This window comes from Asticcacaulis sp. P2_C5, assembly GCF_056404555.1.
The window spans coordinates 1-115,343 of sequence record NZ_JBFUDU010000019.1 but is presented as its reverse complement, the minus strand read 5'-3'; the positions used below and the strand labels follow the sequence as shown (position 1 = coordinate 115,343).

The 115,343-nt window shown below is 59.2% G+C and carries 71 protein-coding genes (1 of these 71 running past the window's edge); 42 read left to right on the top strand and 29 right to left on the bottom strand.

The annotated features are described in order from the left end of the window. Both AC1DXO_RS24580 and AC1DXO_RS24575 read right to left on the bottom strand, forming a co-directional pair. Positions 1–1,572, bottom strand: partial view of an Svx/AvrXca family virulence/avirulence protein gene (locus tag AC1DXO_RS24580; protein ID WP_476980852.1) — the 5' portion only. The gene continues 315 nt to the left of window position 1, outside the view; 1,572 of the gene's 1,887 nt are visible here — the first part of the coding sequence; it begins with the start codon at positions 1,570–1,572; its stop codon lies off the left edge, out of view. Positions 1,573–1,580: 8 nt separating this feature from the next. Then, positions 1,581–3,959 (bottom strand): beta-L-arabinofuranosidase domain-containing protein, encoded by a 2,379-nt coding sequence (locus AC1DXO_RS24575; protein WP_476980851.1) that lies wholly within the window; start codon positions 3,957–3,959, stop codon positions 1,581–1,583. 441 nt (positions 3,960–4,400) lie between these two features. Here AC1DXO_RS24575 and AC1DXO_RS24570 point away from each other — a divergent pair, with 441 nt between their 5' ends. Beyond that, complete coding sequence (locus AC1DXO_RS24570) at positions 4,401–7,154, top strand: TonB-dependent receptor (protein WP_476980850.1); 2,754 nt, start codon at positions 4,401–4,403, stop codon at positions 7,152–7,154. A gap of 86 nt (positions 7,155–7,240) precedes the next feature. Here the strand turns inward: AC1DXO_RS24570 and AC1DXO_RS24565 are convergent, their stop codons facing one another. Both AC1DXO_RS24565 and AC1DXO_RS24560 read right to left on the bottom strand, forming a co-directional pair. Beyond that, positions 7,241–8,758: a tryptophan halogenase family protein gene (locus AC1DXO_RS24565; RefSeq protein ID WP_476980849.1), complete on the bottom strand. Its 1,518-nt coding sequence runs from the start codon at positions 8,756–8,758 to the stop codon at positions 7,241–7,243. A 61-nt stretch (positions 8,759–8,819) separates the two neighbouring features. Beyond that, positions 8,820–9,521: a DUF6445 family protein gene (locus AC1DXO_RS24560; RefSeq protein ID WP_476980848.1), complete on the bottom strand. Its 702-nt coding sequence runs from the start codon at positions 9,519–9,521 to the stop codon at positions 8,820–8,822. Between the two features lie 136 nt (positions 9,522–9,657). Here AC1DXO_RS24560 and AC1DXO_RS24555 point away from each other — a divergent pair, with 136 nt between their 5' ends. From AC1DXO_RS24555 to AC1DXO_RS24545, 3 genes are read left to right on the top strand one after another with little or no spacing between them, the layout of a single operon-like run. Then, complete coding sequence (locus AC1DXO_RS24555; RefSeq protein ID WP_476980847.1) at positions 9,658–10,245, top strand: hypothetical protein; 588 nt, start codon at positions 9,658–9,660, stop codon at positions 10,243–10,245. A gap of 6 nt (positions 10,246–10,251) precedes the next feature. Further along, positions 10,252–10,788, top strand: a complete 537-nt coding sequence (locus AC1DXO_RS24550; protein WP_476980846.1) for a hypothetical protein — start codon at positions 10,252–10,254, stop codon at positions 10,786–10,788. 1 nt (position 10,789) lies between these two features. Beyond that, on the top strand, positions 10,790–13,021 hold the full coding sequence (locus AC1DXO_RS24545; RefSeq protein ID WP_476980845.1) for a S9 family peptidase: 2,232 nt from the start codon (positions 10,790–10,792) through the stop codon (positions 13,019–13,021). Here AC1DXO_RS24545 and AC1DXO_RS24540 read toward each other — a convergent pair. The 3 genes from AC1DXO_RS24540 to AC1DXO_RS24530 all read right to left on the bottom strand — a co-directional run bounded on the left by AC1DXO_RS24540 (position 13,018) and on the right by AC1DXO_RS24530 (position 19,222). Further along, complete coding sequence (locus tag AC1DXO_RS24540) at positions 13,018–14,529, bottom strand: glycoside hydrolase family 27 protein (RefSeq protein WP_476980844.1); 1,512 nt, start codon at positions 14,527–14,529, stop codon at positions 13,018–13,020. The two genes, AC1DXO_RS24545 and AC1DXO_RS24540, sit on opposite strands and share 4 nt — an antisense overlap. Positions 14,530–14,617: 88 nt before the next feature. Then, positions 14,618–18,412, bottom strand: coding sequence for a serine hydrolase (locus AC1DXO_RS24535; RefSeq protein ID WP_476980843.1), 3,795 nt, complete (start codon positions 18,410–18,412; stop codon positions 14,618–14,620). A 90-nt stretch (positions 18,413–18,502) separates the two neighbouring features. Continuing rightward, positions 18,503–19,222, bottom strand: a complete 720-nt coding sequence (locus tag AC1DXO_RS24530) for a FadR/GntR family transcriptional regulator (RefSeq protein ID WP_476980842.1) — start codon at positions 19,220–19,222, stop codon at positions 18,503–18,505. A gap of 379 nt (positions 19,223–19,601) precedes the next feature. Here AC1DXO_RS24530 and AC1DXO_RS24525 point away from each other — a divergent pair, with 379 nt between their 5' ends. Together AC1DXO_RS24525 and AC1DXO_RS24520 are read left to right on the top strand one after the other, a co-directional pair. Next, positions 19,602–22,376 carry a DUF5695 domain-containing protein gene (locus AC1DXO_RS24525; RefSeq protein ID WP_476980841.1) on the top strand — a complete coding sequence of 925 codons (2,775 nt, stop codon included), beginning with the start codon at positions 19,602–19,604 and terminating at the stop codon, positions 22,374–22,376. Between the two features lie 82 nt (positions 22,377–22,458). After that, the gene (locus tag AC1DXO_RS24520) at positions 22,459–23,880 is read left to right on the top strand and encodes an amino acid permease (protein WP_476980840.1); all 1,422 of its coding nucleotides are present in this window, start codon (positions 22,459–22,461) and stop codon (positions 23,878–23,880) included. A gap of 60 nt (positions 23,881–23,940) precedes the next feature. Here the strand turns inward: AC1DXO_RS24520 and AC1DXO_RS24515 are convergent, their stop codons facing one another. The 3 genes from AC1DXO_RS24515 to AC1DXO_RS24505 form a co-directional block, all read right to left on the bottom strand. After that, the gene (locus tag AC1DXO_RS24515; protein WP_476980839.1) at positions 23,941–24,606 is read right to left on the bottom strand and encodes a GntR family transcriptional regulator; all 666 of its coding nucleotides are present in this window, start codon (positions 24,604–24,606) and stop codon (positions 23,941–23,943) included. Between the two features lie 83 nt (positions 24,607–24,689). Further along, positions 24,690–25,700: a 4-hydroxyproline epimerase gene (locus tag AC1DXO_RS24510; protein ID WP_476980838.1), complete on the bottom strand. Its 1,011-nt coding sequence runs from the start codon at positions 25,698–25,700 to the stop codon at positions 24,690–24,692. Between the two features lie 156 nt (positions 25,701–25,856). Continuing rightward, positions 25,857–26,771 (bottom strand): dihydrodipicolinate synthase family protein, encoded by a 915-nt coding sequence (locus tag AC1DXO_RS24505; RefSeq protein ID WP_476980837.1) that lies wholly within the window; start codon positions 26,769–26,771, stop codon positions 25,857–25,859. Positions 26,772–26,854: 83 nt separating this feature from the next. Between AC1DXO_RS24505 and AC1DXO_RS24500 the strand changes: the two genes are divergently transcribed. After that, complete coding sequence (locus AC1DXO_RS24500) at positions 26,855–28,063, top strand: NAD(P)/FAD-dependent oxidoreductase (protein ID WP_476980857.1); 1,209 nt, start codon at positions 26,855–26,857, stop codon at positions 28,061–28,063. Between the two features lie 6 nt (positions 28,064–28,069). Continuing rightward, positions 28,070–29,248: a M24 family metallopeptidase gene (locus AC1DXO_RS24495; protein WP_476980836.1), complete on the top strand. Its 1,179-nt coding sequence runs from the start codon at positions 28,070–28,072 to the stop codon at positions 29,246–29,248. Between the two features lie 100 nt (positions 29,249–29,348). Here AC1DXO_RS24495 and AC1DXO_RS24490 read toward each other — a convergent pair whose 3' ends face one another. Next, entirely contained in the window at positions 29,349–31,103 is a 1,755-nt protein-coding gene (locus tag AC1DXO_RS24490) for a DUF885 domain-containing protein (protein ID WP_476980835.1), read from the bottom strand. An 80-nt stretch (positions 31,104–31,183) separates the two neighbouring features. Between AC1DXO_RS24490 and AC1DXO_RS24485 the strand changes: the two genes are divergently transcribed. Genes AC1DXO_RS24485 through AC1DXO_RS24475 form a run of 3 tightly spaced genes read left to right on the top strand, consistent with a single transcriptional unit; the run spans position 31,184 to position 38,029 of the window. Further along, positions 31,184–33,565, top strand: coding sequence for a beta-L-arabinofuranosidase domain-containing protein (locus AC1DXO_RS24485; protein WP_476980834.1), 2,382 nt, complete (start codon positions 31,184–31,186; stop codon positions 33,563–33,565). Beyond that, positions 33,562–35,145: a family 43 glycosylhydrolase gene (locus tag AC1DXO_RS24480; RefSeq protein WP_476980833.1), complete on the top strand. Its 1,584-nt coding sequence runs from the start codon at positions 33,562–33,564 to the stop codon at positions 35,143–35,145. The genes AC1DXO_RS24485 and AC1DXO_RS24480 overlap by 4 nt, the downstream gene beginning before the upstream one ends. 16 nt (positions 35,146–35,161) lie before the next feature. Beyond that, complete coding sequence (locus tag AC1DXO_RS24475; RefSeq protein ID WP_476980832.1) at positions 35,162–38,029, top strand: glycoside hydrolase family 127 protein; 2,868 nt, start codon at positions 35,162–35,164, stop codon at positions 38,027–38,029. 3 nt (positions 38,030–38,032) lie between these two features. Here the strand turns inward: AC1DXO_RS24475 and AC1DXO_RS24470 are convergent, their stop codons facing one another. Together AC1DXO_RS24470 and AC1DXO_RS24465 are read right to left on the bottom strand one after the other, a co-directional pair. Next, complete coding sequence (locus AC1DXO_RS24470) at positions 38,033–39,658, bottom strand: family 43 glycosylhydrolase (RefSeq protein WP_476980831.1); 1,626 nt, start codon at positions 39,656–39,658, stop codon at positions 38,033–38,035. A 58-nt stretch (positions 39,659–39,716) separates the two neighbouring features. Next, a complete protein-coding gene (locus AC1DXO_RS24465; protein WP_476980830.1) occupies positions 39,717–41,294 on the bottom strand; it encodes a GH39 family glycosyl hydrolase in 1,578 nt (525 codons plus the stop codon). A gap of 321 nt (positions 41,295–41,615) precedes the next feature. Here AC1DXO_RS24465 and AC1DXO_RS24460 point away from each other — a divergent pair, with 321 nt between their 5' ends. Genes AC1DXO_RS24460 through AC1DXO_RS24445 form a run of 4 tightly spaced genes read left to right on the top strand, consistent with a single transcriptional unit; the run spans position 41,616 to position 47,094 of the window. After that, positions 41,616–42,827 carry a sigma-54-dependent transcriptional regulator gene (locus tag AC1DXO_RS24460; RefSeq protein WP_476980829.1) on the top strand — a complete coding sequence of 404 codons (1,212 nt, stop codon included), beginning with the start codon at positions 41,616–41,618 and terminating at the stop codon, positions 42,825–42,827. Next, complete coding sequence (locus tag AC1DXO_RS24455; RefSeq protein WP_476980828.1) at positions 42,817–44,007, top strand: sensor histidine kinase; 1,191 nt, start codon at positions 42,817–42,819, stop codon at positions 44,005–44,007. Before AC1DXO_RS24460 ends, AC1DXO_RS24455 begins: the two co-directional genes overlap by 11 nt. Positions 44,008–44,020: 13 nt before the next feature. Beyond that, positions 44,021–44,707, top strand: a complete 687-nt coding sequence (locus AC1DXO_RS24450) for an ABC transporter ATP-binding protein (protein ID WP_476980827.1) — start codon at positions 44,021–44,023, stop codon at positions 44,705–44,707. After that, positions 44,704–47,094 (top strand): ABC transporter permease, encoded by a 2,391-nt coding sequence (locus AC1DXO_RS24445; RefSeq protein ID WP_476980826.1) that lies wholly within the window; start codon positions 44,704–44,706, stop codon positions 47,092–47,094. The genes AC1DXO_RS24450 and AC1DXO_RS24445 overlap by 4 nt, the downstream gene beginning before the upstream one ends. A gap of 22 nt (positions 47,095–47,116) precedes the next feature. Here AC1DXO_RS24445 and AC1DXO_RS24440 read toward each other — a convergent pair whose 3' ends face one another. The 3 genes from AC1DXO_RS24440 to AC1DXO_RS24430 all read right to left on the bottom strand — a co-directional run bounded on the left by AC1DXO_RS24440 (position 47,117) and on the right by AC1DXO_RS24430 (position 53,281). Further along, the gene (locus AC1DXO_RS24440; RefSeq protein WP_476980825.1) at positions 47,117–48,631 is read right to left on the bottom strand and encodes a tryptophan halogenase family protein; all 1,515 of its coding nucleotides are present in this window, start codon (positions 48,629–48,631) and stop codon (positions 47,117–47,119) included. After that, entirely contained in the window at positions 48,632–50,182 is a 1,551-nt protein-coding gene (locus tag AC1DXO_RS24435) for a tryptophan halogenase family protein (protein ID WP_476980824.1), read from the bottom strand. Between the two features lie 114 nt (positions 50,183–50,296). Beyond that, positions 50,297–53,281: a TonB-dependent receptor gene (locus tag AC1DXO_RS24430; protein ID WP_476980823.1), complete on the bottom strand. Its 2,985-nt coding sequence runs from the start codon at positions 53,279–53,281 to the stop codon at positions 50,297–50,299. Positions 53,282–53,902: 621 nt separating this feature from the next. Between AC1DXO_RS24430 and AC1DXO_RS24425 the strand changes: the two genes are divergently transcribed. After that, positions 53,903–55,351 (top strand): Mur ligase family protein, encoded by a 1,449-nt coding sequence (locus AC1DXO_RS24425; protein ID WP_476980822.1) that lies wholly within the window; start codon positions 53,903–53,905, stop codon positions 55,349–55,351. A 25-nt stretch (positions 55,352–55,376) separates the two neighbouring features. Here the strand turns inward: AC1DXO_RS24425 and AC1DXO_RS24420 are convergent, their stop codons facing one another. The 5 genes from AC1DXO_RS24420 to AC1DXO_RS24400 form a co-directional block, all read right to left on the bottom strand. Then, on the bottom strand, positions 55,377–56,153 hold the full coding sequence (locus tag AC1DXO_RS24420) for an IclR family transcriptional regulator (protein WP_476980821.1): 777 nt from the start codon (positions 56,151–56,153) through the stop codon (positions 55,377–55,379). 123 nt (positions 56,154–56,276) lie between these two features. Beyond that, the gene (locus tag AC1DXO_RS24415; protein WP_476980820.1) at positions 56,277–58,526 is read right to left on the bottom strand and encodes a glycoside hydrolase family 3 C-terminal domain-containing protein; all 2,250 of its coding nucleotides are present in this window, start codon (positions 58,524–58,526) and stop codon (positions 56,277–56,279) included. A 35-nt stretch (positions 58,527–58,561) separates the two neighbouring features. Next, positions 58,562–60,934: an ABC transporter permease gene (locus AC1DXO_RS24410; protein WP_476980819.1), complete on the bottom strand. Its 2,373-nt coding sequence runs from the start codon at positions 60,932–60,934 to the stop codon at positions 58,562–58,564. Further along, positions 60,931–61,617, bottom strand: a complete 687-nt coding sequence (locus tag AC1DXO_RS24405; RefSeq protein ID WP_476980818.1) for an ABC transporter ATP-binding protein — start codon at positions 61,615–61,617, stop codon at positions 60,931–60,933. Before AC1DXO_RS24405 ends, AC1DXO_RS24410 begins: the two co-directional genes overlap by 4 nt. Before the next feature lie 207 nt (positions 61,618–61,824). Next, the gene (locus AC1DXO_RS24400) at positions 61,825–62,709 is read right to left on the bottom strand and encodes an IclR family transcriptional regulator (protein ID WP_476980817.1); all 885 of its coding nucleotides are present in this window, start codon (positions 62,707–62,709) and stop codon (positions 61,825–61,827) included. A gap of 104 nt (positions 62,710–62,813) precedes the next feature. On the opposite strand from AC1DXO_RS24400, the gene AC1DXO_RS24395 reads away from it, so the two are divergent. After that, on the top strand, positions 62,814–64,043 hold the full coding sequence (locus AC1DXO_RS24395) for a sigma-54-dependent transcriptional regulator (protein WP_476980816.1): 1,230 nt from the start codon (positions 62,814–62,816) through the stop codon (positions 64,041–64,043). Beyond that, positions 64,033–65,241, top strand: a complete 1,209-nt coding sequence (locus AC1DXO_RS24390; RefSeq protein WP_476980815.1) for a sensor histidine kinase — start codon at positions 64,033–64,035, stop codon at positions 65,239–65,241. Before AC1DXO_RS24395 ends, AC1DXO_RS24390 begins: the two co-directional genes overlap by 11 nt. On the opposite strand, the gene AC1DXO_RS24385 is transcribed toward AC1DXO_RS24390, so the two are convergent. Then, a complete protein-coding gene (locus AC1DXO_RS24385) occupies positions 65,215–66,081 on the bottom strand; it encodes an IclR family transcriptional regulator (protein WP_476980814.1) in 867 nt (288 codons plus the stop codon). The two genes, AC1DXO_RS24390 and AC1DXO_RS24385, sit on opposite strands and share 27 nt — an antisense overlap. Positions 66,082–67,250: 1,169 nt before the next feature. On the opposite strand from AC1DXO_RS24385, the gene AC1DXO_RS24380 reads away from it, so the two are divergent. The 15 genes from AC1DXO_RS24380 (at position 67,251) to AC1DXO_RS24310 (ending at position 98,707) form a co-directional block, all read left to right on the top strand. Beyond that, the gene (locus tag AC1DXO_RS24380; protein ID WP_476980813.1) at positions 67,251–70,793 is read left to right on the top strand and encodes a TonB-dependent receptor; all 3,543 of its coding nucleotides are present in this window, start codon (positions 67,251–67,253) and stop codon (positions 70,791–70,793) included. A 208-nt stretch (positions 70,794–71,001) separates the two neighbouring features. After that, on the top strand, positions 71,002–72,555 hold the full coding sequence (locus AC1DXO_RS24375; RefSeq protein ID WP_476980812.1) for a tryptophan halogenase family protein: 1,554 nt from the start codon (positions 71,002–71,004) through the stop codon (positions 72,553–72,555). A 135-nt stretch (positions 72,556–72,690) separates the two neighbouring features. After that, positions 72,691–76,482: a tryptophan 7-halogenase gene (locus AC1DXO_RS24370; RefSeq protein ID WP_476980811.1), complete on the top strand. Its 3,792-nt coding sequence runs from the start codon at positions 72,691–72,693 to the stop codon at positions 76,480–76,482. Positions 76,483–76,505: 23 nt separating this feature from the next. Continuing rightward, complete coding sequence (galA, locus tag AC1DXO_RS24365) at positions 76,506–79,007, top strand: beta-galactosidase GalA (protein WP_476980810.1); 2,502 nt, start codon at positions 76,506–76,508, stop codon at positions 79,005–79,007. A gap of 47 nt (positions 79,008–79,054) precedes the next feature. Next, positions 79,055–81,556, top strand: coding sequence for a glycoside hydrolase family 2 TIM barrel-domain containing protein (locus tag AC1DXO_RS24360; RefSeq protein ID WP_476980809.1), 2,502 nt, complete (start codon positions 79,055–79,057; stop codon positions 81,554–81,556). A gap of 71 nt (positions 81,557–81,627) precedes the next feature. Further along, positions 81,628–82,689: a glycoside hydrolase family 62 protein gene (locus tag AC1DXO_RS24355; protein WP_476980808.1), complete on the top strand. Its 1,062-nt coding sequence runs from the start codon at positions 81,628–81,630 to the stop codon at positions 82,687–82,689. Between the two features lie 165 nt (positions 82,690–82,854). Next, on the top strand, positions 82,855–84,426 hold the full coding sequence (locus tag AC1DXO_RS24350) for an alpha-L-fucosidase (protein ID WP_476980807.1): 1,572 nt from the start codon (positions 82,855–82,857) through the stop codon (positions 84,424–84,426). A gap of 47 nt (positions 84,427–84,473) precedes the next feature. Next, entirely contained in the window at positions 84,474–86,525 is a 2,052-nt protein-coding gene (locus AC1DXO_RS24345) for a beta-galactosidase (protein ID WP_476980806.1), read from the top strand. Positions 86,526–86,573: 48 nt separating this feature from the next. After that, entirely contained in the window at positions 86,574–88,154 is a 1,581-nt protein-coding gene (locus AC1DXO_RS24340) for a GH39 family glycosyl hydrolase (RefSeq protein WP_476980805.1), read from the top strand. 41 nt (positions 88,155–88,195) lie between these two features. Beyond that, positions 88,196–90,238, top strand: coding sequence for a glycoside hydrolase family 9 protein (locus tag AC1DXO_RS24335; RefSeq protein ID WP_476980804.1), 2,043 nt, complete (start codon positions 88,196–88,198; stop codon positions 90,236–90,238). A gap of 109 nt (positions 90,239–90,347) precedes the next feature. Further along, on the top strand, positions 90,348–92,951 hold the full coding sequence (locus AC1DXO_RS24330; protein WP_476980803.1) for a glycoside hydrolase family 3 C-terminal domain-containing protein: 2,604 nt from the start codon (positions 90,348–90,350) through the stop codon (positions 92,949–92,951). Positions 92,952–93,003: 52 nt separating this feature from the next. After that, positions 93,004–94,983, top strand: a complete 1,980-nt coding sequence (locus tag AC1DXO_RS24325; RefSeq protein ID WP_476980802.1) for an alpha-L-arabinofuranosidase C-terminal domain-containing protein — start codon at positions 93,004–93,006, stop codon at positions 94,981–94,983. 25 nt (positions 94,984–95,008) lie between these two features. Continuing rightward, entirely contained in the window at positions 95,009–96,724 is a 1,716-nt protein-coding gene (locus AC1DXO_RS24320) for a GH35 family beta-galactosidase (RefSeq protein WP_476980801.1), read from the top strand. Between the two features lie 67 nt (positions 96,725–96,791). After that, positions 96,792–97,865: an alpha/beta hydrolase gene (locus tag AC1DXO_RS24315; protein ID WP_476980800.1), complete on the top strand. Its 1,074-nt coding sequence runs from the start codon at positions 96,792–96,794 to the stop codon at positions 97,863–97,865. Positions 97,866–97,900: 35 nt separating this feature from the next. Beyond that, positions 97,901–98,707, top strand: a complete 807-nt coding sequence (locus tag AC1DXO_RS24310) for a GDSL-type esterase/lipase family protein (RefSeq protein WP_476980799.1) — start codon at positions 97,901–97,903, stop codon at positions 98,705–98,707. A gap of 23 nt (positions 98,708–98,730) precedes the next feature. Here AC1DXO_RS24310 and AC1DXO_RS24305 read toward each other — a convergent pair whose 3' ends face one another. The 3 genes from AC1DXO_RS24305 to AC1DXO_RS24295 form a co-directional block, all read right to left on the bottom strand. Then, on the bottom strand, positions 98,731–99,792 hold the full coding sequence (locus AC1DXO_RS24305; protein WP_476980798.1) for a hypothetical protein: 1,062 nt from the start codon (positions 99,790–99,792) through the stop codon (positions 98,731–98,733). Between the two features lie 39 nt (positions 99,793–99,831). After that, a complete protein-coding gene (locus AC1DXO_RS24300; RefSeq protein WP_476980797.1) occupies positions 99,832–102,177 on the bottom strand; it encodes an alpha/beta hydrolase family protein in 2,346 nt (781 codons plus the stop codon). Between the two features lie 178 nt (positions 102,178–102,355). After that, positions 102,356–104,005 (bottom strand): alpha-L-fucosidase, encoded by a 1,650-nt coding sequence (locus AC1DXO_RS24295; protein ID WP_476980796.1) that lies wholly within the window; start codon positions 104,003–104,005, stop codon positions 102,356–102,358. Positions 104,006–104,379: 374 nt separating this feature from the next. On the opposite strand from AC1DXO_RS24295, the gene AC1DXO_RS24290 reads away from it, so the two are divergent. Further along, positions 104,380–105,054: a helix-turn-helix domain-containing protein gene (locus AC1DXO_RS24290; protein WP_476980795.1), complete on the top strand. Its 675-nt coding sequence runs from the start codon at positions 104,380–104,382 to the stop codon at positions 105,052–105,054. A 46-nt stretch (positions 105,055–105,100) separates the two neighbouring features. On the opposite strand, the gene AC1DXO_RS24285 is transcribed toward AC1DXO_RS24290, so the two are convergent. Then, positions 105,101–106,312, bottom strand: coding sequence for an epoxide hydrolase family protein (locus AC1DXO_RS24285; protein ID WP_476980794.1), 1,212 nt, complete (start codon positions 106,310–106,312; stop codon positions 105,101–105,103). A 268-nt stretch (positions 106,313–106,580) separates the two neighbouring features. Here AC1DXO_RS24285 and AC1DXO_RS24280 point away from each other — a divergent pair, with 268 nt between their 5' ends. Beyond that, positions 106,581–106,766, top strand: coding sequence for a hypothetical protein (locus AC1DXO_RS24280; RefSeq protein WP_476980793.1), 186 nt, complete (start codon positions 106,581–106,583; stop codon positions 106,764–106,766). A 61-nt stretch (positions 106,767–106,827) separates the two neighbouring features. On the opposite strand, the gene AC1DXO_RS24275 is transcribed toward AC1DXO_RS24280, so the two are convergent. Beyond that, positions 106,828–107,697: a LysR family transcriptional regulator gene (locus AC1DXO_RS24275; RefSeq protein WP_476980792.1), complete on the bottom strand. Its 870-nt coding sequence runs from the start codon at positions 107,695–107,697 to the stop codon at positions 106,828–106,830. A gap of 95 nt (positions 107,698–107,792) precedes the next feature. Here AC1DXO_RS24275 and AC1DXO_RS24270 point away from each other — a divergent pair, with 95 nt between their 5' ends. The 3 genes from AC1DXO_RS24270 (at position 107,793) to AC1DXO_RS24260 (ending at position 110,521) form a co-directional block, all read left to right on the top strand. After that, entirely contained in the window at positions 107,793–108,617 is an 825-nt protein-coding gene (locus AC1DXO_RS24270) for a pirin family protein (RefSeq protein WP_476980791.1), read from the top strand. 82 nt (positions 108,618–108,699) lie between these two features. Then, on the top strand, positions 108,700–109,311 hold the full coding sequence (locus tag AC1DXO_RS24265; protein WP_476980790.1) for an isochorismatase family protein: 612 nt from the start codon (positions 108,700–108,702) through the stop codon (positions 109,309–109,311). Between the two features lie 82 nt (positions 109,312–109,393). Beyond that, positions 109,394–110,521 (top strand): FAD-dependent monooxygenase, encoded by a 1,128-nt coding sequence (locus tag AC1DXO_RS24260; protein ID WP_476980789.1) that lies wholly within the window; start codon positions 109,394–109,396, stop codon positions 110,519–110,521. A gap of 83 nt (positions 110,522–110,604) precedes the next feature. Here AC1DXO_RS24260 and AC1DXO_RS24255 read toward each other — a convergent pair whose 3' ends face one another. Continuing rightward, positions 110,605–111,126, bottom strand: a complete 522-nt coding sequence (locus AC1DXO_RS24255; protein WP_476980788.1) for a MarR family winged helix-turn-helix transcriptional regulator — start codon at positions 111,124–111,126, stop codon at positions 110,605–110,607. 97 nt (positions 111,127–111,223) lie between these two features. Between AC1DXO_RS24255 and AC1DXO_RS24250 the strand changes: the two genes are divergently transcribed. Both AC1DXO_RS24250 and AC1DXO_RS24245 read left to right on the top strand, forming a co-directional pair. After that, positions 111,224–111,805: an NADPH-dependent FMN reductase gene (locus AC1DXO_RS24250; RefSeq protein ID WP_476980787.1), complete on the top strand. Its 582-nt coding sequence runs from the start codon at positions 111,224–111,226 to the stop codon at positions 111,803–111,805. 59 nt (positions 111,806–111,864) lie between these two features. Continuing rightward, positions 111,865–112,719, top strand: a complete 855-nt coding sequence (locus tag AC1DXO_RS24245) for a pirin family protein (protein ID WP_476980786.1) — start codon at positions 111,865–111,867, stop codon at positions 112,717–112,719. A gap of 193 nt (positions 112,720–112,912) precedes the next feature. Here the strand turns inward: AC1DXO_RS24245 and AC1DXO_RS24240 are convergent, their stop codons facing one another. Continuing rightward, positions 112,913–113,851 (bottom strand): NAD-dependent epimerase/dehydratase family protein, encoded by a 939-nt coding sequence (locus AC1DXO_RS24240; RefSeq protein ID WP_476980785.1) that lies wholly within the window; start codon positions 113,849–113,851, stop codon positions 112,913–112,915. Positions 113,852–113,989: 138 nt separating this feature from the next. On the opposite strand from AC1DXO_RS24240, the gene AC1DXO_RS24235 reads away from it, so the two are divergent. Both AC1DXO_RS24235 and AC1DXO_RS24230 read left to right on the top strand, forming a co-directional pair. Next, positions 113,990–114,913: a LysR family transcriptional regulator gene (locus AC1DXO_RS24235; RefSeq protein WP_476980784.1), complete on the top strand. Its 924-nt coding sequence runs from the start codon at positions 113,990–113,992 to the stop codon at positions 114,911–114,913. A gap of 275 nt (positions 114,914–115,188) precedes the next feature. Then, positions 115,189–115,343, top strand: a 155-nt coding sequence (locus AC1DXO_RS24230; RefSeq protein WP_476979456.1) for a helix-turn-helix domain-containing protein, incomplete at its 3' end; no start/stop codon positions are given.

Sequence of the window (115,343 nt, the reverse complement as noted above, 5' to 3'; positions counted from 1 at the left end):
GATGGCGTGGTCCTCGATCCGGGCATGGCCTTTCACACTACCGCCCAGCACGCGGGCATAGGGTCCGACCCAGGCCGTGGCGTCGACATGGGCCCCGGCCGCGACCCAGCCGCCGCCATTGCTGTGACGGTGGCCGCCGGCCACCGGGTCGGGTGCGCCGACCTCGAAGCCCTGGGGTTGGGCGCCGGTAAGCTGGACCATCCACGGATAGCGGTAGATGGAATAGTAGGCCTGGTCCCACTGGATCTTTTGCAGTTTGGACGGCGTTCCGACCACGACCATATAGACCGCCTTGTCGCCGGCCTTCAGCGGGAAGATCATCTCGCCGTCCGGACCGCCGACCAGCGGGCTGGTCCGCGAATGACCGGTGGCATCGATCGCCACGACGCCCCAGCGCCAGTCTGAATCGGGTGTGCCCACGGAAGCCGGGTCATTGACCAGGCCGGGCAGGGTGGCTGTCGCCGACGCCGTTTGCACCACGCCTTCGAACTTGACGTCGATCTTCGTCGCCCCCGCGTCGGGGACAAGTTGCACGATATTATAGCCCCAGCGCTGCGGCGCCCAGTCCTGCGGCACCGTGAACCGGCGCTGGGCCAGGTCGATCGGCTCCAGCGGCGTGACGCGCAGCGCCCGGTCGCCATCGCGCTGGTCCATCGCGCCGTATTTGGTGAGGTAGAGCAGGCCCTCGTCATGGCCGTCAGGGTCGGTATAGTCCCAGTTAACATTGGAAAGGGCCCATTCGCCGAAGGCGTCGTTGAGTTCGTCGGCTGACCACGCCTGGTTGCGCGCCAGGACGCTGAGCGGGTCTTCGTCGAGATAGCCGGCCTGTGTCGGCTTCAGGGCATTGGACCAGATGTCGTTGATGGCGGCGTAGCCGAACCTGTCCTTGATGAATTCGAAGAACTGCCAGTTGCAGTAGCGGTCGCGCGTCGAGCCGTAATAGAGATGCGGGTAGTTGACCAGCATCTCGGAACAGTGGACCTCGGTCCTGTGATACTCGTCCATCTGGTGCGCCATCCAGTTGGCGTGGCTTTCCCAGATCCAGCCGACATATTTGCCGTCACGAAAGCCGCGCGTCGACCCCTGCAGGGCGTGGGCGAATTCGTGCGACATGCCCCAGTGGTCCTTGAGCGCCAGCGGCCCGATCCACATGCCCATGTCGCGATCGCCGGTCGGACCGCCCGACAAGCCGAATGTCGGGTCTATATTGATATTGGCCTTGTGCTTGTCGGCTGTGTCACAGAAGGGCTCGGGGAAGGCGACCTTGCCCATGAAGGTCGTCCAGATCAGCTCGAACTCCTGGCCGGCGACTTTGGCGTCATCCAGCCTGACGTCGTCGCCCTTCCAGCGAAAGGCGAAATGTTCCGTTTCATAGCGCACGGTCTGTTCTTCCGGAAAACCGGAAACGACCTTCCAGGCGCCGGCCGCGCACTTGCCGGCCACCGGAGTCACAGGCGGCGTTACGCCTGGTGTCTGGGCCTGGGCCGAACCTCCACCTCCGCCGCATGCTGTGAGGCCGACGATTAAAGGCAGGGTTATGAAAGCGGTGAAGGTCTTCAACAGATGACGCACAGGTGCTCCTAGGCGGATGTCGCCGCATTGGCGGTGAACAGACGTACGCCGAAGACCATGCCGGTCGAGCGATCGTCATGCGGCTGCAGGCGAACAACCACGCTGGTCTTGCCGTCTGTGGCGTTTTGCGGGACGGGATAGTCTTCGTCGAAGAAGGCTCCCGGATGGGGCTTGTTGTGAACGACCGTGGCGACCTTCTCGCCGTCGATCAGGATGTCGAAGCCGCAGCGGTCGTCACCCCAATAGCTTGCCTGCAGTACCAACGGCCCGGCCGGCTTGCCGTCGCGCGCCACCTTCATATTGAAGGACATGAAGCCGCCTTCGCGGGCATCGCGCCCATTGCGGCCGCGATAGGTGCCGGGCCATGAGACGTCCGATTGCAGGTCATGGTCGCGTTCGGCCTGCATTTCGCCGAGATACATGACGTCGAGCGAGCGCGCGGCCAGGTCGCGCTGGCGCGCCTGTTCGGCCGTGAAGGCGGCTTCTTCGGTCGCCCATTCGGCATCGCTGAAGCGTTTGAAATAGATGGCGCTGCGCCGTTCGTACTGGCTGAAGAAGGGCACGATGTCGAGTACGCCCGGCCGGCCGATGCTGTCGGTGCGATAGATGGCCTTTTCGATCGCCACCGGCTTGAACCCGGCGGGCAGGTCGGCGCCGACCAGGGCTGGATCTGTGGCGGCATAGGGCTGGTCCGACGGGCCGAGATCTGCCGCCATGACCATCGGTCCGCGCAGGACGGAGACCAGATTGGGCGCGCCGCTGGCCGCCTCCAGACGGATATCGAGCGGTAGGTCCAGCGCTACCACGTCGCCGGTCTGCCAGACGCGGTCTATCATGGCATAGCCGCGTTCGGATCTGATGTCGGCCGACTTGCCGTTGACCGTCACCCGGGCCGATGTCGCCCAGCCCGGGATGCGCAGCGCCACGGTGAAGCGCGCCGGCCGCCGCAGGTTCGTCACGCTCAGCCGGGCATGACCGTCGAACGGATAGCCGGTATCGAGCCGCAGTTTCGCACCCTGCTCGGCCCAGGCGACGGTCGACGGGATATAGAGATTGACATAGAGGGCGCGGCCGTCCTGCCACCAGATGCTGTCGCCGTGCTTGGCGTGGCTTTCCATGCCGGTGCCCTGGCAGCAGGTGAAGGTGTTTTCCGCGTCGCCGAATTCACGTGCCGCGCCACTGAACAACGGCGTCATATAGGTGAACATGCCCGTCTTCGGGTTCTGTTGCGCCAGGACGTGATTGAGGTGCGCGCGTTCGTAATAGTCGAAATAGCCGGCGTCCGGTGTCCACTGATACATATGCCGCGTCAGCTTCAGCATGTTGTAGGTGGCGCAATGCTCGCAGGTTGCCTCGGTGACGTGTTGAGCGATGCTGTCGGGCTCGAAGAAATATTCGCGGTCGCCATTGCCGCCGATGACGAAGCTGTGGTGGCCGGTGACGCGTTCCCAGAAGAAGCTGGCGGCCGTGCGGTAATCCGCCTTGCCGCTGACCTCGTATAGTCGGGCAAGGCCCAGCAGTTTCGGGATGTTGGTGTTGGAATGGCGGTTGGCCAGCTGATCTTGGCGCTGGGTCAGCGGGTCGAGGATACGCTTGTGATAGAGCCGTTCCGCCAGTTTAAGCCAGCGCGGATCACCGGTGCGGGCATAGAGCTCGGCGAAGGAGTCGTTGAGGCCGCCGTGTTCGCAGTCGAGAACGGTCTGAACCTGCTCATCGTTCAATGCGGCGAAGACACGATCTATGTAGCCGCCCAGGGCGACGCCGACCGTCACAGCCTTGTCGTGGCCGCAGAAAGTCTGGGCGTCGAACAGGCCGGTATAGAGCTTGTGCCAGTTATAGAGCGGGACCCAGCAACCGTTAAGGTCGAAGCCGGCCGACCGGATATCGCCGGCCATGATCTCCGGAAAGATCTCCTTGCCGTCGACGACCGTGCCGTCCTTGCGGTGACGGGTGAAACCGGCGACATAGCCGTCACCCTGCATGCCCTGGACCAGGGCCAGTTCATCAATGATGTAGGCGGCGCGGCGGCGAAGTTCGGCATTGCCGGTCTGGGCGTGCATCAGCGATATGGCCGACAGGTAATGGCCCAGGCTGTGGCCGGCGATGGTGTCGTTTTCCCAGCCACCATAACCCTCGCCCCTGGGCTTCAACCCGGCGCCGGCGCGGAAATTGTGCAGCAGGCGATCGGGGCTAAGGCTCAGAAGATAGGCTTCGTTGACCGTGACTGCCGTCAGCCAGGGCGAGGGCAGCAGACGTACACTCGACAGGGGCAGGGGTGTGACCGGGAGAGCGACCGACTGGGCCCGGACGCTGCTCGCAAAGAAAGGCGCACATCCGAGGGCGGCGATTCCCGTCAGCAGGTCACGGCGTCGGCTTGTGGTCGGCATCGGAAGGCTCCAATTCAGGTCAAATTTGTATACTATATACGACAAATAATGCAAGATGTTGTCTTACAAATGATGCAGTTATTGTCGGAGATTATACGATCGCGTCGGGGCAGGTCCCAAATGTGAGAATTGTCTTTGTCGTGAAAACCGGCCCGCCGTGCCGCAAATTCGCCTCGTGTCTTTATAGTTGTAAGTGAAGCCGGAGTTTATAAAAATATATTTTAAATCAATTATTTAGAGTGGATTTCCGGAGATATTGCGAAGATCCGCAGGCAATGTCCGACATCCGGACAGAATGTGACATGGGCGCCACACTTAATTGTCCTGTTAATGAAAATGCCGTGAAATTGTCGTATATCGTATAAAATATTTTGACGCTGCGCGAAAATTATGCAGACCTAAGCCTACCAAATTGTCAGGGGATAAAGGATCGTGTCTGCCATGAGAACGAAGCGTTGGATATTTGCGACCGGGGGCCTGATTGCGGCCGTCATGTGTGCGCCCGCCGTGGCGCAGGAGGTAACGCCCAAGACCGATACCGCCGCGGCGGCGGCCGATGACGTCGAAGCCATTGTCATTGTCAAGGGCATCCGCAAGAGCCTGCAGTCCTCGGCGGACAAGAAGCGCCGGTCGGCGCAGATTTCGGATACGATTACCGCAGAAGACGCCGGCAAGCTGCCCGACAACAATGTTGCCGAAGCCCTGTCACGCGTCACCGGCGTGCAGATCACCCGTGAACGCGGCGAAGGCGGCAGCGTCGCCATTCGCGGCCAGACCGATATTCAGACGACGATCAACGGCCAGACGTCGAATTCCGGCACCAACCGGGCGATGGGCCTGAACGATATTCCGGCGGACCTGCTGAAGTCGGTCACGGTCTACAAGACGCGCACCGCTGACCAGGTCGAAGGCGGTATTGCCGGCACGGTCAATGTCGAGTTGCGCCGGCCGCTCGACCTGCCCAAGGGCTGGACCTTTGCGGGTAGCGTGCGCAACGTCATGAGCGACGTCGGTGACACCAACAGCCCCTATGCCAGCGCGCTGGTGGCGAACCGCTGGGCGGCCGGGGACGGCGAGATGGGCTTCCTGCTCAACGCGTCGTACCAAAAGAACAATTACGGCGAACAATATGTCGAGAGCGAGACGCCACGTCCGTTCTGGGATGCGCAATATAACAGCCTGTCGCCCGAACTGAAGGCGCTGAACGGCGGCCGTGGTCCGATTTCGGTTTACCGGACGCGTTACGGCGTCGAACGCGGCTATGTCGAGCGGCCGGCGCTGGACGCAGCGTTCCAGTGGCGCGTCAATGAGCACCTGGATTTCGTCCTGGAGGGTTCCAGCTTCAAGGCCGACGAACACCGTCAGATGGACGTTCTCGATGTGCGCCTGAAGGATTCCAATGCCGTCCTGTCCAACGTCGTCATGATGCCCGATGGCAATACGATGAAATCGGCCACCTTTACCGGCACTGACCTGCCGGTCGGTGTGTGGGGCAACGACACGGTATCAGCCCTGAACAACAAGCGCGTCAATTTCGAAGGTCACTGGCACGATGAGCGCTGGACGATCAATGCCAGCATTTCCAGCGAAGACAGCCGTCAGAACTCGCAATGGTATCGCCAGTCGCTGCGTTTCAACACCCTGACCAGCTTCTTCGTCGACATGAATTCGGACCAGACGATCCAGGGGGCGCCCTATGTCATCCTGAACGGCGTCGATCTTGCCGATGTTACCCAATACACCATGCGCGAAATCGAAAACGGCAAGGATTTCCGCAATAGCAAAGAAACCGTGTGGCAGGCCGATGCGACCTATCGCTTCAGCGACGACAAATTCTTCCGCACCTTCCAGGTCGGCGTCCGTCACAGCGATCGCCAGGTCGCCAGCGCCTACGGCTATCGTTATGCCGGTTTCCGGGACGCCAAGACCGTCCTGATGACCAACTTCCCGGGCGGCGATGTATATGACACCGTTTCGGTCGAAGTGCCGGGCTTTGATTCCCCTGTCTGGCACCGCATGAACCTCGACAATATGCTGGCGCATTTCGACGACATCCGCGCCTATGCCAATGACACGACCAAGCGGTCGTATGCTGGCGGCTCCGACGGCGTGCCGGACTGGGCCAACCCGATCGTGACGACGGAACGTTCGCTCGGTTCGTTCGAATCGACCGAAAAGACCTCGGCCATCTACGGCCAGTTCACCTACGGCTTCGATCTTCTGTTCCCGGTCGACGGCACTATCGGCGTCCGCGCGACCCACACCGAAGGCGCCAGCACCACGCAGGCCCGGCCCGGCGCCGATCCGGTTATCGCACCGGTCGACTATACCGACACCCTGCCCAATGTGAACGCGATCATTCACTTTACGCCCAAGGTGCAGCTGCGCCTGGCCTATACCGAAAACGTACAGCGCCCGGGCTTCAACGATGCGACCTCCTGGGCCTCGCTCGATACCTCGCCGACCGGCTGTCACTGCGGCTGGGGTGGCAATCCCGAACTGAAGCCGAATCATGAAACCAGCTACGATGCGTCGCTGGAATATTATTTCGGCCGCGGCGGGGTTCTGTCTTTTGCCACCTATTTGAAGCAGCCCGACGGCTTCATCACCTGGATCCATGACACGGGTCCGGATGGCCACTCCGGCGTACCGGTCCCGGGCTATGACGGTCTGTACGTCATCGACCACCCGCTCAACGCCGGCCCCGGCACCTTCCAAGGCTATGAAGCCAGCGCGCAGGGCTTCTTCGATTTCCTGCCCGGCCGATGGAAGAACCTGGGCGCCAGCGCCAATATCACCTTTAACCAGGTGGCCAAGATCAAGTACTGCTATGACTATCCGGACTGCACGGCTGACGGCGACTTCAACGCGCTCGGCAATTCGCGCATCACCTACAACCTGGCCCTCTATTACGACACGCCTAAGTTCAGCGGCCGGATCGCCTATAACTATCGCGAACGTTATCGCGATGGCTTGGATCAGGAGCTGAACCAGTATTCGCTATATGTCGAACCAACCTCGCGTCTCGATGCGGCCTTCAACTATACGCCGGTCAAGTACCTGACGCTCAGTCTCGAAGCGACGAACCTTCTGCATAACAACACCAAGCGCTGGTGGGGCGAGCAGCAGCTGTTGCCGATGGGTATCCGGGTCCAGGCCCGGACTGTCCAGCTCAGCGCGCGTTTCCGCTACTGATCGATGCGATAACCCAAGAAGGAACGGCCCGCTGTTTTCGCAGCGGGCCGTTTTGTTTGGGCGGAGCGGAAAGCGCTCGAGGATAATCAGGCCCGCACGAGGGACGGGGAGGCGCAAACCTCGGCAATATAGGCTTCGTGCTGCGGCATGACGTTCATGCGGCCCGCCGTGCCTTCCAGCACGCGCTCCATGCGCCAGCGAAATTCGTCCTCTGCCATCTGGTCAGCAAGCGGGCTGTAGGATTTCGGCATCAGCCCCTGACCAGCCAAGACGGCAAACCAACTGGCGTCCTTGAACAGTTCTTCGGCGCGGACCATGGAGGCATTCTGGCTTTCGAATACCGCCATGCGCAGCATAAGACTGTCGGGTATAGCCATATGTTTGACATAGGCCCAGAATGGCGTGTCCTCGCGCGTCGTCACCTTGTAATGGGCGATCAGGAAATCCTTGACATTGTCATATTCGCCCAGCATTTCGAGATTGAAGGCTTCGCGCACCGCATTGTCGATTCCGTTTTTTGGGAAATATTTCAAAAGACGGAAGATACCGGTCTGGACCAGATGGATCGACGTCGATTCCAAGGGTTCGAGGAAGCCGCTGGCCAGGCCCAGGGCCACGACATTGCGGTTCCACATCTGTTTGCCGTGACCGGTCGTAAAGCGGATAATGCGCGGATCGGTCTGAGCCTTGCCGTCCAGGCGCTCAAGCAGCCGTCGGGCGGCCTCATCCTCCGACAGGTAGGCATCACAAAACACATAACCATTGCCGGTGCGGTGTTGCAGCGGAATGCGCCACTGCCAGCCGGCTTCCTGGGCGGTCGAGCGCGTATAGGGCAGAACCGCCTCGGTCTTGTCGCACGGCACGGCAGCGGCGCGATTGCACGGCAGCCACTGGCTCCAGTCGGTATAGCCGCTTTTCAGCGTTTCTTCGATCAGCAGGCCGCGAAAGCCGGAGCAGTCGATGAACAGGTCGCCCGCGACGGTCGTTCCGTCGGCCAGGGTGACGGAGGCGATATCGCCGCTATCGGGGTGTTGCGCGACGCCGACGATCCTGCCTTCGCGACGGACAACGCCCTGGCCTTCGCTGAATTTGCGTAGAAAGCGGGCATAGAGGGCCGCGTCGAAATGGAAAGCGTAATTGACCGGCGGCAGTTTGGGATTGATCTCCTGGGTGCGGCCGAAGCGACCCTGGCGGGCGGCCAGGGTCTGGGGGTTGAACAGACCGAAGTCCGCCGAACCGCCCGATTGCACGTAACGCAGCCAGTAGTGGGTAAAATTCACACCGTTCATATCGATGCCGTAGGCGCCGAATGGGTGGAAGTAATCGCTGCCCGGTGACGACCAGTTGACGAAACGGATGCCCAGTTTGAAGGTGGCGTTCGTTTCCTTCATGAACTGGTTTTCGTCGATCCCCAGGTTCTGATTGAAAAGTTGGATTGACGGCACGGTGGCTTCGCCGACGCCGACCGTGCCGATCTCTTCGGACTCGACCAAGGTCACGCTATAGGTCCGGGTGCCGAGCGCTTTCGACAAAGCCGCGGCGGCCATCCAGCCGGCGGTGCCGCCACCGACAATAACGATCTTCTGGATAAGGCCCTGTGACATAACGCTTTATACTCCTGATGCCGCATAGCGCACCACAGCCGTGCGGGTTTGGCAATATAAATTATACAATTTTGGTTGGGGCCGGCACCAGAAACAGATTGGCAGTCAGGCGTCCTTTGGCCGGGTCGGCGCTGTAGGTGAAATCCGCCGGCACCTGCGCCGTGTGCAGTAGGGCGCCGGAATAGATGAGCAGGCGATTGCAGCGGCCTTCGAAACAGGCCGTCTGTTCGAAGCTGTTGTCGCTGCCCGACATAAAGCGGGGCGCCGGCTCGCCATAGGCCAGCAGGTCGGCGCGCAAGCCTTCGAAAAATGCGTCCTTGCGGTCGGGCGAGATACGCTCGAAACCGGTCCTTCTGTGACGATAAAAGGCGGTTCCGCCCTGGGCCACCGGCGCCAGAAAATGCAGCAGGGCGTATTTGATGTGGCGGATCTCGTCATAATGCGGGATGCGCGTCATCGGATGCGCCTGGAAAGCTGGCAGGGTCATCAGCGACAGGTCGGCTGTGGCGATCCGGAAATCCGCCATATCAAAGACGTCCTGCATGACCGGTTTCACCAGAGCACGCAAGGCCTCGACATAGGCGCGCTCACGTTCGACGCGGGAGCTGAGTTCGCGGCGCACGCCCGGGTAGCTGCTGGTCGTGACGGGCGCGAACGTCTGTCCGGCGGCCAGCTCGCGCACGTCTTCAGGGCGGGGGAGGGCATCGTCGATCATGACGACCTTGTTCCCCTCCAGCCCGATTTCGTGGATTTCGATTTTCATGCTCTTAGGCTAGGCAAAATCACCGGCGGAATCAATGTCGCGGCCTATTATTTGTATATCGTATAAAATATTTGACTGGAGTGAAATTCTGTGGCGATCATGACGGGTGAGCAGTCCGTGTGTAAAAGGTGGAATCATGGCCGTCGGAGACCTTTGCGGCCGCTGGCTGTTGGCACTGGCAGTCGCGATCGGCATCGTCGCTACACCGGCCCTGGCCGAGGACAAGCTGGTCAAGGTGTCGGCCAAGGCGCAGCCGTGGGACACGGGCGTCAATCGCAAATTTCCCTTCGGACGCGATGATGGCCGAGCGGCAGCCATTGCGTTCGGTATCAACCTGAAATTCAATCGGAAACTGAGCCTGACCGCGACCGGCACGACCACGACGGCGCAAGGCGGCGCCAGCTTCGGGCCCAATGGCCAGATCGACTATATCACCGGCTCGACCGCCGGCAATTCAGGTAACGGGTTCCCAAGCCGCTATATCGACCCAAAGGCCGGCGTCGTCCATCTGAACCAGTTGGTCGGTGCCTTTGTAGATGCTGACGGGGCGATTGTCGGCCAGCCCTTCGCCGTTGGTGAAGCTGCCGTTATCGACGTTCCGCCGGATGCTGTGGCCCTGGCGCTGGGGATCAATGACGATATCTATTCCGACAATAGCGGAACGCTGGACGTAACAATTCATTTCAAGGTACCGACCGTCGAAGGTCAGGAAGTGCCGGGGTAGAGAGCCATGAACAGACTATTGGGTGCGGTGTGCGCCGCCTTTGTCGTGCTGGCCGGCAGCGTGCAGGCGCGTGAGGTGAAGGTTGCAGTCGATGCACGTTGCGGGCCATGGTCTATGGCTGCGAACAAAAAGATGAAATACGGCGTCGGCGACGCCCTGCCGCCGGTCATCGTCACCGGACTGCCGGCTGTCACCTTGAGCAAGCTCGAAGTCTATGTCGATGGTACGACCATGGTCGACGGCAAGGTCGTCGACGCTCTGGGCATTGCCGACACCGAGGTCAATGACACGAAGGGCAGGCACGGCAAGTTTTACCCCAGCTTCTACACACCGAAAATCCTCTATCCTGCTCAGGCACACGCTTTGATCGGCGGCTTTGTCGATACTGCCGGCGTATTGGTCAGCCGGCCGTTCGTCATCGGCAACGGCGTCCGTGTGGCGATTCCGGAAAATGCCACAGGCCTGGCCCTGGGCTTCAACGACGAAAGCTTTGCCAGGAACAGCGGCGCGCTATCCGTCACCGTCAACATACCAGAAGAATGATATGACCCGATCCTTTACTGCTCTTGCCTTTGTTCTGGCTCTGTCGGCCCCTGTCGTGGCCACGGCTGCGCCGGCGCCTGACATCGCGACGCGCTATGCCGCAGCCTGGCAGTATGTCCGCGCCGGCGCCCTAGTCACCGACATTGACTTGGCGCCTGTCTATGTCGATGGTGGCAAGGGTGTCGTCTTTCGCCGAGGCGCTGTCAATCAGCAACGGGTAATCTATGCCGACGCATTGACCGGCGCAGAGCAGGAACTGACCAATGCCCCGACGCTGAAGGCGAAACTGCCAACCGATGTCACCGGCGATATCCGTCCGACGGCCTATGATGCCGTGGCAAGACTGCTGAAACTGACCGTCGGCGGCAAGCCGTTCAGCCTGAACCTAGCGACCGGCACGATCGAGGCCATCGCGCCCGAACCGAAGATGGAGGGCGTTGTTTCGCCCGACGGCAAGCGCAAGGTGATCAGCCGCAACTACAATCTCTATGTCATCGACCTGGTGACAGGCGCCGAAACGGCCCTGACGACCGATGGCGTCTACGACCAGCGCTACGGCACCAACTATCCTTTGCTGGGCGACATGGCCGCCGCCAACAGCGAGACACCCGACATGCCGGTGGCGGTCAACTGGTCGCCGGATTCGAAAAGTATCCTGACCTATCGCCTGGTGCGCAACGGGTCCTACATCTGGCACGCCGTCCAGCAAACCCCGCCAGGCAGTCGTTTTCCGCGTGAGTTCACCTATGTCTATCCGACCGCCGGCGCGAAGAATGTCCCGCAGTTCCAGCCGGTTTTGATCGATGTCGCGACGGCCAAGGTCCGCGATCTGGGCGTCCCTGCGCTCGACATGTTGTGGCCGGGCGATCCACCTTTGTGGTGGGAAGGCGATCATATCCTGTATGAGTGGACCAAGCGGGGTTACGGCGAGGTCGACCTGATGGAGATTGACCCGGTGACCGGCATACCGGTGACACGCGTCCGCGAAGCCATGAAGCCCCTGGTCACTGTCACATCCAGCGGCCGCCAGAGCGCACCGGAACTGGGCGGTTATCTCAACCTGTCCGAACGCAGCGGCTGGGAACAGCTCTATTTCGTCAAAAAGGGCGAGGACCCCAACGGCGGCCGCGCCCTGACCAAGGGCGAATGGGAAGTTTCGCAGATCGTTCGTGTCGCGGACAACGGGCCGGTCTGGGTGATCGGCAATGGCCGCGAAAAGGGTATCAACCCCTACTATAACAGCTTGTACAAGGTCGGCATGGATGGCGCGATCGTCAATCTGACGCCCGAACCGCTCGACCACAATGTCATGCTGGCCGATGACGGAAAGACCTTCGTCGACCGTATGTCGGACGTCACCCATCCAACCCTGATCCTGCTGCGTGATCTGGGGGACGGCCACGTCATCGCCACCTTGGGACAGGCTGATCCGGCGGCCCTGCTGGCTACGGGCTTTACGCCGCCCGAGCCGTTCCATACCCTGGCCGATGACGGCAAGACCATGCTGTATGGGACGATTTTCCGGCCGAAGAACTTCGATCCGTCGCGCACCTATCCGGTCATCGACTATGTCTATACCGGGCCGACGACGCACAATTCCGACACCACCTATCGTGAGGCCTTGAGCTCAGTCAACGCCATGGCGCAGATCGGCGCCATCGTCGTCGAGATCGACGGTCGCGGCACCTCCCAGCGCGGCAAGGCGTTCCGCGATCCGGCCTATCAGAATATGGGTGAGGTCGGTATCGACGACCACATCTGGGTGCTGAAGGCGATGCAGAAACAGTATCCGTATTTCGACCTGAACCGGGTCGGGGTCTATGGTCACTCGGCCGGCGGATACGACACAGCGCGTTTCGTGCTGCGTCGGCCGGATTTCTACAAGGTCGGCGTGGCGTCGTCGGGCAACCAGGACCTGCGTCTGGACAAGGCGTGGTGGCCGGAAGTGACCATGGGCCTGGCCGACGACGCGACATGGGAGCGCAATTCCAATGTTTCGGTCGCCGGCAATCTCAAGGGCAAGCTGATGCTGATGCACGGCGATATCGACGATAATGTGCCGATCGCCGCCACCATGGCATTGGACAAGGCTTTGATCGATGCCGGCAAGCCCCATGACCTGGTTATCTTCCCCAACCGGACGCACGATACCTACACGCCCTATTTCTGGCGCCTGCACTTCGACTATTTCACCATCAACCTGCTGGGTGAAGCGCCACCTCCGGCGCCTTAAGGCGTGATCTTCAGCAGGACGACGCCGTGGGCTGGGATGACAAGGGTATGGCCAGTCTCAACCTTGAGATCCTTGGCCAGCCATATATCGCGGATATGAGACGGTTTCAGGCCCAGTTCGGACCAGTTGACGGCGGTGTTCGCCTCCGCTTCGCCGCGGTTGAAAATCCCGACCGCGGTTGAGCCGTCGGTGAGCTTTTTAGTCCAGATCTCGATCGAGCCATCTTTTTTGACGGGCAGGCCCTGGATGCCCAGCCTGTCCTGGTCGATGGCGATGACGTCGCGGTTGGTCAGCATGGCGACCGTTTCGGGCGTCATGTCGCGGACATCATTGCCAAGAATGAAGGGGGCTGCCATCAGCGCCCACAGGCTGAGATGGGTACGGTATTCGTCTTGGCTCATGCCGCCATTGCCGACCTCGAGCATGTCGGGGTCGTTCCAGCGGTTGGGACCGGTATGGTTGGGCATGCCGTTCTTGTCGAAGCCGATCTTCGCCATGGTGGCATACTTGTCTTCGATGTCGCCGGTCGTGCGCCACAGGTGGCCGTTGACGTCGCGGCCCCACGATCCGACGTTGAAACGGCCGTATTCGCACAGACTGTACACGATGTTGCGACGCGTGGCGGCCAGGGCCTCACCCATCTGCTGGTAGGTCGCGTAGACCGTATCAGGCGTATTATAGAAGGCTTCGCCGGAGCACAGGTCATATTTCAGGTAGTCGATGCCCCAACCGGCGTAGGTTTGCGCATCCTGCTCGACGTGACCATAGGAGCCTTCGTAGCCGGCACAGGATTTGGGCCCGGGAGAGGTGTAGATGCCGAGCTTCAGCCCGCGGGCGTGAACATAGTCGGCCAAAGCCTTCATGTCGGGGAACTTGGCATTGGGCTGCAGGACGCCTTGGGCGTCGCGTTGGCCCTGCCAGCCATCGTCGATATTGATATAGACATAGCCGGCGTCACGCAGGCCGGACGCAACCATGGCATCGGCGATCTGACGGACGGTCTTGTCGTCAATGGCGTCGGCAAAGCGGTTCCACGAACTCCAGCCCATGGGCGGGGTCGGCGCCAGGTTGGTCGGGGCGACGACGCGGCGCGGGGGCAGGGCGGTCGTCTTGAAGTCGAGCGCTCTTATCTCGGCCTCGCTGCCCTTATGCGCCGTCAAGTCGAAGACCGAATCCCAGAGCTGGCCCGCCATGCGGACGTGATCGCCTTCCTGAATCAGGCTTATGCTGTATTCCGGCACGCGCGGATTGCCGTTGAAGATATGGAAGGTCATCTTGTCGCCGTCGGTACGGATATCTTTCATGGGAAGATCGCCGTACCAGTGCGACGTGATCGTGCCGTTGTAGTGACCATTGTCTTCCATGACGACGATGCGGGTAAAACCCGGCATATCCGGCGACGAGTCGAAGACCCAGGCGCCGGTGACCGGTGCGGCCAGGGCGGTGCTCGCCCACAGAAGGCTGCACAGAAGGGTGGTGGTCAGGGCTATAGTCTTCTGGCGTCGCATGGTGGGTCTCGCTCTGCAGGACAATATCGTATACAGTATCCATATTTAACTCGGCCGTCCAGCGAGAAAGCTTGATGTTGCGGCTGGGTTATGGCCCGGCGCCCAGGGCTTTCAGCGCCTGGCGCCCGTTGTCGTTGCCGGGGTTGAGGCGCAATGATGTCCGGTAGCTGGCGATGGCGTTCGCCGTGTCGCCCGCCTTGGCATAGGCTTCGCCCAGGGAATCATGGACATTCCACTCACCGGGCCAGGCCTCGACATTGAGCTTGAAGATCTCGATCGCGCCGGCAAGGTCGCCGGTGCGCAGCAACTGATAGCCCATGCCATTGAGCTGACGCAGCGACAGGTCGTAGCCGGCCGGTTCGTCGCGGCGCAGGCGACGGTAGAGCGCCACGGCAGCTGCTACGCCCTCGCGTTTATAGACGGCGTAAAGTGGTATGGCGATATCGACCTGTGGGCATGGAGCGGCGGTGGCTTGCCAGCGCCGCCACAGGCACAGGACATCGGCGATGACGGCGCTGCCGTTGGAGCTGTTGGTCATGATGACGATGCCGTCGCCGGTCGCCGGAATAATCTGGTACAGGCTTTCCCAGCCGCGGTTGGAACCGCCGTGGCCGATGCCCGTCTCGCCGTTGAATTGCTCCGGACGGACCGTGTAGCCGTAGCCATATTGCGGATCGGGGCCGAATGGGTCTGCGTCGGCCCAGCGTGAGTTCGGCGCCGCAGTTTCCATGGCGGCCAGGGTCTCGGGTTTCAGCACGCCGCGTCCGGCCGTCGGGCCGTGCTCCTGGGGCAGGGCGGCGGCGGCGAAGGCGGCCAGGTCGTGAACATTGGTCGTCAGGCCGGCAGCGGCCAGTTCGTTGTAGCGCAAGGCCGGCTGAGGGTTGCCGAGGGCGTCGTAGCCGGTGGCCATGGCCACCGGATCGCCGGGCAGGCCGTACCGGGTCTGCGTCATGCCGAGCGGCCGGAAGACGGTTTCGGCCGTATATGTGGCGAACGGCTGGCTGGTGACGTCCTCGACCAGCAAGGCCAGGATCATGTAGTTGGCGCCGGAGTAGCGAAAGCCGGCGCCCGGCTGGGAGATGACGCGGACTTCGCCCGTGCCGGTCTTGCCGGAGAGGATGTCAGTGATGGCCGGCAGCGGCGTGGCCGGGTCCCAGCCGTGAAAATCGTGCTCCGAAATACCGGAGGTGTGGCTGAGCAACCGCCGGACCGTCACCTGGCCGTTGTCGAAATCTGACGGCGGCAGGTGCCAGCGCTTGAGATAGGTGTCGACCGGCGCGTCGAGGTCGATGCGGCCCTGTTCGGCCAGGCGCATAACCGCCCAGGCGGCCGGCGACTTGGAGATCGAGCCGGCATTGAACGCGGTGTTGACGGTCATAGGGCGCGCCGCCGCGACGTCGGACAGGCCGAAGCCTCGTGTCCACACGACCTTGCCGTCGTGGATGACCGCCACAGCGGCGCCGGGGACGGCGTAACGGGTCAGCAGGTCCGGCATCGATGCCGCGATATCCTGTTCCAGCACCGCGACAGATGGCCCGGCCGTTTCTGTATCGTTTTGGACCGTGTCGTTTGGGCCAGCGGCTACCAATGTGTCCTCCGGGCCGGTCAGGCGGACCTCCTGGAGAACCCATTGGTAGCCACTACCCGGTGGATTGGCGGCGAAGTCGGTGCCCATATACAGGTTGGAGAAGTTGGCCGAATAGGAGAGCCAGGCCGTCTTTCCGTCGGGGCTGATGAACTTCGACGGGAAGTTGACGAAATAGGCCTGTTCACCGAAGTCCTTCATATAGGTGACCAACTTCCACGGTCCGGTCATGGCAGCGGATTCGAGGATGTAGGTATTGAACTTTCCGACCGTGGTGGTGCCATCGGTGATCGCCATCAGGTATTTTCCCAGCGGCGCGTCATAGGTCATGGCTACCGAGCCCATATGATTGTTCCAGCGCAGCAGCGGCTTGATCCGTGTGAAGTCGTGGGTCCACAGGGGTTGGCCAGCGGAGTCGTAGCCGGTGAAATATTCGTAGGCCGAAGCATCGTCGATGGTCGCCGGATCGGGCGTGACCCGCGCCAGATAGATTTCGTCGGCCGTGATCCAGCTGAGGTTGGCGTCGCGATCCTGCGGATCTGGATCGGACGCGCCATGGGCGACCAGATAGGCCTTGCCGTCGGGTGAATATTGCATGTTGCGGCCGAAATCGACGAAATGGGGCACGCCCATCTTCACCTTGCTGCCGCGTCGGGCGGGCTCGGGAAACAGGGGATTGTCCGGCGTGTGGCGGGTTTCGCGCCAGGTCGCGCCGTTGTCGGTTGAGGTGCGAAATCCGATGAACGGACCCAGAACATCCCAGTTGAGTTTCTTGTCCGGCGACTGGTCCAGGGCATAGGTGCCGTAATACCAGACGCCGTTATGCACGAGGCTGCCGGCCGGATAGCGCCCGCCGTAGGGCGCGGCGCTGGCTGTGACGGTGCCGGCGCCGGTGATGGTCAGATGCAATGGATCGTCGCCGGTGATGGTGGCGTAGCCAGTAGTCGCCTCCGCGCCCTTGTAGGACCCCGAGCCAATGTCGCCGACCATGCCATCGGTCCATGGCGAATAGAGATTGCCGTCGGCGGCCCAGGACGGGTACCAGGTGTCGGCCGTTGTGTATTGCGCGTGGCGGCCCGTGAAGGTGATCCCGGTCAGGGTTTGAGACGCTTCGAACGGGATATCGGCCGGCGGTTGCGACGGCCAGGCGGCAGGCAGAGGGGCGGGTTTCAGCGCGGCATGGACGGTCAGAGCGATCGTCTCAAGCTCGCTCTGGGTTTTGAAACAGGCGTCATTGGCCAGCAGGACATAGGCTTCACGGCTGTCGGGGAAGAGGATGACCTGACTCGACATGCCGTAGAGCCCGCCGCTCTGCCAGATTTTGCGGTCCCAAACCTTGCCTTCAATGTCCGATGTCGTCGCCATGTTCCAGTTCATGCCGCGCCCGTAATTGCTCAGGGTCCCGGCGATGACGGTGTGCGATTGGCGGATGAGGGGATCGCTTTCGTCGAGGTGCCAGGTGGCGTAGCGGATCATGTCTTCGGTGTCGGAATAGAGTCCCCCAGCGGCCCCGGCATTGGCCAGGTGATAGGGGGTGGGGCGACCTGTGGCGCCATAGCCCTGGGCGAGATAGCGGCGGTCGAGGGGGCGGACACTCAGGGCGGTATGTTTCATGCCCAGGGGCGCGGTGATATGGCGATTCAACAATTGGCCGTAGCTGTCGCCATAGACCTGTTCCAGGCCGAAGCCGACCAGCTTCATACCGATATTGGAGTAGTTGAAGGTGGTGCCCGGCGTCGCGGCCAGCTTGACCTGATGCAGTTCGCGCAGGTAGCGCGCCCGATCGTAATCGCGTTCGCGTGCGATCAGCTTGTCCGGCAGGGTGTCGAAATCGGGGTTTTGAAACAGGTCGGAATTGTCCGGAATGTCGCGCGGCATGCCCGAGGTGTGAGCCGTCAGGGTGCGCAGGGTGATCGGCTTGCCATCCAGCTCCAGGTTCGGATAGGGCTCTGCGAGATAGCTGCGGAAATCACCGTCGAGGGTCATCCTGCCGTCCAGGATCGCTTTGGATGCAAGCACCCCGGTGAAGGTCTTGGTGACCGAGCCGATCTCGTACAGGGTCCGTTGCGTCGGCAGGGAGGGACGGCTTTTCGACGTCGTGCCGTAATTGTAGAAACGTGTCGTGCCGCGGTTATAGACGGCCATGGACAGGCCGACATGACAACTGTCCTTGAAGAAGGTCTCGGCCGCTGTTGCGACGATGCCGTCCTGCGGGGTGGTCGGGAGATTGTTAGCCGGCGTGGCGATGGCTGGCAGGGCTGCCCATGCGACGACGGCGGTGAGGCATAAGGCTTTCATGACAGACTCCGGCCTGAAGTTATGGCCCGGCTGGGCGGCTCAGGCACCTAAACCTATCATACAGGTTTTGGCAAGACCTGTATGATAGGTTTAAGTGGTGCCGGCAAGGTCGAGGGCGTGGATCGTGTCGTCGAAATGCGTTGCCATGGCACTTTGGGCCCCTGCGACATCCTGGTCGGCGACGGCGCGCGCGATGGCTTCGTGGACCGCGATCATCTTCCAGCGTCCGGCCTCTCCGTCGCGGCTGGTCCAGCCGACAGGCCAGTTGGCGCGGCTGACCGATTCGAAGGCGCGTACCATGGTGGTGAACATCGGATTGCGCGTCGCTTCGGCAATGGCGCCGTGCAGTTTCAGGTCGTGTTCCATGACGGCCTGGGCGTCGGCGAAGTCGCGGCGCATGCCGGCGGCGTGGGCAAGGATAGTGGCGGCTTCCGGCTGCGTCCGGTTCCGGGCAGCCAGGGCGGCGGCGCTGACCTCGACCGAGCGGCGGACGGCCAGGACCTGCTGGACCGAAACATGATGAGTGTAGACGACGTGGTCGAACATCATGCTGAAGACAGCATGGTCCGGCACGGAGACGCGGGCCGCCCGGCCGTTGCCGATGTCGAGCACGCCCAATGCGGCCAGGGAGCGGTTGGCTTCGCGCACCACCACGCGGGACACGCCCAGGCGTTCGGTCAGTGCGTTTTCACTGGGCAGGCTTTCGCCGACGCGCAGATTCTCCTCGCGGATCAGCGTCATGATGCCGGCGACCGTCCGGGCTACCAGGTTTTGCGGATGATGGGCGCTGCTGTCGACCGTATCGGCCAATGTTCGATCCTGCCGTGCTGGTGGGCGCCGCCTGTCGTTGCGGAAGACGCGAATCATATACGAGATGGCGGCGGATGAGAAGCTGAGCGGAATGGCCAGGGCGAAGCGTGGTCAAGGCACAAATAGTTTTTGATAAAGGGTTGAACCTGTTGCCGATCAGGCGCGAATCCAAAATCGTATAATTTATATTTGACGGCGATGGCGGGAGGTGTTTTAGATAACTCAGTCAATTGGTCCCCTCCGGGTCAGTTTGCATCCCTGGTCCCAAGGTAGGCCTCCCGCTGCGGGATCCACTCTAAGCGTCCGTCAGGCAGACGACCTGTGAAAGGCCTGCGGGCGGACGCTTTTTTTGTCGCGTACACTAAGGAGACCGCCCGTCATGCCGCACCCCCGCCTGAAAGCCAGTCTCCTGGCCGTCGCCCTGGTGCTGGCGGTTCCCCATGCCGTCATGGCGGCGGATACCACCACGTCCGGCACCACAGCGGTACAGTCGTGGAACAGCCCCGATGCTCAGACAACGATTTTCGAGACGCCGGATTTCATCCTGTCGCTGCAGGACAGTTCGCAGACCCTGGTGTCGCTTGTTCCCAAGGGGGTTGGTGGCGGGTTCGATTTCGCTCCGTCCAACCGCTTTACCCAAAGGTTGGGCGACGGCAATTATCGCCTGGGTGATCTGGACCTGCGCCTGCGTTTCGAAGGCGACGCGGACTGGACGGATCATTCGACGGCGTTTCGACGTGTCAAGGTCAAGGCGCTGGCCAGGCCGAAAGGGGCATTGGCCGCGGCCGATATCACCGCCAGCCTGGGCGACAACATGCCGCTGAAGGTTGTTCGCACCTGGCAGGTGGTGAACGGTCAACTGGTGCTGCGCTTTACGCTGAGCAATCCCTCGAAGAAGAAGGTCGAAATCGGCGGCCTGGGCATGGCCATCGTGTTTGACAATATCATCACCGGCCGCGACCTGGACCACGCCCACGACGTCGCGTCATTCTACGATCCCTATGTCGGTCTGGACGGCGGTTATCTGCAGGTCAACCGCCTTAACGGTCAGGGGCCGTCGCTGCTGGTTCTGCCGCAGACCGATACGGCGCGATTCGAACTGTACAAGCCGATCCTCAATGAGCGCAATCCCGACAAAAGCCTGAAAATCTATAACGATGCCGAACCGCGCAACATGACCTTCGAGGGCTTTTACGACTGGATGGTCGCGTCAAAGGGTTTTGCCGATACGGAGTGGAAGGGCGTCGAGCAGTGGAATGCGCCGAGCACGATGTGGGTGATGCCTGGGGCTTCGGTCGATGTCGCCGTGCGCTTCGTGCTGGCGCCGTCCATCCGCGACATCGAGCCGACCCTCATCAAAAACAGCCGCCCGGTCGCCGTCGGCTTGCCGGGCTATGTCGTGCCGACCGACATGGAGGCTGCCCTGTTTTTGCACGCCGCCCACCCGGTGCGATCGATCGCCGTCTTTCCGCAGGGCGCGCTGGAGATCGGCGCGGCGGAAAAGGTGAAGTCGGGCTGGGTGCGCTATGCCGTGAAGGGAAAAATGGCCGGCCGCGCCCGCCTGACGGTGACCTATGGCGATGGTTCGGTGCAGACCGTGCACTATCTGGTGACCAAGCCTGAGGCCGAGGTCGTGGCGGATATGGGCCATTTCCTGACGACCCGACAATGGTATGACGATCCGAAGGACCCGTTCGGCCGCAGCCCGTCGATCATGGGTTATGACCGCGACGACAACCACATCATCACCCAGGACAACCGCGTCTGGGTGGCGGGCTTGAGCGACGAGGGCGGGGCCGGATCGTGGCTCGCCACCATCATGAAGCAGCTCGACAATCCCGACCCTGCCGAGGTGGCGAAGTTTGAGACCTTTGCGGATGAGACGCTGTGGGGGAAGATTCAGGCGGCGAGCGGCGATGATCAGTATGGCGTGCGCAAGTCGGTGCTATATTACGATCCGGCGGGGATGCCGGAGGGCACCTATGATGCGAAGCTGAACTGGAAGACCTGGTCGGCGTGGGATCGCGAAGGGGCGGCGGATCTCGGCCGGTCGTACAACTATCCGCATGTCGCAGCGGCGTGGTGGACGCTGTATCGCCTGGCGCGCTATCACGACGGGCTGACGACGCGCGAAACCTGGCAGACCTATCTGACGCGGGCGGCGGAAACCACCAAGGCCATGATGACCAAGGCGCCGTACTATACGCAGTTCGGCCAGATGGAAGGCGACGTCTTCGTCTATATCCTGCAGGACCTCAAGCGCGAGAACATGACGGCGGCGGCGGCGGAGATCGAAGCCATGATGAAGGGGCGCGCCGATCACTGGGCGACGCTGAAATATCCCTTCGGTTCAGAAATGCCGTGGGATTCGACGGGCCAGGCCGAGGTCTATATGTGGTCGCGCTATTTCGGCGATAGCGCCGCGGCAGAGTCGACGCGCGAGGTCATTCTGGCCTACGATCCGGCGATCCCGCACTGGGGTTATAATGGTTCGGCACGACGGTTCTGGGATTTTCTCTATGCCGGCAAGACGTCGCGCATTGAGCGCCAGCTGCATCATTACGGCTCGTCGCTGAATGCTATTCCTTTGTTCGACGCCTATCGCGCCAATCCGGCCGATTTCCAGCTGTTGCGTGTCGCCTATGGCGGGCTGATGGGGTCGCTGACCAATATAGATTCCGAAGGCTTTGGCGCGGCGGCGTTTCACTCGTTTCCCGACGCCATGCGCTGGGATGGCATGAATGGCGACTACGGCATGAGCTTCTACGGTCACGCGGTGTCGGCGTCGTCGTACCTGGTCGATCATCCGACTTTCGGCTGGGTCGGCTTCGGTGGCAATGTAATGCAGTCGGGTGGCGTTGTGACCCTGGTGCCGAAGGACAGTGCGCGCAGCCGGGTATTTATCGCCCCGGCCGGTCTGTGGCTGACGCTAAATGCCGGCAAGTTCGACAGCGTGGCCTATGATCCGAAGACAGGGCAGGTCACGGTGCACCTGGCGCCGGGAGGCGCCAACACGCCGGATGCCTGGCTCAATGTCGCAACGACGACCAAGGACGGCAAGCCGTACAGGGTGGTGTCGCCGGTCGTGGCTGAGCGCGGCCTCTACAAGGTAGCGCTGACTGCGACCGGCGCCGTCGTCCAGTTACAGCCATGACCGGGAGCCACAGCACAGCGCTGTGGCTTTTTCGTTTCTTTCGTGACAGTCTCCCGTCACCAACAGACATAAGGGGTATTTTATGGGACTTTTCGGACCGCTTAAACCGCTCAACCAGGCGGAAACGGACGGCAAGGCGCTGGCCAAGACATTGAGCTGGCCGCATCTGATGGCGCTGGGGATCGGCGGCATTATCGGCACCGGCATCTATACCCTGACCGGCGTAGGCGCCGGGTTGGCCGGGCCGGGCGTTATCGCCGCCTTTGCCCTGTGCGGCCTGATCTGCGCCTGCGCGGCCTTGTGCTACACGGAGATGTCGACCCTGATCCCGACGGCGGGCTCGGCCTATACCTACACCTATTCGGCCATCGGGGAGATCCCGGCGTGGATCGTCGGCTGGGCGCTGATCCTGGAATATTCGCTGGCCTGTTCGACGGTCGCCGTCGGCTGGTCCGCCCACCTGGTCGGCTGGCTGGAGCAGGGGATCGGCCTGCATTTGCCGCAGGTCCTGCTCAACGGTCCCTATGCCGGCGGCCTGGTCAACCTGCCCGCCGTCGTGGTGTCGCTGACCGTCATGGGCTTGCTGCTGATCGGGGCGCGGGAGAGCGCGACCCTTAACATCCTGCTGGTGCTGATCAAGATCGTCGCCCTGGGCGCCTTTATCGTCCTGGGCCTGCCGGCGATCAAGGCGGGTCATTACGATCCGTTCGCCCCGTTCGGCTTCCTGGCCCACGAAATGGGGGGAGATGGCAAGAAGTACGGCATCATGGCGGCGGCGGCGATCGTCTTCTTCGCCTTCTTCGGCTTTGACGCCGTTTCGACCTCGGCGGAAGAGGCGAAAAAGCCTGGCCGCGACCTGACCATCGGTATCCTGGGCTCGATGGGCGTGTCGACGGTCATCTATATGCTGGTCGCCGCCGTGGCGATCGGTGCCGTTGGTTACCAGGCGATTGCCGGTTCGGGCGAGCCGCTGCCGCACGTCCTGCGCACCATGGACCATCCCTTGATCGCTTCTCTCGTTGGCGGTGCGGCCATTGTCGCCCTGCCATCGGTCATCCTGGTGATGATGTATGGCCAGAGCCGCATCTTCTTCGTCATGGCGCGCGACGGCCTGCTGCCGACGGCCGTGGCCAAGGTCAATGCCAAGGGTTCGCCGGCCTTGATCACCCTGCTGACTGGTGTCTTTGTCGCCATCTTTGCCGGATTCATCCCGCTGGAGGATATCGCCGCCCTGTCGAATGCCGGGACGCTGATCGCCTTTATCGCGGTGGCCCTGTCGATGATCATCCTGCGCTACAAGCTGCCGGATACACCGAGGGTGTTCAAGACGCCGTTGTACTGGCTGGTCGGGCTGGTCACCATCGGCGGCTGCGCCTTCATCTTCTCGAGCCTGCGCGTGCAGAGCCAGATCTTCACCCTGATCTGGATGGCCATCGGCCTGGTCTTCTATTTCAGCTTTGGCTTCTGGAACAGCCGGCTGCGCAAACGGCCTGCGGCGGAGTAGACATGCAAAACCCGGCCTGAGCGATCAGGCCGGGTTTTTTTTACTACAAACGGGAGAGGTTCAGGCGCTGGCGGAGAGCTTGTCGGCCTCGAACTGCTTGCGCAGATCTTCCAGGGTCGACGCGATGTGGTTGTGCATCATCTGCTGGACCTCTTCCGACTTTCCGGCTGCCCAGAGCTGGTACATGGTCGTATGCTCTTTCTGGGCGCGATCGTCGCGGCCGGCGGGCTCGAGGTGCTTGCCGACATAACGTTCGGAAATGATGTTCAGGCGCTCGATGATCTGCAAGGTCACGGGACGGTGCAACGGGCGGACCAGGGCCATGTGGTAGGCGCGGTTCAGCCTGCCCACCGCCGACTTGTCGGCCACGGAGGCCTTGTCGAGCGCGATCAAGGCGTCATGGGCGGCACGACGATCAGCGTCCTTGGCAAGTTTTGATGCTTCACCCACCGCCTCGGGCTCGATCTTCAGACGCAGGGCATAGACTTCATCGACTTCGTCGGTGCTGAGCGGGCGGACGAAAAAGCCGCGATTGGCCTGCGACAGCAGCAGGCCGTCCTGTTCGAGACGGGCCAGGGCTTCGCGCAGCGGAATCTTGCTGACGCCCAATTCAGCCGCCAGGGCATCCTGACGTATGGCGGCGTCGACCGGAATCTTGCCCGAGATGATACGGTCGCGGACCAGCGCGAATATCTGCTCGGAAAGCGTCTGCACCACAATCGTCATAATTCGTCCGCCTGTAACCGTCACAAATCTATATAAAGTATACCGGCAATATGGCAATGTTTGCAATGACTTGCAAGACGTGATTACAGGACCTGGAAACCCTGCCAGAAGCGATCTTCACGGTCGATCCACACGGTGTTGAAGCCCGTGGCGATGGCCGAGCCTTCGATCGACGGAATGATGGCCGGTTGGCCCGCCAGATCGAGTTCGTCTTCGACACGGCCGATGAACCGGCTGCAAATATAACTCTGATGGACGAAGGTTTCGCCTTTCTTAAGCCGCCCCGTGGCGTGCAGATGGGCCAGGCGGGCCGAGGTGCCCGTGCCGCAGGGCGAGCGATCGATGGCGCGTTCGCCGTAAAAGACGGCGTTACGGCCGTGGGCCGGTGCTTCGCCGGCGATGTCCTTCGGTTTGTCGGCCCACAGGACGTGGCTGACGCCACGAATGGTCGAATCGAGCGGGTGGACCGGTTCGTAGGCTTCGCGGACAAGCCGGCGAACCGTGCGGCTGAGGTCGATGATCCGGGCTGCCCCCAGGTCGTCGAGGCTGGTGTAGGCGCCTTGCGGTTCGATGATGGCGTAGTAGTTGCCGCCGTAGGAGACATCGAGGGTGAGGGGACCGAAATCCGGCACGTCGATCTCTATTCCGGTTTTGGCAAGGTAGGCCGGAACATTGGTGATGCGGACGGCGGTGACCCTGCTGCCTTCAGTGGTGTAGACGATGTCGATGATGCCGGCGGGAACTTCGAGTTTCAGGCGGCCAGGCGTGCGCGGCGTGACAAGGCCGTTTTCCAGCGCAAAGGTGACCATGCCGATCGTGCCGTGGCCGCACATAGGCAGACAGCCCGAGGTTTCGATAAACAGGATGCCGGCGTCGGTATCGTCGCGCGTCGGTGGGTACAGGAAGCCGCCCGACATCATGTCGTGGCCGCGCGGTTCGTAACATAGCCCGGTGCGGATCCAGTCGAAGCGTTCGAGGAAGTCCTGGCGGCGCTCCGACATGGAGGCACCCTTCAGCAAGGGCGCGCCGCCGGCCACCAGGCGCACCGGATTGCCCGCTGTGTGGCCGTCGATACAGAAGAAGGTGTGGCGCATGATTCCCTGGACGGTTTGAGATGGATAGGGAACTAATGGAGGCTGAAACCACTTTCGGCAAGGCCCCCACCACCACCCGGCGCCGAGGCTGCGCTTCGCTTCGCCGTGGCTGGGGCGGTCCCCTCCCCGCGTGGCGGGGAGGTATAAGGAAAGCAGCTATGCGGCCTTGGTCATTTTCAGCGACGGACGGCTGGAGGCAGCCGCCTCGACCATGGCGATGACCTCGGCGCGGCGCGCACCGGCGAGCGGCAGGCGCGGCATACGGACGCGTTCCGAGCCGCGGCCCATGACCTGCTCGGCCAGCTTGATCGACTGGACCAGATCGTGCTCGGCGTCGAGATGCAGCAGCGGCAGGAACCAGCGGTAGATCTCACGCGCCAGTGTGATGTCGCCGGCCTTCAGCGCCTTGACCAGCATGACCGATTCGTGCGGGAAAGCAGAGGTCAGGCCCGACACCCAGCCCTGGGCGCCCAGCAGCAGGCCCTCGAAGGCGACGTCGTCGAGACCGGCGAACAGGGCGTAACGGTCACCGAAAGCGTTGTACAGGTCGGTGAAGCGGCGCGTGTCGGCGGCCGATTCCTTGACCGCGACGATGTTCCTGACCGGCTTCAGCGCTTCGAGCGCATCCAGGCCGATATTGACGCGGTAGGAGGTCGGATTATTGTAGAGCATGATCGGCAGGGCGGTCTTTTCGGCCACCATCTTGAAATGCGCCACCAGTTCGTTGACCGTCGGCACATAGACCATGGCCGGCAGCAGCATCAGGCCGTCGGCGCCGGCTTTTTCGGCGTCCTGGGCATAGGCTATGGCCAGCGGCGTGGTCAGTTCTGAGACGCCGGTGACGACGGGTACGCGGCCATTGACGACTTCGACGATCGCCGCCAGCAGGGTGCGCTTTTCTTCGGCGGTCAGGGAATTGTTCTCGCCGCAGGTGCCCATGGCGATGATGCCGGTAACACCGTCCTTGATCAGGTCGTCAACAACCCGTTGCGTATCGGCAACGTCAATGGAAAGGTCTTCCCGGAACTGCGTGGTCACGGCGGGAAAGACACCTTGCCAATCGATTTTCATGGTTGCTACTCCTGATGCTTGTGTAAAAACATATATCGTATACAATATTCGAAAATGCGATGCAACAAGGATTATTAATCTTGGTGAAGGCTATTGTTATCGGCGGCGGCGTGGTGGGACTGAGTGTCGCCCTGCGTTTACAGGCAAGGCATATCGACGTTATCCTGATCGAGCCGCAACGGCAATCCCAGGCGTCGTCCTATGGCAATGCCGGTCATATCGCTGTCGAACAGGTCGAGCCCCTGGCATCGTTGGCTACGATCAGAAGCGCCCGCAAGAGGCTGTTCGCAAGGGGTGGCGCGCTGTCGCTGCCGCTGCACAGTTGGGCAGAATGGCTGCCGTTTTCACTGCGCCTGATGCGCGCCGCGGCGCCCGGGCGGTTCGCCGGCGGCAAGGCGGCCTTGTCAGGCTTGATAGCACGCGCCATGCCGGCCTGGCAGGCGCAGCTGGAGGATATCGGGGCGACGGATTTGTTGCGCTGCGATGGCCATTTTGTGGTCTGGGAGAGTCCCGAGACGGCAAAAGCGGGTCTTGCGGCGTGGCAGGCCGGCGATACGGGCACGGCGAAGTTTCGCCCGGCGACGTCGGAGGAACTGGGCCAGCTGGGTTCGGTGACCGGCAGGACGATTTATGGCGCGATCCGCTTTGAGGGTACGGGGCAGATCAGCGACAATCGCCGCCTGCTGGAGACCCTGGCGGCGAAGTTTATCGAGCGTGGTGGCCGGATATTACCCGAGCGTGTGGCACGGGTGAATGCCGATGGTGTCACCCTGGCGGGCGGCGAGCGCCTTCAGGCGGACCAGGTGGTTGTGGCGGCGGGTATTGCGTCGAAGCCGCTGATGGAGGGGTTGGGGTTCAAGGTACCGATGATCGCCGAACGCGGCTATCATATCCAGGCGGCGCGGCATGGCTGGCCGGACGGTCTGCCGCCCGTGGTGTTCGAGGACCGCTCGATGATCGTGACCGGGTTCGAGGGCGGATTGCGTGCCGCCAGCTTTGTCGAATTCGCGCGGGCAGAGGCTCCGCCCGACCCGCGCAAATGGGCGCGATTGAAGGCCCATGTCGCCGCCCTGCAACTGCCGTTCGAGGGTCAGGTGACGGAATGGACGGGGGCGCGGCCGACCCTGCCGGATTATCTGCCGGCGATCGGCAGGGCGAGTGACAAGGTGTGGTATGCCTTCGGTCACCAGCATCTGGGTCTGACCCTGGCGGCGGTGACGGGCGACATCGTGGCCGATATGGTGACAGGCGGTGCTGCGCCGGCCGCCTTCGACTTGAAGAGATTTGGGTAGGATAGAATGATCGGAACATCGACCATGGAGGCCGAACTGGCGCGGCTGAGTCCGCCCGAGCCAGTGCCTGCGATCAGCGCCGACGAATATCTGGCGCGCATGGACAAGGCCCGAAGGCTGACGCGCGACCTGGGCGCCGACGCGCTGCTGATCGGAGCAGGAGCCAGCTTGCGTTATTTCACCGGTGTTCCGTGGGGCGCATCTGAGCGACTGGTCGCCTTGCTTTTGCCGGTCGACGGCGCACCGATCATCATTTGCCCTTTCTTCGAACGCGGATCGCTCGAGGCCGACCTGAAGATCACCGCTGACCTGCGTCTGTGGCAGGAGGATGAGAGTCCGCAGGCCCTGGTCGGAAAGGCGATGCGCGATTGGGGGCTATCGAAGATTGCTGTCGATCCGGCCATGGCGTTCGAGATGGTGCACCGGCTGGGACGCGAGACGGGCCTGGAGATTATCGAGGCGGGACCGGTCGTGCACGGCTGCCGGATGTACAAGTCGCCGGCCGAACTGGCGCTGATGCAGCAGGCCAAGTCGATGACGCTGGCGGTTCACAAGGCGACGGCTCGGATTGTGCGCGAGGGGATCCGTACGACGGAGGTGATCAACTTTATCGAGGCCGCCCATCGCAAGCTGGGGGCAGCGGGCAACAGCTTTGTCATCGTCCAGTTCGACCACGCCACCGCCTATCCACATGGCCTGCCGGGTGTGCAGACCCTGAAGGAAAACGATCTGGTCCTGATCGACACCGGTTGCTACGTCCAGGGCTATACGTCCGATATCACGCGCACCTTCGTCTTCGGCCAGGCCACAGCGGAACAGCGGCGGATCTGGGATATCGAAAAGGAAGCGCAGGCGGCGGCCTTTGCGCGCGTCGAGGTCGGTGTAGCGTGTGAGGCGGTCGACTATGCCGCGCGGGCTGTGCTCGAAAAGCATGGGCTCGGGCCCGACTATAATCTGCCCGGTACGCCCCATCGTACCGGGCATGGGATCGGGCTCAGCATTCACGAGCCGGCCTATCTGGTGCGCGGTGACAAGACCCTGCTGGCGCCCGGCATGTGTTTCTCGAACGAACCGATGATCGTGGTACCGGAACGCTTCGGCGTACGGCTGGAGGACCACATGTATGTCACGGAGGCCGGCGCCAGATGGTTCACCGAGCCGCAGCCGGCAATCGACCAGGTTTAGGGAAGATCAATTACCCCTCAACCCTTCGCCAAGGCTTCGGGTTGCAAGCCGGCCTGCAACCCGAAGCCTTGGCGAATGGTTGAGGGGTCCAACTTCTGACCTACTTATCGTCCAAGTACGGATCCTTGCCGCCATCGGCGATAAAGCTGTCGATGGCCGAATCGAGCACGGGCAGGGGGACCGAACCCAGTTGCAGCACGGCGTCGTGGAAGTGGCGGATGTCGAACTTCGCCCCCAGGGCCGCCTCGGCCTTATGGCGATTTTGCCATATATCCATCTCGCCGAGATAATAGCTGAGCGCCTGACCCGGCCAGGCAATGTAGCGGTCGACCTCGGTCGTCACCTCATGTTCCGACAGGGCGGTATTGTCGAGCAGATATTGCTGGGCCTGCTGACGGGTCCAGCCCTCGCTGTGGATACCCGTATCGACGACCAGGCGCGCGGCGCGCCACATCTGGTAGGTCAGCATGCCGAAGCGGTCATAGGGCGTCTGGTAAATGCCCATTTCGTCACCGAGCCGTTCGGAATACAAAGCCCAGCCCTCCCCATAGGCCGAGATATAAGTGTCGCGGCGGAAAGCGGGCAGGCCGGCATTCTCAGCGGCCAGCGGCATCTGAAAGGCATGGCCCGGCGCCGATTCGTGCAGGGTCAGGGCCGGAATAGTGTAGAGCGGGCGGGACGGCAGGTTGTAGGTATTGACATAATAGGCGCCCGGTCCGCCACGGCCGCCGGTATAGAAGGGGGCAATGGCGTCGGGCACCGGATAGATGCCGAAACGCGAACGCGGCAGACGGCCGAAATAGTCCGCCGTCTTGCCGTCGACCTCTTTCGCTACCCAGGCGGCGCGGTCGAGCAGGTCCTGGGGCTTGGTGACGTAGAATTGCGGATCGGTGCGCAGGAAGGTGTTGAAGGCCTTGAGATCGCCAGTGAAATGCACCTCGTCCATGATGGCCTGCATCTCGCCCTTGATGCGTGCCACCTCGTCGAGCCCGACCTGATGAATGGCCTGTGGCGTCATGCCGAGCGTGGTGTATTCGAAGATCTGCGCCTGGTAAAAGGCCTTGCCGTCGGGCAGGTCACAGGCGGCGAGGGATGTAACCGCACCCGGGATATAGGTCTTTTGCAGGAAGGTGAGCAGCGCCTTGTGCGCCGGAATGACCTGATCGCGAATGACTGCTGCGGCCTCGGTGCGCAAGGCGACCTGGCGTTCGGCAGGGATGGAGGCCGGCATCGTCTTGAACGGGGCGTAATAGGGGTTGGCCTCAGCGGTGTCGGTGATAACATTGACAATGGTTGCCTCGCGACCCTGCAACACGATCTGGGGCAGGGTGAAATGGCGCTTCAGGCCGGCCCGCATATTGTCGCTATTGTCCTGGAAATAGCGCGGAATGTCGCGAAGCTGGGACAGATAACTGCGGTAGTCCTCCTCGCTGCGGAAGGTGCCGCGCGTCATGTCCTGAAGATCGCCCCAGAAGGAGGTGTCGGCGCTTAGTGGCCGCTGATACGTCTTGTAGACCTGGCCGTTGACCAGGGTGGCAATCTGGAAGCTGTAGACGGCGTAGTCCTGCCGGTGCTGTGGGCTGAGAGTTTTCGGGTCAATGGCTTTGAGCTGGCTCTGGACGTTGCGCCAATAGGCCAGTTTCGCCAGTTGCGCTTTTTCGCTGACGTCGGGCAGATGTGCCGCCACACTGTCCTTGATGGAATCTTCGTTTGCGGCCTGTTGCGTGCCGCGCCAGGTATACTCGCTTGTGTACAGGGCCACGAAAGCATCGTCGGGTGACGACGGAGGCGTTTGCGCCAAAGCCGAGGCGCACAGGATCAGCGTTAGGGCAGTGGCGGTCAGCAGGGCTTTCATCGACGGAACCTCATTCGGTATTGCGTCACAATTGTATACAGTATAATAATTGCCGCGCAACCTGGGAACCGGAAATCGCCATGTCTTTCAGCCGCCGCCACCTCCTGCAAACCGCCGCCGTCGGGACCTTGATGGCCTTTGCCATGCCGGGTGTGACAGCGCAGGTTGGGGCGAAAACGCAACCCATGGCAAGTCCGGTGGCTTTGAAAAATGTCCGCTTGCTGCCTTCGCCCTATCTGACGGCGGTCGAGGCCAATCACAAGTACCTGATGTCGCTGTCGGCCGACCGTTTCCTGCATAACTATCATAAATTTGCCGGGCTGATGGTGCGGGGCGAGGTCTATGGCGGCTGGGAAGGCGATACGATTGCCGGCGAAGCGCTGGGTCATTACCTGACCGCCCTGTCTCTGATGCACGCCCAGACGGGCGACGCCGAATGCGTCACGCGCATCCGCTATATTGTCGCCGAGATGGCGCGGGTCCAGGCCGCCCACGGCGACGGCTACTGCGCCGGCTTCCTGCGCAAGCGCAAGGACGGCAGCATTGTCGACGGCAAGGAGATCTTCACCGAGATCCGCGCCGGCGATATCCGCTCGACGGGTTTCGATCTTAACGGCGCCTGGTCGCCCTTCTACAATATTCATAAGGTGTTTGCCGGGTTGCTCGATGCCCATGAGCTTGTCGGCAACACCATGGCGCTGGACGTGGCGCTGGGTTTCGGCGGCTATATCGACGGTGTCTTCGCCGCCCTGAGCGACGCTCAGGTCGAGGCCATGTTGGGCTGCGAATATGGCGGGCTGAACGAATCCTTCGCCGAACTGTACAGCCGCACGAAGGATCCGCGTTGGCTGAAGCTGTCGCGGCGCATCTATGATCACCTGCGGCTCGATCCGGTCGTCGCCGGACGCGACGAACTGGGCAATACCCACGCCAATACCAGCATACCCAAGATCATCGGCCTGGCACGCATCGCCGAGGTATCGGACGCGCCGGACTACGCCAGGGCGGCCGGCTTCTACTGGGATCGTGTGACCAACCACCACAGTTTCGTCATCGGCGGTGACGGCGACCGCGAATATTACTTCGCTCCTGACACCATCGCCCAGCACATTACCGAGCAGACCTGCGAGCACTGCGCCAGCTACAATATGATGAAGCTGACACGCCATCTCTATGGCTGGCAGCCCGACGCCGCCCTGTTCGACTATTATGAGCGCACGCATCTCAACCATGTCCTGGCGGCGCAAAACCCGAAGACCGGCATGTTTACCTATATGACGCCGTTGATGTCGGGTACGGCGCGCGAATATTCGTCGCCGGAGAACGACTTCTGGTGCTGCGTCCTGTCGGGTATGGAGAGCCATGCCAAGCACGGCGACAGCATCTACTGGGAACAGGCCGATACCCTATTCGTCAACCTGTATATCCCGTCCAAGGTCACAGCCGGCGCCGCCCAACTGGAACTGACGACCCGCTATCCGTATGAGGGCGAGATCGCGCTGAAGATGACGCGGGTGACGGCGCGCAAGCCGTTTACCGTGGCCCTGCGTATTCCCGCCTGGGCGAAGACGTCGAAGATCCTGGTCAATGGCCGACCGGCCCTGGCGACGGTCAATGGCGGCTATGCCCGTATCCTGCGCCTGTGGAAGGCCGGCGATGTGGTGACGCTCGACCTGCCGCTCGATCTGCGCCTGGAAGCGACGCCGGGCGACGACAAGGTGGTCGCTGTGCTGCGCGGGCCCATGGTGCTGGCCGCAGATCTCGGCCCTGCGACGACGCCGTTCGAAGGCGATGCCCCGGCCCTGGTCGGGACCGACCTGCTGGGCGCCTTCACGCCGGTCTCGATCCAGGACGCGGTCTACAAGACATCGGGCATCGGCCGTCCGGGCGACATGACCTTCACGCCCTTCTACAGTCAGTATGAGAACCGCAGCGCCACCTATTTCAACCGTTACACAGACGCCGAATGGGCCACCGCCCAGGTCGCCTATCGCGCCGAACAGAGCCGGCAGAAGGATATTGCCGCGCGGTCGCTGGACGTCGTCCATCTCGGTGAAATGCAGGCCGAGCACGACCACAACCTCGAATCCGAGATCTCCTATCCTGTCGTCTATCGCGGGCGCAACGGCCGCGACGCGCGCTGGGGCGGCCATATGCAGTTCGACATGACGGTGACGAAAGACGGCAAGCCCGCCGGTCCGCTGGTGCTGGAAGTGACCTATTGGGGGTCTGAAAACAACCGCATCTTCGATATCCTGGTCGACGGCCAGGCCATTGCCCATGAACGACTGAGCGGCCGCCAACCCGGCGCGTGGATCGATGTCGACTACCCCATTCCATTGGAATTGACGCAGGGCAAGAGCAAGATCACCGTTCGCTTCGAGCCGAAGGAGATCAAGACCGCCGGTCCGGTCTTCGGCGTCCGCCTGTTCACCGCCGCTGCTGCCGGGACCGCCGCATGAAGTATCTGACCCGCCTGATAGCGTCGGCGCTGGCGCTGCCCCTGACCGCCTGCGCGCAAGGGCCGGCGACAAATCTTGAGGTCCATGCCGTCCATGCCGATCACAATCCGATCCTGTCGGACGGCATGGACTACACGACCGATCCGGCGCCCATCGTGGTCGGTGACACAATGTATATCCTGACGGGCCGCGATACGGCCGAGCCCGGGGTCAATGATTTCATCATGCCGGAATGGCAACTTCTGGCGACCAAAGACCCGGCATCGGGCGATTGGCAGCACTATCCGCATTTTCTGCGGCCGGAAGACGTCTTCTCATGGGCGACGCCGGGCCGCGCCTATGCCGGCCAGATTATCCAGGGGCCGGACAAGCGCTATTATCTCTACGCGCCGGTCATGCAGAACGAGTCGAAGAGCGAGGACGGCTTCGCCATCGGCGTCGCGGTGGCGGATTCGCCGCTCGGGCCATGGACGGATGCCCATCCGCAAGGCCCGATCATCTCGCAGTCGGTGCCACAGGCCAACACGATCCAGAATATAGACCCGACGCCGTTCGTCGACGATGACGGTCGCGTCTATCTCTATTGGGGCACGTTCGGGCAGCTTCGCGCCATGGAACTGCAGTCGGATATGGTGACGCCGAAAGGTCCGGAAAAGACGATTACCGGCCTGACCGGCTTCTTCGAGGCGGCGTGGTTGTTCAAGCGCAAGGACACCTACTACCTGGCCTATGCCGGCAATCGCGCCGGCCCGGCGTCGGACTGCACCCAGGCCGTCTATTACGCCTGCATCGCCTATGGCACGTCATCGTCGCCAATGGGGCCATGGACCTATCGCGGCGTGGTGCTCGATCCTGTGTCGTCGACCACGTCGCATTCCGGCATCGTTCCGTTCAAGGGCAGATGGTACATTGCCTATCACACGGCCGATGCCGTGGGCGGCGGACATTTCCACCGCAGCGTCGCCATCGATGAGGTCCAGTGGGACGACAGCGTCACGCCGGCAGTGATGCGCAAGGTGGCGCCGACACCGGCCAAACCCACAGCACTGCCGGCGCAACGTAATATCGCCCCGGCCGCCCGTATCGCCGCCTCCAATGAACCCGTGCCCGTGCAATATTGGCTGGGGGCGCTGAACGATGGCAAGGTGCGGCAGAGTCCCCTGCCGCCCGACTACTGGGGGACCTGGACGCCGGAAAATCCGGCCCGTCAATGGGTGGTCTATCAATGGGACCAGCCGGTCACGGTCAATGAAGCTCGCATCTATGTCTTTGCCGACCAGCCGGCAGGATCAGGTGTTGGGGTGGCGCCGCCAAAAGCGTGGCATCTCGAATACTGGAGCGGCCAGACCTGGACTCCGGTAGCGGCTGCCGATCCCTATGACGCGGTGCCCGATGCCTTTTCGGCGGTGGCGTTTGCGCCGGTGACGACGCGCTGCCTGCGGGCGGTATTCGATGCCTCGACCGACGGCAAGAGTTTTGCCGCCTTCGGCGTGCAGGAACTGGAAGTTCTGGCGCCCGAAGCCGTCCCTGTTAAATTACAAGATTCGCGGACATCAGCGTCACCTGTGTGCGCGCTGTAGCGATAAGGATAGAGTCATGTTCAGCAAGGTCTTCAACGGGTCCGCTCTTCACACTTGCGGCGATGCGCCTTGCCTGTGTGGGCCGCTATCGACGCGCCGCGGCTTTCTGGCGGGCGCCACCGGTGCTGCCGCCTTTGCCGGCGCCCTGCCCCTGGCTGCGCGGGCCCAGACGCCGCCGGTGCCTGTGAACCTGGCCAAGGTCGCCATGCCCAGCGCGCTCTATACGTCCGGCGATACAAAAGTGATCGCGTTGAACAATGGCGCCACACCCGGCACTTCGGCCGACAATGTCGCCGGCATGTACGGCAACTGGCCGAAGACCGACACCCAGTGGGTGCAGTATGAGTGGAGCCAGCCGGTCAGGACCAACCGGATCGAAGTCTATTGGTGGATCGACGGCCAGGGCGTGGGCGCGCCGAAGTCCTGCCGCCTGCTCTACTGGAACGGCGCGGAGTTTGTTCCGGTTGCCCATGCCCAGGGACTGGGCGTCGACGGCAACAGTTTCAACATCACCACCTTCGACGAGGTCGAGACGAGCCGGCTGCGTCTGGAAATCGTGTCCGACGGCACGCTATCGACCGGGCTTTTGCAGTGGCGAGTGATGAGCTCCGGCGCCGTTCCGGCCTTTGCCCCGTCGGTCGCTGCCGGCGTCGATCGTGTCGCCGTCCTGGGCGGCAAGACCTATCTGATGGGCAAGGCCGACTGGCTGGTGACGAGCGCCAAGGACGCGACCCTGTGGCGCAAGGTGTCCGGCCCCGGCCAGGTGACCTTTGCCGACGCTTTTGCGCCAGAAACCACGGCGACCTTTTCCGTTCCCGGCGACTATGTGCTGGAGCTGGTCGCCCATGCCGGCGACCAGGTCGGCCGGTCAAGCCTGCGCACGCGCGTCCAGGCTGCCCCGCCGCCGGAACGGCTGGGGGTGGTCTATACCAAGCGCTACAGCATCGACAGTCCGCTATGGAACGCCCGAGCGAAGTCGCTGATCGTCAACTGGCTGCCGCACGTCATCGACTATTGCGAACGCACCGACCTGAAGGCCGGGCAGGGCGGAATCGACAACTTCATCGAGGCCGCCAAGGCGCTGCGCGGCGAACCCCACGCCGGCCACCGGGGCTATGTCTTTTCCAATGCCTGGGTACTGGAAACCGTCGAGGCCATGAGCATTGCGCTGATGGTCGACCCGCAGGGCGATGCGGAGATCATCGCCGCCCAAAATCATATGCAGGCGACGCTCGACCGGTGGATTCCGATCATCTTGGCCGCCCAGGAGCCCGACGGCTACCTTCAGACGGCCTATACCCTGGCCGACCGCGCCGAATGGCCGGCGCGCTGGTCGCCGGAGCAGCGCGGCAATCACGAAGGCTATATTGCCGGATATTTCATCGAATCTGCGATCAACCACTATACCCTGACCAATGGCCAGGATCTGCGGCTCTACAATGCTGCCAAGAAGCTCGGCGACTGCTGGGTGGCCAATATCGGCCCTGGCAAGAAGGCCTGGTTCGACGGCCACCAGGAGATGGAGCAGGCGCTGGTGCGGTTCGGCCGGTTCGTTAATGACGAGGAGGGCGGGCAGCGCGGCAACGCCTATATCGAACTGGCGCGTTTCCTGCTCGAGTCGCGGCGCGGAGGCCAGGAGTACGACCAGAGCCACCTGCCGCCGGTCAAGCAGTATGAAGCCGTCGGCCACGCCGTGCGCGCCGTCTATTTCTATTCCGGCATGGCGGATATCGCCGCGGAGACCGGCGATCGCGACTACCAGAGCGCGGTGGCTTCGCTGTGGGACAATATGGTCAACCGCAAATACTATGTCACCGGCGGCATAGGCAGTGGCGAGACCTCGGAAGGCTTCGGTCCCGACTATTCACTACCCAACAACGCCTATTGCGAGTCCTGTTCGAGCTGCGGGTTGATCTTCTTCCAGTACAAGCTGAACCTGGCCTATCACGACGCAAAATATGCCGACCTGTACGAGCAGACCCTGTACAATGCCCTGCTGGGTGGGGTCGACCTGGACGGCCGGCGGTTCTGCTACACCAATCCCCTGGTCAATACCGAACGGACGCTTTGGCACGTCTGCCCGTGCTGCGTCAGCAATATTCCGCGCACCCTGCTGATGTTGCCGACCTGGACCTATGTCAAGTCGGATGGTGCGGGACAGAACGGGCCTGGTATCTATGTCAACCTGTTCATCGGCAGCCGGATCACGGTCGAGAAGGTCGCCGGCACCGACATCGAGATGGTGCAAAAGACCGATTATCCGTGGAATGGCGCGGTTTCGATCACGGTCAATCCGAAGGAGACGCGAACCTTTACCGTCTATGTCCGCATTCCCGACCGGCAGGTCAGCGAGCTGTATGCGGCGACGCCGAAGATCAGCGGCGTCCGCCGGTTCCGCATCAACGGTCAGGACGTCAAGCCGCAGATCGAAAAGGGTTACGCCGTCGTGACGCGCGAATGGCGTGCAGGTGATCGGATCGAACTGGACCTGCCCATGGAGGTCCAGCGCATCCACGCCGCCGACACGATCGCGGCGACGCGCGGCCAGGTCGCCCTGGGCTATGGTCCGCTGGTCTATAATGTCGAGCGTGCCGACCAGCCGGCCATCGACAAGCCGCTCGGCAAGGCGCCGCTGAAAGCGCAGTGGCGGGGTGACCTGCTGAACGGCGTCATGGCGATTTCGGGAACCTGGCAGGACGGCTCGCCCATGCTGGCCATTCCCAACTATGCGCGTATGAACCGCACAACAGGCGGGGCCGATATCGGCGCCAGCGACGTCGACTATGCGCCGGGCACGTCGGGCGGCGCCGAGGCTGAGGCCAGTGAGCCCAGACGGCGCGCGCCGGGGCTGCACTCCCAGGTGTGGATCCGCGACTCTGTCTAGGCTTTACGTGTGGTGAGGCAGTGCTTGGTAGGTGAAATTGCTAAGCCTCACCGCGCCGTTTCCTGCGCAGTAGATGCCGATCTTCAAGCTCAGGAAGCCGCCGAACACGTTATGATGCAGACCCGAAACCTCAGCACGAAGGCCCTGCTGGATCCAGGTCTTTCCGTCATCAAACGAATAGTGCCAGGTGACTATATTCTCGTCATTTGTGACCCGCAGCCGCAGCCTTGACGCCTTGATGTCAGCGCCTGCCCACGACTGTTCTTCGTTCCAGATGAAGGCCTTTAGCCTTGTTGACGTGAAACCCAGTCCGACGAATGCCTTGTTGTTGTAGAAAAGCAGGAGGCCGCCTTCCGCGTCTCCGATCAAATCGAGGGTGACTTCTGTCTGGTAGGAACGGTCCCCAACGCCGCAGGTCAGGGGTGAGCTATCGATGGGCGAGGTACCGCGGCCGGTGACGCGTAAAGCGTGGTCCTCGTATGTCGTCCGCGTCATTTCATCGGCCGCCGGATTATGGAAGCTCCACTGTTCGCCGAAGCGATTGCGGGAAAAGTCATCCGATAAGGCACGACCGGCAGGTCCGGCCAAGCCGCCCCTGGGTTTGCGCAGCGGCTTCGAAAGGTCACCGCCCAGGGCTCGGAACCAGCCATCTTTGATCCATTCGATCGGTTCCAGCAGTGTCTGGCGACCGAGTGTGCGAAAGCCATTTTCGTAGCCGTGATAGACCATCCACCAGTCACCGGCCGGACCTTCGACCAGCGAAGCATGGCCGCGGGACCACCAGGGTTCGGCGGCACTTTTCGTCCGTACCAGTGGGTTATGCGGACAATGTTCCCAGGGGCCGTGAATCGATTTCGACCGGGCAGCGATGACCATATGTCCGGTCGGGGGACCTGAAGTTCCGCCGACCGCCGTAATCAGGTAGAAGTATTGCCCATGGTGCAGAAGCTTTGGGCCCTCAGGGGAAAAGCCTTCGACAATCCAGTCGTCGGGGTAGCGCCAGGGACTGTAGGCGGGTTCCAGCGCGCCATCCGTGGAAAGGCCGTCATCGCTCAGGCGAATCTTGCGGATACCATTGACGAACAGGTAACGCTTCCCGTCCTCACCGACGGCATGGCCGGGATCTATGCAGCCGCTGATTTTCAGGTCGACCGGATCGCTCCACGGGCCTTTGATGTCGTCGGCCCAAATGGCGTAGATCGACCAGGTGTTGCCGTCGGGTGCAGCCGGAATATAGATGAAATAGCGGCCGTCGTGTTTGCACAGGTCAACAGCCCAGATGGTGCCCAATGGCTTGAACAGGGCAGGTCCCACCGGTGCCCAGTTCACCAGGTCGGTCGAATGCCAGATCACCAGACCCGGATAGGAGAAGAAGGACGAAAACGTCATGTAGTAGTCTGCGCCATCCTTCAGGATCGTCGGATCAGGATGGTCGCCGGCGATGATCGGATTGAGATAGGTGCCGTCGCCGAGATCGGCCTTACGCTGGCCTTCAATACCGGTCGTCCAGGTTTTTGTTTTGACCGACTTTGTTTGGCGGGCGGCCATCGCCGACCCCGCTGGAATGGCCGCGGTGGCGGCTCCGGCCAATAGCGTTTTGAATATACCGCGACGGGAAGTTTTGGTCATGGTTGTGTCCTGACTAGAATAGGTGATTTGGCGTCGATCGGGGATTACCGTCGGCGCATCACTGCTTTTTTAGCACGATGAGAACCACATCGTTGGTTCGCATCGAAATCTTTATGTCAGCTGTTCCGGAACTTCCAACCGTGACGGAACGTTCGGCCTCGGGCAGGTCGCGGGTGAGGGATTGAAGTTGCTGAAGCTGCGCTGGCGTAAGGTCCTTGGGTGAACCCATTTCGATATAGGCCGAGTAAGCGTCATTGACCTTGAAGCCCGTCCGCCGCAGCGTAAGCGTGTAGGTACCGGGTTGGAGCCCTGCGAACTCGACCTTGACGGGGGCGGAGGGCGAATTCGGCACCAGTTTGCTGAAGAAGGTGCTGTTGCTGCGGCCCTTTTGATCCGGCAGCTGAAAGTCCCAAACCACGGCGGCTACCGACGTCCCGTCGAAGGCAGCCCACACCTGCTTGTCCGTCGAGGGGATTTCGTTGCCTTTCAGGGCATTGAGGTACTTGTAGGCGAACCAGGAAGCCTTTCGGACCCCATCCTTGGTCATCAGGCCGAAACCGCCATGAAACGGAGTTGACGGAGGGCCCGGCTCCTCGAAGAGATCCGAATACACCCAGTAGCTCATGCCCTGGGCGATGCCTTGTGTCCCCTTTAGTTTGCTAAGAATGTAGGGCGCGGCGACGTAGGAATCGTGGCTCAGGTCGCGCGGATTGTAACTGGTGCTCCATTCCGTGAAGAACAACGGAATACCGGGCAGGTGCGACGCCTCGATTTCACCACGGACCTTCTGGACATCGCCAAGAACGGCGTTGGGATTCTTCGACAACTGGAGGTCCATCTTACCCTCCTCGTCGAGATAGCCGTAGTCCACGCCATAGGTATGGGTGGTTATAAAATCGACCGGCGTGTTGGTTGCCTTCGCATAGGCCAGCAATTCCGGCACCCAGGCGGCGCCCGCGGTCGAGGGACCGCCGACACGCAACCTGGCATCGACGGCTTTCAAGGTTCGTGCGGTCACGCCATAGAGCGCGAAATAAGCCTCCTGATCACCGTATTGCCAGAAGCCGTCGAGGTTGGGTTCGTTCCAAACTTCGAAATACCACGACCGTACCTCATCCATGCCATAGCGCGCGATCAGGTGGCGCGCGAAGGCGTCGATGAGGTTCTTCCACATATCGAGGCGAGGATGGGAGGTGTTGCCCTTCCAGTAAAAGATCGTCTGGTCCGAAGATTTCAGGGCTGAAGGCGTGAATCCCAGTTCGACGAAGGGGCGAATGCCCATTTTCAGCATGCTGTCGTAAAGATAGTCGATCCGGGTCCAATCGTAGACGACCTTGCCGTCGACCAGTTTCACAGTGCCGAGATTATCATGGAAGATGTCGTGGAAACGAATGTAACGAAAGCCGAGCTCGGCGCTGGTTGTTTTCAGCTGGGCAAGATTTTCGTCGCGAATGGTCGTTCCGGGATAGTCGGCGCCGACCGAAAGATCGAAGGCGCGGTCCAGCGGTTTCAAAGCCTGGCGCACGTCGAGATCGATGAGACGCAGCTTCGCCGACTGGGCCAGCACCTGGGTCGATACGGCCGGGGCCATGACCATCAGCGATACCAGGGCACGGCGGGAGATTTGAGATGTCATGTTTTGATGCTCAGCTTGTTGTAATAGGGCATGCGTCGGTTCGAGGGGCGCCGGGCGACTATGTCGACCCGTGGACTGCCTGACCAGCGCCGCACGGGCTATCTGCCGAAGAGATGGCCAAAATTCTGCATAAAGCGGAAATCCACGCCGGGAGAGACGTGAATCTCCGCGCGCGTGCAAGTGTGCTCCCCTCCTGAATCTTCATTGGCTCGGATAATATACGGCTCCTCGTGAAAGCCCTAAAGGCTTATATTATTTGACAAATTCGACGCTGCAGTATTTAAGTGTCCGTTACTGTGACCGCACTGTCCGGAACCGAACATGCAGAGTGAGCGAAAAACTGTCCTATTCGTCGACGATGATCCCGATGTCCGCAAAACGGCAGAATTGCTCTTAAAAAAGCGGGGTTTCATCTTCTATGGCGCCGCAAATCCTGAGGAAGCCATAAGCCGCCTCGTCTCCGACAGGGTCGATTTGGTCCTGCTGGATCTGAATTTTTCGAAAGCCGCGACGTCTGGAGAAGAGGGCCTGGTTTGCCTTCGGGACATTCTGCGGCACGATCCGCAGACCATGGTCATCGTCGTGACGGGGCACAGTGGAATCAATATCGCCGTCCAGGCGCTTCGTAATGGCGCGCGGGACTTCATCATGAAGCCATGGAATAATGAACGGCTCGTGGAGGCCATAGAGAAGGCATTGTCATCGCGCCGGCTTGCCCAGACGTCCGGCGGAGACCCCTCGATTTTGATCGGCAACTGCGACGCCATGCGCAGGATCGTTTCCACATTCGATCGATGCTCGCCAATCACGGCATCGGTTCTGCTAAGGGGTGAGGCGGGGACAGGCAAAACCCTGGCCGGGCTCATGATCCACAGGCAGTCGGCGCGGGCAAATCTCAAGCACATCGACGCGTATGTGCTGTCCGCAAACGACTTGTCCGATCAGCGCGATACGACACTTTTGCTGGAAAACATCGATCGCTTGAGTGAAGCGAATGCCACGGCCTTGCAGGATTGGCTGGCTCAGGCGCCCAGGCTCAACAGCCGTCTGATCTCGACAACCAGCCAGCACATATCAGACCTTAGTCTCGATCGTGGAATAAGGTATGCGGTCAGCACTGTTGAGGTCGAAATGCCACCGCTTCGTGAGCGCGGGGACGACATAGTACAGTTGGCTGAGCATTTCGTCAGGGTTACATGTCAGCAGCATGGATTTCCGACAAAAACCCTTTCGATTGAGGCAAAAGCTATTCTGGCATCCCATCATTGGCCCGACAATATTCATGCCTTGAGACATCTGCTGGAGCGCACAATCATCATGCTGGACGGCAATCTGATCTCCGCCGGCGACCTGGCGCTTGAACCCGACCAGGATGCGCGGGACGCGCCGGTCAAAGCAAACCTGGCGGCCTCCGAAAAGGCAATGATAGAAGAAGCACTGAAGACGCATAACTTCAACGTGTCCGCAGCGGCGACCCAACTCGGGCTGACACGGCCGGCCCTTTACAGACGCATGTCGAAATATGGCCTTTAATTCCCGCCCCTTCCATATTCTGGTTGTGCTCCTGATCGCAGCCGCAGGTGTCTTTGCCTATGATGCCGGGCGCGCTGGCCTTTGGGCAAACCTCGCCCTGGGCCTTGTTTGCTTTGTCGGTCTGCTATGTCTTATCTATGCCACCTACGGCCTTCGCCCGGCCAAGGGATTGGAACCGGCGCAATCCGAACCGGATGTAAAAGATGACCTCAAGGTGTTGCTGGATCAGTCTCCCGTGCCACTCGTGAGGTATTCTCACGGGGAGGGGCCTGTTGCCCTGAATCGTGCCGCACGCAGCCTCTTTCAGACCGACGATGTCATCACGTCGGGCAGCGATGAATTGATCCGAGCCATGACGGAGCCAGCCTTTGGTTCTCGCACGGTCCTGACGGTTTTCGATCGCCAGTATGCCGTCAGCGCAAGTGAAATCCTGTCCGCCGATGGCGCCACCAGACTGGCGAGCCTGACCGATGTTCAGGTGGAAATACACAAGGCTGAGGCTGCCGCGCTGAGAGATACGCTGCAAATCCTCAGCCATGAGATCATGAATTCACTGACGCCCGTCGCCTCACTGGCGGATATCGCGGATTCGTACCTGGCAGATGATGCCAGCCTTGACGTTCCGTCGGCACGAGAAGCGCTCGATACCTTGTCACAGCGCGCGAAAAGTCTGAGCCGCTTCATCGAAGCCTATCGTTCGGTTGCGCGCCTTCCAGAACCTGTTCTGCAGGTTGTCGAGCCCAGCAGGCTCGTCACTGACATTATGGAACTTTTTCTACTGAGCGCGACCAATTCCGATGTAACCTTTCAACTTGACATAGAAGAGGGTCTTCCAAGGTTGCGCCTGGACGAGGCGCAAATCAGCCAGGCCGTTATCAACGTCGTCACCAATGCCGTCGAGGCCACCGAAGGCATGGATGGCGTTCGCCGCGTCATAGTCTCGGGTTTTCAGTCATATCAGAATGTTGTTATCAGGGTTTCCGACAACGGAAATGGAGTCGCCGAGAGCATAAAAAGCAATCTATTCAGTGCCTTTGCCACGACGAAGGCAAAGGGAACCGGGACAGGTCTGAACCTGGCCCGCCAGATTGCGCTGGCCCACGGCGGAAATCTTCAACTGGTGGAAGCCTCCGCACAAACCATGACGACCTTCGCTTTTACATTCCCAATTCAGCGCTAGAGCGGAACGTTCGATGCCCCTGATCAGCCTGGCCGACATCCAGCATACATATACGGAAACCGAGCGCGCCGTTAACGCACTGCGAGGCGTGACAATCGACATCGATTCCGGCGAGTTTGTTGCGATAACCGGCCCGTCGGGGAGCGGAAAGACAACCCTCTTGAACATCATTGGTACGCTGGAAGCGCCTTCCCACGGCAGGTACCTTTTCGATGGCCAGGATATCGAATCCCTGGCTGATAAAGACCTGGCGAATCTGCGAGCCTCAAAAATCGGTTTCGTTTTCCAGAATTTCAACCTGATCGATCACCTGACGGTCTATGAAAATATCAAGCTCGGGCTGAGGTACCGCCGGGATCACCCCGGCGCGCAGCATGATCTGATCCTGGCGGCAATGGACCGGGTCGGCATCGCGCACAGAGCGGACCACCTGCCAAGACAGCTTTCAGGTGGCCAACAACAGCGGTGCGCGGTAGCCAGAGCCGTCGTCGGAAGTCCGCGCGTCGTCCTGGCAGACGAACCTACCGGCAACCTCGACTCTGTAAATGCGGCCCAGATACTTGGAATATTTAAAGATCTGAACGCCGGCGGCACGACCGTCATCATCGTCACACACGCGATGAGCCAGGCCGACCAGGCGTCGCGCCTTCTCGAAATGCACGATGGCAAGATCCGGATTTCAAGCCGGAGGCTGTCGTGAGTTTCAGCTTTCAAAATGTGATCAACATGTGCCGGGCCATTGCCGGCCGGACAACCGTCTACGCACTGATGATCGTGGGATTATGCCTGAGTTATTGCGTAGCCATCGTCATTACCCTCTTTGTCACAGATGAACTGAGTTACGATCGCTTCCTGGCGGGGGCCGATCGCGTGTACCTGGTCTCAACAAACTATGGTCCTCAAGGTCGTCCTCTTGTTGCCAGCGACGTGACACCGGCGGGCGTCGCGCGGTGGCTCAAGCGTGATATTCCCTCTGTGGAAAGCGTCGGGCGCCTGTCGCCAGTCGAGTGGCCAATGCAAACGGCTCGCCGGAAGGTGAAAGAAAGATTTTACTGGGCGGATTCCAACATATTTGAAATTCTGAAACTGCCGGCTCTGCATGGCGATCTCAAAACGGCCCTGGCACAGCCCGATACGGTTGTGATGACCGAGCGAAAGGCGCTGGCCTATTTTGGCAGGGATGACGTCATCGGCCGAAGCCTGACGACGCGAGAGAACCTTAAACTCCGTGTCACGGCGGTGTTGCGGGATTTTCCCGCCAATACGCATCTTGACCGCGAAATCTTCGTATCCGGAATCAGCCCGAATTCGATGTTGGCGCTGTTCGACAGCAATCCGCAACTTGAATGGCCGAGCTCCTACACCTACGTTGTTTTCAAAAAAGACGCACCGGTGGGCTCTGTGCCGACACGGCTTCGGGATATTACCCGCCAGCATTGGCAGGGTCCGAACAACCTTCCCGAAGGCTTCGAGCTTATCCCAATCCTCCAACTCCATTTCCAGCCGCACGGCGATGGGCAAATGAAACCACGCGGTCACCTGAATACCGTGATCGCCGTGGCAGTCGTCGCTTTTGCCATTCTTGCCTTGGCCAGTATAAACTTTTCTGGCCTGGTTCTGGCAGAATCGAACGAGAGAAGTTCCGAAATGGCGCTGCGCAAAGCCCTGGGCGCGCGCCGAACCGACCTGATTGCGCAGGTATTGCAGGAGTCGCTTTCCGTCAACATTATCAGTTCAATCCTGGCGCTGGCCATGACAGAACGCCTGCTGCCGACACTGAACCGGGGCCTGGATCTGAATTTATCCCTTTGGTCTCACACCGCGAGCCTGCTTGGCTTGTTAAGCGTCGCGACGTTGACTTCCGGCTTTTTAAGCGGCCTTTACCCCGCGATCATTGTTTCGAAACCGTATGCGACCCGGCATCTGACGTTTAGGGTGAAAACTGGCAAGGATGCCTCCGACAAGTGGCGTGGCTGGGTCATCGCCCAATTGTCTTTGGTGGTGATCCTTTTGATAGCCTCCCACACTATGTCGCGGCAATGGGCCTATGCAATCCGGGAAGCCCCGAACATCAATGGCGAAAATGTCATGATGATAAGGTTTGGGGACGAACCTGGGACCTATCAGGCCTTTGTCGACGACGTGCGAGCTCTGAAGGGCGTTGAGGCCGTTGCTGAATCCTGGGGCGCTCCGACGACCGAATTTGTCCGCCCTGCCTGGATCAATCGCCCATCGGGTCTTGTCACACTTACACGAACATCGGTTCAACCCGAGTTCTTCAAGGTCTACGGCGTTCCGCTTCTTGCCGGCCATAACCTTACCGGCACGTTTTTCTTTCCGGAGACACCAAGGGACATCTTGGTAAATGCATCCGCGGTACGGGCGCTGGGCTTTGGAAACCCCCAGGAGTCGATCGGCAAGGAAATCGAGTATGAGACCGACAGGACGACGATGCGCAGCCGGATTGTCGGGGTCGTCCCCGATCTGCGTTTCGGCACGTTATACGAACCCACCCAGCCGATGATCTTCGACAATTTTTCGAAATATTTCACGCAGCTCAATGTCAAGCTGGATGTGAACGGCGTTGATGAAACGATCCGTCAGATTGATATTTTGTGGCGTCGCGATGCTGCCGGCGCGGTACCGATCGACCGGCGGTTTTACAACGATTATCTGCTGGAACAGTATCACGACTTGCATCAGCAAATGCGGGTTTTCAACCTCGTCTCCGCGGTCGCCATTCTGTTGTCCATGCTTGGCCTGACCGGCTTGTCGATATTTCTGACCCGGCACCAGGTTAGAGAGGTTGCGATTCATCGCGCCCTGGGTGCCACCTTTACGGACATCCTGCTGTTCCGTCTGGTACCCTTCCTCAAACCCTTTCTTATCGCAAATATTTTGGGGTGGCCTCTGGCCTGGATATTCTTGCAGATCTGGCTCGGGTCGTTTTCAAATCACATTGGCCTGGCGCCCTGGTCCTTTCTGGGAGCCGGCATGACATCGCTTGCTTTTGCCTTGGCGACGGTTGCGGCGCATTCGGCGATGACAACGCGCAAGGTCTCCGTGGCCTCGCTTAGGCACGAATAGGCCGGGACACGACACGTCGACGTCATTGCGGCGAGGTATGATTTGCAAGCCGCGCGACGACACTTTCATGGCTCGGCATCGCATTTGCCGCCTTGCCGACCATGCTGCCAAGGCGCGCTACCAGGACCTCGACCTCGGGAAGGCGAACACTGTCCGCCACCGGGTCATAGCCGCCTGGGACAATTCCCTGGCCGAGCATCACCGCCAACCAGCTATCCTCGGTAAACAGTTCGTCCTGATATCGAAAAATGCGCCCCCTTTCTTTGAAAAGGTCGATCTTGCGCGTCAAGCTGTCCGGGATGTCCATGGATTGGAGGTAACGCCAGTAGCTGCTGTCCTCGCGCTTCGTGGCCTTGTAGTGAAGGATAATAAAGTCCCGTGCCTGTTCGTATTCCCTGATCGTCAGCGCATTGTACGCGTCGCGCTCGACCTGTGACGATGCCTTGCCGGGAAAAAGTGCGAGAAGCTTCGCGATACCCGTTTGAATCAGGTGTATGGACGTGGATTCCAGCGGCTCGATAAATCCACCGGCCAGTCCGATGGCGACGCAATTGCGGTTCCAGAACAGTTTGCGGCGCCCGGTCCGAAACCGAATGGGCCGAGGCGTGTCGAGCGCTTTTGTGTCGAGGCCATTCATGAGACAGTCGGCCGCTTGCTCGTCAGAAATATTTTCCGAACAGTAGACCATACCATTGCCGGTGCGATGCTGCAGGGGAATCCGCCAGCGCCAGCCTGCGGCTTCGGCTGTCGCCCGGGTATAGGGTTCGAATCCAGGTGCGCGTTCGGACGGCACGGCCAGTGCCGAATTGTTGGGAAGCCAGTGGCTCCAGTCTTCAAAGCCGGTCTTGAGCGCGCCCTCCATTAGTAGCGCTCTGAATCCCGTACAGTCGATAAACAGGTCGCCTTCGACGACCTTGCCGTCTTCGAGCCTGACGGCGGAGATATCCCCATTATTGGCCCGTTGGACCTCGACAATCCTGCCCTCGATGCGCTCGACTCCGCCGTCTTCGCTATAGTTTCGAAGGAACCTGGCATAGAGCCCTGCGTCGATATGGTAGGCGTACTTCAGCGAGGAAAGAATAGATCCAGGTCCGCCTGTTGGATATGTGAAACGATTGAGGCGGCCCGCTTTCGCACTGATCGCATAGTCTTCAAACCGTCCCCAGCGATCAGGCTGGCTGCCCTGACGCAGTTTCAGCCAGAATTGATGAAATCGGATGCCTTGCCAATCGACACCGTGCGTGCCGAATGGATGAATATAGCTGTCGCCTTTCGCCCCCCAGTTTACGAATTCGATTCCCAGCTTGAATGTCCCCCGTGTCGCTTTGAGAAACGTCGCTTCATCCAGGCCGAGCATGCCGTTGAACGTCAAAATGGGAGGGATCGTCGCTTCACCGACGCCGATAGTGCCGATTTCCTCGGACTCGATCAGCGTAACGGAGGTCCCTGCATGTGCTACTAAGCGGGCGAGGGCGCCGGCAGTCATCCACCCAGCGGTGCCGCCGCCGCAGATCACGACGCGGATTCCGTTGTCCATTTACGCCACCTTGAAGTTTTGCGTCATGACGGAATTGATCAAGTCGCGGTTCGTCGGGAGTACGGTTGGAGCATACCGTGCCTGCTGTCTCAGATCTTCGAATTGGGCCTTGGCATCGTCGAAATATCGATAGGTGCCGGCGCTGTCAGAAAGGTCGGTCCGGAAGCCCATACCGTAGAGGACGTATTGCCAGCTTTCAGGTGGGAAAATATCGATCTTCGGATCAGTATCCAGGTCACTCGGGACACGGAAACGCCAACGCTCAAGGAGGTCGAGGAGACTGTCAGGCGTGGACTTAGGATCGGCATTGTCGATCCAGAACTGGGAATCACGCCTTTTCGTCAGGCAATAATGTAGCTTGATGAACTCGAGCGCTCGCTCGTAGCGCCTCAACATGAGTTCATTGAACTGTTTCGCCGGTGTCTCGAAATTGCCGTTCCACGGAAACAGATTGGCGAGCATGACCGCCGCCACCTCGGCGAAGATAATACCGGTTGCCTCCAGAGGTTCGAAAAAGCCGCTTGAGAGGCCAATTGCCACACAGTTTTTCGACCAATTTGTTTCTCTGTACCCGGCATTAAAGCGAAACTTGCGTGGTTCCAATTGGGCCGCCGCTGGTCCGATATAGCCGCGAAGAATCGCCTCGGCGCGCGCATCGCTCGTATGGTCGGATGAATAGACATGGCCGATGCCCCGCCGATGATGCAGGCCGATATCCCATGTCCAACCCGCTTCATGCGCCGTTGATATCGTATAGGAGGCGATGGGGGCGTCGGGCCGGTCGTAAGGCACCTGCATCGCCAAGGCGCTATCGCAGAAGAGGACATCACGACAAGACCTGTAGGGCACGCCCAGGGTCTTGCCGATCAGTTCAGCGCGGAAACCCGTGCAATCGATGTAAAGGTCGCCGGCAAGGGTACCATTTGCCCGCGTTTCCACGCCGGAAATGTGGCCACGCTCGTCAACCAAAACGCGATCAACGGTGTCGGTGATGTGGTGGACGCCAGACCTGATCGCGCATTGGCGCAAATAAACAGCCAATTTGGCGGCGTCGAAATGGTAGGCATAGTTCAGAGGTCCTGAGAACGGCGGGTCGACGATACGCTTCGGGGCAAGCGATGCATCTGACACGCGCTTCTGGATGGTGTTGACCTCATCCCAGTTGGAGTTGCCGCCCTCGACACCCAGGAGCCAGTAGGGCAACAGATCAAGGCTGCCTCTTCCACTGGAGACAGCGAACGGGTGCATATAGTGATCGGGATTGCCGTTTTCCTGACCGGGCGTGAACCGCCAGCGCGCGAAACGCGCACCTTGCTTCAGCGTGGCGTCGCACTCCCGTAGGAGTTCGGCTTCGTCGGCACCAATACGCATCAGGGTCTTGCGAATGGTCGGAAATGTGCCTTCGCCCACACCCAGAATGCCGATCTCGGCCGATTCAACGAGGGTGATGGCCACGCCCTTAGGCGATGAACTATTCAATGCTTTTGCGAGATAACCTGCTGTAATCCAGCCTGCTGTCCCGCCGCCCACAATAACAATTTGCTTACGCATATATATACCGCACGAAAACAAGATGATCCCCCCGTCCGAAGACGAGGGGACCAGAGTTTAGAGGAACGACAACAGTGTCGTCGGGAGAAGACAATTGGTTCCTCAGGGAAGATGTCAGTAGCTGAGGCGAACGCTGAGGTTCACGCGCTTGTCGGTTACAAACCAGCTTCTCGGCAGCAGGGTGCCATTGGGGTAGCCACCTTGTAAGGTCTTTGCGTTCGTGTCGCTCAGATTGTTCGCTTCGAGGGCGAGGCTGATATGGTCATTGACCTTGTATGAAGCTCCAAAATCGATCTGACCGTAAGCTTCAGAGTAGATCGGCAGGGCGATCTTCCTGGACTGCGTCGTCGAGTGCGCGAAGTCGTAATAGGTATAGGTACCGTTCGTCCCGTTGGTATTGGTGGACATCAGGTAACGGCTGCGCCAGCTATAGGCGAGGCGGGCCGACCATGGACCTTTTTCATACATAAAGATCAGGTTGAGGTTCTTCGGCGACAAGGCTGCGACCGGGTTGTCCCGCAGTTCGTGCGAATCCGCAAACCCGGGTGAAGCCGACGTGTTGGTGCGGACGTTGTCGATCGCCAGGGCCAGGTCACCAGGATTTTTGCTGGTGATGTAGGTGTAGTTGGCTTCATAACCCAGACCGTCAAATGGTGCGGGCAGCATATCGAAGAACTGACGCACACCAATTTCAAACCCGGAAATCGACGCCTTTTCCGGCGAGTTGAACACCTCGTAGCTCTGGACGTCTTCCAGGGTCGTCTGCGTTGTCGGTGATGTGTAGTTGAACGGCACCTTTTTTACGGTCTGACCGTAGATAAAGGCATTGGTCAGGTCCTTGTGGAACAGGCTGACGTGGGCATTGAAGCTGTTCGAATGGTACCATTCCGCCGACAGGTCGAGATTGTCCGAGAAGACCGGCTTCAGCCTGGGATTGCCGACATTGGCCGAGAAATAGTCAAAGAGGGGCGGGCAGCTTGTACCGCACGACGGGTTCTGGTGAGTCACGACGCCGGCGGTACCATTGGCCCGCGCATCGCGGAATGACGGCAGGTCCATGGTGGTCGTATAGGCGAAGCGAATCTTGACGTCCGATGTGGGTGAGAGCGCGAGGTTGAAGCTTGGCAAGACACGCGTTGTATCGCGACCCCCTTCAGCAGCGACGGAACTGGCCGCAGTCATATAGTTTGTTCCACCACGCGTGAAAGCCGTGCCCGCCGGACCGGCGATGAAACCGTCGGCGTAGCTTTTCACCTGGACGGCGCGCAGACCGAAATTGCCTGCGTAGGGGACGCCGAAAATGCCGGCATCGCCAGCAAACCGAGCCATGGCATAGAGCTCAACCGTCTCGGTTGTGCCGCGCGAATAATCGGTCGCAAGAGGCGCAATGACATTGTCGCCGCCAGAGCCGAACTGCTGACGCAGATAGACAGGGTCGAGTTTTGCGACGAGTTCACCGCTCGGCATCAGAAGATTGGCAGGGAGATTGATCTCGCCGCGGAAGAAGTTTTCGTAGGCCCGCAGCTCGATATCTTCGGCGTTGTCGGCGTCGGCGAAGGTGTGGCCACCGGTTGGGCTGTTGTCGCAGCCATTCCAACCCACGCAGACTGGGCTCCAATTGTAACCCGAAACAGCGTCACGTTCGACGCGGCTGGCGTAGCGACCGCCAATCTTGATACTGCGCAGCCAGTCGTCGTCCGACAGGATGAAGTCTGCATCGAGGTTCGCGGCCGTCATCGTGCCATGATTGCTTTCGATGTGCGGCATATCGGCACTGATGTAGTAGTTATGCGGATCGGCAAACGTGGCTTGGCCCGATGCAGGAACAACCACGCTCGGCAGGTCGCCCGACAGGTCGAGCGAGAAGGTCCCTGGGAAGTTGACCTGCGGGAAGACCGAATAACTGACCGCGTTCGATCCCGAATCGACGAACTGCACCGCACCCGTAATCTTGGTGCTGTCATTCGGGCGCCAGTCAAAACCGGTCGTCCAGTCGCTGGTTGTATGGCTCCCCTTGCTCAGGCCCGTGTTGCCGCCGGTGCTGATCGTGCCGCCGTCCAGAGCGCCCGTCGAGGTGTTGAAGGTGCTGAGACGCGTTGAGCTGACGAGGGCACCAATTGAGTTGAAGACGTTGGTTGCCGACGGATCGACGGTCAGGTTTTGCGATACGACGAACTGGCCGCTTTCGGTGTTATCCGACTTGTATTTGGAGGAGAACAGCGTGGTGAAGAAGCTGAGATTGTCGCTGGGCTTCCATTGGAACGCCGCATATATGCCCGTGCGTTCGCGATTGAAATCGTCCGCCCCGTAGGTATAGCCGCCGGGAATATAACGCTCCTGGCCCTGGCTCTGCACCTGGTAGAAGGGTTCCATCCGGAAGAAGTTATCATGGGCCGAGTACTTGCTGTAGGCGAGATCGACCAAGCCTCCGATTTCACCGACCGGCGTGTCCCAGCGATTGGTAACCAGAAAGGACGCTTCCGGCGTTATCTTGTCCGCCAGGTCGCCGTAAGAGGCGCCCAGGGTCGCCTGGAACGACGGCTTGCGATAATCGAAGGGCATTTTGGTGCGCAGGTCGATGGCGCCGCCCGTTCCGCCGACGAGGCGATCCGGCGTCGACGATTTGTAGACATCGACGGCCGCCATCAGTTCGGGCGTGACATCGCCCCACAGCAAGCCCTGGCCGCCATTCGCACTGAAGACTTCGCGTCCGTTGAGGAGGCCGGCAACGCCGTTCAGGCCGCGGACCTGGATTCCGGAGCCTTCTGCAGAGAAGTGATCCGGATCGCCCAGTGAACCATAGCGTACGATAGAGACACCGGAAACCCGCTGCAGGACTTCTGTGATGGAATTGTCGGGCAGCTTTCCTGCCTCGTCGGCAACAACCGAGTCGATCACGGTGTCAGCATTTTTCTTGCGATCGGTCGCGCTTTGCAGAGCCTTCCGGCGCGCCGTAACGACGACTGTGGTGGTATCGTCCGCGGCTGGCGCCGCAGTTGCCGCAGTCTGGGCGATAGCCGAACCGCCCGTAGCGGCCGCCATCGATGCCAGGGAAATCCCGGCCAGCAATATGGCGTTTCTACTCTTGAGGTACTTCAATATATTCTCTCCCTTTGAATGATATTCGCTGTTTCAGTGCCTGATCAGCGAATTTTTCCAATTGTCATAGTATATAATAATATGACAATTGAGTGCCGAGCTCATGTGTACTTATTCTGGCGACGTCATACGTTGCCAGATGTTTCAAGGTTTCTTATTTTTGTTGCAGACAGGACCGTGATGTAACGGCCTGTATTCGATATCGGATCCGTCCCAAAAACCTACTTCGTCGCTAAACCTCGCAGCGATGCAGATGCGCTGTTTTCGGAGCGATGAAGGTCGTTGAGCTGTGTTGCCGATCAGGCGACGTAGCTAAGCCGCCGCGCAGACGTGGTGAATCAGTCTCCTCCCTGTCAGACGTTATTTTGTCTGATGATATGGACAAGGGGGATGTTTGCCTAATAGGCTGAATATAATGATATTTTCCGTATTTCGGCGGGTGGCGTGTACGCTAAAGTGATCGGTGTGTCCGAAATCGTACACGCAAATCCGAACGCGATCGGATAATTGGGTTGTCATCCGCTACTCGAGCCGGTCGTCCGTTCGGTAATGGTGGCCTTGATGACATGCGGTGGATAAAGACTCTTCCGTAAGATCCGATGTTTTGATAACTATCGCCCTATGAAAACGGCTCACCTTATTGGCATTTGTGGCATTGGCATGAGTGCAACGGCGTTACTGCTGAAGCAGGGCGGCTTTACCGTGTCGGGCTCTGACGCGGAATGTTACGGACCACCCAAATTCATCCTGGAGCGGGCGGGTATCAAGCCGACGCTTAGATATGACCCGGAAAACATTCCGCAGGATGTTGATCTCGTCGTCGTTGGTCGCAATGCGAAATTGATGCCGGCCGAAAACGAAGAAGTGCGAACCGCGTACTCCAGAAACCTGCACATTCAATCTTTTCCGGAAGTCCTGGGTGACATTACGAAGGACAGGTCGAATATTGTCGTTGCCGGCAGCTACGGAAAGAGCACGACGACATCGATTATTGCCCACATTTTACGGCACGCCGCGGTAGATGCCGGCTATTTCATCGGCGCCGAACCGATCCTGTCGGCGACCCTGCCGGCTCCGTCGGATCTCGGCACGGCGCCCGTCTTTGTCCTGGAGGGCGACGAGTATCCGTCGGGTCACACGGATCCGCAGGCGAAGTTCATGCATCTTCATCCCACCGATGTTGTGTTGACGGCGATCGTCCATGATCATGTCAATGTCTACCCTACCTATGAGAGTTACAGGAAGCCGTTCCAGGATCTGCTCGACGGGATACCGCCCGAAGGCCTGGTTGCGGTCTGCGCCGAGGAACCTGGCGCGATGGCCGTCGCGACGGGTAGCGGCGCTCGCCTGGTGACCTATGGCGTCGACCGGGGCGATTATCACGCTGCCGACATCGACATTGGCCCCCGTACAGGTTTCACGCTTATCGGCCCGGATGGCCTCAGGATCAGGATGGAGACCCAGTTGCTGGGTCGGCACAATATCGAGAACATCATCGGGGCAAGCGCCTATGTCCTGTCACGCAATCTGGTCGATCGTCATGCCTTGCGGGCAGCGGTAGCGGATTTTGCGGGCGTTCGTCGCAAGCTCGACAACATCGCTCCCGGATCCACTGTTCCTGTTTATGAAGGCTTTGGGTCGTCATACGAGAAGGCTCGCTCGGCCATTGAGGCCATTCGGCTTCACTTTTCCGCCCATCGGCTTGTCGTCGTATTCGAACCTCACACCTTCGGCTGGCGAAACAGAGCCAATCTGCATTGGTACGATGATGTCTTTGCCGGTGCGACCGATACCTGGATTGCCGCGCCCGCGACGCAAGGAGCGGGGACTCACGCCCAACTGACCCTGAGTGAAATTCAGGAAAGAGTAAGCGCCACCGGCCTCAACGCCCACAGCTATGATCCGCGAAATTTTGCGGATACCGTGAACGATCTCCGCGTCGGTGACGTCGTGCTGATCCTCACGTCCGGCGACCTGGGTGGATCGCTGGAAGGCTTTGCCGCCGCTGTTGGGAATCGGTTTGCAATCTCGTCTGAGGCCCGGCGCGCATTGTTTGAGACCGACGCATAATCTTGCGGCCGGGCAACGCTTCGCTCTAACGGACGCCGCTGAGTTCCTCGGATATCTGGGCTGCCGTTTCCTGCAGGCAGGTCCGCGCCTGGTCCCGACCGATCGTTTGTGATCCGTCGATCAGTTTTAAAAATGGAACGGTAAGGGCTCCGAGGGCCCGGCCGGTTCCACCGAATATAGGGCAACTCATGTCGGTCACGCCCTCGGTCCGGGCGCTCTTCATCATCTCATAGCCACGCGCACGCACCTTTTGGATTGTGGCAGACAGCATTTCGCCCAGCGGCGCGGGCTCGTCGGCCGAGCCTTCATTGACAGCCTCGAAAGCCAGCAAGACATGGCCGGAACAGGTTGTGTTCAGGGCGATATTGGCTCCGATGCGAACCATGAACACCGTGGGACCTGGCGTTTGCTGCCTGGAAACGACCAGGCCACTGGCGCCGTTACGCACCACGAGATGGCACGACTGCTCAATCCGGTTAGACAGTGCGCGCATATGGGGCGTCGCCGCTTGCACCAGGTCATCGACAGGCGTGGCCTTGAAGGCAAGATCCAGCATCTGGGTCGAGACTCGCAGCCGATCGCCCCGGTCGCGTTTCAGCCACTGAAGCCGCTCCATGACCATGATGATGCGAAATATCTCGCTGATCGACAGGCCAAGACCAGCCGCAATTTCGGAAACCGTCAGCCCTGACGGGTGCTCGGCCAGCAAGTTCAGGACAGAGAATCCTCTCTCAAGCGCAGGCGCGCTGTAATTCAGCATAGCTGCCGACTTAGCGGAGGACTTGGGAGATTCGTTGGCCATGGCTGAGCCATACCCTCAAAGCCAAGATTCGGCAACTTGCCTTGATAGTCGGGCAAAACCGGGCAGCTTGGCAGGTTGCCTTCCCGGTCCGCAGGCTCACCGGGAAGGCATTGGCCAAATTGCCTATTGCCCTCGGACGTCGAGGGTCTGGGCCAGCAGGTCTACCGTCGTCTCCGCCACAATCGTCGTTGCCGACGCTCCGGCGACGACCCTATAGCTTCCAGCCTTGACGACCCAGGTTCTGGTAGACGGATCGAACGTGGCGAGAAGCCTTGGGTCGATTGTAAGGGTCAGGGCCTTGCCCTCTCCGGGACGCAGGTCGGTCTTTGCGAAAGCACCAAGCCGCCGGGCCGATTCCCAGCCTGCGTCCGCGACCGGAGCGACGTATATCTGGGTGACCGTGGCGCCGGCGACCTTGCCGGTATTTTCAATTCTGAGCGAAACCGTGATTCCCTTACCTTCGGCTTTTGCGGACATGCCGGACGTCGCAAATGTCGAATAGCTGAGACCATAACCGAACGGAAAGAGGGGCTTGAGGCCCTTCTTGTCGAACCATTTGTAGCCGACGGCCGCGCCCTCGATGTCGTAGTCCGTATGGGGATGCGGGTCGTCAAGGTCATCGAGGGCGCGGGATCCGTCGATTTTGGGGCGGGGCAATTGATCGACGGACGCCGGGAAGGTCACCGGCAAGCGGCCCGAAGGGTTGACTTCGCCTGTCAGCACCCGTGCAATTGCTTCGCCGCCGGACGTCCCCGGATACCAGGCCTCGACCACGGCGCCGACACGGCCCAGCCACGGCATCACGACCGGGCCGCCGGTTTGCAGCACAATAACTGTCTTCTTGTTTGCCCTTGCCACCGCATCGATGAGCGCATCCTGATTGCCGGGCAGATTGAGGTCGGGTGTATCGAGTCCTTCCGCAGTCCACTGCGTGGCGAACACAATGGCAATGTCAGCTTCATGGGCTGCCTTGGCGGCGGCCCTGATATCCGTGCCGTCGTGAAATGTGACGCTCGCCCGGGTCCGCGCCGAGATAGCCTTAAGCGGCGAGGAGGGATAAAAGATGGCCTCGCCCAGTGGCTCTTTAAAGCGCTCAAATCCGGTAGCGTAGACTTGAGACGACCCGCCGCCGGAGATTACGCCAAAATCGCTGTGTCCGCCGATAACCGCAATTTTCCTGGCTTTCAGGGCGAGGGGCAGCAGGCCGTCGTTTTTCAGTAACACGAGGCTTTCTTCGGCTGCGGCCTGGCTTGTGCGTGCATGAGCGCCGAAGTCGATGGTTGCCGACTGGTCCCCATTCACCGGATCGTCCACCACGCCGTTGGTAAACATGGCCCACAGCACCCGGTGAGCCATGTCGTCCAGGCGCGCGCCGCTGACATGGCCGTTATTGACGGCCTCGCCCAGGGCGGCATGGAAATAGGGGGAGCGATCGAAAGCCCAGCCGGACTGCTGGTCGAGACCGGCGTTTGCGGCGGGGACGGTCGAATGCGTGCCGCCCCAGTCCGACATGACATAGCCTTCAAAGCCCCAGTCCTGCTTGAGGACCTGGTTGATCAGCCAGTCGTTTTCACAGGAATAGGCGCCGTTGACCCGGTTATAGGCGCACATGACCGATCCGGGATTGCCGATTTCGTTGGCCATCTGGAAGGCCAGCAGGTCGGATTGGCGTGCTGCCTGTTCGCCGATCTTGACGTCGATGTGATTGCGATTGGTTTCCTGGCCATTGAAAGCGAAGTGCTTCATCGTCGAAATAACGTGGCTGGATTGAATTCCGGCGATGGCCTTGCCCGTGATGACGCCGGCGAGCAAAGGATCTTCACCACTGTATTCGAAATTACGACCATTGCGCGGCTCGCGAACGAGATTCATGCCGCCGGCCAGCTGCACATTGAAGCCGGACAGACGCGCCTCATTGCCGATCATGGCGCCGCCGGCGAAGGCTGCTTCCGGGTTCCACGTCGCGGCGGTCGCCATGCCGGAAGGCAGTGCGGTCCGCAATCGCGGCGTCGGAGAGCCCTGGGTGGCGACACCGACGCCGGCGTCGGTTTCCCACTGCGCCGGGATGCCAAGGCGTGAAATACCGGGAACATAGCCGGCGGATGCGGGCAAGCCATCCTTCGGCGCTTCGAAGCGTTTCACGCCACCGCCCATCCAGGTGTTTTCATTCGAATAATAGCCGAAGACCAGAAGCAGCTTTTCGGGCTGGGTCATGGCCTTGACGGCAGCGTCGGCACGGACCTGCGCGCTGATCGTTCTGTCGAGCCACGGCGAATTGGAGGGTGCCGCGGGTTCGGCGGCCAGGACCGGGGAGAAAAGTCCGATTACGGCGAGGGCAGTGGCACAGACAAGGCTGTGTCGGAAGAGGTTCACGACAAGATCTCCATAAGGGATGTTAAGGAATAGACTTAGCGAAGGGGCTGGCTGGACCGCGCGGGTGCCGCCATGATGGCGTGTGCGCCCAGGGTTGCCGCCGCGATCAGCACGGTGAACCCACCGGCGAAAACGAAGGATAAGAGGCTCAGGTTCACGTGCGCAGCGAACGCGTCGAGCCACCATGTCATCAGGATCCAGGATACCAGGCTGGCGGCAATATTCGCGAGGATCAATGGCTTGATAAACGGGGCGAACCGCAGCTTGAAGATGTCCCACAAGCGGGCGCCCAGGGCATTGCGAATGGCGATTTCGCGCAAGCGGGCCCGGGCCAGATAGATGGACAAGCCACTGAGTCCCAGTATTGACAGGCACACGCCGACGACGGACAGGAGACCGAAAGCCCACCACTGCTGCACCATGTCGTGATACTGGGTCGCCAGATAATCCGAGAAGAAATATCTTTCCATCGGCGCATTGTTCGGGTTTTCACGACGCCACAGCCGGTCGATCGCCGCCAGGGTCGTCAGGTCGCGTCGATCCTTCAGGCGGACACTCAGGTGCGAAAAAAATACGGATTGGTTGTCGAAAATCATAGGGCGTAGAGGCTCGCGCACCGTCGTCAGCCGCATGTCGTCGACGACACCGATGATTTTGGATGTTCTGACCAGGTGGTCGGCCTGGTAGGTCATGCGTTGATTCACGGCGTCCTGAGGCGTGCGGTAGCCCAGGGCTGTGGCGGCCGAGCGATTGATGACGATTTCCAGGGGCAAGTTTTGCGTGTCATAGACATTGGTAAAGGTGTGGCCAGCCAGGACCCTCACCCGATACAGATTGAAGAATTCGGGATCTACGGAGTGTCGGGTAAACTGGATGACCGCGCCGCCGGGACCTTGCGTCCAGCCCGGCCAGGTTCCTTCCAGGATCGGTGTGTATCTGGAGAGCGCGGCGCCCTCGACACCAGGGAGCGCCTCGATGTTCTTCTTGAAACGGACGGACTGGACGCTGCCTTCGTAGATCGGGATCAGCATGACCCGGTTAGCGTCAAAATTCAAAGCCTTGCTGGTGGCAAAGGACCACTGACGGTAGACCGTCTGCGATGCGATCAGGAGCGTGATTAACAATGAAAACTGAACCACAACCCATCCAATTCGACTGAGGTAATGCCGGCTTGGTGGTATTTGGTCACGTGGGCCGCCTAGCGCGGCGCGTGACAGCGCGATCGCCGGAAAAAGGCCGCCGAGCGTGCCGGTGAGACATGCCAGGACCGCCGCTCCGGTCGCAAATGCAAGGGACGACCACAGATCCAGTTCGAGGCCGACTTTTCGATCGAGAACGGGCAAAAGCCATTCTGTCATGGCGAACGCAGCTGCCACGGCAATCAGGCTGATAACGGCCGCTTCTCCCATAATCTGAAAGAACAGGTCGCGCCTTTGTGCCCCCAAGGCTCTTCGAATGGCCATTTCTTCGCGGCGCTCGTCGATTTGCGCCGTCATCAGGCCGGCGAAATTGACGCCGGCCAGGATAAGGATCAAGCCAGCGACCGCGCTTACCGCGCCTACGCTGTCACCGTGGCCGCGCGGCTTCATCTGGCCGTCGGCGCTCGGCGCAAAATGGAGATCGAGCAATTGGATAAGTTCGAACTTAAGGGGAAAATTATGCGGCGGTACCCAGTGTCGTGCAGCAATCCTTTTTATCTCGTCGGCTGCCAGGCGGGCACCGGGTTTTAGCCGGATAAACGTATAGCTTGAAGCCCATTGCCAGTCGGGGTGTTGGTCGAGAATGGCAAGCATTGAATAGCTGGTTCGTGCCGAAACAAACATCTGGCGATCAAGACTGGAATTGGCAGGTAAGTCGGCGAGGACGGCCGTGACGCGGAGCGATAGATCACCGCTAAGATGCAGATTGCGCCCAACAACGTCCTCCCGTCCGAAATATCGGCGTGCCATGGATTGCGTCAGGACCACGGTGTCGGGTTCAGCCAGGGCCGAACGCAGGTCACCCGAGACGGCTTTCAGATGCAGAAGATTGAAGATATTGGGGTCTGCCCAATATATACGTTCGAGGAACTCGATACGGTCAGCCTTTATTACCCATTCGACAGGGTGAAGGCGTGCCACGTCGTCGACCGCCGGAGCGTCGGAACGCAGCCATAGCGCCAATCCGGCGGGCGTCTTGTCACTCGCGACCATGGGGCGGGCGGCGGTGCCATAATTGGCCGACAGCAGATACACCTTGTCCGCATCCCGCATGAAGCGATCGTAAGTCAGTTCGTCCCTGACATACAGGGCAATGATGATGGCAGCGGAAAAGCCGATCGCCAGACCGAAAATGTTCAGGAAACTCAGGCCCCAGAAACGGAGCAGGGAGCGGCAGATGTGGACAAGGCTGGAAGCGCGCAGACTCATAACAGCCGGCGCCGCGCAAACTGGATGCGGCCGTCCAGCATTTCGACGACACGTTCCGCCTGGTCCGCCTGGCTGGGTGAGTGGGTGACGACGACAAGCGTACTGCCGTCCTGGTGGAGGGCCTTCAGAATGCCGAAGATATGCGCCGCGTTTTCCGAGTCGAGATTGCCTGTAGGTTCATCGGCCAGGATGATGGCGGGATTGCCGACAATGGCGCGCGCGATGGCGCAACGCTGTTGCTGTCCGCCTGAGAGCTGACGCGGCAAGTGGTTGGCGCGGTGCGCTATCCCCACGCGATCCATCGCCTCCATGATCCTGGTCTTGAGGTTCCCATCTCGCTCATGGCGATAAAGCAGGGCGAGTTCAATATTGTCGTAGACTGTCAGGCTGTCGATCAGGTTAAAGCTTTGAAACACGAAGCCGATATCTTTCGCCCTAAGCTGAGCCAGTTGGCCGGGCGTTCGGTCAGCCAGTGTCTGGCCGTCATAAAGATATTGGCCGGAAGAAGGGCGGTCGAGCGTGCCCAGGATGTTAAGCAGCGTTGACTTGCCGCAGCCGGACGGCCCGCATATGGCAAGGAATTCGCCCGGCTCAATATCGAGCGAAACACCGCGAAGCGCCTCTACGCGCCTTTCAGGCGTTTCGTAGTTGAACTCAATATTCTGTAGGCTGATCAGAGGCATGGAAACGCCAGGCACCCTTGGTGGCGGCATGAAACACGTAATGTCAGAATCATCTAACATATCACGAGCCATTGTGCTTCTGGTTCCTGTGATGGCGCCATTATCAGGGTAGTGGGCGTTACGCCTGCGCACGACTGCCGAGCCGGGCATGTCGTGCGCAGGCGCAACGCCCGCAAGCGAGGACAGTCGTTTCATGCGAAGCACAGGTCAGGCAACGAGTGCATCGCTGTGCAGCGATTCATTCAGTTGCTCGGCCGCCTGCTGCAAGGCCGCCAAACACCAGGTCAGGTTTGGACTGCTGCGTGTCTGGATATAGGGAATCGTAAGGGCGGCGACAAAGTGACCGTCGTCAAAGACAGGGCATGACAGGTCGATGACATCGGGCAGGTGTGGATTGGTTACCTGTGCAAACCCTGATTCCGTCGCTTTTTGAACCGCGCTTTTCAAGGACGTCCATTGATGCGCATCGACGACGGCGGAAAGTCCGTGAGGCCATCGTGCAGGATCGGAATTTCTCATGAAGGCAGCGAATGCCAGGCCCGGCGCGGAGGCGGGAATATCGTAGCGGAAACCAACCGGGACATTGATCCAAAAGGCGCCAGGCGAGTCGCTCTGGGCAACGACCAGCATATCGGGAGACGATGGTATCGCAAGATTGCATGATTGCGAGATGCTGTCGGACAGGGCGCGCATGACAGGCTGGGCGTGGCCGAGCAGCCGCTGGTAGGGCAGAGGCGTCGTCTTTATGTGGTAGAGTTTCGTCGTGCGTTCGTAGGCACCGTTATCTGCTGTCTGAGCAACATAGCCCCGTTGTTCCAGAATCAGAATTGAACGGCTGGCCGACGCAACCGAAATATTCAGGGCCTCCGCGAGCGTGGACAATGTCGCAGGCGCCTGGCAACTGGCCAGGTATTCCAAAATCTTCAGTCCGATGACGAGACCACGAGGCCCCGGATCGCGAAAACCGGGATCACGACGATTGGGGCCAATAGCATCGGCTGGTTTTGCAGCCGGGATGGCAGATGGCGCGTTTGGGCTCGAACTCTGTTTGTGATGGCTTCTCATGTGCGCTTCCGTGATGGTGAAAGACATACTATCCCATCCAGGCGTGCAATCTAACATGTGAAAAACATTTGACTTTTTCGGGTTTTCGGGGACTTCTAAGCGGCAATTGTCCACGTTGTCCGAATCCGTACATGCCCGCGCGTAAGATATTGTTCATTGATGATGATCCCGGCGTCCTCAAGACGGCGGAGTTTCTTCTGCGCAAGATGGGCTACGAATTTCGCCAGGCCTTGAACCCGGCCGAGGCCTATAGCGTCCTCACGGCTGAGTCGGTGGACGCCATATTGCTCGACCTGAATTTTTCCCGCGCGCAGATGTCGGGCGAGGAAGGCTTGGCGTGCCTGCGCGAGATTTTGCTAAATGATCCTCTTGCTGTTGTCATCGTCGTAACGGGGCACAGCGGTTTGACCGTCGCGGTTCAGGCCTTGAGGGCCGGCGCCAAGAATTTTATCATGAAACCGTGGAACAATGAGCGGCTCCTTGAGGCCATCGAAGAGGCCATCGCGCAGCGGGGAACTGTCGGGGCCCGGGCGCAACACGAAGATCTTGTCGCCAATCTCGACGCGGCCCTCCTTGTGGGTGAATGTGATGCGATCGTACGTACCAAGGAACTGATCAGCAAGTATGCGCCGCTGACCGCCGCGATTCTACTGATGGGTGAGAGTGGAACCGGGAAAAGCCTGGCCGCCCAGGCCATTCATCGGCAGTCGCTTCGCGCCGAGCTGAAAACCATAGAAGCTTCCGGCCTTGCCCTTACCGATCTGACCGATATCGCCAATACGACCGTCGTGCTCGAGAACATAGATGGTCTCGATCCGGCCCTTACCCAGCCGCTCACGACGTGGCTTCAAAGTGCTGGCCGGCGTAACACGCGTGTTGTTGCGACGACCTGTCGGCACCATACGGACATCGGTATTCAGAAATCCTTGCTGTACGCCCTGAGCACACTCGAGATCGTGCTGCCTCCTTTGCGCGAACGCGGGAATGATATTGAGCTGCTTGCCCGGCATTTTGCGCGGGTTTTCGCCCTGCAACAGGGCCTGACTGCGCGTAGCCTGGCGCCCGACGCGATCCTTGCCCTGCGAGGATCGACCTGGCACGACAATCTCCATGCCCTGCGCAGAGTTGTCGAACGAACCGTTGTCGGCGCGCAGGGGGATGTTGTTACCGCCGCAGAACTTGACCTTCCGAGCGGGCAGGCGACGGCCGCGGCGGATCTCGGGTTTAATCTCGAGCGTACAGAAAGGCTTGTCATCGAAGAGGCGCTGAGCCGCCACAATTTCAATATCTCAAAGGCTGCTGTCGACCTCGGCTTAACGCGCCAAGCCTTATACCGCCGGATGGCCCGGCATGGTCTCTAAAGCACGCCTGCAATTTTTCGCGGCCCTGGCCGGCCTGACAGGCGCATCTGCGCTTGTCACCAATGCCCTTCAGCATCAATTCTGGGGCAATGTGCTGTTTGGCTGTTTGATCATGGTAGGTTGCCTGGCATTTTTACTGTGGGGGCAACCTCAGTCCCTGCCGGAGCCGCCGGTATCAAACGTGGTCAGGTATGAGCGGACCGAATCCCTGACGGTGCTGATCGATCAGGTGCCGCTGCCGCTCCTCAGGTTCAGTACAGCCGAAGGATTGCAGGCGGTAAATCGCGCGGCGCGGAGCCTGTTTCATGCGGATGACGTGATCGTTGATCCGCCGCAGGGTCTTCTTGACGCCGTCACGCGAACCGAGCCCGGAACACCGGGTTCTCTGGTCTTGTTCGGCCGGGCCTACGCGATCGGTATCAGCGATTTCATCACCGCGAGTTACACGATCCGGCTTGTCAGCCTGACCGATATCCAGTCCGAAATTCGCGTGGCGGAAGCCACAGCCTTACGAGACCTGCTGAGAGTCCTCAGCCATGAAATCATGAATTCGCTGACACCCGTGGCGAACCTGGCGGGAATCGCGCGTGACTTCCTGCAAGACGAAACCTCGCCCGGTTCGCATGCCGCCCGAGACGCCCTGGAGTTACTGTCAGAAAGGGCCGGTGGCCTTGCCCGTTTTGTCGAAGCCTACCGATCCATGGCCAGATTACCCGACCCGATCCTTCGCCCTGTCGAGCTTGGGCCATTGCTGTGCGACGTCGTACGGGTCTTCGAGCAAAGTCTCTCCGCAAAACGTGTGTCCGTTGAACTCGACCTGCCGGCAGACTGCCCGACGCTCGATCTCGACGAAGCTTTGCTGACCCAGGCACTCCTCAATGTATTGACCAATGCCGCGGAGGCCGCAGGCGCTACGCCTGCGCCCGGACTGATCCGGATATCGTTGGTCAGCGACCGCCAGGAGGTCCGAATTGTCATTGCCGATAATGGATGCGGTGTCGCGGACAACCTGGCGGAACAGATTTTTCACGCATTCGTCACGACCAAGCCGAACGGTACCGGGACAGGGTTGAACCTGGCACGTCAGATCGCGCTGGCGCATGGGGGAGACTTGATTTTTCTGGGAGCCAGCGACACGTGGAATGCGGTCTTTGCATTTATCCTTCGCGTGTCACCGAAACTCCTTGACGTCGACTAGCGGCTCGGCCGCTCCCAGGGACCGCGATAGATTTGTTGCAGTCTCTGTCAAGGATGTCACGCATTCCTCAACGCTGACGCTCAGCTTGCTTTTGATGTGAGGGATCGTCATGGCCGCCAGCAATCCACGGTCGCTGAAGACAGGACAGGAAATGTCTGTAATGCTGTCGGCATAAAGACTCTTGGCTACCAGGTAGCCTTTTGCCCGGGCGCGGTAAGCCTGGTCTTCAAAACCTTCCCATTCCGACTCGGAAACGGTTGGCTGCAACGCTGTGCGCCAGGCATCGCGAACCTTGGGTCTTTGGAAAGCGTACAATACGGCGCCCGACGCCGTCTCGACGATATTCTGCCGGAAACCAACCCGAATATGAAAACTCGGCGTGGCCGGCGCGTCCATTTGGCCGACGACGACGATTTGATCGTCCGATGCCACCACAATATGACAGGCCTGAAGGATATTCTCAGCCAGGGACCTCATGGCAGGGACGGCATGATCAAGCAGATTTTTGCTGATGCCGCGCGACATGCCCAATGAAAACAGCTTGTTTGTAAGCTCATATCCGCTCTGGTTTTCCGCCATGACGACGTAACCGCGATTCTCCAGCACCTGAACCATGCGAAACAATTCGCTTACCGACCTGTTCAGATGCTCCGATATTTGTTTTGGGGCCATCGGACGCGGAGCGGAGGCGAGAAGCTCGATGATGTCGAGCCCTTTTTCAAGCGCCGGCGCGCGATATCGCAAATCGCCGGCGTCTTCACTTTCGTCGCTTTCGGCTTTTCGTCGTGCCATGTTCAAGTCGCCGCCATCGATTATGCTGCAGTCCCAAAAGCGGCGCATGTGCTGGCCGCCAAACCCAACCATCCTGGTTGTCTGCCGAGAGGTCTAACCAATGAACATCATATATAAAAAATGATGTCAATTTCCCGAGTTAAATCCGATGATATTATTTCCCGGAAAGGGTCATTATTATTTTACGTACGAAACGATTTTTTATATTTGATTTTTTGTGGTGGTGCGTTAGGATGAAGCCGCGTTTGAAATATTGGCGCTTCTGACTTTGGTATCGGCGAGTACCATATCTCCCTGGTTGGCCCTCGCCTAGTTTTGCCCCCTTGCTCCGAGCGCAAGGGGGCTTTTTTTGGTGTGCCTGGCATGGGCGCTCTCTTGTGGCTGCAGGTCCCGCCGTAAGTTGATCACAGCGAACGAAGTAAAGCGCAACTGCATGAGGGTGACTGAGTGTGGGAAGTAAGCGTGGATCGAAGCTGCGGGCCGATAAGGGCGTGACAGGTGTAGACGGACTGGACATTGACCAGACCGCGCCCTTCCTGCGAATGGCCTGGCCACACATGGCCGTGCGTCCTGCGCAGGTTTGCAAGGACGCCGCTGCCGTTGGCGCCGCTTTCCTGGCGTTTCAGGATATATGGGACGGAAACCATAGGCAGGATTCGCTCCAGAAACAGCGAAGGGCCCCGTCTGTCGAGATGTCGCGACGGTTGTCGCGGCAGCCCCTGCGGAGGCGTCCACCTTGATCTGATTGCGCTCCCGGGAATGATCATCCCACGGGTCAATGGCCTGCCTCTTACGCGGAAGGTCCATTTTCATATGAAATTTTGTTTTAAATTTGATTTTTTTCGTTGTGTAATTTATTGTCGTAAGACTGGGGTTGAGCCATTGGGTGCGCTTTCCCCGCCAATCGGTGCGCGTTAATCGTGCCGGCAGATCGTCTTCTCGCCTGTTCAGCCTGAGGGTTATCCCTTGCCTGACAAGACTTTGGGAGGATGTCTGGCCTGCGGAGCGACTCTCATGCCGTCGGTGTCGCCAGCCATTCCAGAGCGAATGTGACAAGGACGCAACACTTTTTTTCATTCATATATAAATATCATTTTTATAATTGAATGTTAGGTGGGTGCCGGCTTAATGTATGACAATTGCACGGACCTAACTATTCCGCGCCAAACAACAATGAGCCGGCGATGTGTCGGCCTTAATTTCAGAGGAAGCCGGGAATGAAAAATACCACGCGTAAACTTCTGCTAGCAGCGAGCGTTTCGGCTGTCGCCGTGATGTCGATGGGCCTGTCTGCCCAGGCACAGGATGCGGCGCCGACGACCGGGGGCGACTCCGCCACTGCAAGCACCGATGACACGGTTGTCGTTATTACGGCGCGTCGGAAAGCTCTGCAAACGGCAATCCAGATCAAGAAGAACTCGGACACGATCGTCGATTCGGTTGTCGCCGATGAGGCCGGCAATTTGCCGGATCAGTCGATCACCGAAGTGTTGCAGCGGGTCTCCGGGGTTACGGTCACGCGTTTTTCGACGTCGAACGGGGGAACGCCAAGCTTTCAGGTCGAGGGCACCGGGATCACGGTACGTGGTCTGCCCTATAACTCAAGTACGCTCAACGGCCGGCAGGCCTTCAGCGCCAATGGCGCCAGTTCGTTGAGCTGGGGTGATGTAACGCCCGAACTGATGGGGGGCGTCGATGTCTATAAGGCGTCGCGTGCCGATATTATGGAGGGCGGGGCTTCGGCCATTGATTTGAGGACGCGCCTGCCGTTTGACTACAAAAAGCCAGCGTTTGAACTGTCTGCCGGGGCCAGCTATGGCAGCATGTCGGAAAAGACTTCGCCGAATATCTCGGGTCTTGTCTCGCGTCGTTTTGACACGAAATGGGGCGAGATGGGCCTCCTGGTCGATCTGGCCCATAGCGAGTATTTTCAAGGCAATGACGATGAGCAGATGGGTGCCTATCTGCCTTTGAACAATCCCAACCGGCCGAATAACTTTTCGCTGGTGCCGACGGGGTATAGCTGGAGCCAGGGCCGAAGCGAGAGGACTCGTGATGGCTTTTATACAGCTTTTCAGTGGAAGCCCAGCGATGAGCTGACGCTGACCTCAACCTTCTTCTATTCGAAGAGTTCATCCTCGAGCTACGGCCACAGCGGCAGTTGGGGCGTCGATCCGACCCTGTCGGAGCAACTTATTCCGGCGGACGCGGAGCAAAATATTCCAGGCGAAGCTACCTGGGATGACGATGGGGCGATGCTGGCTGGCTCCCTGTATGTCGGCGCTGTTGGCGTAAATACGCCGGTCTTCGGTTGGGGCGGCAATAACTGGCTTCAGCAATACATTAACAAATCAGATCCGCAGTATGACTACATCTGGAAGTTTGACTGGTCGCCGGATTGGAACAAGTCCCCTGCAGACACGATTCTGACGGCCGATTGCCGCACGCCCTATGGTGCGACAACAACTTCGACGCCGAATATCGATTGGGGTAAGTGGGCCTCGCCGGGTATGTTCTACTGCCAAACCCAAGGCAGTGGCGGCAATGGCAGGCCGCTTAATTTGAGCGGCGGCGGAAGCGCCAACCATGGCGAGTCTTCGACCATGGACTTTAGCCAGAGCTTCGTGTGGAATAAGGAAAATACGCGGGTCAGAGGTGCACTGCAATTTGTCAAGTCTGAAGCCTCCGGGCTGGGCATGAGTACCGGCATTACACAGCAGAGCCCCTTGTTGACGAGGGCCAGCTTTGACGTCAGCGGCGATATTCCGATACTGGGTGGCTTCAATGCCGCCGCCCTGGCAAATACCGATACGGCCTACTTTAATTCGATGTCCTACAACGGGAGCGACAATAAGGGCTCTGCGGTGGCGGGGAATATCGATGTCGACTATAGCTTGAGTGATGATCATTTCTTCAAGTCGATATCGTGGGGTGCCCGGGCAGCTGTTCGTACCGAACGTGATAATTTCATAGGGACCTATTGGGCGCCTCTGGCCGAAGGCTGGGTCGGCACGACCTACCCCGATGGCTCGACGGATGGCGGGACTGCGGCCTATCTGACCGGACCCAGGTCTGAGAACGCACCGTTCACCGTTCCCATTACGCGCAATGGCGTGACCAAGATGGTCACGGTTAATCCGCACGGTTCCATTACGCCTGCCGATTACGAGCTCTATGACTTCCCCAACTTCATGGGCATCAGCAATGGCTCGCCTGGCGCCGTCCTTGTGCCAAGCCTGTCCATGTTGCAGGCTGGTGATTGGGCCCATCTGGCGGCCGTGAGCACCGAAGCGATGAGTGATGCGTTTAATAAGGGGCTTTGTGAACAATTCCCGGACGAAGCTGTCTGTGATTCCAATCCAGGCAACTGGACGCCTGAGCAATATTACACAAATAATATCGCGGGCACGGGTGGCGGTATTACCAACACGAGTATTCGAAGCAAGGCGTTCTACGTACAGACCAAGTTTGGCAGTGACGGATTTGGATTTATTCCGTCTTTCACGGGTAATTTTGGGGTACGTGTCGTCAGTGAACTCTTGCTGGGCGACGGATATTTCAGAGTAAACGGGAGCCAGCCATTCTATCTTACCATTGGGGATGCAAGCCAGGCAGCTGGCGGTATCGTGCCGCCGGGGCATATGTATCAAGCTATCCAAAGCTCTACACCACGCTCGAAAGAAACCAAGTATGAGCGGGTGTTGCCGTCCTTCAACATCAAATTTAATGTGTCGTCGAAGCACATTCTCAGATTTGCGGCATCACAAGGCGTAAGTCAGCCTAATCTGGGTGATGTCAAGGCGGGCGGAAGTCTTGAACCGACCATGCTGTCCATGCAAGGGCCGGGCGGTACGTTCAATTATCTTACAACCATGACCAGCCGTGGTGCCGGGTCCGATATGAAGCCCGTATCGTTCACCAACTATGATATGTCGTTCGAATGGTATCCAAAGGATGGTGTTTTTGCCTATATCGACGTGTTTGCCAAGGATATCAAAAACCAGGATCTGTTCTCGGCCTTCTATCAGACGCAATCCACGCCGTTGATGGACATTACGGACGAAAATCACCCGGTTGAAGTCACGGTGGATCTGCCCTGGTTCTACATTCAAAACAGAACGACATCGGCTCTTGAAAAGGCGACGATCCGCGGTGTTGAATTGGGCGGCCGTACCTTCTTTGACTTCCTGCCGGCTCCGTTTGACGGCTTCGGGATCAGTGGCAACCTGACCTATGTTGACAGCGCTAATCCGGCTCAGCTGGCCAATTCGACACTGGGTACGAACTTTATTCCGGACGGAATCTCCGGTGTAGCACCAAGCTTCAATCCTGATTTCACCAAACTGCCCTACTATGGCATGTCGAAGTGGTCGTACAACCTGGAACTGTATTACAGCAAGGGGCCGTTTAACGCGAGAGTGGCTTACAACTTCCACACAAAACAGCTGATGAGTACAAATGCCAATCCGCTGTCATATATCGGCAGAGGAGGCGGTCCTCACACCTGTACGGTATGTGTGGACGGTGCTGCTCAGGGCCGCGTTTGGGATATGGTGCCGCTGTACAGTGATGATGCCGGTTATCTCGATTTCAGCATGGATTACAAGCTGAACAGCCACACGTCCTTCGGCATCCAGGCCGGCAACCTAACGAATACAAAGTCCAGGACTCTGCAAGAGCCAGTGGTCGGCGTGTTTGAAGTCTATGACACATATGTCTCAGACCGTCGGGTTAGTGCCTTCCTGCGTATGCGCTACTAGGGACTTGACGGGGCGGGAGCTTTGGAATGCAAAGTTTCCCGCCTCGGTTAAGATATGTGTTGAAGTTAGAGCGCGGTTCGATCTCACTGGATCGTTCATGCGCTCTAGTTGTATTGGCCTTTAGTCTGCATCGCTATTTCGAGATGGGCCATGGGAACAAAGCACCTGATGTCGATGCGGTTGGTTATCGTGGCCGGGAGGCTGGAGTATGAATAAAAAGGTAGTCATAGTCGGGGGTGGAACGGCAGGATGGCTTACAGCCGGGTATCTCGCCAAAATCCTGTCCTATGGCCTGCCCTCGGGGTTGGATATTACCCTGATTGAATCGCCGGATATCGGGATTGTCGGTGTAGGTGAGGGGACCTTTCCAAGCATCAGGAAGACATTCAGCCGAATAGAACTTGATGAAGACAGTCTGGTTCGGGAAGCCAGTGCGACATTCAAGCAAGGCATTCGCTTCGTAAACTGGCGTGGTTTCCCGGATAGCCAGGGTGCAGACCAGTACTTTCACCCGTTTCAAATCTCCTCGCAGCACTCCGAATTCGATCTGCTGCCCTACTGGCTGCTTGGGGTGGCCGGGGATGCCAGTTGGGAAAGCGTCAGCACCGTTCAACAACGGGTAGCTGACGCACGGCGAGCGCCGAAGCTGATTACGCAGCACGGGCATAGCGGCCTGCTGAACTATGCTTACCATTTTGACGCGGTGGAATTGGCGCGGTTGTTGCGCCGAAAGGCCGTCTCTTTCGGCGTCAAGCACATAGAGGACACGGTCGACCAGGTTATCGTGGGGGAGAATGGTTTTATTGATCGTCTGGTGACAAGAGCGAATGGCGATCTCAGGGCCGATCTATATGTAGATTGTACCGGGTTCAAAGCGCAATTGATCGGCCAGGCCCTGGGCGTGCCCTTTAAATCGATGCGGTCCCAGGTCTTCGCAAATCGCGCCGTGGCCTTGCAGGTGCCTTACGACCAACCGGGCGGCCCTATCGAATCCCAAACCATTTCGACGGCGCAGGAATGTGGCTGGACGTGGGATATTGGTCTGAGCGGACGCCGGGGTGTCGGTTATGTCTATTCAACCGACCACACATCGGACGAACGCGCCGAACAGGTTTTGCGCACATATGTAGGCGCGTCCGCCAGGTCTTGCGATGTGCGGTTTCTAAACTTCGAAGCAGGCTATCGGCAAACCCAATGGAAGAACAATTGCGTTGCGATCGGCTTGTCTTGCGGATTTATTGAGCCACTGGAGGCAACGGGCATAGGTTTTGCCGAAATAGCGGCGCTAATCTTATCCAACCTGTTTCCGTGGGAAAACAACTACGATGTATCTGCTGAGCAGTTCAACAGCATTATGACGCGTCGTTACGAGCATGTCGTCGATTTTATTAAGCTGCACTACTGCCTGACCCAGCGCGTGGACAATGATTTCTGGCGGGACAATGTTCGGGCGGAGTCTATGTCTGACAGTTTGAAAGCACGATTGCAACGGTGGCGTTATCGCGCGCCGTCCTTCCTGGATATGGACCCCAACCACGACATATTTACCGAGGCCAATTGGCAGTATGTCCTTTATGGCATGGGCTTCAAGACGGACCTAAGTGCACAGAGGGGGCTCTACAGGTATTTTGAAGAGGCCAGGTCTCAGTTCGCTGAAATAACGCGGCAAGGCAACTATGCTCTGTCGATATTGCCCAAGCACAGGGACCTGATCGAGCAGGTCCGTCTGCAGGGATTCAGGGCGGACAAGAAGAGCGCCTAGAGCACTTCCCGACAAGGTGGAGGCCAGGAAGGGCGCAGATGGCTCTCCAGGTTGACGACAAGGTATTGGAGCGAGACATGAGCAATACGATCCAAGCGCTGACGACCGCCTGGCCGTGCCGCGGAGAGACCCTCCATGCAGTCTGAACCTATTCGTCAGGTGGTCATTGTCGGCGGCGGCACCTCGGGCTGGATGTGCGCGGCGGCCTTGAGTCGCATGCTCGATATGCGCCAGCTTGCCGTTACCCTGATCGAGTCGGATGAAATCGGGACGATCGGCGTCGGCGAGGCGACAATTCCGACGCTTCAGACATTCAATGGCCTGCTGGGTTTTGACGAAGCCGATTTTGTGCGCAAGACGCAGGGCACCTTTAAGCTCGGCATCGAATTCGTCGACTGGGGCCAGCTGGGAGAGCGCTATATGCACGCCTTCGGCCCCTTTGGCCGGGATCGGCCGGAGGTGAGGTTTCACCATATGTGGCTGAAGCTGCGAGGTCAGTCGCCGGGCATAAGCGACATAGCTGCGTACAACCTCACCCTGGTCGCTGCGCGCCTCAATCGCGTTGGCGTTGGCGCCCGAAAAGAGGGGCTTTTGTCGACCCTGGGTCATGCCTATCATTTTGACGCCAGTCTTTATGCCCGCTACCTGCGGACCTTTGCCGAGGGAAAGGGTGTGCGCCGGCTCGAAGGCCTGGTAACGGACGTCAACCAGCGCGAGGATGGCTTCATTTCCGCCCTGGTGCTTAAGGATGGTCGTACAATCGCGGGCGATCTGTTCATCGACTGCAGCGGGTTCCGCGGACGTCTCATCGAAGGCACCTTGAAGGCCGGTTACGTTGACTGGAGCCATTGGCTGCCATGCGACCGCGCCGTCGCCATGCCCAGCGAAAATTCAGGCCCTTTGCTGCCCTATACGCGCGCGACGGCTGATACGGCGGGGTGGCGCTGGCGCATTCCTTTGCAACATCGGCAGGGCAATGGCTATGTCTATTCGAGCGCACATCTCGGCGACGATGCCGCTGCACAAAGACTAGGCGCGACTTTGGAAGGGCGAGCGCTTGCCGAACCGCGATTCATCCGCTTTACGGCGGGGCACCGGCGCAAGTTGTGGGACAAGAACGTCGTTGCCATTGGTCTGGCGGGTGGCTTTATCGAACCGCTGGAATCGACAAGTATTCACCTCGTCCAATCCGGTATTTCACGCTTGCTGCGGATGTTCCCCAACAGAAGCTTCAACCCGGCCCTGATCGAGGAATTCAACCGGTCAAGTGTCGCGGAATATGAGCAGATACGCGACTTTATCATCCTCCATTACAAGGCTACCCGGCGCGACGACACTGCCTTTTGGCGCCGCTGCCGCGACCTGGATATTCCCGATAGCCTGAAACATAAGCTGGCGCTGTTCGAGGACAGCGGCCGGATATTCCGTCTTCAGGACGATCTGTTCACAGAGACGAGCTGGCTGGCGGTCATGTTGGGGCAGGGCGTGATCCCTGTCGGCTACGATCCTGTGGTCGACAGCCTGCCGGTTGCCGAGATGCACCGCGCGCTCATCGAACTTGAGGCAACGACCCTTAGGGCCGCGCAATCCCTGCCTGACCATGCCGCTTATATCCATTCGAACTGCAGGGCGCATCCCCATTCAGCGAAGCCATGCCTGCGCTCGGCCCAAAGTGACGTCCCGGAGGAAATATCAATGACAGATATAAATAAGATCCTGAAGATTGTTGGTGTTGCCACTGCCTCGGCATTGCTGGCCGCGTCAATGCACGCACAGGCCGAACCCGCCAAGAGCGCACCCTATATCTGGGCAACCGCGCCGATGGGGGCGGGTGGTTTTGTCGATGGCTTCATTTACCACCCGACGGAAAAGGGGTTGATGTATGCCCGGACCGATATCGGGGGGGCTTATCGCTGGGATCCGGCGACACGGTCCTGGATTCCACTCCAGGACGGCATGGTTCGCGGCGACGATTTCGGCGTCCTCAGCCTGGCGCTCGATGCTCAGGATCCCAATAAGGTCTATCTGGCCACCGGTCTTTATACGCATGAATGGGCCGGTACCGGCACGATCTGGCGGTCCGATGACCGCGGCGTGACCTGGCAATCCTCACCGCTATCCGTCAAGCTCGGCGGCAACGAGAACGGTCGCGGCACCGGTGAGCGCCTGCAGGTCGATCCGAATTCGGGCAGCATACTCTTCCTGGGCACGACCAAGGACGGACTGCTCAAAAGCGTCGACGGCGCAAAGACCTGGACGAAGGTGTCGGGTTTTCCGGAAACGTCAGTGACCTTTGTCCTGTTCGATCCGCGGTCCGCCGCGAAAGGTAACGCCACGCCAATCCTCTATGCCGGCACGGAAAATAAGGACAAGAACCTTTATGTCAGCCACGACGGCGGCGCATCCTGGGAGCTTATGTCCGGAACGCCCAAAGGCTTTGTCGCCCATCATGCGGCGTTCGACGCCTCAGGCACCACTCTATACGTCACGTTCGCCGATCACCCGGGTCCGAACGACTGCAAAGACGGCGCCGTCTACAAATACGGCCTGGCGGACAAGCGGTGGAACGACATCACACCGTTGAAGCCGGGAACTGGCGGACCCTCCTTCTGTTACGCCGGAGTGAGCGCGGCCGCCAGTGCACCAGGAACCCTCATTGTGTCGGCGACCGACCGCTGGTGGGATGGCGGCGACAAGATCTTCCGCAGCACCGACGCTGGCAAGACCTGGGCCGATCTGGCCCCGCTTTCCAAACACACAGCCGAACAGTTTCCGTGGATCACAGCCGATAACAAGGGTGAGGACCGGATGGGAAGCTGGATCTGGGACGTCAAGATTAACCCATTCGACGCCGACGAGGCCATCTACGGAACAGGGGCCGGCCTGTGGATGACCCATAACCTGACCGCTGCCGATAGCAAACAAACTGTCAACTGGTCGTTCGATGTCGAAAATTTCGAGGAAATGGCGGTTCTCGACATGGTCAGTCCGCCTGCCGGCGCCCACCTGATCGTGTCGGTCGGCGATGTCGGCGGGTTCCGCTACCTCGACTTCGAAGGCTCACCCGGACTGAACGGTGGATATTACCAACCTGCGGCGGGCAGCAATCGCACGGTCGATTTTGCCGAGCTGAATCCCGGCCTGGTCGTGCGAACGGCGGATGGCGACAGCGCCAGGAACCACGCGTTCATCTCGCTCGATAACGGCAAGACCTGGCAGGACATGCCGTCAACGCCGCCGCTGGTCCTGCATGACGACAAAGGCTGGTACACGCCCGGTCGGATCGCGGTGTCCGCCAAGGGCACCTCGATGGTCTGGTCGACCGGCAAGGGTGAAGTCTATTATTCCATTGACCGCGGCAAGACATGGAAGCCTTCGACAGGCTATCCCCACCTCACGGGCCATTTCCTGCAGCCCTTTTCGGATCGCTCGGTGGACGGCGTCTATTATGCCTACAATCGCGAAACCGGCGACATGTTGGCGAGCGCCGACAACGGAGCAACCTTCAACGTATTTGCACAAGGTCTGCCCAAGCTGGATGGCTGGAACCAGGACGTGCAACCTCGCGCCGTGCCGGGACGTCTGCGCGACATCTGGCTGCCTGGCCCCTGGGGGCTCTTCCACGGGCGCGACCCGAAATCCCCATTCAAACAAATTGACGGCCTCAGCAATGTTTCCGGTGTTGGCTTCGGCAAGGCTGCGGAAGGTGCGGATTATCCCACGGTTTTCGTCTGGGGCCAGTACAAGGGAAAGCTTGGCATTTACCGTTCGACCGACGAAGGCAAGTCCTGGGTTCGGATTAACGATGACGCCCATCAATACGGCAGCGGCGGTATCCTGATCGGCGACCCCAGGGTCTTTGGGCTCGTCTATATTGCAGGGCGCGGTGTTGTCGTAGGCCTGCCTGACCAGGAGCAGGGACAGTGAGCGGGCTCCACAGGCGACAGGTCTTGGCGACGGGCGGCATCTTGTTGTCGTCCCTGGCCACGGCAGCCTTTTCGCGCGCTTTTGCCTCGGCCCAGCTGGGTCAGGCCAAGGTCGCGACCAGCGTCGCGCCTCGGGAGCAATTGCTTTTCGACTTCGGCTGGAAATTCACCTTAGGTCACGGCACGGATCCGACCAAGGACCTGGGGTTTGGTTATGGTCAGGCCGATTTCTCCAAGACCGGTATCTTCAAGTTTGCCAAGACCGGTTACGATGTTACCAGTTGGCGCTCGCTCGATCTGCCGCACGACTGGGGCGTAGAACTGCCTTTCGTGCACGATGACACGGGTGAAGGCGACAATCAGCTGCGTTCGCACGGTTATAAGCCGCTGGGCCGCCGTTATCCGGAAACCAGTGTCGGCTGGTACCGGCGCGAATTCGAGATTGCCGACTCCGATCTTGGGCGCCGCATCTGGGTCGAGTTCGACGGCGCATTCCGCGATGTACTGGTGTTCGTCAACGGCTGTTTCATTGGCCGCAACAACAATGGCTATACCCCGTTCCGTTTCGACCTGACGGATTTCCTCGACTATGGCGGAAGCAACGTCATAGCGGTGCGTGTCGATGCCAGCTTCGGCGATGGCTGGTTCTATGAAGGCGCCGGCATATACCGGCATGTCTGGCTGACCAAGACCGATGCCGTCCATCTGGCCCGCTGGGAAAGCACGGTGCGCAGCACCCTGAAGGCAGGTACCGCCGCTCTGGCGCTCGCGACCCTGGTGGAAAATCGCGAAGATAAACCGGTCGCCGCCAAGGTCCTCTGGACCGTCCGCGATGCCAGGGGCGCCACGGTGGCGAGCGCTGAAACAGCGGTCCAGACGGTCGGCACCGGGGCTTCACTGGCGTTCGAAGCCGCCGCTGTATTGGCTAACCCGGCGCTGTGGTCGCTCGAAGATCCCAATCTCTACACCGCGACGGTCACGGTAGAGACAGATGGCCACAGGCGCGATGGCGAAGTGGTCACCTTCGGCGTGCGCACGGCCGAGTTCATGGCCGGGAAGGGCTTTTTCCTCAACGGTCAGAATCGGAAGATTCAGGGGGTGTGCAACCATCAGGATCACGCCGGGGTGGGCGCGGCCCTGCCTGATCGACTTCAGGCCTTCCGCGTCGGTGTCATGCAGGACATGGGCTGCAATGCCATTCGTACGTCGCACAACATGCCCACCCCCGAACTGGTGGAAGCCTGCGACCGTATGGGCGTGATGATGATGTGCGAAGCCCGGACGCTGACCTCCACGCCGGACGGCCTGGCCCAGCTTGAGGTGATGATCAAGCGTTACCGTAATTCACCCGCGGTGATCATCTGGTCGATCGGCAATGAAGAAAACGATTTGCAGGGCGGGATGGCCGAACAGGGCGCCAAGATCGCCAGCACCATGGTGGCGCTATGTCACGAACTGGATCCGACGCGGCCGGTCACGGCTGCCGTCAATGCCGACAATGAGAAAGGCGTTTCCGAAGCTGTTGATGTCATAGGCTTCAACTATCATCGCGAATTTCCCGACAGCTTCCATGAGCGGCACCCGGAACGCCCTGTCATATGTACGGAAGATGCCAGCGATGTGTCCACACGTGGTGAGTATGTCATGGACTGGGGCCGCAACGTCGTCAGCAGCTTCGATGGCGATGTACCCTGGAAGAAATCGCCTGAGAACTGGTGGCAGTTCTACGCCTCTCGCGACTGGACAGGTGGCGGCTTTGCGTGGACTGGTTTCGACTATCGCGGGGAGCCATCGCCGTTTGCGTGGCCATCCATCAATTCGCATTTCGGCATCGCCGACATGTGCGGCTTCCCCAAGGACTATTTCTATTACTACAAGGCCTGGTGGGGCAAGGCGCCCGCATTGCACCTGTTTCCGCACTGGAACTGGCCGGAGAATGCAAATGGCAAGGAAGGCCAGGAGATTCCGGTCTGGGTCTATTCCAATCTTGACGAGGTGGAGCTCATCCTCAACGGCAAGAGCCTGGGCCGCCAGGCCGTTCCACATCTTGGGCATGTGGCGTGGAAGACAGTCTATGCCCCGGGCTATATCGAGGCGCGCGGATTCAAGGGCGGCAAACGCGTCCTGACACAGCGGCGGGAGACGACGGGCCTGCCGGCCGCTCTGAGATTAAGCGCCGACCGAACCGTCATTGACGCAGACGGTGAAGACATCGCAATCCTGAAGGTGGAGATTGTCGACCGCAAGGGCAGGGCGGTGCCTACGGCCAATACCCAGATTGCTTTCAAGGTGTCCGGCGCCGGAAAGCTTATCGGGGTCGGGAATGGTAATCCCAACTGTCATGAGAGCGATAAGGAACCGCGGCGATCCCTTTACAACGGGTTGGCCCAGCTCATCGTTCAGGCGGATAAGCAATCAGGTGAAATCCTGATAGAGGCCATGGCGGCAAATCCGGCGGGCGCCGAGATTGCATCTGCGCGCCTCATCGTCACGACAAGGGCTACAAACCCGAGGGGTATAGCGTGATGCGACCGCCTGCGTATTTCATCACAAGTAAAAGGCTGGATTTCGAAATGACAGATACTGCGGGCTCGCGGACAAACCTGCCGAAAACGAACGGAGGGTATTCGAAACTCCGCAACACGGCGGCGGGGGTTGTGCTGTATGCGATCGCCGCGACCGCCCTGGCGTTTTCGACAAGCCCTGCCGCCGCGGAACAGCGGGCCCTGTCACAGGACTGGCTGTTTCAACGCGGCGATCATCCTGAGGCCCGGCAGTCCGCATTTGACGACAGTCAATGGTTGAAGGTTTCAACGCCGCACGACTGGGCCATAATGGATAGACCCGACGGCTCACCGCCGTTCGATCCCAACGCTGTTGCCGGCCAGGATTCGGGCTATCTGGCCGGAGGCGTCGGATGGTACCGGCGTCATTTGACGTTGAGCGAAGCCGACGCCGCCCGGGTCGTGTTGCTGAACTTCGAAGGCGTCTATATGGACGCGCAGATTTGGCTCAATGGCGAAAAGGTCGCGGAGCACCACTACGGTTACACGGCGTTTACGGTCGACCTGACCGGCAAGGTGCATTCTGGAACCAATATCATTGCCGTCCGTACCGACCATGCAGACCCTTCGTCGCGTTGGTATGCCGGCACTGGCATTATTCGTCCGGTCACGCTCGAGGTTCTCAACTGCGTGCACATCGATCCGGATAGTGTCTTTGTCACAACGCCGGTCGCTACCGCCGACGCCGGTATCGTGACTGTCACCGCGGCCGCGAGCAACTGTGCCGTCAAGGCGCAGACGGTCGAATGGCTCACCAGGATTGTTTCGCCCAGTGGCGAAACCGTGGCACAGGTGGCGCAAAAGCAATCTGTGGCTTCAAAAAAGCAGGCGCCGCTAAACGCCTCTCTTAATCTGGCACGTCCGGCGCTGTGGTCGCCCGACTCGCCAAATCTCTACACGCTGGTTCAGGAATTACGCGTTGGCGGTGTGGTCGTCGATGAGCGGCGCACCCGTTTCGGCGTTCGCACGGTTACGGTCGATGCGGCAAACGGACTTCGCGTCAACGGCAAGCGTGTCAATCTGCGCGGAGGCAATATCCATCACGACAACTATATGCTAGGCGCGGCCGGTTTGCCCGACGCCGACCGGCGTAAGGTCGTTGTGATGAAGGCGGCCGGATATAATGCTATCCGCAATGCACACAATCCGGCCAGCCAGGCGACCCTCGACGCCGCCGACGAACTGGGCATGCTGGTGATAGATGAGGCATTCGACAGCTGGAACAGGTCCAAGCGACCCCAGGACTATACGCGGTTTTTCGCCACGGACTGGCAGCAGGATATAGATAGCCTGGTGACGAGCGGTCGCAACCATCCCAGCGTTCTGTTCTGGAGCATTGGCAATGAAATTCCCGAGGATGGCTCCCCCGAGGGCGTGGAAACCGGTAAGAAGCTGATAGCACGCGTGCGTGGCCTCGATCCGACGCGCCCCATTACCCAAGGCGTAAACGCCGACCCGCCACGCAGCTCGGCGCAATTCGCGGCACTCGATGTGGCCGGATATAATTATCATGCCAACCTGTTCGAGCCAGAGCACAAGAATTTTCCTGAACAAGTGATGTTCACGTCGGAATCGACATCAAAGGATGCGTTTTCCTATTGGCGTCCCGTTGAAACCATGCCGTGGGTCATTGGTGATTTTGTTTGGACCTCGGTCGATTATATCGGGGAATCGGGCATTGGCTGGATGGGCTACAGCCAGGACTGGCAGAAGCTCGGACCCTATCCGTGGAACCTGGCCTATTGCGGCGAGATCGATGCCACAGGCCGCAAACGGCCGGCCGCCTATTATCGTGAGATTCTCTGGAAGACCGGTATCGATCCGGTGGCGGCTTTCGTGAGGCAACCTCAAGGCACCGAGGATTTGCCGGACCGGCACTATTATCCGGTCACGCAGCCGCATCTCGACTGGTCGCTCGATGACGTCCACCCAAGCTGGACGTGGCCGGGGCAGGAAGGCAAGCTCCAGGAGGTCGTGGTCTATTCCGAGCTGCCAGAAGTCGAGCTTTTTCTTAATGGTCATAGCCAGGGCCGCCGGCCGGTGGGCGTCGCTAACGAATACAAGACGACATACACCATCAGCTACAAGCCCGGCCAATTGGTGGCCGTCGGTTATAGCGGCGGCAAGGCCACGGCGCGTTGGGAATTGCGGACGGCCGGCGCCCCTGCTGCCGCCAAGGTCTCGATGGATCGGACGCAAATCGCGGCGAATGGACAGGACCTGGCATATGTGACGGTCGAACTGGTGGATGCTGCCGGGACGCCAGTCTATGCGCGCAGCGACGAGCGTCGCGTCAAGGTGAGTGTGGTTGGGGCCGGTCACCTGGCTGGAATGGGCAATGGAGATCCGCACGATGTTTCCAGCCTTCAGTCGGGTGATCGCATGACCTTTCATGGCCGCGCCGTGGCGGCGGTTCAGGCGGGGACGGAGGCCGGGACCGTCACGGTTGAGATCGCGATCGACGGTTTGCCGGTCCAGCGGGTTCGGCTTGAGGCGATATCGCAACCCTGATCTGCTGCCGCGATAACTCGCACGGGCGCGCCCCAACGGAACAAAACCTTTTTAGATCTGCAGGTACTTTCATGAAAACATTCGCATCAAAATGGCTACTACCGGCGTTTTGCGCCGCGCTTGTTGCCTGTCCCGGCTTCGCGCAAGCGGGTGCGAATAACAAGTTTCGCTGGACATCCAGTCCTCCGCTGCTCTCCCCGCCCAAAAGCGAAACTATAAAATATTACGGCGTCAAAGATCCATCGGTTGTCTTTCACGACGGGCGCTATCATGTGTTCATGACGACCGCAGGCGACAATGGGTGGGGTCTGGCCTATACGAGTTTCCGTGACTGGGACGAAGCGCCTGCCGCGCAGATCGTCCCTCTGGACAAATCTCCTATGGGACCGGGGTATCGCGCGGCGCCCCAGGTCTTCTATTTTGCACCGCAGAAGCTCTGGTATTTGATCTACCAGGGCGGCGATCCGATGTACTCGACCAGCACGGATATCTCAGATCCTTTGTCGTGGAGCGCGCCTCGGCGGTTTTTCGATAGTGTTCCGGACATTGTCAAGCAACCCGACGGCAATCCTGCCTGGCTGGACTTCTGGGTCATCTGCGATGACCAGACATGCTATCTGTTCTTCACCAATGACAATGGGACGTTTTTCAGGGCTGAGACGCCCCTGGAGACATTCCCGGCGGGATTTCATGACACGACCGCCGTCATAGAGGCCCCACGTGATGACCTGTTCGAGGCCAGCAATACCTATAAGGTGGCGGGAACCAACACCTTCATTACCCTGATCGAGGCCATCGGGTCGGAGGGCAGGTATTTCCGGGTGTGGAAAAGCGACAGTCTGGATGGCAAATGGGCCCCCCTCGGCCGCGGTATGAATATCCTCGCCGGATCCGACAACGTTGCCTTCAGTATAAAGCCCTGGTCGGAAGGCGTGTCGCACGGCGAGATGCTGCGCGCCGGCACCGACCAGACCTTGTCCATCGACCCCTGCACGCCGCTCAAGTTCCTGTATCAGGGTCTCGACCCTGAGGGGAAGGTCGATGACTATCTCAAGCTGCCTTATCGGTTGGGCGTCATCACCGCGACGGGTTCAAATCCCGTGAGCGATATGTGTCCGAAAACGGGGTTCTGAGCCGCCAGCATACCTACCGCCTATCACCCGTCGGCATGTTTATTTACTATTGAAATACTTTTTTACATATGGCAACTTGTCACGGCGGCATCGGTACGGGTGCCGTAGCGGCCAAGGGCTTGCTATGCCTTACAAGAAGCCGTAATTTGGTGGAAGGAACATGGATTGATCAGCAAACGCAGCCTGTTAGGCGCACCGCTTCTGGCCGCGCTCGGATATGCCAGCGCAGCCGCGGCACAGACGAAGACAGCCGAGCCCGTATGCCCCGAAGTGCCGGCACCTGCCTATCGCTTGCCGGTGGAAAACGGGCCGTTCGGCGCCACTGTCGAATCGCTGAAAACCTATGAAGCGCCGGCCTGGTTCCGCGACGCCAAGTTCGGCATCTGGGCACATTGGGGCCCGCAAGCGGTGCCGCGTCTCGGCGACTGGTACGCGCGCTATATGTATGTGCCTGGCCATTGGCACTACGACCAGCATTTGAAAAAATACGGCCACCCATCCAAGTTCGGATACAAGGACATTATCCCCCTGTGGACGGCGGACAAGTTCGATCCTGAAGGTCTCATGGATAAGTACGCCGCCGCGGGGGCGAAGTATTTTGTCAGTATGGGGGTTCATCACGACAATTTCGACCTGTGGAACTCAAAGCACCACAGGTGGAACGCCGTCGCCATGGGGCCAAAGCGGGATATCGTCGGCACATGGCAGGCCGCGGCCCGAAAGCGGGGACTGCGTTTCGGCGTGTCCGAACATCTGGGTGCCAGCCATAACTGGTACCACCCAAGCCATCTCTACGATCAGTTCTGGCCGGAGAATGGTGTCGCCTATGACGGCGCCAATCCAGACTATGCCGACCTTTATCATCCGCTGCACAATGAGCCGTACAGAGGTAATTCCGAAAGCTGGTACACGAAAGATCCGAAATTCCATCAGGTCTGGTTCGACCGCATTCGTGATCTGGTCGACACCTATCAGCCCGATCTGTTGTATTCGGACGGCGGTTTGCCGTTCGGTGTTGTCGGCCGCAGTCTGGTCGCCCACCTGTATAACAAGAGCGTCGCCAAGGCGGGCCGCAACGAAGCGGTCTACAATTGCAAGGACCTGGGGTCCGGCGAATTCTACAGGGAATCTTGCGTGCAGGACGTCGAGCGCGGCGTCCTGAAGGGCATTAACCCGCTTCCCTGGCAGACCGACACCTCGAACGGAGACTGGTTCTACAGCGACGGATATAAATACAAGACAACCTCGGAGGTTGTTTACATGCTTGCCGATATCGTCAGCAAGAACGGTAATCTTCTCCTTAATGTCGTGCTATATCCGGACGGCAGCCTGCCGCCAGAATCGCAGCTGTTGCTGGACGAACTCGCCCCTTGGATGAAGGTAAATGGCGAGGCCATTCATGGCACCCGGCCGTGGAAAATTTTTGGCGAAGGGCCGACTGTAACGGCTGATGGCGCCTTTCAGGAAAACGCGGCCTATTCGGCCCAGGACATTCGTTTCACCACGCGCGGTGAGGCGCTTTATGCTGTCACCCTGGGCGAGCCCAAGCAAAGTGTTGTCGTGACGTCTTTAGGGCGAAAGGCTGGACACGAAGCGCGCCGGATCAAACGCGTACAGTTGCTGGGCGTATCAAAGGCCCTGACATTCCAGCAGACGGATGCAGCGCTCGTTATCGACCTGCCTTCATCCCTGCCGAGCCGGCATGCGTCCGCATTCAAAATTACATTTCAAGGATAAGCGGTCCATCTCTGACCGCCAGAGATAAGCCGAGCAGGAAATACGATATGAAATTGAGAGCTTTAGTATGCGGCGCGATCGCATTGTGGTCGGCATCGACGGGACTGGCCCTGGCCCAAAGTGCCGCGGGCCATCCCGACTGGCCGGGCGCCGGGCAACTCTTTATCGGCGCCAACTATCAGCCTGTGGACCGTACGCCCGAGCAGATTCATATGGATATAGCCCTGATGAAAAAGGCGGGCTTTACCGTCGTCCGCATGGGTGATCTGTCGTGGGACTATTTCCAGCCGGCCGAAGGTGTATTCACCTTCGAGAAGTTCGATGCCGTCCTCGACGAAATGTATGCGAACGGGATCAAGGTCATTGTCGACATTCCGGGGCAACCGGCTCCGATGTGGCTGCATAAAAAATATCCCGGCGTCGACCTGGTGACGCAAAACGGCACCCGGCTTTATGCCGCCGAGCGCTATATGGACGATACCAGTGACCCGGACTACCGCCGACTGGCGAAAGACCTGGGCGAGGCCATGACCAAACGCTACGGCAAACATCCGGGTGTCATCGCCATCGGCTACAATAATGAGGTCGGTAACGGTTTCATTTCGTATTCGGCGGCGGACCGGACCCGGTTCATTGCCTGGTTGCAGAAAAAGTATGTCACGTTGGATGCGCTGAACAAGGCGTGGGCGACGCAACGCTGGGCTCGTACCCTAAGTTCGTGGGATCAGGTCGAACTTCCTTACGGCGATGGTCCTGGCCCGTTTGAACGCTACCTCGACCTGCGCCGCTACTGGTCGGACGTCACGGTGGAAAACCTGATGGATCTGGAACAGGCTCGTCGCAAGAACGCCCCTGACAAACCGACGATTTCAAACCTGTGGGACAGCAGTGACCGCAAAGGATTTGACTACCTTTCGACGTACAAACAATACGTCACCTACGGGTCGTACGGATTTTACAACGCCGATGCGATCGGCGGCGGTTTCGAGACCATGATGATGAAGGGGGCTCTGACAACCCCCAGCTGGTTCAATGAGTTTCAGGCCGGCGGCGGCGGCTATTACGGCACCAGGGGCCGCTCGCGCATGTGGGCCTATTTTTGTCTTCTCAACGGCGGACAAGGCATGCTTGCCTGGACGTTCAACAGCCATCTGGGCGGTGAGGAACAGGCCCTGTTCGGTCTGATCGATCACGACGACACGCCGTCATGGAAGCTCGGCGAATGGGGCACGATCGCATCAGAATTCAAGACGATGCAAAAGCTGGGCTTTCCGCGCCAGCTCAAGCCCCAGGCGGCGATTGCCTATTCGTTTGAAGCCAAGATGGCGTCCAGCCCCAATAGTCCGTCCAATACGGTCAAGCAATACATTACGACATCCTACATGGAGCAGAAGCACAATGCTTTTGCCCCCTTGTACAACGACAATATCGACGTCGCGGTAATCAATATCGCCCACGAGGATCTCAGCCAGTACAAGCTCGTTGTTATTCCGGGTGAGTACCTGATGGACCAGGCGGCCGCCGACGCTGTGCGCCGCTATGTCAATGCCGGCGGCACGGTCATCATGACGGCCTTCTCTGACAAGGTAAACGAGAACAACCAATGGTTCAACACACCCTTGCCGGGCCGTTTAAGCGATGTCTTTGGTCTGAAAACCAACGAGTTTTATCGCTCCTACTCACCGCTCGTCGGCAAGATCGGCGATAGCGCGTTCAGTACGACCATCAACTTCTATGAAGTGCTCGAACCCTCGACGGCCAAGGTGCTCGGACGGTTCTCCAATGTCGACGGCTCGCCACCCGTCGTCACGGTCAATAGCTATGGCAAGGGCCAGGCAATTTACGTCGCGACGCCGGCACAGGCTTCGATAATGCAGCCGCTGTATCGCAGCCTTTATGCCCAGCTTGGCATAGTTCCCGGCCCGAAAACGCCCGAGGGCGTCTATGCCCGGGTGGTCAATGGGCGGACCCTCTATGTGAACGCGTCATACCAGCCAAGAGATATTGTTTTGGAAGGGAAGAAGACGGGTCTGATTTCAGGCAAGACGTGGAATGGCACCCTGCACCTTGAAGCTGACGGCGTTGATCTGGTCGAATAACGCCGCGCCTGCCAACCCGATAAACACATTGTAATCAGAGATTCGAATATGAAACCGCAGATTTCCCGACGCACATTGACGTCCCTTCTGGCTTCCGGGCTGGCACTTTCGGCGACGGGGGCTCTTGCCCGACCAGTGGGCGCTCGTCATGTCGAACTCGACGTGGGTCAGGCCGCCCGCCCGATCGACCGCTTCTTCGACCTGTCGGTCGGCGCAGACTATTCCGGCACCACGATTCGTCCCGCCAATCTGGCGCAACTGAAGACCACGGTCGATGAACTGGGCTTCCGCTATATCCGCTTCCACGACATTTTCCACGATGCCCTCGGCACGGTGAAAATGGTCGACAACAAACTGGTCTACGACTGGACGAAGATCGACTACCTGTACGATTCCTTCCTGAAGATGGGCATCAAGCCGTTCATCGAGCTGGGCTTCACGCCTTCGGCCCTGAAAACGTCTGACCAGACCATCTTCTACTGGAAGGGCAACACCTCGCAGCCGCGCCTTGGCCTGTGGAAGCAACTGATCGACGCCTTCGCGCGCCACCTGATCGCCCGCTATGGCATCGACGAGGTGCGGTCATGGTATTTCGAGGTGTGGAACGAACCCAATCTCGACGGCTTTTTTCAATATGGCGACCAGGAGGCCTATTTCGCCCTGTACGGCGTGACCGCGCGGGCGTTGAAGGCGGTGGATCCGCAGCTTCGCGTCGGCGGACCGTCGACGGCCGGCGCCGCCTGGGTGCCTGAGTTGCTGGCCTGGACCAAGGCGACCGATACGCCGATCGATTTTGCCTGCACCCATACCTACGGCGTCGACTACGGCTATCTCGATGAAGAAGGCAAGATGGACCTGCAGTTGTCGAAGAACCCCGACGCCGTCATCGGCGATGTCCGCAAGGTCCGTGGCGAAATCGAGGCCTCCTACCTGCCGGGACTGCCGTTGTTCTTCACCGAATGGAGCACCAGCTATAATCCACGCGATCTGAGCCACGACAGCTATATCGCCGCGCCCTACATCCTCAGCAAGCTGAAGGGAACGCAAGGGCTGGTCCAGGGCATGAGCTACTGGGTCTATTCCGACCTGTTCGAGGAGCCCGGCCCGCAGGAGAAGGCGTTCCAGGGTGGGTTCGGCCTGATGACCAAAGACGGCATCCGCAAGGCGTCGTGGTTTGCCTATAAATATCTCAATGCGCTGAAGGGCAATGAAATTCCCTCGGCGGACAAGCAGGTATGGGCGTCATGGGACGGCCATGCCTTGTCGGCCGTCATCTGGGATTATCAGCATCCCAATCAAAAGGGCAGCAGCAACGGCACATTCTTCAGCAAGCTGGTACCGAACTCTCCGTCAGCCCCCGTCAAGGTCGAACTCTCCGGCCTCACGCCGGGCAGCTACAGGTTGAAGATCCAGCGCACGGGCTTCAAGGTCAATGATGCTTATTCGGCCTATATCGAAATGGGCTCGCCCAGGGACCTGACATCCGCGCAGCTTCAGCATCTTCAAGCCCTGACCGGTGATCTGCCGGAAAAGGAAAAGGTAATATCGGTGTCCGCCAGCGGCGTGGCCGAGGTGACCCTGCCGATGCGCAGCAATGACATAGCGCTCATTACCCTGGTGCCGGCTTAAAAGCTTGCTGGCCGTCTCATTTCAACAGGAAGAAACAACCGATGAAAAGTGCTTTTGACAGCAATCGCCGCAAGCTTCTTCTGGCGGCCGGCGTTGCCCTCGTTCCAATGGGCCTGATGAATTGCGGCGGCGGGGGAGGCGGGGGCTCGTCCGGTGGCGGCGGTGGGGGCGGGGGTGGTTCCTCCTCCTCATCGGCTTCCGCATCGGTCACGCCTGACACCATGAAACTCGGCATTCCAATTGTCGTCGATCAGTTCGGCTATTTGCCGGCCCTGACAAAGATAGCCGTCATCCGCGATCCGCAGAGCGATTCCGTCGGTACGCTCTCGGACGGTACACCCATTGTCAGCTTTGATGCGTCCGATTCCTTCACGCCGGGCACGGTCTATGATGTCGTGAATGCGGCAACCAATGCGGTTGTATTCACCGGGGCGCCCGTCGCATGGAACGCCGGAACAACCGACAAGAGCTCGGGCGACAAGGCCTGGCACTTCGACTTCAGCAGCGTGACGGCGCCGGGTGAGTACTTTATCCGCGACACGCAGCGCAATGTGAAGTCCTATACTTTCAAGATCGCGGCCGACGTCTATCTCCCCGTCCTCAAGGCCGCCGTGCGCTATTTTTATTACCAGCGCGCAGGCCAGGAGAAGCTGGCAACGCACGCCGGCGTGGGCTGGGCCGACGGCGCTTCGCACCTTGGACCAGGCCAGGACAAGAACGCCCGTCTTTACAGCGCCAAGAGCGACGCCTCGACCGAGCGTGACGTGTCCGGCGGATGGTATGATGCCGGCGATATGAACAAGTATACGAGCTGGGCGGCCGGCTATGTCACCGCCCTCCTGCTGGCCTATGCCGAGAAGCCCGCCGTATGGGGAGACGACTACAACATCCCTGAGTCCGGCAATGGCATCCCGGACATTGTCGACGAGGCGAAATGGGGACTGGATTGGCTGAGCCGGATGCAGGAGCCGAACGGCTCGGTCCTGTCCATCGTCGGTCTTAGCGGTGCCAGCCCGCCGTCCGCTGCGACGGGGCCAAGCTATTACGGCCCGGCCAATACATCCACGACGCTGAGCACAGCCGGGGCATTTGCCCTCGGAGCGAAGATTTTGGCGGGCTTCCCCGCCCTTGCATCCTATGCCGCCGGCCTTCGCATACGCGCGGAAAATGCCTGGGCCTGGGCCGATGCCAACCCGAATGTCATCTTCCAAAACAATGACTCGTCAAACGGATCCGAAGGACTGGGCGCGGGTCAGCAGGAGACGGACGACCGTGGCCGCCTGATTTCCAAACTGGTTTCGGCAATCTATCTCTTCGACCTGACGGGCAATACGACCTACCGCGATTTCGTGGACGCCAACTATGGTGAAGCTAACCTGATCCGCTACGGCAACTATGTCTCAGCCTATGAGAGCGGAATACAGGACTCGCTTCTCTACTATGCCAGCCTTCCCGGCGCGACCTCGTCCGTCGCCTCGTCGATCAAGACAAACTATATCAATGGCGCCACTTCAGAATACGTATGGGGTAAAATCACGACGAAGGCCGACCCCTATCTGGCCTTCATCTATGACTATATCTGGGGCAGTAACTCTGTAAAAAGCAATTTCGGGCTGCTCTTCACCGCCCTGAACACCCACAGTCTTGCCACGTCCCATACCGCCATGGACAATCTCAATGCGGCTTCGCACTATGTCCATTATCTCCACGGCACAAATCCGCTCGGACTTTGTTACCTTACAAATATGTCCAGCCTTGGCGCGGAAAAGTCCGCCAACCAGATTTTCCATACCTGGTTTTTCGACGGCTCGGCCAAGTGGGACAGCGCGGCTACCTCGACCTATGGACCGCCTCCGGGCTTCCTGCCGGGTGGACCGAACCAGGGTCAGTGGGACTGGGATTCGCGCTGTCCATCCATCAGCTCGCTATGTGGCACAAAGCGACCCTCGCCGCCTTATGCGCAACCCGGGCAGAAGTCCTACAAGGATTTCAATGACGGCTGGCCTCTGAATTCCTGGCCGCTCACTGAAGTCTCGAACGGGTATCAGGTTGCCTATATCCGTCTGCTGTCGAAATTCGTGTGAGTCGGACCACAGCGCGTAGAGCTTAAGGTTCGCCGCCTGGTATTGTTTAGGAGAGTACACATTGAAGCAGCGACACAGGCTCGCAAGCGCGCTGGCGGCGGCATTAGTCATGTCGGCACCGGCCCTCACCCAGCCCGTGGCTTCTCAGGCGTTCAAGCAAGGTCAGCCGCAATCCGTTGCGGCTAAGCGCGCCGGGGACCTCCTGGCGCGTATGACTCTGGAAGAGAAGGCCAGCCAGCTTCAGAACGATTCACCGGGCATTCCGCGTCTGGGTATTCCGGCTTACAACTGGTGGAGCGAAGGTCTGCACGGCGTCGCCCGGGCGGGGGAGGCGACCGTATTCCCCCAGGCGATTGGCTTGGCCGCGTCGTGGAACACGCCGCTGATCACCCGGGTCGGGGACGTGACCAGCACCGAATTTCGCGCGAAATATCTAAAGACGGTGCGGCCTGATGGAAGTTCGGGCTTTTATCAGGGCCTCACGGTCTGGTCGCCGAATGTGAACATTTTTCGCGATCCACGCTGGGGCCGCGGCCAGGAAACCTTCGGCGAAGACCCCTATCTGACCTCGCGCATGGGGGTCGCCTATATCCAAGGCCTTCAAGGCGACAATCCCGTCACTCCCAAGGTGTCGGCGGCGGTCAAGCATCTGGCCGTGCATAGCGGTCCCGAGGCGGATCGCCACCGGGAGGATGTCCATCCTTCGCCACACGATCTGATAGACACCTACCTGCCCGCATTTCATGCCGCGGTGACGGAGGGCAAGGCCCTGTCCGTCATGTGCGCCTACAACGCTGTCGACGGTGTACCCGCCTGCGCCAACACTTACCTGCTCAAGGATCTCCTGCGCACGTCATGGAAGTTCCAGGGCCATGTCGTTTCCGATTGCGGCGCCGTCGGTGACATATATTCGGACGGGGCGCACCGCTGCGCCAGGACCCCTGAGGAAGCCGTGGCCGCAGCCGTCAAGGCGGGAACCGACTTGATCTGCGATTTCTACGGCAGCAAGACGGGGGACCCTGCGACCACGGTAAACGCGGTCAGGCAGGGTCTTCTGACCGAAGCGGATATAGACCGCGCCGTCCTGCGACTGCTTGAGGTTCGTATTAGCCTGGGCCTCCTGGACGCTCCCGAAAATGGTGCTTTCAAAGACATCAAGGCCACGGATTACGATACGCCTGCGGATCGGGCGCTGAATCTGGAAGCTTCACGTCAATCTCTGGTCCTGCTGAAAAACGATGGCGTTCTGCCATTGAAAAGCGAACCGAAGCGCATTGTGGTCATAGGTCCGAATGCGAACAGCGTCGACGCCCTTGTCGGCAACTATAACGGAACACCGTCCCGGCCCATAACTGTGCTGGACGGTATCCGCGCCCGGTTTCCAAACACGGAGGTGACCTATGTGGAGGGCACCGGTTGGGTCGCCCCGCCTCTCCAGGATGTGCCTGAGGCCAACCTGTGTCTGGATGAGGCCTGTGCTCGACCGGGCGTGAAGCTGGAGCGTTTCGACAATCTCGATCTCGAGGGCGCGCCAGCCGCGGTGGAAACCGCGGCACGGGCCGAGTTCAAGTGGGGCTGGCCCAATGCCTACGACCACAAGACCTCGTCGCGCTGGACTGGCTATGTCCGCGCCGATGAAAGCGGCATGCATAATTTCCGGCTCAAGAGCAACCAGGGCTACCGCGTCCGGGTCGACGGAAAATTGGTCGCGGACCTGTGGGATATTGCGTGGCCGACTTCGAAAACCGAGATCCGCCTGGAAGCCGGCAAGGTTTACAAAATCGAGGTCGAAGCGCAGCAGACCGGCTATGACGGCGACCAGAGGCTGCAATGGACGCGTCCGAGTTCCGACAATACGGCGGCGCTGGAGGCGGCGCGCGGTGCCGACCTTGTCGTCTTTGTCAGTGGCCTGACATGGCAGCTGGAAGGCGAGGAAATGACCGTGCATGCGCCCGGATTTTCGGGCGGCGACCGGACCAGCATCGACTTGCCGGTGCCTCAGGAGGCGCTTCTGGAAAATCTGGGCACACTCGGTAAGCCCTTGGTTCTCGTCAATATCAGCGGCAGTGCCATGGCTTTGAACTGGGCCGACCGGAATGCCGCGGCTATTATTCAGGCCTGGTATCCAGGCGGCGAGGGCGGCCAGGCTGTGGCGGAGCTCATTGCGGGCGACTTTAGTCCCGCTGGCCGCCTGCCGGTGACATTTTACAAATCAGTAGCCGACCTCCCGCCATTCAACGACTATTCGATGAAGGGGCGAACCTACAGATACTTCAAAGGTCAGCCCCTGTATCCCTTCGGCTACGGGTTGAGTTACACGCAGTTCGCCTATTCAGCCGTTTCCGCCCCCAAGACCGTCCGCGCGGACAGGGGGATTAAGCTGGAAGTCGACGTGAAGAATTCAGGGCCGGTCGACGGCGACGAGGTGGTGCAGGTCTATGCCACGCGTTCTGAAGCCGGCGCCCCCAATTCCACACTTGTCAGCTTTGCGCGGGTTCATCTGAAAACGGGAGAAACCCGCCGGATGATGTTTGACCTGGGTGCGAAGGCGCTCAGCACAATCGACGCTAACGGCAAGCGTACCGTAGAGCCAGGCGTCGTCAGGATTTGGGTCGGTGGCGGTCAGCCGGGCGGTTCGACCGGTCGACTGGCGCCCTCCGGAATAGACCTGCAAACCATCGTGAAGGGACGTCAGGATCTGCCACAGTTCTGAACCCTTGGGCGATCAGCCATAGCGTAGATATATCCGAGTTTTAGGAACTGAGATGAAGCTGTCATCGTTGAGTATCGCAAGTCTTACATTCGCATTGTCGTGGTCTCCTCACGCGACAATGGGCCAGCAGACCAGGGCGTCGCCGACGATCACCATTGCCGCGGACAAGGTGAAGGCCGCAGTGAGCCCGACCCTTTACGGATTGATGACGGAAGAGATCAATTTCTCCTACGAAGGCGGTCTTTACGGGGAACTGATCCGCAATCGCAGTTTCAAAGGGGAGGGTGGCTTTGCCTATAACACCGAAGCGCCGGTCTACTGGACGCCGTTAGGTGGGGCCGACATTGCGCTCGACAGGAAACAACCGCTGAACGAGGCGCTGGACCTTAGTCTGGTCCTGGACGCCAAGGGGGCATCTGAGGCGCAACCACAGGGCATCACCAATTCCGGCTACTGGGGGATTCCTGTAACGCCGAACACGACGTACACGGTGTCCTTTTTTGCGAAGGCGGATGGGCAGGCCGGGCCGATCACCGTTGCCTTGACCGACAAAAGTGGTTCGACCATCACGTCCGCCAGCGTCAGCGGCGTTTCAGGGGATTGGAAACGGTTCGAGGCAAGGCTGACCACGGGCGACTTGGCGCCTTCCAAGGACAATGTGTTCACCCTGACCACGACCGTCCCGTCGAAACTATGGCTTCAGCAGGTCTCGTTGGTCGGCGCCACATATAACGGCCGGCCCAATGGCAATCGGCGCGACCTGATGGACATGATGGCGGGTCTGAAACCGACCTTCCTGCGCTTTCCGGGCGGTAACTACCTGGAAGGCGATTACTTTTCTCAGCGCTTTGACTGGAAAAAGACCCTTGGCCCCACGGAAGCCCGTCCGGGTCATCGCAGTCCGTGGAATTACTGGTCGACGGACGGTATGGGGCTGATGGAATTCCTTCTCTGGTGCGAGGATTTGAAGAGCGAACCGGTCCTCGGCGTATTCGCCGGCTATGCGTTACAGGGCGAACATGTGTCGTCGCCTGAAGAGCTCGAGCCCTTTGTCCAGGATGCGCTGGACGAGATTGAATATATCACCGGTGACGCGACCACATACTGGGGCGCAAAGCGAGCCCGGGATGGCCATCCGGAACCTTTCCCGCTGCGCTACGTCGAAATCGGCAACGAGGATGTTTTCGACCGCTCGGGGTCATATGACAAGCGCTTTGCGATCTTTTACAAAGCCATCAAGGCCAAATATCCCCACCTTCAATTGATCTCGACCATGAGCGCGGACAAGACGCCGTCACAGCGGCCCGATCTGGTCGACGAGCATACCTACGCCTGGGGCGAGGCGCAGATGTACGATCACATTAGGGATTACGACAATCGGTCGCGCAGTGATCCCAAGATATTCGTTGGCGAATGGGCCACGCATGACGGCTGGCCCATGCCCAATATGCGGGCGGCGGTTGCCGACGCGGCCTATCTGACCGGGCTGGAACGCAACTCGGATCACGTGGTGATGTCAGCCTATGCGCCCCTGCTGGCCAATGTCAGCCATATCGGCGGCAACAGCCGTGAAAACTCCATGCACTGGGCGATAAACCTGATCGGCTATGACGCGCTTTCGACCTATGGGACGCCCTCCTACTACGTACAGAAGATGTTCGCCGAAGCGAAAGGCGACGTCGTCCTGGAAACGGCCGGCAGCGATATTCCGCAATGGTTCATCGACAACAAGGTGCATCCGTCCCTGTTCTGGGTGGTCACGCGCAATGAAAAGACTCGCCAGATCCAGGTCAAGCTGGTCAACCACGCCGCGTCGGCGCAACCGGTTAATCTGAAGCTTTCGGGCGTCAAGTCGATAGCGCGCAAGGGTGTTCTGACAGTGTTAAGTTCGGACGACCCTGAAGCCGGAAATTCACTCGAGACGCCGGACCGCATCGTTCCACACACTGAGACACTATCCGGCGTGTCGCGCGATTTCACGCTTACCCTGCCGCCATATTCGGTTTCAGTTCTCGTTTTTTCGACACGTTAGTCGACATAGAAAAAAGGCTTACTCCATGAATCTTCGAACCAAGACTACCGACCGAAAACCCAAAAGCGTGCTTGTTTCTTCGGCGGCCGTGTTGTTTGCCCTGGCGTGTCAACCGGCCTTTATCGTTGCAGCCGCCTTGAGTTTTGCGCCCGCCTCCGCAGCACTGGCGCAGGAGAAGGCACCACTGCCCAAGATCGTGAAGAAGAATGGCAAGTCTGCCCTGATGGTCGACGGCGCGCCCTATCTGATCCTGGGCGCGCAGGCCAACAACTCCTCCAACTACATTGCGCAACTGCCCAAGGTATGGCCCGCACTGAAGGACATTCACGCCAATACGCTGGAAATTCCGGTGGCCTGGCAGCAGATAGAAGCCAGTGAAGGGCAGTTCGACTTTTCCTATGTCGACGCGTTGGTAAAGCAAGCGCGCGAGAACGATGTCCGCTTGGTGCTGTTGTGGTTCGGCACGTGGAAGAACACCCGGTCAGACTATGCGCCGGACTGGGTCAAGCTGGACAATAGGCGCTTCCCCCGTATGACCCAAAAAGACGGGACGATGTCCTATTGCCTGTCGCCCATGGAGCGTACAACGCTGGAAGCCGACAAAAAGGCCTTCGTCGCCCTGATGACCCATCTGAAGCAGATCGACGGCGATGCCCACACGGTTATCATGATCCAGCCGGAAAACGAGGTAGGCACATTCGGGAGCGTGCGCGACTATTCCGCCAAGGCGGAAAAGCTGTTCCAAGGCCAGGTGCCGCAGGCGCTTCTCAAGAAAAAAGGCATCGCCAAGGGCGGCACCTGGTCGGACGTGTTCGGCAAACGTGCCGACGAGTATTTCCATGCCTGGTATTTTGCCAGCTATATCAACGAGATCGCGGCGGCCGGCCGGCAGGTTTACGATCTGCCCATGTATGTGAATGCGGCCCTGCGCCAGCTTTTGGTCGAGGTGGGTCCGGAAACCTATGCCTCCGGTGGGCCATCGGACAATGTCATCGACATCTATCAGGCCGCGGCGCCCGCGATCGATATTGTCGCCCCCGACATCTATAATCATGACACGCCCAGTTATCAGGCGGCGCTCGACCTCTACTCCAAGTTCGAGAACCCGCTTTTCGTGCCTGAAACCGGCTCGGACACCGAATTCGCCCGAAATATCTTCAGCGTCCTTGGCCGGGGCGGCATCGGCTATTCGCCCTTTGGCATCGACTATACCGGCTACACCAACTATCCGCTCGGCGGCAAGGACATCTCCCCGGAGGGCCTGGCGCCTTTCCGCGAAAAATATGCGCTGTTCGCCCCGATGATGCGCGAATGGGCCAAGATCGCCTTTGAGAATCCCGTCTGGGGGGTTTCCGAGCCCGACGATCGCAAACCGCAATCCATCGATCTGGGCGGTAAATGGAAGGTCGATGTCGTCTATGGGCAATGGCAGTTCGGCAGTACCGACTGGACGTGGCTAAAGGTAGATCCTGTTCCGGGTCGCGAAAAACCCAATGGCGGCGTTGTCATAGCGCAATTGTCTCCGGACGAATTCCTGCTGACCGGTGTGCACGCGCGCCTACACTTTGGCCAGGGCCCGAAAAACGACGCCAAGAACATGACTTTCCGAAGTGTCGAGCAGGGCCACTTCGAAAATGGCAAGTGGGTGGTCGATTTTGTATGGAACGGCGACCAGATCGATCATGGCCTCAACCTGACCGGACAGCCGGCCGTACTCAAGGTCAAGCTGGCGACATATTGAGTTGCCGCGTCTGTGTCTGCAGGTGCAGTGAAAGAAATCCGAAACGATGGAAGCCCAGGGTGAAATAATGGTATTGCGTTCGAAATGCCGGCTTGTTTTCGCGACCGTTGTCGTTCTGTTGACGGCGCTGAGCAGCGGATTGCAGGCCGCTGCGCCTCCGCCCGTGGCCGGCGCGAAACCGGTCACGACTGAGCATATCGAGGTGCATAGTCGCGCCCTGGAAGGCAATCTTGAGGGCGAGTCACCCGACCGCAAGGTTATTGTCTATCTGCCGCCTGACTATGCCACGCACCCGTCGCTCCGCTATCCAGTGGTCTACGCGCTTCATGGATACGCGCTTACGGCTGACGGATTTGCGGGATTGTTGAACACACCCCAGACCGCCGAAGGTGCCTTTGCCCTGGGAACGCCAGGTCTGATCATCGTCTTGCCCGACACTCAGACCATGCATAACGGCTCCATGTATTCGAGTTCGGTGACGATTGGAGATTGGGAAGGGTTCATCGCCAAGGATCTGGTTTCCTATGTCGATGCGCACTACCGCACAATTCCCGATCGTTTGAGCCGCGGCCTGGCCGGGCATTCCATGGGCGGCTACGGCACCGCGCGCATTGGCATGAAGTACCCGGACGTCTTTGGCGCGCTCTACATCATGAGCCCGTGCTGCCTGTCGGTGCGTGGTTCGCCGCCGCCGGCCACGGTTGCCGCTCTCGAAGCTGTCAAAACTCCGGAAGAAGCGGCCAAACTCGACTTCCTGTCGCGGGCGACTTTGGCCGTGGCAGCCGCCTGGTCTCCGAATCCGAAAAAACCACCCTTCTATGTCGATCTGCCGACGGCGAACGGGATCGCCGACCCGTCGGTATTGGCGCGCTGGGCGGCCAATTCACCCTTGACTATGCTGGATCAAAACGTCTTTAACCTGAGGCGATATCAGGCAATCGCCCTGGATGTCGGTGACCAGGACGGGCTACGTGTTGATACCGAGTTGCTGCATAATCGCATGGCGGACTTCGGCGTCAAAAATACTTTCGAAGTCTACAGCGGTGACCATGGTAATGCCGTAGCCGACCGTTTTCAAAATCATGTTCTGCCGTTTTTCGGACATGTCCTTGCCTTCGAAAAGGACGCTCAGACGCCATGATGATCGGCCACGTCATCAAGAAAGGGAGTTGCTGAATGCCCAGGTTTCCGCATTTCCTCATCGTCAACCTTGCCGTCGCAGCCGGCATATTCACCGCGTCGGCCGCACAGGCGGACGATTATCAAAGCTCACCGCCGCGCCAGGATGCCGAAGTACGGGATTTCGGTCCCTGGCTTGGCCCATACCGCGCCAAAGTCACCGCCAAGATGCTCGAGGATTTCGGCGAACAGTATCTCTACGCACCAAGTAATGCCACCTTGCGCGCGCCCGAAACCGGCGAATTACGTGTTGTATTCCTGGGCGATTCGATCACTGACCGCTGGGACCTGGAAAAATTCTTCCCCGGTAAGCCCTTCGTCAATCGGGGCATCGGCGGCCAGGTGACAACGCAGATGCTGGTACGTTTCCATGCCGATGTCGTGGCGTTGCAACCGGTGGCGGTCGTCATCATGGCGGGTGTGAACGACGTACATGGTGTGCTTCAGGTTGAAACCGAAGCGCAGATTGAAGCCAATTACGAAGCCATGGCGGAAATAGCCGTAGCCCATGGAATCAAGCCTGTTTTTGCCAAGATTACACCGCTCAACAACTATACCCCCAATGCGGCCACCGTATTGCAGGACCGGCATCCTGACCAATTGGCGCGGCTCAATATCTGGCTGGATTCATACTGCGCCGCGCACGGCTACACACTGATCGATTATGGGCCGGTGCTGAAGGATGGCGCAGGGTTGATGCGCGCGGACTACACGGCCGATGGCATCCATCCCAACGACGACGCCTACCGGGCAATGGCTCCGGTTGCGGCGAATGCCATCGCGACCGCCCTGTTGCAGCGGTAAAGGACGAATGACCATCGGCGCTTCTAGTTGGTTGCTTTAAGCGATTCGGACATTGTCTTGTGTTCGCGGGTCGACTGGCTCCTGCCTTCCATATTGATGCCTGCCGTTTTCAGGCAGTCGCCCTTGCGCACCAGTCCCGTGTCGAGTGCATATTCAAACTCGCAATGAGTCGTAATGGTGAGGGGAGGCACGGCTGTCTTGCTGTCGCTAAGCGACTCCCGGTATTTTGTCACCTCAGAAGCCGGTGTTCCAGCCTGTTCCATTAACATCGGAAGTGTGGTGTCGAGATAGACCTTCAAAGAAGCGGGATCTGGCTGTTGGTCGTAGGTTACGCGCGCGCTGTTATTGGCTTCGTCCCACGAAGTCAGAGTCACAACCAGTTTGCCCGTGATGTTTGGCCCGCCGAGTGGTGAAGGAATTTCTATGTCCTGGGTAACGGGTTGGTTCAGTGTTAATCCCAGATTGTGCATCATGCCCAGAAGACTGTCGTCCGGTAGGAAAACAGCGGTGGCATTGTCGGCGTTCAGATTGCCATACATGGAATCCAGGGCATGTTGCGCTTGCTGTAACTGAGCCGGATCCGTCTGTGCGTCTTTTGGCACCGATGATAAAAGCAATTCGCCCATGCCCTTGCGCACGCGGGTCAGGATTTGATCGAAGTTATCGATACGAACGGGTGTAAGGCTGTCGTCGGCCGTATAGGAAATCGGCCAGGCAATTTGACTGACCTTTTGCAAGGCGGTCTGCATGACAGCCTTCTCGCCCGGCGTTGCGGGGCCGTCCGGCAGACCGGTCAGGTCAAAATGATCCAGTGATTTCGTCACCTTATAGCCGTCGTCGGTGGCCTCGAATGTCAGGGTGAATTCAGTTTCCGCCGTGCCCAAGGCGGTCGTAATCCCGCCTTCAGTTTTTTCCTTGGTAATACTGATGTGCTGCGTGACGGTTCCGTGATCTTCGAGATTCAGCAGCAGTTCGTGGTAGCCAGGCTCTGCGCCGGACACCCCAGACGCCAGCGCCAGTCCTGACGCAACGGCCGCCAGCAATAGTCTTCGATACATGTTGTTCCGCCCCACTTGAATATGCATTTTATTGACACCTGACCGTAGTTATAACGTCGCGAACTCTCAATTCGTGGACGGGTTATTGACAGCAAGAAACGCCGTAAGAGTTTGCAATATTTGCAGCCTTACCGCCGGGGTATCGGGCGTGTGATCGCCACTCTTCAGTTCCAGATAGTCAACCTGTTTCCCGGCCTTTTGCAGGTCTTCATGCAAATTCCGGCTTTGGGAGACCGGCACCACATTATCGCCGTCCTGATGAATCAGCAGAACCGGTGCCGTTATGGCCGAGGCCGATACAACTGGCGCGCTGGTTCCGATGAACATGGCCAGGCTTCGCAAACTCGTCGAATCGTTGCGAAAGGTCCTGGGCCATCTCTGTGACGGCGACAGACTGGCGAAGGCGTCAGGATTGGGCTGCGGTGCATAGGTCTTTCGCCACGCGAGATAGCGGTCCGCATCGGAAATGCCGTCGAGCGACGCAGCGCAACGAACCTTGCCCGACTCGGCCGCCTTTAACGCAGCATAGCCACCAAAGCCAATGCCGACCATACAGACCCGCTGCGGATCGACCAGGCCTTGCTGTACCAGTGCGTCAACTCCGGCGCCAATATCCGACTGGATCTTGCCGTCCCATTGGCCGTAGCCGGCAGCAACAAAGTCTGCGTCACGTCCGTCCGAGCCCCGATAATTGGGCTGTAGCACGACGTAGCCGCGCGAGGCCAGCGCCTGGGGCAGCCAGTTGAAGCCCAGGCTGTCCTGGCCTTCAGGCCCGTCATGCGGCAATACGATAAGCGGCAGGCCTTTGTGGACGGGCTTTGGCGGCAGGGTCACAATGCCATTAATCGTTGTTCCGTCCGCAGCTGCGTAGGTGACAACCTCTTGCCTGGCGATCCACTCCGTGGGGACTTGCGGAAAATCCTCCCCAACGATGGTGCTTTTGCCGGTAACAAAATCGAGCAGATAATAGGAACCTGTATCCTCGAATCCGGTGACGTATACCAAGACCTTGCTCGCGTCGTCCGTGACCGACAAAACCTCGGTGCCTTGCTCAGGTGCTGCAGCGATCGCCTTGTCGTAGACAGCACGAAGGGCCGGGTCACGGATATCGTAGCGTGGTCCTTCCGCCTGAGAGGCGAACCCGGCCAACCGACCCGACCGCGGATCAAAAACAGGACGCTGCTGCCCGGCATCACCGCTTTCGAGCGGACCGGAAAAAACACCATCGGCATCGAGTGCGTAATAGTGGAAATGACGCAGGGCGTCTTCTGCATCCTTCCCGTGCGTGTCCGTATCAAGGACAATGATCGATTTCCCGTCGCCAGCGAGTCCAATGAGAAACGGCGCGAACGTGCTGTCCTTGCGGATGATGTCGCGACTCAAAACCGGCTTCCACTTGCCGTCGACCTTCATCTCGACACGGAAGGTATCGCGGAGGAAGTCGTACAGGGTGCGGGCAAAGATCGTCCCGTCGTGATCGATCAGCCAGTCGTCAACATAACGGCTTTCACGTTCAATGTCGCCGCCACCGTCCTCGACGAGCTTCCCGTGACCCGTTTCCGGGTCGACCTGCCAGAGAAAAACGCGTTGCGCCGGCTGACTTCCCGAGGACTGGGCACGCATCTCGAGGAACGGCCCAATCAGCCGGGGCATGCCACCGGTCGTAACGCGGAAGGGAAACCCTAGCGCCTGGCTCGGAGCATCCCCAATATGAAGGCCGACGGGGGTGCCCTTTCCGGTCACCATATTGACGGATGTGATCGCATTCTGGCTGCGCACGCCGAAATATTTGCATCCAGGCGGCTGATTGGCGTTGAGCAGCATCTGAATCTGGCTTTGAGTATCTTCGGCGCCAGCGCTGCCCGGTGTCGCCTTCGGCGGGGTCGGAAAATCCCGTGAATTCAGCTTTTGAGATCCCGTATTGCCTCCACCGGTCTCGCATGTGCCCCGTACGGCCAGCCGGGAATCCGAAATCAGGACGTGCGTTTCATCCGCCCAGGTGACGGCGCCAATATTGTCCCCAACCACCTTATAATAGACGTGCTGGTGGTCGGAAAAACGATAGCCGGCCAGGATCTGCATCCCGTCAGCGTGGGTCATGAAGGCAACGCGTGAACCGTCCGGCGACAAGGCGATCTGTTCGATGTTCGGAGAGGTAGCGTAGAGCTCCAGCGGCGGCGGAGAATCCACAGGCTTGACACGCTTCGCTCCCCGGATCACGACTTCTGTTTCCTGCTCCTCGGCATGGGCTGCGACGTGGCCGGTTATGGCGCACGTCGCCAAGACGGTCGTAACCAACAGGATTTTCTTCAACAAAAGCACTCGCTTCTCCCACAAGGTATGCAATAACAGACGCATCCGGAAATTCAGCTGCAGTCTGGCCGTAAATCGGGACGCGTCCCGAATATTCATATATAAATTATATGTTTACTCATGATTTGAGCATGGGTACCTTGTAATCGGATATTGTCAAGCGCATTGCGGCATGGCGTGTCTCAACGACGGCTGGCAGGGCGCAAGAGAAGCAGAGCTGCGCACCTATTTCAGGCCGCGACGACGATTCGGCCGCTCGTGTGACGGCATAAATCGATCAAACCACACCTTCGCCGGTGATTTTGAGCACGGGTGTAAAGGCCGGTTTTGCATCCGGCAGATGGACCGTCAGGCCATCCATACCCAGTTCAAACGGCACCGGGCCATGGCCCAGAAGCTCTACCGTCTCGATCCTGCCCTTGCGCTGCGGCGCGCCCTCCGCCATCGAATAGATTGTCAGGTACGGCGCATTGGGCCACTCCGCCGCCAGGGCATAGAGAACGCCGGCCTTTGTGGTGAAGCGAATATCCTCATGAGAAAGGCCCTCAGTCACGTCGTCGCTTTGGTAACCTTCAGCAAAACGGGTCGGGCCTTCGCCATAGATGTCCCAGGGGCGGGTATCGAAGATCGCCTCGGCATTGATCTCCATCCATCCGGCCATATCGGTCAGGACCTTTTCTTCCTTGTCGTCGATCTCGCCATTGCCGCGCACCGGAATGCTGAGCAGCAGGGTGCCGTTCTTCGACACCGTATCCATCAGGCGCTGAATCACCTGTTTGGCGGTCTTGTACCCGTCATTGTCGTAGATGCGGCGATCATAGTGCCATTGGCCGATGCAGGTGCAGGTTTGCCAGGGCTTGGCGCGCAACTGGTTCGAGAAGCCGCGTTCGACATTTTTGACCAGGGCCTTCATCTGCTCGTCGTCCAGCCCGTTGCTGGTGACGACGGCCTCCAAGCCATTATTCCACCTGGTGTTTTCGTTGTAGAAGTGCGCCACGGCCTCCAGGCCCGTCTGACCCAACGGCATGACAGAACAGTCAAAAAAGACGAAATCCGGGTGATACTGCTCGACCACGTCCATTTGGCGTGCCAGCCAATGCTTCGCGTACCACGGATTATTGGGCGGCGGCGTTTCCAGCCATTGGTCCGAACGGCTGTTGTAGGCGTCCATATCCTTGATCGTCTTCAGTCCGTCGGGCGGCGTGAAGTCTCCGGCCGGGCCGGTATAGAGCTCTTGCGGATCGAGGCCATCCCACCATTTGCCTTTGCCATCGTCCTTTTGGCGCGTGGCGGCGTCATAGCGCACCCCATGCATGATGCCCTCGGCGTCGTAGCCGTAGGCGGTCTGCCACCAGAGCCAAGCGTGGCCCGAGTGGTTCGAGACGCCAAAACGCAGACCGTGGGCGCGCGTTACCTTGGCCCATTCGCCAACGATGTCGCGCATCGGGCCGACCTTCGTCGAGTTCCAGCTATGGTATTTCGAGTTGAAGTTATCGAAATTGTCGTGGTGATTGGCCATGGAGACGAAATATTTCGCCCCGGCCTTTTTATAGAGCCCCATCAGGCGCTCCGGGTCCCACTTATCGATCTTCCAGCTGTTGATGATGTCCATGAAGCCATTGACGCTGGGGTGGCCGTAGGTGGCGACGTGGTGGTTATAGGTATCACCGCCCTGGATATACATCTTGCGACCATACCAGTCGCCATACTCCGGCACGCATTGTGGTCCCCAATGCGCCCAGATGCCAAGCTTGGCGTCGCGGAACCATTCCGGCGTCTGGTAGCCGGCTTTCAGCGACTCCCAACTGGCCTCAAAAACGGGCTTTTCGGTCTTTGCCCTGGATTTGGCCAGGGCAGGGGCGGCAACCTCACGCGTGGCGACCAGGGCCGACGCTCCGGCCAGCAGATGACGGCGAGATAGCTTCATTCGGGATCTTTCCAAATAAGAGGGCGCACCTCGAAAACGGGCGATATTTTTCACCACTTGATTGCGGAGTGACGCGCGTATTTCAAAGTGACAGCGTTACCCTTAATTAGGTTCGGTCAACACCATTATTGGTACATATAAAAATATTTTTTATATGTAAATTGATGTGTTCGAGGTTGGATAGACTTGGGACCTGTAGCTCGCGTCAGGGCAAGTCATAGACTTGCTTACGCAGTCGGCCGTACCAGGCGCTGGCGATCACGTGATTGGGGCGCCGGTTGTGGATAAATGGTATTTGGCAGAGACTCGTCGTTGTCATTCGAGCTGGAGATGGCTCCGCCGACGGGTCTTCGCTATCGGAGCACGTACAGTTCATGGTTCAGAAGCATACACGTCGATCCTCCTTTCATCCCTGGATCGAGACCGTCTGGCAGACTTTATGTTTGAGTGACGGGATTTATAAAGCCACGCCGGATGGCGCGTGGGATTTGATTCGTAGTGTGGCGCCCGGCGGTAAATCCATGGTGTTTCTGACGGGTCAGGCAACTGAGCCGGTAGACGTGCCGTATCTTGAAGGTGAGCACTCAGTTGTCATTTCATTTGCCGCCCATGTCTATCTGGCAGGTGACAGAGAGGTGCGAACCGGCGCAGCGGTCCGTCCACTGAATGTGAAAGACGACGGATTTTTTTTGAATGACGTGGAGCTGCCGTTGCCCACCTTTCTAAACGCCGAAAGTCTTGTCGATGGGATGATCGAGGCGGGGCTACTTCTGTCCGACGATATCGTAGCGAGGGCTTTTACCGCGAAGCCTAAGGCCGCCTCCAGGCGCTCGGTGCAGCAGCACTTCAAGAACACCACGGGCATTACCCAGAAAGACTTTCAATTGATCCGCCGCGCCCAGGAAGCGGTGCGGCGTTTGAAAGACAACCAAAATGCCGCAGCGGTGGCTATCGATCTTGGCTATACGGACCAGCCGCACATGATCAAGTCGATAAAGAAGATAATGGGGGCATTGCCATCGAATCTGGATGCGGTTCACAAGATCTGACACCGGACGAGGGATCTCGTCCGGTGTCAGAGGTTCAGGGCCTGGCTTATCTCGCAATCAGTGCTGCGAAGGTCTTGATGTCGTTGACGTAAAAGGCAGGATCTTCCCAAGCGCCGAAATGGCCTGCCGTTTCCATATCGTGAAACTGCACAACGTTTCCTGAGGTCTGGCGATCCGCCCATTCGCGGGGCAGGCGCACGCCGCCCGGGATCGGTGCTTCCGTCGCCACTGCGACCGGCACCCTGGTATTTCGCCCCTTGATGGTCGGCGCATGCAGGGCGTTTTGATTATAGGTGCGGAAGGATGAGCCCGCCGTTTCCGTCAGCCAATAGATCATGATATTGGTCAGGAGCGCGTCACGGCCAAATCTGGCATCCGCGTCATCTCCCACCCCCATTCCAGCCATGAAGCTCATGATCCATGCCGCCAGTCCGACGGGCGAGTCATTCATAGCGAAGGCGAGGCTTTGCGGCTTTGTAGCCTGGACGAGATTAAACGCGCCATGCGTAAAGAACCATTGCTGAATGGCTCCGGCGTAACCTTGTTCCGGCTCGCTCAGGACGCTGAAGTCCGTCGTGTGGTCCGGGTAGCCTACATCCGTCAGATGGATACCCATCAGCTGGTCCGGATGACGTTGCGACAGAGACATGGCAATGATCGAACCCCCGTCGCCGCCCGCCGCGATGAAGCGCTCGTAACCCAGGATATCCTTCATGAGATGAGCAAAAATGTCAGCCACCTTGTCCAAGGGGAGGGCCGTTTTGCCGGAGAAGCCAAATCCCGGAATGGATGGCACGATAACGTGGAAATCCTGCGCCAACGCATCCACGACCTTATGATACCGGTAGAAGCTGTCGGGCCAGCCGTGGATCAAAAGAATTGCCGGCGCGTCCTTCTTCTTCGAGGGTTGATGGACGAAATGCAGGTCAATTCCATCGATTTCGACCTTGTAATTCGGCAGCGCATTCAGGCTCGCTTCGGCTTTTCGCCAGTCATAATCATTGAGCCAATAGCTGGTCAGCCTTTTCATATAGTCTAAATTTGTTCCGATCATCCATCCCGCGTCAGCGGGTTCATCCGGCCAGCGCGTTAGCTGCAGGCGCATCTTAAGATCGGCAAGCTGATCGTCAGAAAAGGCGATTTTAAAGGGTGTAGGCTTGGTCATGGCGCTGGTCTCCTGTGCAATGGCTTGGCGAGAAGTGGCGCTACCGAGAAGAACCGTGGCGACGAGGGTTTTTGCAAAATTGCGGCGGTTCATTTTCGTAGCTCCCTGTTTGTTCAACGGGACCAAACTACAAAGGGGGCGGCATTAACGATTGTAATATTGCGCAAATCAGCAAGAGGGGGTTCTCGGCTGATTCGTGCAAAAAGTGACGATAAGCAAGTAATTGTATTTATTATTGAAACTGACTTTTTCAAGGATAACATATTGGATTTGTTTAGAATTCAGGTTTTGGCCAAGGCCGTTACATAAATTTGCAGCTTGTTTAGGTTTTGTCGGACAGGAGGCTACGGGCGGGTAGACGATGGCTGAAACTGAAAACATGCATAAGAGTCCAGCGAAGCGGCTGGCCGAGTTTACGCAGACAGTGGATGGCATCAAATTCTTGGTTCCAGACGATATTATCGAAGCTTTGGGCTGGCAGGACGGAGACGCGCTCGATTTGTCTATTGACGCTGCCGGCTACATCGTTTGCCGGAAAGTAGAATGACCCGGTGGGGCGCCGCAGACCGACAATCCTTGGCTGCCCAAAATTCCGCCGTTCGATCTTATTATTCCCCCGCACCGACCAGATAGTTCAGAACGGTCTGCACCGCTAACGATCGATAGCGTTGGGGGCTGGTGACAATCCAGGCATCCGCCTGTTCCATGGGATATTCAGGCAGCAGGCGGACGAGTCTGCCTTGCTCAAGGTCGGCTTCAATCATGAAGTCGGGCAGAAGAGCGATGCCGTGTCCCAACCTCGCCAGTTGGTGAGCCACCAACATGTTGCCAGCCGCGATCGTCCATCGCATCGAGCATTCCCACCCCCCGTCGAAACGCCAGGTATCCAGCGCCGCGCTTGTGACGATCGCATTTTGTGCGGCCAGGTCTGAAGGGGACACGGGTTCCCCCGCCTTTTCCAGGTAGGCAGGGGACGCCACCAAAAGCCGTCTGACTTTGTAGAGACGTCTGGCGATCAGGTCGCTGTCGTCGAGTGAACCCATGCGAACGGCAAGGTCAACACCCTCTCCAATGATGTTGACACGCCGTTCGGTCAGCCGCAACTCGACCTGGACGTTTGGATAGTCCGCACTTAACTTGATCAGATGCGGGGCAACCAAATACTGCCCTAGCGCGGCTGTTGTTGTCAGACCGACCCGACCTGCGACTAAACGCTCACGCTCTGCTATCGCCTGCGCGGCATCGGCGGCGGCGGTGATCGATGGTTTTGCCATGTCATAGATGCGCCGCCCCTCATCCGTCAGCGACAACGCCCGGGTCGATCGCCGGAACAGCGATGTGCGCAGCAGAAGCTCAAGGTCGGCAAGCCTGCGGCTGACGGTGGACTTAGGCAGACCAAGTACGGCACCGGCGGCGGTGAAGCTGCCGTGATCGGCAATGGTTACGAGCAGGGCGAGATCATCGAGCGAAGGCTTCATTGTTCCAAATGTGGAACTATACCGTCTTAAATGCAAGCCTTATGGAGACGACGGTGCGGGCGTATATCTTGGTCATCGACACAAGGAACATCGCCATGATCCAGTTTTCATCCGTCCATACGGCGACGCAGGCGCGTCACGGAACGGCCTTCGCGGCGCGGCAGTATCCGCGTCAGGCCTTTGCTAATCTCATCGACCCTGTCCTCAACATCGACTGGTTCGAAATGAGTACGCCCACCTTTCCGCCGCACCCCCATGCAGGGTTTTCCGCGGTCACCTACCTGTTCGCAGATTCGCCCAACGGCTTCATCAACCGCGACAGCTTCGGCGATGTGCAGGACATCCACGCCGGCGGCCTGCACTGGAGCCGCGCGTCGCGCGGCATGATGCACGAAGAAACACCCGTTCCTGGCAAGGGCCCGGTGCGAGGATTGCAGATTTTCATCAACCTGCCCGCGGCCAATCAAGGAGACCCTGCCGCGGCCTTTCCCGTAACGCCTGCGATGGTCAAAAACCATTCCGGCGAGGGTTGGGAATCCCGTGTCGCGGTCGACGGAACGACCCTGGGTGAAACCGCAGGGGCCCTGCCATCGCCGGTGCGGATCGAGGAAATTTCGCTGAAGCCCCAGGCCGCGCGGAACATCGACGTGCCGGCCGGCTGGGGCGGGATCCTGATTGTCCTGGAAGGTAAGATCGCAATCGGCGACACGTCCCTTGGCCTTGGCCAGGCCGTTGGCTTTGCCTCGGACGGTCACGACAATTTCCCTGTTGCGACCGGTGCGGGGCCTAGCCGCATCGTCCTGGTCTACGGGGCACAGCTCAAGCAACCCATCTTCGCCCACGGACCTCTGATGCTGGCCAGCCCGGCCGCACTCGACGCGGCATATCGTTATGTCTCGTCGCTCACCTTGCCAGCCTAAACCAGACTGACACTTAACGACCACTCAAGCAGGCTTCGACTGGCAGTCCCAGTCGACAATTCACGACCAAGGAGAGTTATCCATGACGACAACTGCAAACTACTTCACCGCCGAAAACTCGGCGCTTCTGCTGATCGATCATCAGGTCGGCACGATGCAACTGATCAAGAATATCGACCGCGATTTCGCCGCCAAGCAGTCGGTTGCCCTGGCCAAGATGGCCAAGATCCTCAACATGCCGGTCGTGATCACGTCCAGTCAGGAAGACTACGCCCAAGGGCCGGTCCTTCCTGAAATCGCGGCGATCCTGCCGGAAGCTTATGAAGCGCGCGTCAAGCGTCCTGGCGTGGTCAATGCCTGGGCATATGCCGACTTCCGCAATGCCGTCCTCGCCACCGGCCGCAAGAACCTGATCATGGCGGGCGTGACCACGGACGTTTGCCTGATCTTTCCGGCGATCGACGCCGCGCTCGAAGGTTTCGGCGTACAGGCCGTGCTGGACGCTTCGGGTTCGCCCAGCGATTTGTCGGAAGAATTTTCGCGGCAACGGATGCATGACGCCGGTGTCGTGCTCACCGCGACCAACACGCTGATCGCGGAAATCGCCCAGGACTGGTCGACGCCGACTGGGCAGCAATTGATCACCCTGCTGTTCACGGACGTCTTCCCGGCCCTTGGCGCCGGCATCGCGTAAATGTCCGCCGGCCCTTTGACCGAAGCGCATCGCGCTTCGGTCAATTCGGTTGCCCGTACCGCCTGGCTGATGGCTCAACCTGATGAACACCACCCACCCAAACATCACCATAGTCGGGGGCTCCCTTTCCGGTCTTACCCTTGCGCTCGCTTGCGCGACAAAGGGCGTGCCCGTGCATGTTGTCGAGCGATCTGCCGGGCGCGTGCACGGCGGAGACAGCCTGACTGTTGATCTGGCTTTGCTCGCGGCGACAGTTGGTCATGATCCGCGCGTGCACCCGATGCTGCCCGTGGTGCCGGCCTATCGCGAACTGACAACCTGGCCGGCCTTGTATGCGTGGCTCCGTGACCGGGTCGCTACAACATCCGGTATAATTCTCGAAGAAGGGAAGCAGGTCACGTCGGTCACGGATCTGGGCGATCGGGCGCAAATGAGCTTTGCCGACGGATCGCAGAGGGAGGTTGATGCAGTGATCGGTGCAGACGGATATAACAGTCTTGTCCGCAAAACGATTGCGCCGGAAGCGCCATTGGCGCGCTATGCCGGTTACCTCGTGTGGCGTGGGCTGGTCGATGAACGAACGCTGTCTCATCCAGTGCCGTGGCCCTCGGACGGCGGACTTTGGATAGAGTTCGCCGCTGGCTATCGCCTGGTAGGCGCGACACTTCCCGGTCGTGACGGGTCAATTGAACCTGGACATCGCCAAATCACATTCGCCTGGTTCGATGTGCATCGAGAGGCCTTGCTCCGTCGCACAGGCTGTCTGACAGATGATGGCCATATCGTGGGAACACTTGGACGCGGCACGATCGATGACGCGGTCAGGGCAGATTTGACGGCGCGGATTCCCCAGATTTGGCCCGAGATGTGGGCGGAAGCGGTAGCTGTTGGCATAGGCTCCAAAGATATCCTGAGCGGCGCGCCGATCGCCGAATACAAGCCCGAGCGGCTGGCGCAGGGTGCACTCGCCATTATCGGCGATGCGGCCCATGTCGTTTCGCCAATGACCGGGCGGGGGTTCCTGACCGGGGTGGAGGATGCAGCCGTGTTGGCTCAAATACTGGCCGACCGGCCGGCAACCGAGGCCCTTCCTGACACACTGGCCCGCTATGAGGCGGCGCGATTGCCGTTTGTTCGCGGTTTGGTGACCCACTCGGCGCGGATCAGTACCGATTACGTGCGTTATGCATCCGGTTTCCAGCGAGGATGAGAATGAGGATCGAATGTGGCACCAGGATTGGGCGGGGTCTCCTTCTCCGAGGAACTCAAATATCTCGCGTCGGAGGACGAGAATTAGCGAGATATATTGGCGAGCTTCAGGAGGATGTTCTTGAATTCACCTCGTTCCCGATTGTCCAGCGGCGCAAGCAGGCTCTCTTGAATGCAACGCTGATGGATGGGAAGCGCTCTGTTAAACAGGGCAAGGCCGTCATCTGTAAGCCTGACGACGACATTACGCTTGTCGTCGTTGCCACTGTGCCTGTCGATGAGACCGCGATTTTCGAGGCGGTCGACCAGACGACTTATCGCCGACTGGCTTAGCCTGACGATTTCTCCGAGCCTGGTGATGGGAAGCGATTGCTCCGGCAAGAAGCTCAGGCCCATCAGCACATCGAATTCATTGATGCTCATGCCGGCGCCGTCCGATAGCGCCGTCTCCAAATGCCGGGCTACAGTCTCATAGGCAATCGCAAGCGCCGAGAACGCCCGGGAGCATGACTCGTAACTATGTCCTTCGTCCTTCATCATAAACTCGTCGCTAAAAACAGCATCCTTATCCGTGAAATGGCAGGCGAGTAACAGCAAATTTTGCACAGGCCACGCCTCAGTCCTTGTATATGCATGCGCATACATATATATAGCCTATATCTCAGCGAGGTCAATTAGCTGAGGCCCGCAATAGGAGAGCCCCATGTCGAAACTCAAGTTTGCCATCATCATCGGAAGCACACGCGATAGCCGTTTCGGTCCTGTGCCAGCGCAATGGATCAAAGACGTCGCTTCGGAGCGCGATGACATGGAGGTTGAACTGGTCGACCTGAAGGACTTCGACTTGCCCTTCTTCAATGAAACGGCGTCGAACGCATGGCGTCCCAGCCAGGATCCGCGTGCCATCGCCTGGCAGAAAAAGCTTGCGGAGTTCGATGGCTATATCGTTGTGACGGCGGAATATAATCACTCGATCACAGGCGCTCTGAAAAACGCCTTCGATCAAGCCTATGTCGAGTGGGCCCGCAAGCCGATCGGCTTTGTCGGTTATGGCGGTGTCGGCGGGGCGCGGGCCGTTGAACATGCCCGCACGATAGCGGTTGAACTTCACATGGTGCCCGTCCGGACGGCGGTGCACATCGGTGGCAGCGACTACATCAAGGTGGTCCACCAAAGGCAGCCGATCACCGAGATCGAAACGTCGATCCGCCCCAGCGCCACACATATGCTCAACGAAATGTCGTGGTGGGGCAAGGCCACACGCGACGCCCGCGCGGTTCAGTAACCCTCGCATGTGGGTTCGCCTTTCGGCGTCCGCCCGCATGAACAAATTGGAGTACCTTAATGAGTGCCACTATATCCAAGGTCGTCGACGCGCTAACCGCGGGTCATGGTACCTTTTCGGCGCAACGCTTTCCGCTGAATGCTTTTCAAGGGTTGGCGGCGCCATTGATGGGTATGGACCACTATCACATGAGCGACGTGACCTTTGCGCCGCATCCGCACGCTGGCTTTTCGGCCATATCCTATGTGTTTGAGGACTCGCCTGGCGCCCTTCGCAATCGGGATTCGCTTGGCCACGATTTTGCGGTCGAACCAGGCGACGTCGTCTGGACTCAAGCGGGAACGGGCGTCGTTCACGACGAGCGGCCTGCCAAAGTCGGTACGGAGGTTCACGGACTGCAAATCTTCGTCAACCTGAAGGCCGTCAACAGGACGCTGGCGCCCCAGGTCTATCGCCTGGCCGCCCGTGACATCCCGGTCTGGAATGACGGCCAGGGCAGCCGTGTTCGTGTCGTCGTCGGTGACTACGGCGGCCAGACATCGACTCTTGCTCCGGCGGAACCGTTCAACCTGTTTGATGCTTTCCTGAACGGAAACATCGATATTCCGGTCAGGCAGGACTGGAACGCCTTTGTCTACGCCGTCGACGGTTCCGTGCGACTGACGATTGCGGACGAAAGGCGTGAACTGAAGGGCGGGCAGGCCATCTCCATCGGCGTTGCAGATCAGAGAGAAATACTCGATCTCACGTCCAATGGTCCCGCGCATCTCGTTATCATGTCCGGCCCCCGCACCAACGAGGCCGTTTTCCAGCACGGCCCCTTCATTATGGCCAATCCGAGCGAAATCAACGATGCGATCGGTCGTTATCAACGCGGTGAGATGGGATCGTTAGCGTCGCTCTCAACTTCATAAGACGGCGGCTTAATAGAAACTCCAAACGAGGACAAACCCTCAGTCTACCTCACGCAGGGGGGAGGGAGTTGATGAATTGGTTCGTGGCGCAAGCGCGAGTCCCTGGTTTTGAGGGAGTGCTGCAGACCCAGGCCCTTGCAATTATGTCTTCACAAATCCACGAGACGTTGGATCAAACAGTTACTTATATTTCCTAGAACAAAGAAGGTATACCCGTTGCGATGCTGGGGTACTCAAAATGAAAGCCGGTCGCCTGTAATTTGGCGCTGGAGTATTTGGAATCGGTTTGCATGTAACTGCGCACGACCTCGCCGGCAAACAAGCCTAGTAAAAAGCCAGGTATGCTGCGTGTCTTGAGTGGCTTATTCAACGCTTTGGCTACACTTGCGGCAATCTCGTCATAGGTGACGGGCTGTTGATCGACGACAAAAAACCGTTCAGCACGAGTAGCAAAATTGCCGGCCGCCATCGATGCCAAGTGGGCAATAGCGGCGCCCGCATCTTTAACATGAACCGGGGACGCCCAGTGCGCTGCGCCCGAGATTCGCATCACGGCTTGTCCACCGGCTATCGGGTCGATGAAATACTGCTTAAGCCAAGAACCTTGTCCATACACGGCGCCTGGAAAAGCGATCACAACCTGTAAATTTGGATTGGCCAGTGCCTCAACATTGTGTACCGCCTTGGTGATGTAAGGACCAAATCCCGTCGGATTTGGTTTCATGTGTTCATCCAGGGCAGGACCAGCACCGGTTTCGCCGTAGTAGGAATTGCCCGCGACGTAGACCAGACGCAATGAATGAGATGTTGGCAAAGCGGCGAATAAGCGCTGATCCATTAACAGCCGATCTTTTTCGTAATCCACAGCCGCTTTTTTGGTGACGCGCTGCCCAAATGTAGCTGGTTGCGCGACATGAACAATAACGTCGACATTGGAAAGTGCTTGTTGCCAAGCGCCATCAAGTTCGAGGTCTCCGCGGAGGACGGCTGCACCCAGTGATTCAAGCTTTTGTGCTGACGTGGCCGAGCGCGCCATTGCCGTCACTGCAACGTCTTGCATGGTCAGCAGACTACGCAGAACCTGTTCCCCAATAAATCCCGTAGCGCCTACTACAAACACTTGTTTAGGCATGATGAAGTCCTTTTGTTGGGCGGCTGGAGTCTGATTCACTGACGGCGCAGATCATTGGAGTGAATAATTGTACATTGAACTAATTTATTGTGCTAGGTGTCAAAAAGTGGCCTAACTATCCATAAAAGTGGACAACCGATGTTCGATTTGAATGCCTTGCGTGATTTTATTGCAATCGTCCGGGCGCAAAGTTTCGCCGGCGCGAGTAGGGCGATGAACATACCGAAATCCACGCTTTCCAAGCGGCTGCAAACACTGGAAACGGATCTCAACACGCGCCTTATCGAGCGCACTACACGTGCACTGCGTTTAACGCCTGAGGGGGATGCGTTTTATGAACGCGCTTTGCGCATCATGGGAGAGGTGGAGGAGGCCCATCATCTGCTGGAAGCGCGCTCTGATACCCCTAGTGGAAAACTGCGCATCTCCGCCCCTCACTTGTTTGGGCAAAGCTTTATGGGAGAACTGACGGCAGCTTATCTGGCAAGGTTTCCAAACACCGCACTGGAAGTGGTACTGGTGGATCGCCGTGTTGATTTAATTGAAGAAAGCTTCGACGCTGCCATACGGATTGGAGAAATGCCAGACAGCAACCTCGTGGCAAAAATATTTGCTGAGGTCGATCATGTGATTGTTGCCACGCCGGGGGCTGCGCAGCAATGGGCAGTAAATGCACCTGTCGATCTGGAAACTTTGCCCTGCTTAGCGCACATGGTCGGCTTCTCAGCGCGGACGAATTGGCGCTTAGTCAGGGGCGATACTTTTATTTCGGTCGCGGTGACACCCGCCATCGCAATCACATCGCTCGTCGCCATCCGCGACGCTGCGCTGGCGGGAGCAGGTCTGGCATACCTGCCGCGCTTTATGGTTCAAGCGGAAATAACGAACGGCCGCTTGATTCATGTTCTGAAAGAGTGGTGTGGTCCCAAAGTGCCAATCTCCATTGTTTATCCCTCTGCTCGCTTTCTTAGTGCGCGGCTTAAGGCATTCATCGACCTGTTGGACGAGCGGTTTCCACAACGAGAATTAAGATTGAGTTCATCGGATGCGCTGGCTGAATAGACCGTCATTGACGCCAATAACATTTGGGGAAAATCCGGCTACACATGCTCTGAAACACAGGGGCGCGTTTCCCGGGGTTCTTCGCCCAATTTAGGAGGCCAATTATTACACGCGACAATGGATGTTATCGCGTGTAATTTCAGGATGTTTTTCCCATAATGTTTATTATGCGAAAAATGTGTGTAGCCGCCATTTAGTAATGTCGCACCCGTGCCAGTTAGAGATGGCACCCTCCTGCATTTTCGTGGGAGGCCCTCTAAGTGACGTTACATATCATGAGCGACAAAGAGCTGGCGCGGCTTGAAGTCCTGCGCGATCTGACGAACGGCCGACTGACGGTATTGGCGGCTGCCGAGCTTCTGGGATTGGAGCGGCGGCAGGTCCAGCGTTTGGTCAAGGCCTATCAGGACCAAGGCGCAACCGCCCTCAT

Bases quoted from the DNA above. Each gene is read 5' to 3' on its own strand.
- AC1DXO_RS24320 (WP_476980801.1), top strand. From the start codon at position 95,009: ATGAATCTTCGAACCAAGACTACCGACCGAAAACCCAAAAGCGTGCTT.
- AC1DXO_RS24465 (WP_476980830.1), bottom strand. From the start codon at position 41,294: ATGACATCTCAAATCTCCCGCCGTGCCCTGGTATCGCTGATGGTCATG.
- AC1DXO_RS24275 (WP_476980792.1), bottom strand. From the start codon at position 107,697: ATGAAGCCTTCGCTCGATGATCTCGCCCTGCTCGTAACCATTGCCGAT.
- AC1DXO_RS24455 (WP_476980828.1), top strand. From the start codon at position 42,817: ATGGCCTTTAATTCCCGCCCCTTCCATATTCTGGTTGTGCTCCTGATC.
- AC1DXO_RS24395 (WP_476980816.1), top strand. From the start codon at position 62,814: ATGCCCGCGCGTAAGATATTGTTCATTGATGATGATCCCGGCGTCCTC.
- AC1DXO_RS24325 (WP_476980802.1), top strand. From the start codon at position 93,004: ATGAAGCTGTCATCGTTGAGTATCGCAAGTCTTACATTCGCATTGTCG.
- AC1DXO_RS24520 (WP_476980840.1), top strand. From the start codon at position 22,459: ATGGGACTTTTCGGACCGCTTAAACCGCTCAACCAGGCGGAAACGGAC.
- AC1DXO_RS24480 (WP_476980833.1), top strand. From the start codon at position 33,562: ATGAAGTATCTGACCCGCCTGATAGCGTCGGCGCTGGCGCTGCCCCTG.
- AC1DXO_RS24485 (WP_476980834.1), top strand. From the start codon at position 31,184: ATGTCTTTCAGCCGCCGCCACCTCCTGCAAACCGCCGCCGTCGGGACC.
- AC1DXO_RS24270 (WP_476980791.1), top strand. From the start codon at position 107,793: ATGATCCAGTTTTCATCCGTCCATACGGCGACGCAGGCGCGTCACGGA.
- AC1DXO_RS24560 (WP_476980848.1), bottom strand. From the start codon at position 9,521: ATGAAAATCGAAATCCACGAAATCGGGCTGGAGGGGAACAAGGTCGTC.
- AC1DXO_RS24470 (WP_476980831.1), bottom strand. From the start codon at position 39,658: ATGACCAAAACTTCCCGTCGCGGTATATTCAAAACGCTATTGGCCGGA.
- AC1DXO_RS24490 (WP_476980835.1), bottom strand. From the start codon at position 31,103: ATGAAAGCCCTGCTGACCGCCACTGCCCTAACGCTGATCCTGTGCGCC.
- AC1DXO_RS24425 (WP_476980822.1), top strand. From the start codon at position 53,903: ATGAAAACGGCTCACCTTATTGGCATTTGTGGCATTGGCATGAGTGCA.
- AC1DXO_RS24410 (WP_476980819.1), bottom strand. From the start codon at position 60,934: ATGAGTCTGCGCGCTTCCAGCCTTGTCCACATCTGCCGCTCCCTGCTC.
- AC1DXO_RS24285 (WP_476980794.1), bottom strand. From the start codon at position 106,312: ATGAACCGCCGCAATTTTGCAAAAACCCTCGTCGCCACGGTTCTTCTC.
- AC1DXO_RS24315 (WP_476980800.1), top strand. From the start codon at position 96,792: ATGGTATTGCGTTCGAAATGCCGGCTTGTTTTCGCGACCGTTGTCGTT.
- AC1DXO_RS24235 (WP_476980784.1), top strand. From the start codon at position 113,990: ATGTTCGATTTGAATGCCTTGCGTGATTTTATTGCAATCGTCCGGGCG.
- AC1DXO_RS24510 (WP_476980838.1), bottom strand. From the start codon at position 25,700: ATGCGCCACACCTTCTTCTGTATCGACGGCCACACAGCGGGCAATCCG.
- AC1DXO_RS24245 (WP_476980786.1), top strand. From the start codon at position 111,865: ATGAGTGCCACTATATCCAAGGTCGTCGACGCGCTAACCGCGGGTCAT.
- AC1DXO_RS24360 (WP_476980809.1), top strand. From the start codon at position 79,055: ATGACAGATACTGCGGGCTCGCGGACAAACCTGCCGAAAACGAACGGA.
- AC1DXO_RS24240 (WP_476980785.1), bottom strand. From the start codon at position 113,851: ATGCCTAAACAAGTGTTTGTAGTAGGCGCTACGGGATTTATTGGGGAA.
- AC1DXO_RS24260 (WP_476980789.1), top strand. From the start codon at position 109,394: ATGAACACCACCCACCCAAACATCACCATAGTCGGGGGCTCCCTTTCC.
- AC1DXO_RS24310 (WP_476980799.1), top strand. From the start codon at position 97,901: ATGCCCAGGTTTCCGCATTTCCTCATCGTCAACCTTGCCGTCGCAGCC.
- AC1DXO_RS24570 (WP_476980850.1), top strand. From the start codon at position 4,401: ATGAGAACGAAGCGTTGGATATTTGCGACCGGGGGCCTGATTGCGGCC.
- AC1DXO_RS24420 (WP_476980821.1), bottom strand. From the start codon at position 56,153: ATGGCCAACGAATCTCCCAAGTCCTCCGCTAAGTCGGCAGCTATGCTG.
- AC1DXO_RS24290 (WP_476980795.1), top strand. From the start codon at position 104,380: ATGGTTCAGAAGCATACACGTCGATCCTCCTTTCATCCCTGGATCGAG.
- AC1DXO_RS24405 (WP_476980818.1), bottom strand. From the start codon at position 61,617: ATGCCTCTGATCAGCCTACAGAATATTGAGTTCAACTACGAAACGCCT.
- AC1DXO_RS24380 (WP_476980813.1), top strand. From the start codon at position 67,251: ATGAAAAATACCACGCGTAAACTTCTGCTAGCAGCGAGCGTTTCGGCT.
- AC1DXO_RS24535 (WP_476980843.1), bottom strand. From the start codon at position 18,412: ATGAAAGCCTTATGCCTCACCGCCGTCGTCGCATGGGCAGCCCTGCCA.
- AC1DXO_RS24545 (WP_476980845.1), top strand. From the start codon at position 10,790: ATGACCCGATCCTTTACTGCTCTTGCCTTTGTTCTGGCTCTGTCGGCC.
- AC1DXO_RS24460 (WP_476980829.1), top strand. From the start codon at position 41,616: ATGCAGAGTGAGCGAAAAACTGTCCTATTCGTCGACGATGATCCCGAT.
- AC1DXO_RS24355 (WP_476980808.1), top strand. From the start codon at position 81,628: ATGAAAACATTCGCATCAAAATGGCTACTACCGGCGTTTTGCGCCGCG.
- AC1DXO_RS24375 (WP_476980812.1), top strand. From the start codon at position 71,002: ATGAATAAAAAGGTAGTCATAGTCGGGGGTGGAACGGCAGGATGGCTT.
- AC1DXO_RS24265 (WP_476980790.1), top strand. From the start codon at position 108,700: ATGACGACAACTGCAAACTACTTCACCGCCGAAAACTCGGCGCTTCTG.
- AC1DXO_RS24515 (WP_476980839.1), bottom strand. From the start codon at position 24,606: ATGACGATTGTGGTGCAGACGCTTTCCGAGCAGATATTCGCGCTGGTC.
- AC1DXO_RS24495 (WP_476980836.1), top strand. From the start codon at position 28,070: ATGATCGGAACATCGACCATGGAGGCCGAACTGGCGCGGCTGAGTCCG.
- AC1DXO_RS24305 (WP_476980798.1), bottom strand. From the start codon at position 99,792: ATGCATATTCAAGTGGGGCGGAACAACATGTATCGAAGACTATTGCTG.
- AC1DXO_RS24475 (WP_476980832.1), top strand. From the start codon at position 35,162: ATGTTCAGCAAGGTCTTCAACGGGTCCGCTCTTCACACTTGCGGCGAT.
- AC1DXO_RS24345 (WP_476980806.1), top strand. From the start codon at position 84,474: ATGAAATTGAGAGCTTTAGTATGCGGCGCGATCGCATTGTGGTCGGCA.
- AC1DXO_RS24435 (WP_476980824.1), bottom strand. From the start codon at position 50,182: ATGCGTAAGCAAATTGTTATTGTGGGCGGCGGGACAGCAGGCTGGATT.
- AC1DXO_RS24555 (WP_476980847.1), top strand. From the start codon at position 9,658: ATGGCCGTCGGAGACCTTTGCGGCCGCTGGCTGTTGGCACTGGCAGTC.
- AC1DXO_RS24575 (WP_476980851.1), bottom strand. From the start codon at position 3,959: ATGCCGACCACAAGCCGACGCCGTGACCTGCTGACGGGAATCGCCGCC.
- AC1DXO_RS24505 (WP_476980837.1), bottom strand. From the start codon at position 26,771: ATGAAAATCGATTGGCAAGGTGTCTTTCCCGCCGTGACCACGCAGTTC.
- AC1DXO_RS24550 (WP_476980846.1), top strand. From the start codon at position 10,252: ATGAACAGACTATTGGGTGCGGTGTGCGCCGCCTTTGTCGTGCTGGCC.
- AC1DXO_RS24540 (WP_476980844.1), bottom strand. From the start codon at position 14,529: ATGCGACGCCAGAAGACTATAGCCCTGACCACCACCCTTCTGTGCAGC.
- AC1DXO_RS24330 (WP_476980803.1), top strand. From the start codon at position 90,348: ATGTCGGCACCGGCCCTCACCCAGCCCGTGGCTTCTCAGGCGTTCAAG.
- AC1DXO_RS24335 (WP_476980804.1), top strand. From the start codon at position 88,196: ATGAAAAGTGCTTTTGACAGCAATCGCCGCAAGCTTCTTCTGGCGGCC.
- AC1DXO_RS24340 (WP_476980805.1), top strand. From the start codon at position 86,574: ATGAAACCGCAGATTTCCCGACGCACATTGACGTCCCTTCTGGCTTCC.
- AC1DXO_RS24390 (WP_476980815.1), top strand. From the start codon at position 64,033: ATGGTCTCTAAAGCACGCCTGCAATTTTTCGCGGCCCTGGCCGGCCTG.
- AC1DXO_RS24300 (WP_476980797.1), bottom strand. From the start codon at position 102,177: ATGAATATTCGGGACGCGTCCCGATTTACGGCCAGACTGCAGCTGAAT.
- AC1DXO_RS24250 (WP_476980787.1), top strand. From the start codon at position 111,224: ATGTCGAAACTCAAGTTTGCCATCATCATCGGAAGCACACGCGATAGC.
- AC1DXO_RS24400 (WP_476980817.1), bottom strand. From the start codon at position 62,709: ATGTCTTTCACCATCACGGAAGCGCACATGAGAAGCCATCACAAACAG.
- AC1DXO_RS24450 (WP_476980827.1), top strand. From the start codon at position 44,021: ATGCCCCTGATCAGCCTGGCCGACATCCAGCATACATATACGGAAACC.
- AC1DXO_RS24280 (WP_476980793.1), top strand. From the start codon at position 106,581: ATGGCTGAAACTGAAAACATGCATAAGAGTCCAGCGAAGCGGCTGGCC.
- AC1DXO_RS24385 (WP_476980814.1), bottom strand. From the start codon at position 66,081: ATGCGCCGCTTTTGGGACTGCAGCATAATCGATGGCGGCGACTTGAAC.
- AC1DXO_RS24295 (WP_476980796.1), bottom strand. From the start codon at position 104,005: ATGAAGCTATCTCGCCGTCATCTGCTGGCCGGAGCGTCGGCCCTGGTC.
- AC1DXO_RS24565 (WP_476980849.1), bottom strand. From the start codon at position 8,758: ATGTCACAGGGCCTTATCCAGAAGATCGTTATTGTCGGTGGCGGCACC.
- AC1DXO_RS24525 (WP_476980841.1), top strand. From the start codon at position 19,602: ATGCCGCACCCCCGCCTGAAAGCCAGTCTCCTGGCCGTCGCCCTGGTG.
- AC1DXO_RS24440 (WP_476980825.1), bottom strand. From the start codon at position 48,631: ATGGACAACGGAATCCGCGTCGTGATCTGCGGCGGCGGCACCGCTGGG.
- AC1DXO_RS24370 (WP_476980811.1), top strand. From the start codon at position 72,691: ATGCAGTCTGAACCTATTCGTCAGGTGGTCATTGTCGGCGGCGGCACC.